The sequence below is a fragment of the Kribbella sp. CA-294648 genome (assembly GCF_050943845.1).
Classification (GTDB): domain Bacteria; phylum Actinomycetota; class Actinomycetes; order Propionibacteriales; family Kribbellaceae; genus Kribbella.
The window spans coordinates 5944978-6058700 of record NZ_CP191981.1 but is presented as its reverse complement, the minus strand read 5'-3'; the positions used below and the strand labels follow the sequence as shown (position 1 = coordinate 6058700).

The window sequence follows — 113723 nt, the reverse complement described above, 5'->3', positions numbered from 1 at the left end:
GGCGGTCATCCACTCGATGACCCCGGCCGAGCGGGCCGATCCGAACATCATCAACGGCTCCCGCCGGCTCCGGATCGCGAACGGTTCCGGCACCGAGGTGGCCACCGTCAGCGGCCTGGTCGAGCGGTTCTTCGAGGCCCGCAAGATGATGTCCGCGATGGCCACCGGCAAGGGCATGCCGGGGATGCCCGGGATGCCCGGGATGCCGGGCATGCCGGGCATGGGTGGCGGCAAGAAGGCCAAGCAGCAGGCCAAGAAGGGCAAGCCCAAGCGCGGCTCGGGCAACCCGGCCAAGCGGGCCAACCAGGGCACCAGCGAGCCGGCCGCACCGGCGGCGGGTCAGCTCCCGGCGGCCTTCGGCGGCGGCGCCGCGGGTGGCGACTTCGAACTGCCCGACGAGCTGAAGAAGATGCTCGGCGACAAGTGACCCCAGCCCGCGGCCGCCACCGCGGGCGGCCGGTTCGCGAGCACGAGGCGGTCCCGGAGCGCAAGTCATCCATCGGGCAGCAACCCCAGCCCGATCGTCCGCGGTTGCCCAGGCCCCGCCGAACGATAAGATCATCACTACGCCCGAAGCACGCCGGTACTGCGAAACGTTGTGGGGACGGTTCGGATGAGGCAGCAGTTCAGGAACCTGGACACCTGGCGGGGGAAACTGACCGCCGTCTGGGTCTGTGTTGCGCCCCCGACCGCTCTGGTCGTGGTGTTCGTGGCCGGGGGAGTCACCTCGAACACGTTCATCGTCGACGCCCAGGCGCTGAGTCAGCCGCGCCAGGACTCCGTCTTCGACGAGCTCGCCCAGAACCTCCCGTCCGGTCCTGGCGTCGACGGCAGTGTCGCCACCGAGCAGAAGTCCCAGATCCAGGTACCGGTCACCGGAGCCGTGGACAGCACTCAGCAGCCCGGGACAGGGGTCACCGGTGACGCCTCCGGCATCCCGGGGACCGTGCTTGCGGCGTACCAGAAGACTGCGAACGACCTGGCGCTGGCCCAGCCGAACTGTGGCATCACCTGGCCGCTGCTGGCCGGTATCGGCAAGGTCGAGTCCGCGCACGCCAGTGGCGGCCGGGTCGACGCCGCCGGGCTCACCCGCGGCAAGATCCTCGGTCCCGTCCTCGACGGCGGCCCGGGGATGGCGGCGATCTCCGACACCGACCAGGGCGCGTACGACGGCGACACCAAGTGGGATCGCGCGGTCGGCCCGATGCAGTTCATCCCGGGCACCTGGAAGGCGTTCGGCGCCGACGGCAACGGTGACGGCGTCAAGGACCCGCACAACATCTTCGACGCGGCCCGTTCGGCCGGCAACTACCTCTGCTCGGGCGGCGCGAACCTCAAGGACCCGCAGGGCCTGGTCCAGGCGGTACTGCGGTACAACCACTCGATGGACTACGTGTCCACCGTGCTGCGCTGGATGCAGACGTACAGCAAGTCGACCGTGACCATCCCGGACGACAGCAACCCGATCACCCCGCCGGTGGACGAGAACGGCAACGTCGACCGCGAGGACGACCCGACCGAGGTGCCGACCACGCCGACCACCCCGGTCGAGCCGACGACGCCCCAGCCGACGACTCAGCCCACGACCCCGCAGCCCACCACCCCGCGCCCGTCGACGCCCCGGCCGAGTACGCCGACGCCCACCCCGACGCCGCCGAAGACGCCGCAGAACACCCCGCCGACCACCATCCCGACCCGGCCCATCACGACGCCGACGCCGACCCCCACTCCGACGCCGACGCCAACGCCAACGCCGACCCCAACGCCGACTCCCACTCCGACTCCCACTCCGACTCCGACTCCCACTCCGACGCCGACTCCCACTCCGACGCCGACTCCCACGCCGAGCCCGACTCCGACGCCGACGCCCTGTGGCCCGAACGAGACGGTGCCGCCGACCGCACCCCCGGCGCCCGCCCCGAGCTGCACCGCGCCGCCCACGCCGACCTCGGCCCCGGACGAGACGACCCCGACCCCGGCCCCGGAGAACACGTCACCGACTCTGACGCCGTCCGGAACGCCCTCGTCCTGAGGTCGAAAGTCCCAGAGATCGGGCACTGAACGTTAAGATTTCCCATCGCGGGCCCCGCGGGGCGCCGGGTCGGGGTGCCCTTACTGAGCGTGGACGGGCACCGTTCGGCGCAGTTCCGGAGCCGCTGGGCTATCGGCTCAGGTAACTTTCCGTCGCTCCTCGGTAACTTTGCGGCGTGTGGGTCGTTGGGGGAACTATGCGCCTAACCCGTAGTGGAAACCGTCGGGTCAAAATCATCATCGCCTCACTGTGCACGGCCCCCCTCCTGGTGGGGGCCATCGTGACAGTCGCCTCGGGCGGAGCCGGTGCCTCCGGCCAGCTCGCGGCGGACAGCCCGGTCGCCCCTTCGCCTGGGGCCGGACTGAACAGCGGTGAATTCGACGAACTGACCATGATCGTCCCCCAGCGTCCAGGAGTGGACGGCCGGATCGGAACGGACAAACCTGCCCGGGCCGACGTGCCCGTACAGGGTGCCACCGACGGCCGGTCCGTGGTCCGGCCGGGACGACCCGGTGCCGTCAACGGCATCCCCCGCGGGGTCTTCCCCGCCTACCGCCGCGCCACCGCCAACCTCGCCGTGGTCCGCCCCAACTGTGGCCTCACCTGGCCGTTGCTGGCCGGGATCGGCAAGGTCGAGTCCGACCACGCCGCCGGCGGCAAGGTCGACGTGGCCGGGACCACCCGGGGCAAGCTCCTCGGTCCGGTGCTGAACGGCCGCCGCGGGACCGGCCGGATCAGGGACACCGACAAGGGCCGGTACGACGCGGACACCGCCTGGGACCGCGCCGTCGGGCCGATGCAGATCGTCCCGGGCGTCTGGAACGAGTTCGGTGCCGATGGCAACGGTGACGGCTTCCGCAACCCGAACAACGTGTACGACGCCGTCACCACGGTCGCGGTCTACCTGTGCTCCGAGGGCGACGACCTGAAGCGTCCGCGCGACCTGGTCGCCTCGCTGCTGCGGTACCAGCACTCCAAGGACTTCGTCGCCACCGTCCTGCGCTGGATGCGGGTCTACAGCAAGAGCGCCGTCCTGGTGCCGAACGCGACCGGCAAGCTGGCCCCGCCGAAGCCGACCGGCAACGTCGAGAGCAACGTCGATCCGCGCGAGGTTCCGGAGGTTCCGGACAGCACGGTGACCCCGACGCCGGCGCCGACCGTCCAGCCGCCCGTGCTGCCGCCTGCGCAGACGACCGGCAAGCCGTCGATCCCGGATCCGATCACGACGCCGACCGTGCGCCCGACCCGTCCGACGTACACCCCGCCGCGGCCGACCCCGACGCCGAGCGACACCCCGACGCCGACGCCGACTCCCACCCCGACGCCGACCCCCACACCCACCCCGACCGACACACCCACGCCGACCCCGACCACCACCCCGTCCGGCTCGCCCTGTGCGACCGAGACGAACCCCACCCCCTGCACCCAGGGCAGCGGCTCGCACGGCTAACCCAGGGGCACGTTGGGCAATTCCGTGCGTGCTGCGCGGCACTCGGCACGGCACCTCGGCGCACTGGAGCAAAAGCAACGATGGAAAAACATCGGGGCGTCCGCTCCAGCACGCCGAGCTACCGCACCGAGCACCTGCTCGCGACTGCACGGAATTACCCGACGCGCCCCAATCCGGCTACGGTCAGCGGTATGACCGCCACCGGTGTACTACGGCTTACCGGCACGGTTCTGCCGGCCGGTGAGCAGCAGGAGCTTCACCTCAGTGGCGGGCTGGTCGTCGACCGGCCCGCCACTGCTGACGTCACCACCGTCAGCGCGGGCGGCTGGATCGTGCCCGGTCTGGTGGACGCGCACTGCCACATCGGCCTGGACCAGCACGGTGCGGTCGAGCGGGACGTCCAGGAGCAACAGGCGATCACTGAACGGGACGCCGGCGCGCTGCTGGTCCGCGACGCCGGCTCGGCCGCCGACACCCGCTGGATCGACGAGCGGGAGGACCTGCCGAAGATCATCCGGGCCGGCCGCCACATCGCCCGCTCCAAGCGCTACATCCGCAACTACGGCTGGGAGATCGAGCCGGACGAGCTGGTCGCCTACGTCGAGCAGGAGGCCCGCCGCGGCGATGGTTGGGTCAAGCTGGTCGGCGACTGGATCGACCGAGACGCAGGCGACCTGACCCCGTGCTGGCCGCTCGATGCGCTCACTGCGGCCATTGCCCGCGCTCACGAGCTCGGTGCCCGGGTCACCGCGCACGTCTTCGGCGAGCACGCCCTGCCCGACCTGCTGACGGCGGGCATCGACTGCATCGAGCATGGCACCGGCCTACTACCGCCCATGCTCGACCAGATGGCCGCACACGGCGTCGCAGTGGTCCCGACGCTCATCCAGATCGAGAACTTCCCCCTGTACGCCGACCAGGCGGCTGGCAAGTTCCCCGTGTACGCCGACCACATGCGCGATCTCTACACGCGCCGGCTCGACACGTTGCGCTCCGCCTTCGAGGCCGGAGTACCGATCTATGCGGGGACTGACGCGGGGGGAGTGCTCGGGCACGGGCTGGTCGCGGCGGAGATCCAGGCGTTGACCAACATCGGGATGTCCGGCGAACAGGCGCTGGCTGCCGGCTCGTGGGCTGCCCGCGACTGGCTGGGTGCGCCCTCGACACTGGCGCCGGGCGATCCGGCCGATCTTGTCGTGTACGCCGAGGATCCGCGGGCCAACCCGGCGGTCCTGTCCCACCCCGAATGCATCGTGCTGCGCGGTCGCGTCTACCGCTCCTGACCCGAAGAAATGGCAGGATCGCGGCTGAACGGCTGCGTGACCGAACAATTTCAGCCCGTGACGGGAAATATTCACGTAACTACTGGCCGCGGCGGAAGATATTGCCCTACCGTGAGTCGCACCCGCCGAACGCCCCTCGGTGGGACGTCCGTCGCGGGAGGCGCGGTGGACGTCAGATGGGAAGGAACGAACCCCGATGGGTAAGACCGCCCTAGTGCCCAGACTGACCGCGCTGCTCGCCGCAGCCGCTGCCGGAGCGATCGCCTTGAGTGGCGCGCTTCCCAGTACTGCCGCGCCGACGCCCGACTCGACCAGCCCGACCAGCTCGGCTGTGCCGGGAGACCTCGCCACGGCCTTCGACACCGCCGCCGCCACCTACGACGTACCGCGGGAAGTGCTGGTCGGCATCGGCTATGCCGAGTCCCACCTCGACGGCCACGACGGCCAGCCGAGCCAGAGCAACGGCTACGGCCTGATGCACCTGGTCAGCAACCCGCTGAACCCGACGATGTCCGAGGCCGCCAAGCTGACCGGCCTGCCGGTCGAGAAACTGGCCAAGGACTCGACCGCCAACATCGCCGGGGCCGCCGCTGTCCTCGACGCGTACGCCGACAAGGCCGGCCTGACCGGCGAGGCTCGCAAGAACATCGCCAAGTGGTACCCGGTCATCGCGCAGTACTCGCACTCCGCCGATGCCCCGACCGGCCGGCTCTACACCGACGAGGTCTACCGGATCATCGGTGCGGGCGTCGGCGCCGCGGGCGTGCACAGCGCTCCGAAGAAGGTCACCCCCGAGCGTGGCGCCTACGCCAAGGTGGCTCCGCTCGGTGCCAAGTCCACGACGTCACTGGCGGCCGTGGACTACCCGGGCGCGATCTGGAACGCGGCCAGCACGAGCAACTACCGGGTCGGCCGCACTGCCGCGATCAGCACCATCGTCATCCACGTGACCCAGGGCTCGTACGCCGGCACGATCAGCTGGTTCAAGAACCCGGCGTCCCAGGTCAGCGCGCACTACGTGATCCGCTCCAGCGACGGCCAGGTGACCCAGATGGTGGCCGAGAAGGACACCGCCTGGCACGTCCGCAGCGCCAACCCGTACACGATCGGCCTCGAGCACGAGGGCTTCGTGGACAACCCGGCCTGGTTCACCGACGCGATGTACCGGTCGTCGGCGGCGGTCACCAGGAACATCGCCGACCGGCGGGGCATCCCGAAGGACCGGGCTCACATCCGCGGCCACAGCGAGATCCCGAACAACGACCACACCGACCCGGGTCCGAACTGGAACTGGACCTACTACATGCAGCTGGTCAACGGCGGCACCACCCCGACGTACAACTTCACCACGTACGGCGCCGGCGTCCGGGTCCGCACCGAGCCAAGGCTGAGCGCCCCGATCATCATGGAGCTGCCCGGCCCGACCCGCGTCTTCGTGACGTGCCAGAAGCAGGGCGACACGGTCACCGCCGAGGGCACCACCAACAACTGGTGGGCCAAGCTGCGCGACCAGGGCGGCTACATGTCCAACATCTACATCCAGGACCCGAACCCGAAGCTCCCCGGCGTCCCGGTCTGTCCGTAGCGTTGCGGCCCGGGGTCTGTCGTTGACAGGCCCCGGGTCTCCACCTGGAAGAGTAGAGCCTGCTGTACCGACGGGCGGTGCACTGTTGCGTCAGGATCGATGCTGACGACAACGGAAAGGCTTGACGATGCTCACGAAGATCCTGCGCCGAGGGTGGCCGGCCTGCAAGTACCTGCTCACCCGGTTCTTCATGGGCGTCTCGCTGCTGGCGGTGATGCCCATCATCGTGCTGTTCGGCTGGGCGAGCCCCGACATCACCTCCACCCTGGTGCGGCTGGCCAACCGGGAGCAGCTGGAGGCATCGAATTACCTCGGCCTGCCGGAGCAGCCGGCCCTGCCGTCTGCGGCGCCACGGCGGGCGGGCAATGTGGTCGCGCTGTTCCGTGACCAGGCCTTCCGGCGCAGCATCCGGGTCCTACTGATGCCGATCGTGATGATCCCCGAGCTGTTCGTTGCGGTGATCGCCCTGGTGGCGGTGCCCGCGGCGCTGGCCAGCATGGTGCTGTGGCCGCTCGATCCCGGCAACTTCAACCTGGTTGCCGTGCCGATCGACAGCTGGTGGAAGTCGCTGCTCTTCGGCCCGCTCCAGATCCTGCTGGGCCTCGGCCTGCTCGGCTGGGCGGCTCCTGCTGTGGCCGGCTTCCACGCCCGGGCGGTACGTCGCCGGCTTGCCCCGAGCGCGGCCGAACTGGAGGCTGCTCGCCTCAGCGAGCGAGTAGAAGAGCTGACCCGTACCAGGGCTGGTGCGGTTGACTCGCACGGGGCTGAGTTGCGCCGGATCGAGCGGGATCTCCATGACGGTACGCAGGCTCAGCTGGTCTCGCTCGCCATGCGGATCGGCATTGCCAAGCAGACGATGGCAGCGGACCCGGAGAAGGCCGCCAAGCTCCTCGACGACGCCAGGGACGGCGCGGAGCAGGCCATGACCGAGCTGCGCGGCGTACTGCGCACCATGTACCCGCCGATCCTGGCTGACCGTGGTCTGGCGGGTGCTGTCTCGGCCCTGTGCGCCCGGAGCCCGATCCCGGTCGAGCTGCGCATCGGGGAACTCGGCACCGTCCCGGCCTCGGTGGAAGCCGCCGCGTACTTCGTGGTCGCCGAGTCGCTCACCAACGTCACCAAGCACTCCGCGGCCGGCCATGTCGACGTACTGCTCGAGCGGCGCGGCTCACAGCTCTACCTGGCCATCACCGATGACGGCATCGGCGGAGCCCGGATCAGCGAGCAGGCGGACCTGCTGGGCCGGGGGAGCGGCCTGCATGGCATGGTGCACCGGGTGGAAGCGATCGACGGTCAGATGGAGTTGCAGAGCCCGATCGGTGGGCCGACGACGGTCGAGGTGATCCTTCCGTGCGAGTAGTGATCCTGGAGGACAACCCGATCCTCGCCGAAGGGCTCGGCCTGCTGCTGGGCAACTCCGGGTTCGAGGTGGCTGCTGTCGCCGGTGACGCGGACGAGTTCGCCAAGGCGGTGGCCGAGCACCGGCCCGACATCGCGGTGGTCGACGTACGGCTGCCACCCTCCTACACCGACGAGGGTCTGCGGGCCGCGATCGAGGCCCGCCGGCTGCGACCGGGCTTCCCGGTGCTGGTCTTCTCGCAGTACGTCGAAGAGGTGTACGCGGCCGAGCTGCTGGCGGCCGGGAGCGAGGGGGTCGGCTACCTGCTCAAGGACCGGGTGTCGCGGGTGGATGAGTTCATGGAGGCCGTACGCCGGGTGGCGGCCGGCGGGACGGTACTGGACCCCGAGGTCGTCAGCCAGCTGATGGTGCGGCGCAGCGATCCGCTGGAGCGCCTGACGTCGCGGGAGCGCGAGGTGCTCGCCCTGATGGCCGAGGGTCTCGGCAACACCGCGATCGCGCAGAAGCTCGTGATCAGCGAGGGTGCCGTCCACAAGCACGTCGGCAACGTGTTCCTCAAACTCGACCTGCCGCCCACTGACTCGGGCCACCGCCGGGTCCTGGCCGTGCTAGCTCACCTAGGTCTCTGACCACTTCCCGACAGAAGCTTGACCAGAGGTGACCACTAGGACACTCTCGGTCTAGAGAGCGCTCTCATCGCACCGAACCGCCCCTAGGTGAGGAGAGTCCATGAAGGTTCTAGCTGCTGCTGTGCTCGTTGCGAGCGTGGTGGCCGTCCCAAGCCAGGCCGTGGCCGCAGGGCCCGAGCAGGTTGATCAGCAACTCGCAGTACCGTCGCAGGCGGCTGCCCTGCGGGCAGATCTCGGCCTGACCGAGCAGCAGGCCAAGGAACGGCTCAAGGCCGAGTCTGTCGCCACCAAGCTCGTACCGACCGCGCAACGCGCTGCAGGAGCCGCCTTCGGTGGTGCCTGGTACGACGCCGCGCGGCAGCGGCTGGTCGTTGGCGTGACTAGCCCAGCCGTAGCGGACGCAGTACGGGCCACTGGCGCCGAGGTGTCCGTAGTACCGGCTACTGCCAAGCAATTGACGCAGCGCAAAGCTGCTGTCGACAAGCTGGCCGGTAAGGCGGTGCCGGATGCAGTCAGTGGCTGGTCCGCTGACCCGCAAACAGGCAGCGTAGTGGTGAATGTCCAAGCAGGTAAGCGTTCCCCGGCGGTCGAGGCCTTCGTAGCCAAGGTCTCCAAGGCAGGTCCTGTGACGGTCAAGGAGGTCGTGGACCAGGCGCCGCGTACCTTCGCCGCCGGGACCGTCGGGGGAGACCCGTACTACACCGGCAACGTCCGTTGCTCGATCGGCTTCTCCGTACACGGCGGGTACGTCACGGCCGGCCACTGCTCGGGTGCGGGCGCCAGGACACGCGGCTGGGACGGGTCGGCTCAGGGAGTCTTCCGCGGCTCGTCCTTTCCCGGCAACGACTACGCCTGGGTCCAGATCGACAGCGGGTGGTGGACGGTGCCCGTAGTACTGGGCTGGGGTCAGACCAGTGACCGGCTCGTCCGCGGTTCCTGGGAAGCCCCGGTCGGTACGTCGGTCTGCCGCAGTGGCTCGACCACGCACTGGCGCTGCGGCACGATCCTGGCCAAGAACGAGACGGTGAACTACGGCAACGGGCAGCTGTTCTACGGCGCCACCAAGACCAACGTGTGCGCCGAGGGTGGCGACTCGGGTGGCTCGTTCATCACGGGTGACCAGGCGCAGGGTGTGACGTCCGGTGGCTGGGGCAACTGCAGCAGTGGCGGCGAGACCTGGTTCCAGCCGGTCAACGAGATCCTCGGGGCCTACGGGTTGAGGTTGCACACCGCATGAGAAAGCCGGGCCCACCCCCAGGGTGGGCCCGGCCTAGTGCGGGTCAGCAGGTTGGCACGCCTGGGAGTACTGCGCTCGGATGGTCGATGTAGATGTTGCTGACGAAGCCGGCCGGGCTGGCCAGCTTGGCCCACCAGTTGTTGGTGTAGCCCTCGGCGTTCACCGTGTCTCCTTGCTTCTGGCAAAGGACCCGTACCGAGGTCGGCCCACCCAGCGTGGCCACGACCGGTGAGCTCAGGTACGCATCGGCCCGCACCCGTACGCCGGATCCCCAGGTCATGAAGGGAGTCCCGGGCTGGCTGCCGCAACCGTTGTCGCTGGTGAGGAAGTACTGGTTGTACGAGCCCGGGTAGGCCAGGCCGGAGCCGTTGATGACGATGTTCTGCCCGACCCCGTTGTACAACTGCTCGTAGTGGATGTGCGGCCCACTGGAGTTGCCGGTGCTCCCGGTCGTGCCGATCTGCTGGCCCTGGCCGACCTGGGCGCCGTTGGCAACGGAGAAGACGCCGAGGTGGAAGTAGTAAGTCTTCCAGCCGCCCCCGTGGTCGATGGCGATGTAGTTGCCGGCCCCACTGGGCTGCGAGTACCGGTACGCCGTACCGCCGGCCGAGGCCAGGACGGGAGTGCCGTTGGTGGTGCCGTCAGTGCGGACGAAGTCGAGAGCGCGACGGACCTCGGCCGAGTGGTGGCTGTAGGTCCAGCGCTGTCCACACGGGTACGGAGCCTTGAAGTTCGGCGCGGCCATCGCCTCGGTCGGTACCGCCACCAGGGTGGCGGTACCGACCAGGAGGGCGGCCAGGACGGCTAGCAATCGTCGGAGTGGCACGGTGATCAGTCCTTCGGGGCGACCGGTCACGGTTAGTGATACCCGTGACGCTTGGAGTGATGCCCCTCAAGCTAGCGCAGCCGTCGTGACTTAGGAACGGATCAGTCAAATCACGCGTTAATGATTAACTTGTGGTCGAAAGGTCAGGCGGAGGTGTTCTCGTCCGGCACCGCTTCGAGGGTGGCCGGCTTGCCGTTCGTGGACAGCGAGTCGATCAGCTGCTTGGCCAGCGCGAAGCCGGAACCACCCATCGTGATGGTCTTCACCAAGGTGTCCTCGATGCCCTGGGCACCGTTCAGCACGACCATGTTGCCGACCTTCTCGAACGAGCTGGCGGCCGCGCGGACGATCTCCGGGTAGGCCTCGGCCAGCTGCTGGGCGACGACGGCGTCGGTGTTCGTGGCCAGCGCCTCGGCGCGCGCCTTGATACCGGCCGCCTCGGCCATCGCCTTCGCCTGGACGGCGGCCGCCTCGGCCTTACCGTTCAGCTCGGTCGCCTTGGCCTGGGCCTCACCGCGCAGCGTCACCTCGCGAGCGTTCGCCTCCGCGGCCGCGATCTGCGCGTCCCGGGCGGCGCCGGCCAGCGTGCGCTGCTTGTACGCCTCGGCGTCGGCCGGCTTCAGCACCGACGACTCCAGCTGCTTCTCGGCCAGTGACGCGTTCAGCTTCGCGGTCTCCGTCTCGGCGACCACGACCTCCTGCCGGGCCAGCGCCTCGGCCAGCGGGCCGGACTGCGACGCCTTCGAGTTCGCCTGGTCGACCTCGGCCTGGTAACCGGCCCGCGCGATCGAGCTCTGCCGGACCGCGGCCGCCTTGGCCGCCTCGGCGACCTGTTCGCGCTCGGTGGCTTCCCGGTCCCGCTCGGCCTGCGCGATCCGGGCCGCGGCCTCGACGGCGGCGGCCTGCGGACGGCCCAGGTTCTTGATGTAGCCGGACTCGTCGTCGATCTCCTGGATCTGCAGCGAGTCGACCACCAGGCCGAGCTTCTCCATGTCGCCGGCCAGCGAGCCGCGGATGTTGGTGGTCAGCGTCTCCCGGTCGTGCAGCATCTCCTCGACCGTGGTCGAACCGACGATCGCCCGCAGGTGACCGGCGAACAGCTCGTGGATCGTGTTCATCACCTGCTCGTCGCTCTGCTCCAGGAAGCGCCGCGCGGCGTTCGCGATCGAGCCGTAGTCGTCACCGACCTTGTACGCCGTGACGCCCTTGATGTGCAGTGGGATGCCCTGGCTGGAGACACAGGTGACGGTCAGCGGCGTGGCCCGGATGTCGAGCGGCAGCCGGCGGACGGTCTGGAAGCCGGGCAGCACGGCGGTGCCGCGGCCGACGACGATCTTGAAGCCGAGCGTCTCGTTGATCTGCTCCTGGCTCGAGTGCGCGCCGAGCCCGGAGATGATCAGAGCCTCGTTCGGCTCCGCCACCCGCCAGACCATCCGGAACAGGAGCAGGAGGACCACCAGCGCGACGGCGCCGATGATCAGGTAGGTCCAGAGCATTTCCCCTCCAGGGAACAAAAAGAATCAGATGGCGCGGGCGACGTAGACCGTGCGCGGTGGGTCGAACTCGACCACCACGACCGGCGTACCGACCTCGATCTCCTCGTCGGCCGCGGGGTAAGCGTAGAAGGCTTCGGTGGCACCGCGGACCGGCAGCATCACCTCGCCGACGATTCCCGGTGCGATCCGGCCGATCACGCGTCCTCGCTTGCCAACCATGACGCCCCTCCGACGTTCGTTCACCCCCTGTGGGTTCCCGCAGCGTAGGGTATGCCTCCCGATTCCCTGCAGTCGCGAGCAGGTGCTCGGTGCGGTAGCTCGGCGTGCTGGAGCGGACGCCTCGATGCTTTTCCATCGTTGCTTTTGCTCCAGTGCGCCGAGATGCCGTGCCGAGTGCCGCGCAGCACGCAGGGAGTCGGGAGGCATGCCCTACTGCCCTCGGCGTTTCCTCTACCCGGGTAGAGGCTGGAGTGCCACACTCCGAGGATGAGTGAGCTGCCACAGTTGATCCGTACCGAACGTCTGGCGCTGGTCGACTTCCTCGAGACCCTCGGGCCGACGCAGTGGGCGACGCGGTCGTTGTGTGACGCGTGGACCGTCCAGGACGTCGCCGCCCACCTGGCCTGGACGCCGCGGTTGCGTCCCAGCGAGCTGCTTCCGGGGATCGTCAAGGCAGGCTTCCGGCTCAACAGGGCGAGCGCCGAGACGGCCAAACGGTGGGCCGAACGCGGCCCGGAAGCGATCGTCGCCCAGCTCCGCCAGAACGCCGAGACGAACGCCAAGCCGCCCGGCGTACCGGAGATCGCGGCCCTGGTCGACGCGGTGGTCCACGCGATCGACATCCGGCATCCGCTCAGCAGCCCGCGACCCGTTTCCCCCGAGGTCTTCGCCAAGGTGGCCAACTTCTCGGTCGAGGCGAAGTGGCCGATGACGGTGTCCGTCGGAGGCAGCGCGCGGAAGCGGCTGGCCGGAGTACGGCTGGTTGCCGACGGCTACGACTGGGCGTACGGGGAAGGCCACGAGGTGCACGCCTCCGGCGACACCGTACTGCGAATCCTCAACGGCCGAGGAGCCACCAGACAAGAGCTGACCGGCGACGGCGCCACCCACCTCGCCATGCGCCTCAACCCTTGACGGCCCCGGTGGTGCTGGACTTCGCCCGCGACCTCGCCGCGGTCCTGGCGGAGCTGCGCTCTGATCTCGTCGGTGTCTACCTGCACGGGTCCGCCGCCCTCGGTGGATTCGTTCCGGCTCGCAGCGACGTCGACATCCTGGTTGTGGTCGAGGAGTCCAGTGACGCCGAAGGGCGGCGCAAGTTGGGGGAGGCAATCGCCGCGGCCGCGCGAGACTGCCCGGGCGTGGGCTTGGAGTTGAGCGTGATCACGGCCGCGACCGCCCGGGAGTTGGGGAGTTGTCAGTACGAAGTACACGTCAACACCACGGGCACCGAGGCCGCAGTGGTGATCGGCGGCGACAGCGATACGGATCTGATCCTCCACTGTGCTGTCTGTCGCGCGCACGCGGTTGCTGTGGCTGGTCCGCCGGCCGAGCAGGTCTTCGGTGAGGTCAGCCGGGATCGGATCGTGCGGGCCACCCTCGACGAGCTGGACTGGGCGCTCGAGCACGCGCCGACGACGTACGCCGTACTCAACGCCTGCCGGGCGCTGCGCTTCGCAGTAGAAGGAATCCAGTGTTCGAAGGTCGAGGCTGCCGGGTGGTACCTGGAACGGCACCCGGACAATCCCGTCGTGCTCTCAGCGCTGGCGGCTCAGCGGGGCGATAGCGCTGAGCCGCCAGGCGCCGACGAGGCAAAGGACTTCGTCCGCGGCGTCACCAGCCAGCTCGTCAGCCTCTGATCGCGCCTTCGGTTGCGCCCTTGATGAACTGGCGGGCGAAGATCACGAAGACGATGATCAGGGGCACCATCGCCATCAGCGCACCCGTCATCACCATGCTGTAGTCGACGCCGTGGCTGCGGTTCAGCGATGACAGGGCGACCTGCAAGGTCAGGTGATCCGGGTTGGTCAGCACGATCAATGGCCAGAAGTAGTCGTTCCACGAGGCGACGAAGGTGAAGATGCCCAGGAACGCGAGCGCCGGCCGGGCCGACGGCAACGCCACGTGCCGGTAGACACCGAGGAAGCCGCAGCCGTCCAGCGTCGCCGCCTCGACCAGCTCGTCGTGGATGGAGTTCTGGAAGTACTGCCGCAACCAGAAGATGCCGAAGGCATTGGCCGCCGCCGGGATGATCAGTGCCTTCAGCGACCCGACCCAGCCGAACGCCGCCATCGTCTGGAACTGCGGTACCGCGCCCAGCTGCGCCGGCAGCAACATCGTCGCCAGAAGGATCACGAACAGCGCGTTCCGCCCAGGAAACCGGAACTTCGCGAACGTGAACGCGGCCAGCGAGTCGAACAACAGCACCAGCACAGTGGTCGAGACCGCCACGATCGCGGTGTTGCCCATCGACTGGAAGAACGCCACGTTCGCCAGTACTTCGCGGACGTTGTCGTCGAACTGCGAGCCGAAGGTGAACTTCGGCGGGAACCGGTAGATGTCGGACGTCGTGTTGGTGGCCATCACCAACGTCCAGTAGAACGGGAACAGGCAGAGCACCGCGGCGATCGCCAGCAGTGCGTGCAGCAGCACCCCGCGCCGGCTCACTCGCTTCATTGCTTGCCCCTTCCGCCGAGCAGTTTCCAGTTGATCGCGGTGAACAGCAGGACGAGCATGAAGATGCTCAGGGCAATCGCACCGGCGTACCCGTAGTCGTTGGCGAAGAACGCCTGGTTGTAGAAGTACATGACGATCGTCATGCCGCTCTGCCCGGTGCCGCCGTTGTTGCCGACCATCACCTGTGGTTCGGTGAAGGTCTGCAGGCCGCCGATCGTCGACATGATGACGGTGAACAGCACCACCGGCCGCAGTTGCGGCAGGGTGATCGAGAAGAACGTCCGGAACGGGCCGGCGCCGTCCATCTTGGCTGCCTCGTACTGCTCGGTCGGGATCGCCTGCAGGCCGGCCAGGTAGATGATCGTGTTGTAGCCGGCCCACTGCCACACGATCATCGTGGAGATCGCGATCTTGATGCCCCACGGCTGCCGGAGCCAGTCCTCGGTCGGCAGCCCGAGCGCGCGCAGCCCGGAGTTGATCAACCCGAAGTTCGTGCTGAAGACGGCGGCGAAGAAGATCGCCGCCGCCACCAGCGAGGTGATGTTCGGGATGAAGTACGCGATCCGGTAGATGCCCTTGAACCGGACCGCCGAGTGCAGCATCACCGCGAGTGCCATCGCGATCACCAGCGTCGGCGCGGTCGACATCACGAACAGCACGACCGTGTTCCACAGCGACAGCCAGAAGGTGCTGTCCTCGATCAGGTTGCGGAAGTTCTGCAGCCCGACCATCTGGCGCGGGCCGAACCCGTCCCAGCGCTGGAAGGCGAGCAGGATCGTGGAGGCGACCGGGTACAGCCCGAACACCAGGAAGATCAGGTAGAACGGCGACAGCGCCAGGTAGAAACGCCAGTACGACCAGACGCTGCGCCGGCGGTTCGCGTTCGGAGTACCGGTGCTCTTGACCGGTGCTGTCGCGGTCAGGGTCACTGCACGCCCTGACGCTTGCCGATCTGCTTCGCCTTCGCGACGGCCTCCGCCCAGGCGGCGTCCGAGGACTTCTTGCCCGCTTGGACCAGCTTGATCCCGTCGGTGAACGGTACGGCGATCGCGCTGTCGAGCGGAGCCTCGTAGGCGATCGGGATCGCCTTCGCGGCCGGCCCGAAGACCTCGATCGGCACCTGCCCGCCGAAGAACGGGTCGGCGGCCTTGAGCTGCGGCTTGTCGTAGGCGGCCGGCGCGGACGGGAAGATCTGCGCGTCCGCGAACGCCTTGGCCTGGTTGTCGGCGCTGAGCATGTACTTGATCACCTCGAGCGCGGCGGCCGGGTCGGCGGCGTTCTTGGTGATCGCCAGGAACGAGCCGCCGAAGTTCGCCGGGCCGCTCGGGGTCGGCGCGACCCGCCACTTGCCCACGCTGGTCTTGCAGGCGGCCTTGATGTCCAGCGCGACCCAGGCCGCACCGGTGACGGTGGGCACGGTGCCCTGGTCGAGGCCCGCGTTCCAGTCCGGCGACCCGCCGAGCGTCCGGCCGTCGACCTTCAGCGTGATCGCCTTCACCGCGGTGTCCCACGCCTTGCGGATGTGGTCCTGGTCGCCGATGAACTTGTTGTCCTTGTCGATGTAGCGCGCCGTGCCCTGGTTGACGATGGTGCCGTAGAGGTCGGCGGCGTCGGCCACGATCGGCGCCTTCGGGTTGGCCTTCTTCAGCTCGACCCCGGCGGCCAGGAAGTCGTCCCAGGTCTTCAGCTGCTCGGCCACCTTGGCCGGGTCGCCGGGCAGGCCGCCGGCGGTGAAGACGTCCTCGCGGTAGAACAGCGCGGTCGGGCCGATGTCGATCGGAAGGCCGAGCACCTTGCCGTCCAGCGTGGTGGCCTGCTTGACCTTCCACTCCAGGTAGTCGCCCAGGATCGAGTTGGCGCCGATCGTCTTGAGGTCCACGAACCGGTTGGCCTGCGGCAGCAGCGAGGCGATGTCCTCACCCTTGATGCCGGTGATGTCCGGGATCGACGTCCCACCGTTGAAGGTGGTGAGCAGCTTCTGCTTGAAGTCGCCGCCGACCTCGGAGTACTTGATGTGCTGGTCGGGGAAGTGCGCGATCGTGTCGTCCAGGACGGACTTGCCCAGGCCGCCCGGCCAGCACCACAACGCGATGTTCCCGGTCGCGTTCTTCTTCGCCGGTCCGGCGTCCATGCTGGACGAACAGCCGACGACCGATCCGCCGAGCATGGCGGCGAAGCCCCCGGCGAGCAGCGTCCGACGTGAGAGCTCCATGGTTCTACCTTCCTGACTGGTCGCGCAGGGGTGCGCTTCCGGAGTGCGCGCTGATCAGCGCCGCAAGGGATTGGTCTTCTGGGTGCTGCTGATGCCATCCGGCGAGGTCGGCCCAGGTCGGGGCCGCGTCGGCACCACCGAGCCGGGTCACGGACAACGCCGCCGTCAGGGCAGCGAACCGGACCCGCTCAGCGAGCGGCAGCTCCCACAACGTCGCCGCGATGAACCCGGCGGCGAACACATCACCCGCCCCGGTGGTGTCCGCCGCCGAGACCTGGACAGCCGGTACTACGACCCGCTCGCCGGAGCCCGCGTCGAGCGCGAGTGCTCCGTTCGCGCCGTCGGAGACGACAACCACGGGTACCTTCTCGGCCAACCGCACGAGCGCCTCGTCCGGCGTACTCGTGCGGGTGTAGCTCATCGCTTCGCCGGCGTTCGGCAGGAACACGTCGCAGTGCTCGAGCTGATCGAGTACCGCGGGGTCCCATCGCTCGGAGGGATCCCAGCCGACGTCGGCGAAGACCACGCTGCCGGCCGCCCGGGCCTTGGCGAGCCACTCGTTCGGCCAGGGACCGATGTGAGCGGCGACCGCACGGGCGGCCGGCGGCGTGGTGAGGAGCTCGTCGGCCGACAGCGGAGGAGGGGTACCCCTGGTGACCAGTGCCCGGTCGTTGTCATAGGCAAGGGCCACCGTGAGGGGCGTCTGCCAGCCGGCGAGCTTGCGGGAGAGAGTCAGATCGATGCCTTCGCCCTGTTCCAGCCGGTCCCACAGCCGGTCACCGAGGTCGTCGGCGCCGAAGGTCGCGGCCAGTCCCGTCCGCAGCCCGAGCCGGGCCAGCGCGACGGCGAAGTTGGCGATCCCGCCGGGGCTCTCGGCGGAGTCGTCCGCCCAGACCTCGGTGCCGGGGCGCGGCGCGGCGGGCAGGCCGAGCACCAGGTCGTGGAAGACCAGGCCGGACACCACCACGTCCAGGTCGCTCATCGGCACACTCCTGCAGGGTCGCTCAAAGTCGTGCATGCAGTGTGGAGCTTTCGAGCAGATTGCGCAATACCCTTGCACTTCGATGAGTGAATGTGACGGAGTTTGCGTGGTACGGTCTCTCCGTGTTGCCAAAGCAGCGGCAGGATCAGATCGTCCGTGCGCTTCGGGCCGACGGGGCCGGGGGCGTGAAAGTGCTGGCTGCCCAGCTCGGTGTCAGTGAGGCGACGATCCGGCGCGACCTCGAACAGCTGCACGAGCAGGGCCGGCTGACCCGCGTCTACGGCGGCGCGCTCGCCGTCGACGGCGGTGACGAACCCTTCGCCGAGGTCAGTGCTGTGCGCGCGTCGGAGAAGGACAAGATCGCGCGGCGCGCGGCCGCCCTGGTCAGCGACGGGCAGTCGGTGCTGCTGGACATCGGTACGACGGCCCACCGGGTCGCCCAGCACCTGCACGGCCGTTCGCTGACCGTGGTGACGAGCAACCTCGCTGTGCTGGAGGAGTTGCAGAACGACGAGGAGATCGAGCTGATCATCCTGGGCGGCTTCGTCCGGCGCAGCTACCGGTCACTCGTCGGCTATCTGACCGAGGAGTCGCTGCGCCAGATCCACGTCGACTGGCTGTTCCTCGGCACGTCCGGGGTCCGCCCCGACGGCCGGGTGATGGACAGCACGATGATCGAAGTACCGGTGAAGCGGGCAATGATCAAGGCCGCCGATCGCGTGGTGCTGCTGGCCGACGCGACGAAGTTCCCCGGCCACGGCGTCGCCCGCGTGTGCGAGCCGACCGAACTGTCCATGGTGGTGACCGAGCCGGGTGCCGACGAAGGAACCCGCGCACAGTTGGAGGAGGCTGGGGTACAGGTGGTGCTGACATGAGACTGACCATCCTCGGAGGCGGCGGGTTCCGGGTTCCGCTCGTTTATCAGGCTTTGCTGGGCGATCGGGGCGAGGGCCGGATCACGTCCGTCGTGCTCTACGACACCGACCGCTCCCGGCTGTCCTCCATCGGTGCCGTGCTCCGCCAGCAGGCCGCGCCGTACGCCGATGCGCCGGTGGTGACCGAGACGACCGACCTCGACGAGGCGTTGCGGGGTACCGACTTCGTCTTCTCGGCGATCCGGGTCGGTGGGCTCGAAGGGCGCACGATCGACGAGCGGGTCGCGCTCGACCTCGGCGTACTGGGTCAGGAGACCGTTGGCGCGGGCGGGATCGCGTACGCGCTCAGGACGTTGCCGGTGGCAACTGCAATTGCCCAGCGGATCGCGGCGCTGGCGCCCGAGGCGTGGGTCATCAACTTCACCAACCCGGCCGGGATGGTGACCGAGGCGATGATCCCGTACCTCGGGGATCGGGTGATCGGGATCTGCGACTCGCCTTCAGGGCTGGGGCGTCGGGCGGCTTTGGCTTTGGGGCTGGATGCTTCGTCGGTCTTCTACGACTATGCCGGGCTGAATCACCTGGGTTGGTTGCGTGGGTTGCAGTCGGGTGGGGCGGACCACCTGCCGGCGTTGCTTGCGGATCCTGCTGCGCTGGGGGATTTCGAGGAGGGGCGGCTGTTCGGGGTCGAGTGGCTGCGGTCGTTGGGGTCGATCCCCAATGAGTACCTGCACTACTACTACTTCGCCCGGGAGACGCTGGCCGCAGTACAGGCGGTTGAGCAGACTCGCGGGACGTTCTTGCTGGAGCAGCAGTCGCGCTTCTACGCGGAGACGGCTGAGCAGCCTGGGAATGCCCTGGAGCTGTGGCAGAAGACGCGGGCCGAGCGGGAATCGACGTACATGGTCGAGAGTCGCGCGGTGGCCGATGCGGGGGAGCGGGACGAGCGGGACATGTCGGCGGGCGGGTACGAGCAGGTCGCGCTGTCGCTGATGCGCGCGATCGCCCACAACGAGCGGGCCTCGCTGATCCTGAACGTCCGCAACCGCGGCACCCTGCGGCACCTGGACGACGACGCCGTGGTGGAGATCCCGTGCACGGTCGACGCCAACGGCGCCCGCCCGGTCGCGGTCTCCCAACTCACCGACCACCAGGCCGGCCTGGTCTGCGCCGTCAAAGCCGTCGAACGCTCCACCATCGAAGCCGCCACCACAGGCTCCCGCTCCGCCGCCATCCGAGCCTTCGCCTGGCACCCCCTCATAGACTCAGTAACCGCCGCCCACCAACTCCTGGACGGCTACGCCACCCACCTCCCAGACCTGGCAGCCTTCCGCAGTTGACCCGCCCGCGTGCCACCGTCGGTCGGCAGCGGCTTGCGAGGCTCTCGCAGTAACCGGGGGAGCCTGCGGCGGGATGCCCGTGCGGTCGGTTGCTGGTGGTTGGGGTGCAGGCGGGGCTGGGCGACGTGGGCCTGCAGGTCGGCTGGCGGCTGCCTGCGGGAACCTCCGCAGTAGCTGATGGAGCCGGTGGCGGGAAGAACCGCGGCGGGTTGCTGGTGGTCGGAGTACCGTGAATTGGTTTGACGTAGCTGGATCTGGCAGAATGTTGGGCTGAGTCCGTCCGGATCGCGTGCAGCCCTCTAACTCCACGTCCCGGCCGGCCCATTCGAGTGGTCACCCGTTGTCCCCACGACGCCGGTGCGCCGCTCAACCAAGACATGAAATCCCGAGGGAGACCCCACAAACGTGGCAGTCAAGATCCGTTTGAAGCGCATCGGCAAGAAGCGTGCGCCGCACTACCGCATCGTCGTGATGGACGCCCGCGCCAAGCGTGACGGCCGCGCCATCGAGGAGATCGGCAAGTACAACCCGAAGACCGAGCCGTCGTTCATCCACGTCGAGTCGGACCGGGCGCAGTACTGGCTGGGCGTCGGCGCGCAGCCGACCGAGGCCGTCGAGGCGATCTTCAAGGCCAGCGGTGACTGGCAGAAGTTCAAGGGTCTGGACGCGCCGCCGCCGCTGCGGGTCAAGGAGCCGAAGCGCGACAAGCAGGAGATCTTCAACGAGGCCCTCGCCGAGGCGCACGGCACGCTGAAGACCGAGGCCGTCACCAAGAAGGCCGCCGCCAAGAAGGCGGAGCCGAAGGCTGACAAGAAGGCCGAGGCGAAGGCTGACGAGGCCAAGACCGACGAGGTCAAGGCCGACGAGGTCAAGGCCGATGACGTCAAGGCTGACGAGGCGCCCGCCGCGGAGGCTGCCGCCGACGCGCCGGCCGACGACGCCAAGGCCTGACGATGATGGAGACCGAGGCGCTCGAGCACCTGGTCCGAGGCATCGTGGACAACCCTGACGACGTCAGCGTCCGGTCCCGCAACCTGCGGCGCGGACGCACCCTCGAGGTGCACGTGCACCCCGACGACATCGGCAAGGTGATCGGCCGCAACGGCCGGACGGCGACCGCGATCCGGACCGTAGTCGGAGCGCTCAGCTCCGAGCAGTCGGTCCGCATCGACTTCGTCGACGAGTTCAACCGGCGCCCGCGCCGCTGACCTCGAACAGTCCCCGAAGGGCCGTACCCACTGGGTGCGGCCCTTCTCTGCATCAACTGGTGGGAAAGTAGGAAACTGCGGTGCTGGTGATCGTTGGCCGGATCGGTCGGGCGCATGGGATCAAGGGCGACGTCGGGATGATCGTCCGGACGGATGATCCTGACCTGCGGTTCGCCGAGGGGGCTCGGTTGGTGACGGTGTCGGAGCCGCCGCGGACGCTGACCGTGGAGTCCAGCCGCTGGCACAGTGGCCGGTTGCTGGTGAAATTCGTCGAGTCGCCGGACCGGACCGCCGCCGAGCAGTTGCGGAACCTGGAGGTCCAGGCCGAGATCGGCGAGGACGAGCGTCCCGAGGACCCGGAGGAGTACTACGACCGCGAGCTGATCGGGCTCAAGGTACGGACCACCGACGGGGTCGAGGCCGGCGAGGTCATCGACGTGATCCACCTGCCGTCGCAGGACCTCCTGGAGATCCGTCGCCCGGCAGGGAACGCAGTACTGGTGCCGCTGGTCGAGGAGCTGGTGCCGGAGATCGACCTCGGGGCGAAGTACGTGACTGTGGCCGACCGCCCGGGGCTGCTCGATCCGGAGGGCGCCGAGGTCGTCCCGGCGGAACCTGGAGACAGCTGATGAGGCTGGACGTCTTCTCCATCTTCCCGGAGTACCTGGCGGCCCTGGACGTCTCCCTGGTGGGCAAGGCGGCCAAGAGCGGCCTCCTGGACGTCCGGGTGCACGACCTGCGCGACTGGACCCACGACCGGCACCGCACGGTCGACGACACCCCGTACGGCGGTGGCGCGGGCATGGTGATGAAGCCGCAGCCGTGGGGAGAGGCGTTTGACGCAGTACTGCCTGCTGACGGGCCCTCCCAGCCGCGACTGATCGTGCCGACGCCTGCTGGCCGGCCGTTCAGCCAGGAGCTGGCCTACGAGCTGGCGGCCGAGCCCTGGCTGGCCTTCGCCTGTGGCCGGTACGAGGGGATCGACGCCCGAGTGGCGGCCCACGCTGCCGAGAGAATGCAGGTCGACGAGATCTCCATCGGCGACTACGTGCTGAACGGCGGGGAGGTCGCTGTACTGGTCATGGTGGAGGCGATTGCCCGCCTGCTGCCCGGGGTGATCGGAAACCCGGAGTCCCTGGCCGAGGAGTCGCACTCCGGTCATGGGCTGCTGGAGTACCCGGTCTATACGAAGCCACCGTCGTGGCGCGGGCACGACGTACCGGAGGTCCTCCTGTCGGGCAACCACAAGCTGATTGCCGAGTGGCGCCACGACGAGTCTGTACGGCGGACTGCCGAGCGCAGGCCGGACCTCTTGGCGGCGTGGGGGAGCTCCATGCCTGCCGAGGACGACCCGGCTTCGCAGGTTCGGCTGCTGCCCGCGACCGAGGAGGATGCGGGGGAGCTGCTCACCCTGCAGCGAGCCACCTTCCTCACGGAGGCGCAGGCGTATGGCGACCTGTCCATACCGCCTTTGCTGGAGTCGCTGGAGGAGTGTTCGGCCCGCATTGCCGAAGGGCTGGTCTGGAAGGCTGTGGCGGGTAGCCGGATCATCGGGTCGATCCAGTTGGCCATCTCGGGCTCAGTCGGCCGGATCGGGCGGCTGATGGTCGCACCGGACTGGCAGCGCAAGGGGATCGCGGCCAAGCTGCTGCAGGTCGCCGAGAAGACGGCGCCCGCCGAGGTCACGTCGTACGAGCTGTTCACGGGGGCGGCCAGTGAGCGCAACCTGCAGATCTACCGCAACGCCGGCTACCGCGAGATCAAGCGGGAACGGCAGACGGAGAAGGTCGAGCTGGTGCTGCTGGCCAAGCGCCGCCGGCGGCGCTGACCGGACCACTGAGTCGGCGGTGCTGGACCGGCACCGCTGGACTGGCGCCGCTGGACCGGCGCCGCCGCGCACCGAGGCGGCTGATTTCGTCGCGGTCGGTGCGTGTGGCAAACTTGGTCGCTGTTGCCATACGGTGCTCCTGCCACAGGGGGTGACCACCGGATGACAGCATCTTCGACTCTCACACCGAGCACATTCGTGGGTGACCTGTGGCACGCGCGAGGAAGAGACACCTGATGAGCAACATCCTGAACGAGCTCGACAACGCGAGCAAGCGTGACGACATCCCCGCCTTCCGCGCCGGTGACACGGTCAACGTGCACGTCAAGGTCGTCGAAGGCAACCGCTCCCGCGTGCAGGTGTTCAAGGGCGTCGTGATCCGGCGCCAGGGTGGTGGCCTGCAGGAGACCTTCACGGTCCGCAAGGTCAGCTTCGGTGTCGGTGTCGAGCGGACCTTCCCGCTGCACACCCCGATCGTCGACAAGGTCGAGGTCGTCACCCGCGGCGCCGTCCGTCGCGCCAAGCTGTACTACCTGCGCGACCTGCGCGGCAAGGCCGCCAAGATCAAGGAGAAGCGGGACGTCCCGGCCTCCTGATCGTCTACTGACGACGGTCAGGTATGGCGCCGAGCACCGCGACGCGCGCTCGCCCGCCAGCCAGGAGGGCACGTCGCACCAAGGGACGTCACCGTAGGCTCAAACAGCGCAACCCGCTGATGAGCCTGCTGATCGAGATGACCACCGTGACGGTGCTCGCGCTGGTCATCACGGTCGTCCTGCGGCTCTTCGTCGCCGAGGCGTTCTACGTGCCCTCGGAGTCGATGTACGACACGCTCACGACCAACGACCGGATCCTGGCCGAGAAGGTCAGTTATCTGCACCGCGACGTCGACCGCGGTGACATCGTCGTCTTCAAGGACCCGGCCAATTGGCTGAACGAGGCGCCGAAGACTCCCGGTACGCTGCGCCAGCTCGGCGAGTTCGTCGGGATCCTGCCGCGCAGCGGTGAGGGTCACCTGGTCAAACGGGTGATCGGCGTGGCCGGCGACAAGGTGGTCTGCTGCAACAAGGCCGGGCAGATCGCGGTGAACAACATCGCGCTGGACGAGCGGGAGTACCTGCTCAAGGACGCCAAGGCGTCGAACTCGCCGTTCACCGTCGTGGTGCCACCTGGTTCACTGTGGGTGATGGGTGACAACAGGGCCGAATCCGCTGACTCCCGCGCGCACATGGGTGGTCCCGGTGGCGGGTTCGTTCCCGTCGAGCACGTGGTTGGCCGTGCCTGTTGCGTAATCTGGCCGTCTGACCGGATGACGATGCTGCGTCCTCCGGAAACCTTCAAGAAGCCGGGGCTGAAGAAGTGACTGAGACACCGACCGCGACGAAAGAGAAACCCGCCCACCGCTCCGGCCTCGCGGCTGCCGCTCGCGAGTTCGTGCTGATCGTGGTCGGTGCTCTGATCGTCTCGTCGATCCTGCGGGCCTTCGTCGGCCAGATGTTCATCATTCCGAGCGAGTCGATGCAGAACACGCTGCTGGTCAGTGACCGCGTCGTGGTGGAGAAACTGACCAGCGTCGAGCGTGGTGACGTGGTCGTGTTCGAGGACCCGGGCGGCTGGCTGGGCAGCGAGGAGAGCGGCCAGAAGCGCGGCTCGGTCGGCCGGTTCTTCGAGGTTGTCGGTCTGCTCCCGGATTCCAGCCACGGACACCTGATCAAGCGCCTGGTCGGGATGCCGGGCGACAAGGTCGCCTGCTGCGACTCCAAGGGCCGGCTGATGGTGAACGGCCAGCCGCTCGAGGAGAGCGCCTACCTGTACCCCGGTGACGCCGCCTCGGCGATGGAGTTCCAGGTCACCGTGCCGGCTGGCAAGGTCTTCCTGATGGGCGACCACCGGTCCGAGTCGGGCGACTCGCGGGTGCACCTGAGCGACACCGGGCCCGACGGTGGGAGCCCGGGCGACTCGGCCTTCGTACCGATGGACAAGATCACCGGGCGCGCGATCCTGGTGGTCTGGCCGGCCAACAGGTTCGGCAAACTGGACGTACCGGATACCTTCAAGTCGATACCGGCACCCGGGCCGGCTCCCGACAAACCCTCGATCTCCCTCACACCACCCCCCAAGTGAGTTGATGGATGAGCGCACTTCCGCGCGGCAGCACCATCCGGCGTGACGCCGGGCTGTACGGGTACGAGCGCGCCCTGCGGCGGGTCGGTCTCGACCCGATCGCCGGGGTCGACGAGGCGGGCCGCGGTCCGTGCGCCGGCCCGCTGGTCGCTGCCGCGGTGATCCTGCCGGACGGCAAACGCGGCCAGATCCCGGAACTCGCCGACTCCAAGCTGCTCACCGCCAAGGCGCGGGAGCGCTGCTACGACCAGATCCGCGACCGGGCTCTGGCCTGGTCGGTGGTCTCGATCGAGGCGGCCGAGTGCGACCGGCTGGGCATGCACGTCGCGAACGTGGAGGCGCTCCGCCGGGCGATCTTCCTGCTCGACCTGCGCCCGCAGTACGTGCTGACCGACGGGTTCGGGGTGGACGGCCTCGGCGTACCGGGGCTGGCGATCTGGAAAGGTGACCGGGTGGCAGCCTGCATCGCGGCCGCCTCGGTGATCGCCAAAGTGACCCGGGACCGGATCATGCAGCACTGGCACGAGGTGTACCCGCAGTACGATTTCGCGGTTCACAAGGGCTACTGCACCCCGGAACACCAGGCGGCACTGGACGAATACGGCCCGTGTCCACAACACAGACGGCGGTTCGAGAATGTCCGCCGCAGTATGCGGCCCGATATGGGACAGAATGTCACCAGTCCCACCGGAGTGGAGAGCCGATGAGTGCTGACGACCTTGAGAAGTACGAGACCGATATGGAGCTACAGCTCTATCGGGAGTACAAGGACGTCGTCGGGATCTTCAAGTACGTGGTGGAGACCGAACGACGCTTCTATCTGTGCAACGCGGTCGACCTGAAAGTCCGCACCGAGGGCGGCGACGTCTACTTCGAGGTGACGATGGCCGACGCCTGGGTCTGGGACGTCTACCGCTCCGCCCGTTTCGTCAAAAACGCCAAAGTCGTCACCTTCCGCGACGTCAACATCGAAGAACTGGCCAAATCAGACCTGGAAGTCCCCAAAGACTCAGACTTCGGCCGCTAACCAGGCACCGGCAGGCCGCTAGCCCGGCGCTGGCCAGCCCCTGACCGGGGTTGGTTCTCGGGCTTGGCCATATACGCAATCGCTACTGTGCGTTACGGTCATGTGCGGTGCGTCACCGATGTCCCGACGAGGGCGGGAGCGACCCGGTCAGCACGCGCGGATCGGAGACGGCGGCACGCATGGCCGGGTCACCGGCAGCCAACGAACCGTGCAGCCCCACCCACCACCGAACTCTTGGGGTGGTCAGAGGGATTGGCGGTGGGTGGGGGAGAGGCGCCAGCCGGAGTCGGTGTATTCGATGAGGTTGGCTTCGGCGAGGGTTTCCAGGCACTCCTGGGTGGTGTCGAGGTCCAGGCCGGCGGTGGTGGCGATTCGGAGGGCCTGGGCGGGGCGTAGTACGGGGACTGCGTCGAGGGTGCGGCTGAGTTCGTGGTCGAGGTCGTCGGTGGGGTTGGCGGGGGCGTGGGGGTAGGCCGTCACGTGGGTGCCGATCGGGGAGATCGCCTCGAGGATGTCGGCGACGTTCGTGGCCAGGACGGCGTTGCGTTCGCGGATCAGGAGGTGGGCGCCCTCCGACATCCGGGAGGTGATCGGGCCCGGTACGGCGAGCACTTGACGTCCGCATTGCTCGGCCCAGCCGGCGCTGTTCAACGCGCCGCTGCGGACCGCGGCTTCGACCACGACGGTGCCAAGGGTGCTCGCGGCAATCAATCTGTTGCGGGCCAGGAAGCGCAGCTTGGTCGGTGAGCATCTCGGCGGGAGTTCGCTGACCAGCAAGCCCGTTTCGGCGATGCGGTCGAAGAGTGCGGTGTTGCTCTTCGGATAACTGACATCGACTCCACAAGCCAGCACGGCAACGGTCGGACCGCCGCTCGCGAGGGCTCCACGGTGAGCCGCGGCATCGATGCCATAAGCGCCGCCGGAAACCACTGTCACACCTTCATCCGCAAGACCGGCGGCCAGCTCGGAGGCCGCGTGTTCGCCGTACGACGAGCAGGCGCGGGCACCGACCATGGCAACGGATTTCTCCAGCGTCTGCCGCAGATGCGCCGGCCCTCGAACCCAAAGCCCGAACGGTACGCCGCCGCGACGGCCCTGCTGCCCCGCATCCGCCAGCACCTCGACCTGCTCGGGCCATTCGTCATCACCCGGAATGACGAACCGGGCGCCCGCCTCGACGGCGCGCTCCAGATCAGCCTCTGGTCGAGCCTCCGCAACCCGAGCAGACCATCGCTCGAACATCGGCCGCTTCTCCTGCAACGCCAGCCACAGCTCCTGAACCTCCAGCCCGCTGAACGCAGCCACCGCCGCAGGATCCCCAGGCTCAACCACCCGAGCCAACCCGGCCCGAGCAACCCGCTCCGCATCCCACCCAACTGCACCCCCAACAGGAAACTGCCCAGCACTTCCCGGCGCCCGCCCCGAAGTCGACAGCAAGCTCTCCTCACCCTCAAACACCCGAACGGCCGCAGCCGCCGAGCCGCCCGCGAGCGGGCGCTTGGAGGTCGGACCGCTGTCCTCTGCCGACAGCGGCAGTGGGTCCGGCTCCGCCTCCGCCCCGAACCCGTAGCAGGAGGTCGGGATTGGGGCGGGCCCGAGATCGAGTGCTGGAACGAGATGGCTGGCGGGCATTGTCGTGGCGGAGGGAGGTTGCGCAGCGGCTGGGGAGCTAGTGAGGGGCGGTGGGGTGCGTCGAGGTGTGGTCATCGGGTGGCCTCTCGTAGGGGGCGGGTGTCTGTGTAGGGGGTTAAGGGGGCGCCGGTGCGGAGTTGGAAGGCTTGGTGGGTTAGGGGGACGGTGGGGATGGGGGCGCCTTGGAGGTCGGCGAGGGTCCAGGCGAGGCGGGAGACTCGGTCGAAGCCTCGGGCGGTCAGGCGGCCCTCGGAGTACAGGTCTTCGAGGAGGCGCTGACTCGGTTCGTCGATGGGGTACTCGCGGCGGAGGATCGGGCCCGGGACCTCGCTGTTGAGTGTCATTCCGGTTGATCTGTAGCGGTGGGCCTGTCTGTCGCGCGCGAGGCTGACCCGGGCGGCCACCTCGGCAGTGGACTCCGGGCGGTCGCCTTCGCCGACGCCGCGGGCGGCGGGCAGGATCTGGCGCTGGATGTCGATGCGGTCCTTGATGGGACCGCTGATGCGCTGGCGATAGCGGTTCAGGTTCTGTGGAGTGCAGGCGCAGACGGCGTTCGGCGTGCCAGCGAGGCCACACGGACAGGGATTGGCCGCGAGGACCAACAGGAAGCGGGCTGGAAATCTCGCGACCGCCGCTGCCCGGTGCACCTCGATGTAGCCGGATTCGAGGGGCTGACGCAGCGTGTCCAGCGTGAGTGGGTGCATTTCGGGAGCTTCGTCGATGAAGAGAATCCCCCGGTGGGCGCAGCTGATGGCTCCGGGGCGCGGCATCCCGGAGCCTCCACCGATCAGGCTCGGCAGGGAGGCGGTGTGGTGGGGCGCGATGAACGGTGGCCGCACGACCAGTTCGGCGTCGTTGGTCAGCAGGCCGGCCAGCGAGTGGACGGCCGAGACCTCCAGGGAGTCGTCGGTGCTGAGATCCGGCAGCAGGCCGGCCAGCCGTTCGGCGAGCATCGTCTTGCCCGAGCCCGGAGGCCCGTGCAGGTAGAGATGGTGACCACCAGCGGCGCTCGCCTCGATCGCCTTGCGTCCCTCGCGCTGGCCGAGCACGTCGTGGAGATCGACCTCCGGGACGCGCGTGAGCGACTCCGAGATCAGCCGGGGCTCTGCGCGGGGCGGGTCCTCCTCGGGCATCTCGCTTTGCCGCAGGAGGGCGAGCACCTGACGCAGCGAACGCATGCCGTAGACCTCGATGCCTGGCACCAGTTTTGCCTCGCCGGTGTTCAACTCCGGAACGATGACTCGCTCGAAGCCTGAGCGGGACGCGGCCAGGGTCATCGCGAGGGCTCCCCGCACCTCCCGCATCCGGCCGTCGAGGCCCAGCTCGCCGATGGTCGCCACGCTGCGGAGCCGCTGATTGTCGACGACGCCGGCGGCGGCGAGGAGGGCGCAGGCGATGGCTACGTCGTAGTGCGAGCCCGTCTTCGGCAGGGTCGCGGGGGAGAGGCCGATGGTCACCTTGCGGTCGGGGAACTTCTCGCCGCTGTTGACGACGGCCGCGCGGACTCGATCGCGAGCCTCGGACAGGGAGGCGTCCGGCAGGCCGATCAGCGTCGTCTTCGGCAGGCCTTGGGCGATGTCGGCCTCGATCTCGACGAGGTGGCCCTCCAAGCCGACCAGCGCCACCGACCAGGCTTGGGCGAGCGGCATCAGGCCACGCCCCTGACGTGGTCGACACTCGGCTCGCCGTGGTGGGGCAGGAGCACGGCGACGATGTCGATCCGGACCGCGCCAGGGCGCAGGTCGTGCTCCCGCAGCCAGTGGCCGACCAGCTGACGCAGCTTGCTGAGCTTGCGATACGTGATCGACTCGAGGGGCGAGCCGTAGTTCAGGCCGCGCCGGGTCTTGACCTCGCAGACGACGAGGGTCCGGTCCTCCCGGGCGACGATGTCGATCTCGCCCTGGGCGCAACGCCAGTTGCGCTCCAGGATCGTGAAGCCGTGCTCCACGAGGTACCTGGCGGCGAGATCTTCGCCGTACTGCCCGACCGCGTCCGTGGTTCGCATCGATGACCACCTCCGGCTAAAGAACATGCCGAGGTTTGCACCGATCTGGCGGACGACTTCGGGGCCTGTGGACAACAGGCCCCGTCGGCGTCAGTTGCGCATGTGTTTGCCGCGTGTCGACTTCGGCGGCGTCCGGACCGCCCGCAGTTCACTGGTGCTGCTGTCGGTCGGCTCGTGCCGGACCGCCTGCAGACCGCCCGTCCCCGGGTCCGTGTCGCCGATGTCGAAGTCCCAGCTGTCCTCGTTGGCCAGCCGGCTGTGCCAGCGGCCGTAGAGGCCGTAGATCGCCAGGCCGAGCGCCATCCAGAGGCCGAACTTCATCCAGGTGCTGGTCGTCAGGTTGAGCATCAGCCACAGCGTCGCGGCCAGCGACAGCAGCGGGATCAGCGGCACCATCGGGACCCGGAAACCACGCTCCAGGTTCGGTTCCGTCCGCCGCAGTGTCAGCACACCGACCGCACAGAACGCGAAGCAGAACAGGGCGCCGATGACGAGCAGTTCCTCGAGCTCGAGCACCTTCGGGTACAGCGTCAGCGCGACCGCGGCCAGACCGGCGGCGGAGGCTGCCCGGGCCGGCGAGGAGTAGACCCGGCTGACCCGGCCGAGGCTCTTCGGCAGCAGCCCGTCACGACCCATGTTGAACAGCACGCGGCTCTGCGCGATCAGGACGACCATGATGACCGTCATCAGGGCAAGCAGAGCCCCTAGATTGACCACCTTCGCCGCCCAGCCCACGCCGACGGCCGACATCGCCTCCGACACCGGTGCGGCGCCACCCAGCTGGCCGTAGGGGCGCATCCCGACCAGCACGACCGCCATCGCGACGTACAGGATGGTGACGGCGCCGACGCCGAGCAGCATGCCCTGGGGGACGGTCTTGCGGGGGTTGCGGGCGTCCTCGGACGCGGTCGCGATCAGGTCGAAGCCGATGTAGGCGAAGACGATCGAGCTGGCCGCGGTGAAGATGCCCATCATGCCGAACGAGCCGAACGACGAGTCCAGGATCCAGCTGAGCAACGTCGGACTGGCGGTGGCCGGGGCGGGCCGCGCGTCCGGGATGAACGGCCGGTAGTTGTCGAAGTTGATGTGCGTGGCGCCGACCACGACGACCAGCACGATCACGGCGACCTTCGCCAGCACGACGACGGTGAGCACGCGGGCCGACAGCTTGGTCCCGGTCACGATCAGCGCGGTCAGCAGCAGCAGCAGCAGGGGCGCGACCAGGTTGAGCTTCGCGTCAGGTCCGAAGTACTGGGCGACGTTCGCCGGGAGAGTGACTCCGAAGCCGTCGAGGGTCGCCAGGAAGTACGCCGACCAGACCCGCGCCACGATCGCGGCGGCCGTGACGAGCTCCAGCACGAGGGCCCAGCCCACCAGCCAGGCCCACATCTCGCCGAAGGTGACGTAGCTGAAGGTGTAGGCGCTGCCGGAGACGGGAATCGTCGAGGAGAGCTCGGCGTAACAGGCCGCGGCCAGCACGCAGACCACCGCGGCGATCAGGAACGACAAGATCACGGCAGGGCCGGCGACGGTGGCCGCCTGCTTACCGCTGAGACTGAAGATGCCGGACCCGATCATCACACCGAGTCCGAGAACGACAAGGTCGCGACGACCGAACAGGCGCGGCAGACGGTGCCGCGCATCCTCGACTCGAGTGAACGCCGACTCGACCGGCAGGCGCCGGCCTACGGTCTGTCCGTTCGCTGAGGGGGCCATGGTCAGGGGTGCCTCCGTTGCTACTAGGGCAATCGGGCCGAACAGTAGTCGACCGGTGGGCTTCGGGCCAGACCTCCTCGGGGTATGCACCGCGCGGTGGCTTGCGATGCCGGGGTCACTGCCGCATGGTCGGGGCATGGTGCCGGACGAGGTCAGCGGAACGCCTTCCGTACCGGAAGGTTTCACTGCGTTACTGGCTGACTACGAACGGCATCTGACGGCGGAAAGAGACCTCAGCAAACATTCGGTGCGAGCCTACATCGGTGATGTAGTGGATTTAATCGATCATTTGACTCGGCTTGGTCACGATGATCTGAGTGGGCTCGACATCCGCGGGCTGCGGTCCTGGCTGGCCAAGCAGCAGAGTCTCGGCAAGTCGCGCAGCACGATGGCGCGGCGCGCGACGGCCGCTCGGGTGTTCACCGCCTGGGCTCAGCGCACCGGGCGGATCGAGAGCGACCCTGGTGCCCTGCTCGCCAGTCCCAAGCCGCACAAGTCGCTGCCCGGCGTGCTCGGGCAGGCCGAAACGCGGGCGGTGCTCGATGCGGCCGCAGTCGCAGCCGACGACGGCAGCCCGGTCGGGCTCCGTGACCTCGCGATCATGGAGCTGCTCTACGCGACCGGGATCCGGGTCGGCGAACTGTGCGCCCTGGACATCGACGACGTCGACACCGAGCGCCGGGTGGTCCGCGTCTTCGGCAAGGGCCGCAAGGAACGCTCGGTCCCGTACGGCGTACCGGCGGGTGTGGCCATGGACGGGTGGCTGGACGGGGCGCGGGCGCAGTTGTTCCGGCCGGGGAGTGGACCGGCGCTGTTCCTCGGGGCTCGCGGTGGGCGGATCGATCAGCGGATCGTGCGGCGGCTCGTGCACGTCCGGATCGACGCGGTCGAGGCGTCGGACCTGTCGCCGCACGGGATGCGGCACACGGCCGCGACGCACCTGCTCGAAGGCGGAGCCGACCTGCGCAGCGTGCAGGAGTTGCTCGGTCACGCTTCCTTGGCCACGACGCAGATCTACACGCACGTGTCCGGCGACCGGTTGCGACGCGCGTACGAACAAGCGCATCCGCGCGCCTGACCCGGGGCCTCGATACGGCAGACTGCGGAGTATGCGGGTTTCGGCGAAGTCTGACTATGCGTTGCGGGCGCTGATCGAGATCACCCAGCGATGGGTGGCCAACGACCCCTCGGTCGTATCCGCCGAGGAACTGAGCCGTGCCCAGGGGATTCCGCATGGGTTCCTGCAGGGGATTCTGGCCGATCTGCGCCGGGCGGGTGTGTTGACCAGCCAGCGGGGGCAGTCGGGTGGCTGGAAGCTCGCCGTCGATCCGAACGAGGTTTCGGTGGCCGACGTGATGCGGGCGGTGGACGGGCCGATCGTGAGCATCTCCGGGGTCCGGCCAGAGAGTGTCGCGTACAACGAGCGGGCGGTCGTGTTGCAGCGGGTGTGGATCGCGGCGCGCGCGAGCCTGCGGGACGTGCTGGAGCACACGACGTTGATCGACCTGGCCAAGGGCAAGCTGCCGGCTGGGGTGGAGCGTCGGTCTCGCGATGAAGACGCGTGGCAGGCGCGGGTCCCCGGGAGCTGAGTCGCGCGTCGGGTGGTTGTTCGCCGTACGGGGTGGGTGCGGTGGGTTGGGCATCAGTGGCGCCTGATGAGGAGGCTGCCGATGAGGGTGGCCGCGGCTGCCAAGCTGACGAGCACGCCTGAAGTGAGCTCGCCGCGCGGTGGCGCTTCGGCCGCGAAGCTGGTGTGAGGTGCGGGCGCAGGCAAGGGCTGCTGGTCGGGTGGGTGGTGAGGCGCCCGGGGTGGGGCGGCGAGGTCTGGGTGGCGGGGGATCGCGGAGCTGCGGGGTGGCGAGGCGAGCGGGTCGCGGAACTGCGCGGCAGAGCCATGGGGGAGTTCTCGGTGGGGGCGCGCGGGAGTGGGCGGGGGTGGGGTGAGTTGCTGCCGGGCCGTGGGGGGACGGGCTGGCGGGGTGAGTTGGGCTTGGGGTGTGGGGGTTAGTGGGAGTAGGCGGATGGGGTGGTGGGGGAGGAGGGATAGGGGATTCAGGTAGGTGGTGGCTTTCAGTAGGCCCCAGTGGAGGCAGGTGGCGGGGGCGCAGTGGGAGCCGGCTGCTGAGAGGTGGCCTAGCGGGGTGCCTGGGGTGACGGGGGTGCCGACGCGGACTGTGGGGATGACGGGTTCGTAGGTGGTGCGGAGGGGGCCGTTGGTGATGACGATGACGCCGCGGCCGGCCAGCGGGGCGGCGTACGTGACGGTGCCTGGGGTGGCGGAGCGGACCTGTTGGCCGGGAGAGCCGCTGAGGTCGAGGCCGCGGTGGCCGGAGAGCCAGGGTTTGGGTGGCGGTTCGAAGCCGCGGACGATCGCCGGGCGTGGGGTCAGTGGCCAGACCGCGGTGGGGCTGGGGTCGAGGGTGGCGCGCGGTGTGTGGGTGGGGTCGTGGGTGGCGCGCTGTGTGGGAGTGGGGTCGAGGGTGCGTCGCGGGGCGTGGGGGATGGGGTGGTGGGCAGTGTGGGGTGGGGGCGGAGGTGGTTGGACGGGGGCGGGAGGGAAGGCGGTGAGGAGGGCGATCGTGAGGGGGGTCAGGAGGAAAGGGGTCATGTGGGGAATGTGCCGTTGAAGTCTGGTGGTGGGGGTGGGGATGTTGGTGGTTGTGGACGAGTGGGGCCGGTTAGGTGTGGGTGGCCTGTCTCCCGTAGACTTTTGGTGGCGTCCCACGTGAGTGGGGCGACTTCGCACGCCCGCATGCCTAAGGCTGACTCCGGATTCCCGGTGGCGGTTGGTGGGCGCACTGCTCGGTCCCGGTCTTCCGGGATGGGTGCGCGCGGGTGTCAGGCGTGACGGACCGACCCGGGCCGGCACGGACAACCGAGACAGGCGTCTCCGGCTGAGCCGGAGCGCGACAGGAGGAACACCTCATGGCCGTCGTGACCATGAAGCAGCTGCTCGAGAGCGGCGTCCACTTCGGGCACCAGACCCGTCGCTGGAACCCGAAGATGAAGCGATTCATCTTCACCGAGCGCAACGGCATCTACATCATCGACCTGCAGCAGTCGCTGTCGTACATCGACCGCGCCTACGAGTTCGTCCGGAGCACCGTTGCCTCCGGCGGCGCGATCCTGTTCGTCGGCACCAAGAAGCAGGCCCAGGAAGCGATCGCCGAGCAGGCGACCCGGGTCGGCATGCCCTACGTGAACCAGCGCTGGCTGGGCGGCATGCTCACCAACTTCCAGACCGTCAACAAGCGCCTCCAGCGGCTCAAGGAGCTCGAGCTGCTGGACTTCGACGACGTCGCCGCCTCCGGTGTGACGAAGAAGGAGCTGCTGCAGAAGCGTCGCGAGCACGACAAGCTGCTCAAGACCCTCGGCGGTATCCGGGACATGGCCCGCGTTCCGGCCGCCGTCTGGATCGTCGACACCAAGAAGGAGCACCTCGCGGTCGACGAGGCGCGCAAGCTGAAGCTGCCGATCATCGGCATCCTGGACACCAACTGTGACCCGGACGAGGTCGACTTCCCGATCCCGGGTAACGACGACGCGATCCGTTCGGTCGGCCTGCTGACCCGCGTGGTCGCCGACGCCGTCGCCGACGGCCTGATGTCGCGTGGCGGCCAGGGTGCGGCCGCGGCCGGCGAGGAGCTGGGTGCCGAGGAGCCGCTGGCGGCCTGGGAGCGCGAGCTGCTGGAGAGCCAGAACGGCGCCACCAAGGCCGACGAGGCCCCCGCCGCCAAGGCTGACGAGGCCAAGGCTGAGGAGACCAAGGCCGACGAGGCCCCGGCCGCTGAGGCTGCCGCTGTCGAGGCGCCCGCCGCCGAGGCCGCTCCGGTTGCCGAGTCCGGCGCCGTTGCCGAGACCGTCGCCGACGCCGACAACACCCCGGTCGAGGGCGCCGAGGCGCCGAAGACCGAGGCCTGACCGGTCTGTAGCCGTCGGGCGTCACCCAGATCCCGTACTACGGGGTCGTCGGTGGCGCCGGGCGGCGAGCAAGCCGCCGGACCACCCGCAGTACGGCGATCGCCCCCGGCTCACGCCGGAGGCGAGTAGCCGGAGAGCGGACCGGAGACGAGCAAGCCACCGGCCAGCCGGGTACGGCGAGCGAGTCACCGGATCGCCGGGACGGCGAGCAAGTTGCCGGGAGACCGGGTACGGCGAGCAGAGTCGCCGGGCTCGGGTCCGGGCAGCGAACCCCACCAGCTGACGCACCACCGAAGACGAGAGATCGAGGAATGGCGAACTACACCGCCGCTGACGTGAAGAAGCTCCGCGACGCCACCGGCGCGGGCATGATGGACGCGAAGAAGGCGCTCGAGACCACCGACGGCGACTTCGAGAAGGCGATCGAGGAGCTGCGCATCCACGGCGCGGCCAAGGCCGCCAAGCGGGGCGCCGAGCGCTCGGCCACCAACGGCCTGGTGGCCGCGGCCGAGAACGCGATGGTCCAGCTGAACTGCGAGACCGACTTCGTCGCCAAGAACGAGCAGTTCCAGCAGCTCGCGGCCGACATCGTCGCGCACGCGTCGGCCAGCAAGGTCGGCGACGTCGAGGGTCTGCTCAGCGAGAAGCTGGCCGACGGCAAGAGCGTCGCGGAGAACATCGAGGCGCTGGCCGCGGTGATCGGCGAGAAGCTCGAGCTCGGCAAGGTCGCCGTGTTCGAGGGCAAGGTCGCGGCGTACATGCACAAGCGTGCCGCCGACCTGCCGGCTCAGGTCGGTGTGCTGGTCGAGTTCGAGGGCGACAACATCGACGCCGCCCGCGGCGCGGCCATGCAGGCCGCCGCGATGCGCCCGCTGTACACCACCCGCGACGAGGTCCCGGCCGAGACGGTCGAGAGCGAGAAGCGGATCGCCGAGGCGACCGCGCGCGAGGAAGGCAAGCCCGAGCAGGCGCTGCCGAAGATCGTCGAGGGCCGGGTGAACGGCTTCTTCAAGGAGGTCGTGCTGCTCGAGCAGTCGTCGGTCCAGGAGAACAAGAAGACCGTCAAGGCGGTTCTCGACGAGGCCGGCGTGACCGTCAAGCGGTTCGCTCGCTTCGAGGTCGGAGCCTGACGGTTCACCGACCAGACCACAACAGCGCAGTCGACGAGGAGGCCGGAGTCGTGACGGAAACCCTGGGTACCGAGACGAGTCCGGCCTCCGAGCCGGTCGCTCCGGCCTATCACCGGGTGCTGCTGAAGTTGTCGGGTGAGGTGTTCGGCGGCGGCAAGCTCGGCGTCGACCCCGACGTGGTGAACTCGATCGCCAAGCAGATCGCCGAGGTGGTCCGGGCCGGCGTGCAGTGCGCCGTCGTGGTGGGCGGTGGCAACTTCTTCCGCGGCGCGGAGCTGCAGCAGCGCGGGATGGAGCGCAACCGCGCCGACTACATGGGCATGCTCGGCACAGTGATGAACTGCCTGGCGCTGCAGGACTTCCTGGAGAAGCTCGGCGTCGAGACCCGGGTCCAGACGGCGATCACGATGGGCCAGGTCGCCGAGCCCTACATTCCCCGCAAGGCCGACCGGCACCTGGCCAAGGGCCGCGTGGTGATCTTCGGCGCCGGCTCCGGCATGCCGTACTTCTCCACCGACACGGTCGCCGCCCAGCGCGCGCTGGAGATCGGCGCCGAGGCGCTGCTGATGGGCAAGCAGGGTGTCGACGGGGTCTACGACTCCGACCCCAAGAAGAACCCCGACGCGGTCAAGTTCGACCAGCTGTCGTACGACGACTTCCTGGCCCGCGGCCTGCGGGTCGCCGACGCGACCGCGATCAGCCTGGCCCGGGACAACGCGCTGCCGATCGTGATCTTCGGACTCGAGGAGGGCAACATCGCCCGCGTCGTCCGGGGTGAGAAGATCGGCACGGTCGTCTCACCGGGTCACTAGTTCACGCACTAAGATCGCGGCCAAGACACGGGCTGACGTCCGTTATCTGGTAAACCAGCGCTCGTAGGGTTGCCAGTGTTCATAGGGTTGATGGGGCCGCACCGACGCGGCCCCGAGGAAGCGAGGAATGTCGTGATCGACGAAGCACTCCGCGAAGCCGAGCAGAAGATGGCGAAGGCCGTGGAGGTCGCCAAGGACGACTTCGCCGCGATCCGTACCGGCCGGGCGCACCCTTCGATGTTCTCGAACATCGTGGCGGACTACTACGGCTCGCCGACGCCGCTGCAGCAGCTGGCCGGTTTCCAGGTGCCGGACCCGCGCACCGTCCTCATCTCGCCCTACGACAAGGGCGCGATGGCGGCGATCGAGAAGGCGATCCGCGACTCCGACCTGGGTGTGAACCCCGGCAACGACGGCTCGGTCATCCGGGTCACCATGCCGCAGCTCACCGAGGAGCGGCGCAAGGAGTACATCAAGGTCGCCAAGACCAAGGGTGAGGACGCGAAGATCTCGGTCCGCACGATCCGCCGGCACGCCAAGGACCAGATCGACAAGTCGGTCAAGGACGGCGAAGCGGGCGAGGACGAGGGCAAGAGTGCTGAGAAGCGGCTCGACGGGCTGACGAAGAAGTACGTCGACTCGATCGACCAGTTGCTCAAGCACAAGGAAGCCGAACTGCTCGAGGTGTGATGGGCGTCGACCAGAGCACGCCCGCGCCGAGCCGCGCCGGGCGCAACCTGCCCGCGGCGATCGCGGTCGGTGTCGCCCTCGGTGCGGTCATCCTCGGTTCGCTCTTCTGGCAGAAGTCGCTGTTCGTCCTGGTCGTGCTGGCCGCCGTCCTGGCGGCCGTCGACGAACTGGTCCGGGTGTTCCAGACCAGTGGCGCGAAGCTGTCCAGGATCCCGCTGTTCGTCGGTACGACGGCCATGCTGGTCTCCGCGTACTACGGGGGCCCGCTCGCGCTGCTGATCGCGTTGGCGCTGACCGTGCTGGCGACGATCTTCTGGCGCATGCCGGGCGGTTCGATCGGTTTCGTCCGCGACGTCACCACCAACGCGTTCCTGCTCGGCTATGTACCGCTGCTGGCCGGTTTCGCGATCCTGCTGGTCCAGCCGGAAGACGACGGCCCGCAGCGGGTCGTGACCTTCTTCCTGGTCGTGGTGGCCAGCGATGTCGGTGGCTACGTGGCCGGCGTCCTGTTCGGCAAGCACCCGATGGCTCCGACGATCAGCCCGAAGAAGTCCTGGGAGGGATTCGCCGGTTCCACGCTGGCCTGTATCGGCGCCGGTATCGGCTCGGTGGTCTGGCTGCTGGACGGTCACTGGTGGGTCGGCGCGATCGTCGGCGCCGTCGCCGTACTGACCGCGACCGTTGGTGATCTGGCCGAGTCGATGATCAAGCGTGACCTCGGCATCAAGGACATGTCGAACCTGCTGCCGGGTCACGGTGGCGTGATGGACCGGCTGGATTCCTTGCTGGCAACGGCTCCCGCGGTCTGGTTGTTGCTGCATCTACTCGTTTGACGTGACATGGCACCGCCGGGTTGGCTGGCGGTATGACGATCTCTCCTGACGGCCGTTCCCTGATCGGCGACGTCGTCCGCCTGGACCGGCTGGTTCCCTCCGACATCGACGACCTGTACGCCGCGATCGCGCGCGAAGAGGTCTACGCCGGCGGCTTCGGTGGCGGCCCCGCCGCGATGCCGACCAGCGTCGAGCACATGCGCGACATGTGGGTGCCGGCCGCGGCCAAGCGGGTCGCTTACGTTGTCAGGCTGGCCGCCGACAGCGAACTGGGTGCCGAGGGCACCGTTGTCGGCACCAGCAGCCTGGCCGACGTCGATCTGTCCAACGAGCGTGTCCACCTTGGGTCGACCGGCTACGCCCCGGCCGTCTGGGGTACGAAGGTCAATCCGGCGGCGAAGCTCCTGCTGCTCCAGCATGCCTTCGAGGACTGCGGTTTCGGCCGGGTGAAGATCCAGACGAACCTCATCAACATCAGGTCGCAGGCGGCGATCGCCAAGCTCGGCGCCACCCGGGAGGGCGTGCTCAGGCGCCACATGAAGAACGCTGACGGCACCTGGCGCGACACTGTCGTCTTCTCGATCCTGGCCGACGAGTGGCCGGAGGTCCGCAAGGGCCTGCTGGCGCGGATCAGCGGCTGACGGCGGTCCTGAGCTCGGCGAGCTCGGCCAGCAGCCGATAGGACTCGAGCAGCTCGGCGCGGTCGTAGGTGTTGGTGGTGACCAGTACTTCGTCCGCGCCGGTCCGCTGCACCAGACCTCCCAGTGCGGCGTCCACCTCGGCAGGGGTTCCGTAGATCTGCCCCCGCAACGACTGCTCGAAGAACCCGCGTTCCTTCTCGGTCATCTCCAGCCCCAGTACCTCGGGGACCGGCTGCAGCGGCGGAAACACTCCACGGGTGCGTGAGTACGCGCTGGACCATGCCTCGGGCAACAGAAGGCTCCGGGCCGCATCGGTCGTGTCAGCAACGGCCACTGTGGCCGCCAGTACGACGTACGGGCTGCTGGCCCATGTCGAGGGCTGGAAGCCGGTGCGGTAGCGGTCCAGGAGGGTGAGGAGCTCCTGCTCGCCTTTGACGCCGGCGATCACCAGGGGGAGTCCGAGCGATGCTGCCAGGAGGGCGCCTTCGCCAACGGCCAGTACGAACGGCGGGACGGTCAAGCCTTCACCGGGGCGTGCGTGGACCTGCGGGTGGTTCTGCTGGGTCCCGGTGAAGTAGCCGAGCAGTTCACGCACCTGTGCGCTGAAGTCCTCCGCTGCGTCCTTCTCGACGCCCAGTGCTCGCCTGATGCCATTGGTGAAGCCGACTGACCGGCCCAGCCCCATGTCGATCCGCCCTGGGAACAGCGACTCCAGTACGCCGAACTGCTCGGCCACGACGAGCGGCTGGTGGTTGGGCAGCATCACCCCGCCGGTGCCGACCCGGATGCGAGTGGTGGACGCCGCGACGGCAGCAGCCAGCACAGTGGGCGCTGACCCAACCACACCGGGCACGCTGTGATGCTCCGACACCCAGAAGCGGTGGTAGCCCAGGTCCTCGACCTGCTGCGCCAGTTGCACCGTGCCACGCAGCGTCTCCGCCTCGGTCTCGCCCGCGCGGGTCCGGGACCGGTCGAGGACAGACAACGGGACCCCGGCGAGCGCAGTACGGGGGAGTGAGTCCATGCAGAGTCCAACTGGGGCAGCGTGAGGCTCATTCCCGTCGGCCGGAGGATTGGATTCGATCTGGGTAGAAATGGTTCGGGAATTTTCACCAGTTTTCAGAGGTCATGGAAACCCCCTGACAACGCTGTGACCTGCGGAAACACAGCGCAGATAGTTGCCCAGGGTGTCCAAGCCTACCCGGAGAGTAGCTTTACAAGGCCTGGCGCGAGGAATCCACTGGCTGTGCGGCGACCACGGAGGTCGGCGCTGCGAGGCTGAGGAGCTCACATGTCCAGTGAACTGTTCCGGCCGCCCGTGAGGCTCGGGAGGCGTACGTCGACGACGTTGAAGGCCGCTGTCTGCGGTCTGGCCCTGATCGCCGGCATGTCGATTCCGGCCGCGACAGCCGCATCGGCGGCAACGGCACCAGTTGCGCCGACGGCAACCGCGCCGGCGCCCATGGCGAACTCTGCGGAGGCGGTGCTCGCGGCGAACGCGGCTGCGGCGAAGAACAAGGTGCCGACGCTCGGGTACTCGACCCAGACGCTGCGGTCGCTGAGCATCCAGTTCCAGTACCAGCAGACCGGCTACTGGTGTGGCCCGGCCGCGACCAGGATGGCACTGTCGGCGCGGATGTCGTCACCGCCGAGCCAGCAGCAGTTGGCCAACGAGTTGCCCACCACGACCAATGGCACCGACTGGATCGGGCAGGTCACCCGGGTGCTCAACAACCGGCTCAACACCGGCTACTACGAGACCAAGGAGATGCCGAACGATCCGCCGACCCAGACGCAGCGCAACCTGCTCTGGCACGACATCCAGTACGACATCGACCGCGGTTACGCGATCGTCGCGAACATCGTTGCCCCGGCCAACAATCACCCGCCGGGGTACCCGAACTACACGATCTGGCACTACTTCACGGTGATCGGCTACGACACCAGTGACTCGACCGTGCTGATCGCCGACCCGGCCGGCTTCGGCCCGGCGACGTACTGGCTGACCTTCAACCAACTGGCCACCCTGATCCCGCCCAAGGGCTACTCCGCCTGACCCAGGCACCAGCCGGGCTCCGCGTGACCAAGCTGGCCGACCCAACACCACTCGCACCCGCCGCCCCGGTTGCGAGTGGTGTCCAGGGTCACTGATGTGAATTTGTGAATGCTGGACCGGGCGGGCGACAATGGAAGGCGATGACTACCTCCCTCCCGCTTGTTTTCGATGAGCCGCGCCGTGCCAAGAAGCCGCCGCGGCACCTGGCCGACCTCAGCGGGGAGGAGCGCCGTACTGCGGTCGCCGCGCTCGGGGAGCCCGCCTTCCGGGCCCGGCAGCTGTCGAACCACTACTTCGCGCGGCTGACCGACGACCCGGCGGACATGACCGATCTGCCCGCCGCGACCCGGGACAAGCTGGTCGCCGAGCTGATGCCGCCGCTGCTCACCAAGGTCCGCGACCTGGAGTGCGACAACGGCACCACCCGCAAGTCGTTGTGGAAGCTGCTGGACGGCTCGCTGGTCGAGTCCGTGCTGATGCGCTACAAGGACCGCACCACCATGTGCGTCTCGAGCCAGGCCGGGTGCGGGATGGCCTGTCCGTTCTGCGCCACCGGCCAGGCGGGGCTGACCCGCAACATGAGCACCGCCGAGATCGTCGAGCAGGTCGTCGACGGCGCCCGGGCGCTGAGCCGCGGCGAGATCGCCGGCGGGCCCGGGCGGGTCAACAACATCGTTTTCATGGGCATGGGCGAGCCGATGGCCAACTACAAGGCCGTGATCGGCGCGGTCCGCCGGTTCACCGAGCCGTCGCCCGACGGGCTGGGCATCTCGGCCCGCGGCGTGACCGTGTCGACCGTCGGCCTGGTGCCGCGGATCAACCAGCTGTCGACCGAGGGCATCCCGGTCACGCTGGCGCTGTCGCTGCACGCGCCGGATGACGAGCTGCGTGACGAGCTGGTCCCGATCAACAACCGCTGGAAGGTCGACGAGGTCCTCGACGCTGCCTGGGGATACGCCCAGAAGACCAAGCGCCGGGTGTCGATCGAGTACGCGATGATCCGCGACATCAACGACCACGCCTGGCGGGCGGACCTGCTGGCCGAGAAGCTGGCGGCGCGCGGCGACTGGGGCTGGGTGCACGTCAACCTGATCCCGCTGAACCCGACGCCCGGCTCCAAGTGGACCGCCTCCGACCCGGCCGACGAGCGCGAGTTCGTCCGCCGGCTGCAGGCCGGCGGGATCCCGACGACCGTCCGCGACACGCGCGGTCAGGAGATCGACGGCGCCTGCGGGCAACTGGCCGCGGCCAACAAAGACTGATGGCGGAGCTGTTCAGCCGGGTCCGCTGGCGCGAAGGCTATGACATCGCCGAGGTCGAGGCCTTCATCGAGCGCATCGAGGCCACCGTCGAGGGCCGGTACGTCGAACGCCCGGTGACGGCGGACGAGATCCGGAACGTCAGCTTCACCCCGGTCCGCCTGCGTGAGGGTTACGCGGTCGAAGAGGTCGACGCCTTCCTCGACCACGCAGCCCAGAGCATGGCCGGCCGCCCGATCGATCAGCCCCGCGTGGTCGACCAAACCCGCCCGGTCGACCAGCCCCGCCCGGCCGACAAACCGCACGCGTGGCCCGGGGAGCGCCCGGTCGACCAGGCCGGCGGGGCGCCCAGCGCCTGGCCCGCGGACCGTCCGGTGGATCGATCCAGCGCTCACTCCGCGGGGGATCGGCGACTGCGGGACGCTCCGCGCTTCACCCCGGTGAAGTTCAGTGAGGGCTACGACATGTCCGAGGTGGACGACTTCGTCGACCGGGTGATGGCGACGGTGAACGGCCGGCCCGTCGACCGCCCGGTCACCGCGCACGAGATCCGAACCATCAAGTTCACGCCGGTGCGCTTCCGCGAGGGCTACGACGTGATGGAGGTCGACCTCTTCCTCGAAGCGGCCGAGGGCTGGCTCACCGGCTCCTGAACGCCTTCGACCGCCATACTGGTCGGGAGCTGACTGGGGAGGTCGAGTGACGGCGAGCTGGCCACGAGTGCGCGGGTCGAACCTCGTCCGGGCCGTGCTTCATCTCGCCGGAGCCAGCCGGATCGCCGACGCCGCCAAGGAACTCTCCGACGGCAGGCCGGGAGCGTCCGGTGACTTCTCCGAGGTTCCCGCCGAGCTGGCCGCGACAGTCCTGAACCAGGCCAGTCACGAATTCCGGCACGCGGCAGAAGGGGATCTGAGTTCTGCGGAGGCCGCGCTGGAGGAACTGCTCGCGTCCGCCCCCGAGCGGGAAACCCTCAGCCACGCGCTGCGCAGCGGCGAGGCCCTGCGCGCTTATCTGCTCGACGATCGAGGTGGACGAAAGCGCCGGGCCGGCCTGCTGTCCGACGACGCGCAGCGATACTTCGATCGCCTCCTCGACCTCACCTGCGGATTCGTCTCGCTGACGGTCCATCGGACAGGCCGGTCCGGACAGGCTGAGCGAGCCGGGATCGCGGAGATGCTGGTCAGTACAGATCTGCTGCGGAAAGCCGTCGCGGAGGTGCTCGACCCGCAGAGGTCGGCCCAGCAGCCGAACAGTCTGGCGAGCGACCTGCTGGAAGCGGTCCGGTCGGCAGGTGCCGATGCCTGGCAGAGCACGCAGCCGGAGATCCTGCCAGGCATGGACCGGCTCGCCCTTCTCGAGCGCGCGGTGGGACCAGTGGACGCGCTCGAGAAGCCCCTGGTGATCCTCGGCGAAGGAGGGCTCGGCAAGAGCGTGCTGGCCGGCCAACTCTTCGGGCGGTTCGAGTCGGAGGGTGACACGACGGCGATCTTCGTTCTGTGCACCCGGATCCCGGCCTCTGCCGAGCTGTCCAGCGCGGCCGCGGTGGACCTCGCCCTCGGACAGGCCGCCTCGGGAGTTCGGGAGGCGGCTCCGTTGACCGCGATCCTGGCCGCAGCGCCGGGCAGGGTGATCGTCATCGTGGACACCCTCGATCTCATCCTCACCGAGGACAACGCGGACGACATCTCCTACGTACTACGCCAGGTCGCCCGCCAAGCCCTCCTGCTAATGACCTGTCGAGACCAGGAGTGGCACAGCTACCTGGAGCCGGAGCGCGACCTGGTGGGTGCGCTCTATCGCCTGCCGAACCTGACGCCGGACGAGATCGGCGAATGGGCCGACGCCTATGTGCGGGCCAGTGCAATCCCGCAGGAGAGACGCGCAAGCTTTGCGGCCAGCCTGACCGAGCGGCTGTCCGGCGCTGGAGTCAGAGATGTCTTCTCCTCTCCGCTGCGGCTTGCCATGGCATGCGACATCTATGCCGCCGCGGGCGCTGTTCCAGCCGGCCTCACCGTCACGCGTCTCTACGAGGCCTACTGGGAACGCCGGGTTGCTCGCGACCGGCGTGGTCGGCGAGCAGACCGGGCCGCACACCAAGTCCGCACCGCCGAGGCACTGGCAGCCTCGGTCTGGGCGGCCAGCGGCAACCGCTTCGTCGAGTTCGTCCCCGCCAACGACTCGATGACCGGTCTCAGCCAGCTGCTGAGCGAAGGAAGCGTTCAGGAGGTCGGCGGGCGGTACGCCTTCTTCCACCAGACCTACGCCGAGTTCGCCGTCGCGCGGCACCTCGCCATCCATGGCACCGAGGCTGATCTCGCACGCCTGGAGGACGGGTTGCGGACCGGGATGCCCGGCTACTGGGCGATCGCCAAACACCTGCTCATGCTGGCGATCGATCGAGCCCGGCTTGAGGAGTTGGCCGCACACGTGCCCCGAGACTCGGTCGAGGGCATCCGGATCCATTTCCAGAGCGCGCTCGCCCGCGGCGACGGCGACCTGGTCGAGCATCTCGCCGCAGAGCTGAAGCAACACCGTCCCGCGCTGCTCATCGCGAGTGTCGACGTTCTGGAGCCGGCCACCGGCAGCTGCGTCGGCCCAGCGCTGGAGGTCGCCCTGTGGTGTCTGGAGCACGCGGATAGCGCGAGCTTCTCGAGGGTCGAAATGACCGTCGGGCCGCTGATCAATGCGGCCGAACCTGCTCAGCAGCAGGCGGGCTTCGCGACTGCCCTGAGACTTTGTCTCCAGCGTCTGGCCGACGACGGGAGGAGAGACGCTGGTCCCGTTATCCGGCGGCTGCTGGAGCAGACAGTGTTGCGTGGAACGACCGCTGTCGACGTACGGGTGCTGGTCGATCGGTACAGCCAGCTGCCAGAGACTGCCCGGGCCGCTGTGTTGGCCTTTGCGCAGCGGGCCGGCGACTCGCGGCTGAAGGCAGATTTGGTCGCACGCGCACTGCGCCACCGGTGTCCGGCCGGAGCTGTGGACGATGCCGCAGCGGCGCTGGCCGATGTCTGGCAGGACCCTGCCGTGCAAACGGCAGGTGGTTGGACGGATTGGCAGTCGATGCTGAGCGCTTCGCTGCGGGATCGGTGGGTCTCGAGCCAGCTGACAGTCATGCGCCGACTCTGTGCGGATCGGGTCACCGCCCTGGAACTGCTGGCGGTGGCCTTCGATCCAGACCTCCCGGCCGAGCGGACGCCGTACATGAACGCTGTCATCAGGCTTGCCGCCGATCACCCCGAGCTCGTCGCGCGGGCTGTCATCGAGGCATCGGACACCACCTCGACTCCGGTGCTCGGCACGGTGGCCACCGTCGCGAGGTACCTGGCGGACCGGCTGGATGCTCCGACCCGATCCCAACTCGCCGCTGCGCTGGAAAACCATCTGCCCGACCAGCCGCACAGGATCTGGCCGGTGGTGATCAAGCTCAACAGCGACAATCCGACCCGGCTGCGGGAGTACCTGGATCGCCTGACCCTCTTCGCCGGCAACGCGGCCGAGCTGATGCACGGCCGGGCAACGCTGCGGCGCGGATTCGACGCGATCGTGTTCTCGGCGAGCCCGGCCGTCGTCCGCGAACTCGAAGCGGAGCTCACAGCAGTCTGCTCCTCTCCGGATCCAGCCGATGCCGAGCGGATGGCTCGTCTGCAAGGCCGGTTGACTCCGGTCTCGGCCGCGGCCCGGGAGTGGATCTCCGAGGAGCTCCTCGAACGCGACCGGCTGAAGGTGGTGAGAGCCGCGACGAAGGCTGTGGCCGCCTCGCTGGACGACTGGCGGGCCGAGGCGTTCGAGCGGGTCGGTCTGCCGTGGGTTCTCGGGCTGCTCGAGTCAGGCCATCAGTACGCCGTCACCGTCTTGGCTCCCGCGGTCGAGAAGCGGAGCAGTACTCTGCCGGAGACCTGGGGCCCGGTCCTCGTCGACCGGCTGGTGCGCTCGATCGTTGCCGGCGAGGACACCCAGGTGCAAACCGTGGTGATCCGACTGATCGCGGTGATCGATCGGACCACCGGGATCAGTGCGGCGGACGTCGTGAGGATCCTCGAGACCTACCTCGAGGCGGTCCAGGGCGCCCTCGGAGCGTTGTCCGAAGCGACGGCCCGGGAGGCTTCGGCCGGCTATGCCCGGCTGCTGGACGCGATCACGACGCTGGGGATGCATCACCTCACCGCGGATGAGCTGGGCGACCTCGTCGTCAGAGTGCTGACCACGATAGATTCGGCGGCCGTGGTCTGGCGGAGAAGGTCCGACGCGGACATGGCCGGCAAGCCTCGGGTGAACCTGGGGAACATGCTGGTCGGTGTGGTGGCCAAACAACCGCTGGTGCTGCCCCGGCTGGAGGATGCGTGGGAGCGCTGCTCGGCCTCCAACAAAGCGGCGATAGCGCAGTGCGTGTCTTTGAGCGAGACCGGCACCCGAGGTGTGGTCAGCCTGCGGCTGGCTCGCCGGGACGACTGCCCGCCCGACATCGCGAACCTGCTCCACGCGCGCTTCGGCGGTTAGGGCCCGAAGAGCCCGCCAGGCGCCGGGTGGCATGATCGAGCGGTGAAGATCCTCTCGATCCAGTCCGCTGTCGCGTATGGGCACGTGGGCAACTCGGCTGCCGTTTTTCCGCTCCAGCGCATTGGTGTGGAGGTGTTGCCGGTGTACACGGTGAACTTCTCCAACCACACCGGCTATGGGGCGTGGCGTGGGCCGCTGATCAGCCCGGACGACGTACGAGAGGTCCTGCAAGGCATTGAGGACCGGGGTGTCTTCCCGCAGATCGACGTGATCCTCTCGGGCTACCAGGGCGGTGAGGGGATCGCCGACGTCATCCTCGAGGCGGTGAAGCGGGTGAAGGCGGCGAACCCACGAGCGGTGTACTCCTGCGACCCCGTGATGGGCAACGCGAAGTCTGGGTGCTTCGTCGCGCCGGCCATTCCCGTGCTCCTGCGTGACCGGGTGGTTCCGGCCGCCGACATCATCACGCCCAACCAGTTCGAGCTGGGCTTCCTGACCGGCACGGAGCCTGACACCCTCGAGTCCACGCTCGCATCGGTGGAGCTCGTGCGCGCGACCGGGCCGCGGACGGTGCTCGTCACCAGCGTCGAGCGCCCGGACCGCGAGGACGGCACGATCGAGATGCTGGCTGTCGACGACAGCGGTGCGTGGCTCGTGCAGACGCCGTACATCCCGATGAAGGCGAACGGTTCGGGCGACGTGACCGCCGCCCTCTTCACGGCGCACTACCGGCGTACGGGTGATCTCGCGGATGCCCTCGCCCGGACGACGTCGAGCGTCTTCGACCTGCTCACCCGCACCCACGAGTCGGGCGAGCGCGAGCTGCAGCTCGTTGAGTCCCAGGACGCGTACGCCAACCCCCGGATGCAGTTCACCTCGCAACGCGTCGCCTGACAACCCGAGCTAGGTCACCAGCCCGGCGGCCTCTTCGATGGTGTCGACCAGGCGGATGGACGAGGCCATCGGGCGGCCCTCGGAGAGGCTTTCGAGGAGCGGCCAGACGGGGAGCTTGGCCGTCCAGTACTCGACGCCCACCAGGATCATCGGGATCTGGGTGGCGGCGTCGCCGTAGTAGTTCGGGGTGACGGCCTGGAAGATCTCCTGGATGGTGCCGGCCGCCCCGGGGAGGTAGATGATGCCGCCGCGGGCCCGGCTGAGCAGGACGTCTTCGCGCAGGGCGTTGGAGAAGTACTTCGCGATCGAGGTCGCGAACACGTTCGGCGGCTCGTGGCCGTAGAACCAGGTCGGGATCGAGACTCCGCCGTCGCCGGGGAAGTCGCGGCGTACGTCGAGGCCGGTGGAGGCCCAGTCCGCGATCGACGGGCGGAAGGAAGGGGCAGCGGCGAGACCCGAAAGAGCCGCCTCAGCCGCGGCATCGTCGTACGAGGACAGGCTGGAGCCCAGGTTCGCGGCCTCCATCGCGCCGGGTCCGCCGCCGGTGGCGACCGTCAGGCCGGCGCGGGCGAGCGTGCGGCCGAGCAGGACGGCTGACCGGTACGCCGGGTCGGTGCGCGCGATCCCGTGGCCGCCCATCACGCCGATCCACGGTTTGTCGTCGGGGAGCTCGTGCAGGGCATCGGCGATCGAGTGGTCGTGCAGTGCGGCCGCCAGCGTCCGGCCGGTGTCGCCCTGCTCGTCGTGCTGCCGCGACCAGGCGTAGATCTGCGCATCAGGTGTCGCCTCGTACCCCGACGACAAATGAGCGTAGAGCTCCTCGGCGGCGTACAGGGTGCCGCGGTACGGGTCGAACGGCAGCTCCGGGATCGCGGGGAAGATCAGCCCGCCGCCGTCGCGGATCCAGGCCGCGGCGGTCTCCTCCAGCGCACAACCCAGGAAGAGCGAACCGGCCGGCGACAACCTGAGGAGCACCTGTGTGCGCTCCGTGAGGTTCACCGACTGCACCCGCCAGCCACCCATCGCGCTGGCTCCGGCAGCAATCACCTGGTCGAACTGCTCCAGAGACTCGATATCCAGGTGCGGGATGCTCGGCGTCGTCACCCACAGCACCCTAAGTCACCGGCAGGCCGCTAGCGGACAGCTGCGTGATGCGGTATTGCTAGGACATGACACATGCGGAGCTGTGGGAACGTCACCGGGCCGTCATGCCGGACTGGCTCGCGTTGTACTACGACCAGCCGATCGAGATCGTCAAGGGCACCGGCCGCCGGGTCACCGACGGCGAGGGCAAGGAGTACCTGGACTTCTTCGCCGGCATCCTGACCAACGCGATCGGCTACGACATCGCGGAGATCTCCGACGCGGTGCGCGAGCAACTGGCCACCGGGATCGCGCACACCTCGACGGTGTACCTGATCCGGCGGCAGATCGAGCTGGCCGAGCAGATCGCCGAGCTGTCCGGCATCCCGGACGCCAAGGTCTTCTTCACCAACTCCGGCACCGAGGCGAACGAGGCGGCCCTGCTGTTCGCCACCCAGAAGCGCCGCTCCAACCAAGTGCTGGCGATGCGCAACTCGTACCACGGCCGCGGCTTCGGCACGGTCGCCATCACCGGCAACCGGGGCTGGTCGGCGAGCAGCCTGTCACCGGTCAACGTGCAGTACGTGCAGGGCGCCTACCGGTACCGCAGCCCCTTCAAGGACCTGCCGGACGCGGAGTACATCAAGGTCTGCGTCGACGACCTTCGCAACGTCATCGAGACCGGTACTGCGGGTGACGTCGCCTGCCTGATCGTGGAGCCGATCCAGGGCGTCGGTGGCTTCTCCTCACCGCCCGACGGTCTGTACGCCGCGTTCAAGGAGGTGCTCGACGAGTTCGGCATCCTCTTCATCTCCGACGAGGTGCAGACCGGCTGGGGCCGGACCGGCGACCACTTCTGGGGCATCCAGGCACACGGCGTCGTACCGGACGCGATGACGTTCGCCAAGGGGCTCGGCAACGGCTTCGCGATCGGCGGGGTGGTGGCCCGGCCGGAGCTGATGGACAGCCTGAGCGCGAACTCGCTGTCGACCTTCGGCGGCAATCCGATCTCGACCACCGCGGCGAAGGCGACGCTGGACTACATCGCCGACAACGACCTGCAGGCCAACGCCGCCAAGCGCGGCGCGCAGCTGATGGACGGCCTGCGCGGGATCTCGGAGGAGTTCCCCGAGCTGGGCGATGTCCGCGGCAAGGGCCTGATGCTCGCCGCTGAACTGGTCGATCCAGCCAACGGCAAGCCCGACGCCCCCACTACGGTCAAACTCCAGCAGGAGGCGAAGGACCGCGGTCTCCTGATCGGCAAGGGCGGCCTCTACGGCAACGTCCTCCGGATGGCCCCACCCATGACACTGACCGAGGAAGAAGCCACCGAAGCCCTCGAAATCATGCGCGACTCCTTCAACACGTTGCGCTGAAGCAGCCGGTACTGCGGGCCCTCGCCGTGAGCGGGGGCCCGCAGCGCTTGTTACCGCACAGTGAGCGTGTACTTCGTGCGTACTGCGCGCGCGACGCGGGTGCGCGTCGATTGGTTCACCGGCGCGTGGGCAGGGCTCGACGAGCGGGTGGCGCTGCTCCTGGACGAGTACCGCGACCTGTTGCCGCTCACCAGCGAGCTGTCGCTGGTACTGGCCTCGTTGGCGGTTGCGCGGGGAGAGTGGGCCGAGGCGGAGGCGTACCTGGGTGCGACGGGTATCGACCAGCCGGCCGATGCGATCGCACAGATCGCGCTGGGCGGTTTCGGCGTACTCGGCTGGATGCAGCTTGCTCGTGGCGAGCTCGGTGCCGCGGTGGAGTCGGTGAATCGCGGTCTGGACCTCCTGCGGCGCAAGCAGGTGTGGTCGTGGGCAGGGGAGCTGACGCCGGCGGCAGTCGCCGTACTGCTCGCGGATGGGCGTGACGACGAAGTACGGAAGCTGCTGGGGGAGTTGGACGACTGCACGGTCGGGCTGGAGGCGCCGTTGGCGCGGGTGGCTCTGCAGTGCGGCCGTGCGCAGTTGGCGGAGAGCGATGGTGACTTCAGGAGCGCTGCGGCGCTTTATCGCGAGGTAGAGCTGCAGTACGAAGCACTGCCCGCGCCGTACTTCGCTGCTCTGGCGGCTGAGCGTGCTGTGCACTGCAGACTCGCCCTGCAAGAGCCGGGTGCCGCAGAGTGCCTCACTGCGCTTGCGGAGGTCTTCGATCAGCTCGGAGCCTCCAGAGACGCTGCCCGCTGCCGCCATGAACTGCGCAGCCACGGAGTCGCTGCGCCCTCGCGCAGAGGCCGACGGGGCTACGGCGCCGAGCTGTCTCCCCGCGAGCAGGAGGTCGCCCGCCTGCTCGGCCGCGGCCACACCAACCGGGAGATCGCCGACGTCCTCTTCCTGTCACCCCGCACGGTCGAGCAACATGTCGCGAAAGTCCTCCGCAAGCTGAACGCCAGTTCGCGTGCGGACCTGCTGAAGGTGAGCCGATGAACGAGCAACGGATCCTCGACAGTCACATCGCCGCGGTGAACGCCGTTGCCGCCGGGGGTGATGCCGAGCAGTTGGCGGCCGGGCTCACGCCCGACTGCACGATGACGTTCATGGGCATCCCGGTCGGTCCGTTCGAGGGCCGCGACGCGGTCGTCGCGGCGTACCGGGCGAACCCGCCGGACGATCAGGTCGTCGTACTCGACAGCAAGCTCGGCGAGGGCCGGGTCGAGGCGACCTACGCCTGGTTGGCCGATCCGGGCCGGCCCGCCGGTCGCGTCCTGCTGGAGCTGGAAGGTGACCTGGTGAAGACCTGGACGGTCGACTACTGGGCCTGATCGTGATCGGCGAGGACTTCCTCGATCACGCGCTGGTTGGTCGCCGCGCTGGAAGTGTCCTCGGCCAGGACGATCAGTGCCTTCCAGAGGGCCCAGCCACGGGCTCTCGCCCAGGTCGCGGCGTCCTGGTCGACAGTACGCCGGAAAGCTTCGCGGCTCTCACCGGAGAACATCGTCCAGGCGATCACCAGATCACACGCGGGATCACCGACCCCCGACGTACCGAAGTCGATGACCGCCGACAGCTTGCCGTCGACAACCAACAGGTTGCCGTGGGCAATATCCCCGTGGAACCACACCGGCGGCCGGTCCCAGGACGACCCGAGCGCCGCCTCCCACACAGCCGCAGCGCGCGCGGTGTCGACCTGTCCTTCCAGAGCAGCCAGCGCACGCCGGGTCTCTTCGTCGTAATGCACAGGAGGCGCACCCCGGTAGAAGCTGTGTGCCGCGGCTGCCGGCCCACCGGTCGCGTCGCAGCGCTGCAGTGCACGAATGAACTCCGCGACCGCCACGGCAAACCCTGGCAGATCGTCGATACGTTCCACAGCCGCTGTCTCGCCCTCTAGCCAGCGGCGTACAGACCAGTTGAAGGCATAGCCCTCACCAGGAACCCCCTTGCCCAGCACCTCAGGCACAGCGACAGGCAACTGTGGTGCCAGCCGCGGCAACCACTCGTTCTCCTTGTCCACAGCAGGCGCATACGACGCTGCCGTGGGCAACCGAACCGTCATGGCATCGCCCAGCTGATAGGTGCGGTTGTCCCATCCGTCCACCTTCACCGGCGCTACCGTCAGCTCGCTCCACTGCGGAAACTGCGCCTTCACCAGCCGCTTGACCAGCCCAGCATCGATCCCCGCGCGCCCGTCCGGCGTGCTGCTGCTCTCGATCATCCGGGCAGTCTCACGCCTGGACGGGCCGCCAGGCAAAGCAATTTCAGCTGTCGTCGGCTCCGGTGGCGCCGGCGCCACCGGCTTCGGTCACCGCGGGCAGGGTGGTGCCGGGGGCGATCTTACGGTTGCGGCGGGTGCGGCCTTCGAGGTAGCGGGCGAAGACCGAGAGCAGCGAGCACAGGCCGATGTAGATGATCGCCACGACCATGTACGTCGGGATGTAGGGGAAGCCGAACTCGAGCCGGCCGCCCATCTGCTTGGCGACGTACAGGAGTTCGTTGTAGGTGATGATGAAGCCGAGTGCGGTGTCCTTCAGCAGGACGACCAGCTGGCTGACGATGGCCGGCAGCATCGCGCGGACCGCCTGCGGCAGCAGGATCAGCCGGACCACCTGGTTCTTGCGCAGACCGGTCGCGTACGCCGCCTCGCGCTGGCCCTTCGGCACCGCGGCGATCCCGGCCCGGAAGACCTCCGCGAGGACCGAGCCGTTGTACAGCGTCAGGCCGAGCACCACGGCCCACATCGGCGAGATGCCGAGCTGGAACTGCAGCGAGCCGTAGTAGAAGAAGAACATCAGGATCAGCAGCGGGATCGCGCGGAAGAGCTCGACCACGAAGGTCGCCGGGACGCGCAGGATCTTGTGGTCGCTGATCCGGCCCGCCGCGAACACCGCCCCGAACAGGAACGCCAGCACGGCGGCGATGCCGGCCGCCTTCAGGGTGTTCAGCAGACCGGTGAGCAGCTGCTCCTGGATCGACTTGTACTGGAACTGCGCCCAGCGCCGGCCCTCGAACTGGCCGGTCTCGTTCAGCCGGTAGACGACCCAGCCGATCACGGCCAGCAGGATCACCACGACGACGACGTTGAGAATCCGGTTCCGCGCCCGGGCCCGCGGGCCCGGCACGTCGTACAACACCGCACTCATGCGGCCACCGCCGTCCGTCGCTCGGCCCACCGCTGCAGCATGACCAGGGGCATGATCAGAATCAGGAAGCCGACGGTGATCCAGACCAGGGTGAGCATCTGGTTCTGGCCGCGTTCGGCCATCACCGCCGGGATCGCGCCGGCCTCGAGCACCGAGAAGCCGGCCGCGATGGTGGTGTTCTTCAGCAGCGCGATCATCACACTCGTCAGCGGCGGCACGATGGCCCGGAAGGCCTGCGGCAGGACGACGATGCCGAGCACCTGCACGAACGTCATGCCGACCGCGCGGGCGGCCTCCGACTGGCCCGGTGAGACGGTGTTGATGCCCGACCGGACCACCTCACAGACGAAGGCCGACGTGTAGACGGTCAGCGCCACGACGGCCGACCAGAAGAAGTTGGGAAGGTTGAGGCCCGCCTTCGGCGCGCCGAAGACCAGGAACGCGAACACCAGCGTGAGCGGCGTGTTCCGCAGGGTGTTGACGTAGCCGGTGCCGATGGCACGCAGGGCCGGCACCGGGGAGACCCGGAACCCGGCCAGCACGGTCCCGATGGCCAGACTCAGCAGACCGGATATCACGAACAGCTTGATCGTGGTCCAGAAGCCGTCTCTGAACAGTTCCCAGTTTTCGGTGAGGACCGAGAGCATCGCGACCTTCCAGAGGAGGAGAGAAAAACAGTCAGGGCGACCCGCGGCGAGCCGGGGCCGCCCTGACCGGGTGGATCAGTACTTCTCGAGCGGCGGAGCGGTCGCGGCGGCGCCGGACTTGCCCAGCGTCTCGTCGTACAGCGCCTTCCAGGTGCCGTCGGCGAAGGAGGCCTCCAGGCCGGCGTTCACCTTGTCCCGCAGGGCCTTGTCGGCCAGCGGTACGCCGATGCCGTACTTCTCGGTGCTGAACGGCTTGCCGACCACCCGGAGCTCCTCCGGCGCGTTCGCCGCGTAGCCCTTGAGGATCGCGTCGTCGGTGGTGACCGCGTCGACCTTCTTGTCCAGCAGCTGGGAGACGCACTCGGAGTAGGTCTTGAACTCCGAGATGTTGCCCGGCTCGGTCAGGTTCTCGTCCTTGACCTTCTGGATCGGGGTCGAGCCGGTCGCCGAGCAGACCTTCTTGCCCTTCAGACCGGTCTTGCCGGCGTCCATCGAGGTGTCGTCCTTGCGGACCAGCAGGTCCTGACCGGCGATGAAGTACGGGCCGGCGAAGCCGACCAGACCCTTGCGCTTCTCGGTGATCGAATAGGTGCCGACGTAGTAGTCGATCTCACCACCGGCGATCGCGGTCTCGCGGTTCGCGGACGGGATCTCCTTGTACTCGATCTTGTCCGGGTCCATGCCGAGCTGGGCCGACACCATCCGGGCGATCTCGATGTCGAAGCCGCAGCGCTTGCCGTTGGCATCTTTGTAGCCCAGGTTCGGCTGGTCGGCCTTGACCCCGACGACGGCGTGGCCGCGCGACTTGATCTTGGTGAAGGTCGGGCTGCCGGCCACGTCCACGCCACTGGCCACGGTGAACTTGTGGAGCTCGCCGCAGGCGCCGGTGCTGCCGCCGGTGTCGCCACCCGCGGCGGGTGTGTCTTCCTTGCCACAGGCACCGACGGTCAGCGCGAGCGCTGCGACGCCAACGGTGGCGACGAGGTTGCGCATTCTCATTGGGGATCCCCTTCGTGTGTTTTTACTGCTGTTGCGGCCGGCCCACGGGCCGGCCGGGCGTCTCGTCAGTGCTTGAGGATCTTCCCGAGGAAGTCCTGCGCACGCCGGGAGGTCGGGTTGGTGAAGAAGGTCTCGGGGCTGGCCTCCTCGACGATCTCGCCGTCGGCCATGAACACCACCCGGTTGGCCGCGCTGCGCGCGAACCCCATCTCGTGGGTGACCACGACCATCGTCATGTTCTGCCGGGCCAGGTCGATCATCACCTCGAGGACCTCCTGGATCATCTCCGGGTCGAGTGCCGAGGTCGGCTCGTCGAACAGGATGACCTTCGGTTCCATCGCCAGTGCCCGCGCGATCGCGACCCGCTGCTGCTGACCGCCGGACAGCTGGGCCGGGTACTTCGACGCCTGGTTGGCGACCCCGACCCGCTCGAGCAGTTCCATCGCCCGCTGCTCGGCGGCCTTGGGATCGGTCTTGCGGACCTTCAGCGGGCCGAGCGTCACGTTCTGCAGGATCGTCTTGTGCGCGAACAGGTTGAACGACTGGAACACCATGCCGACGTCGGCGCGCAGCCGGGCCAGCGCCTTGCCCTCGCTGGGCAGCGGCTGGCCGTCCAGCGTGATGGTGCCGGAGTCGATCGGCTCGAGCCGGTTGATCGCCCGGCACAGGGTGGACTTGCCCGACCCCGACGGGCCGATCACGACCACGACCTCGCCACGGTTGATGGACAGGTTGATGTCCTTCAGCACGTGCAGGTCGCCGAAGTGCTTGTTCACACCTGTCAGGGCGACAAGACCTGTGGTCGTCACGGTGTCGACGGCAGAGGTTTCGCTCATGGCGAGAACCTAGCGGAGGCTGAGGGTGACTGCACGGATCCCCGGTTCCACGGTGGTAACGATCTGCTATCTCGCCGCGCAGGCCGTGACCGTGCGGTCACAGCCTGCTCGATTCTGGCCGTTAGTGTCCGGGACGGCCCGCTCCGCAGCAACCACCTGCAGCCAGACCGGTTGCTGCCGAGGGGCTCTTGACGGCTGCCTCCCCGTCGGCGAGCATGCGTTCACGCACGGCCGGGAGATGATCCGTCCCCGGGTGACCACGGTGTGGATACGCCGCGTGTTGATGATGTCCTTGAGCGGATCGCCGTCCAGTACGACGAGGTCCGCGATCTTGCGAGACTCCACCGAGCCCAGGTGGGCGCTCATCCCGAGGAACCCGGCCGGCTCGACAGTGGCGGAGTACAGGGCCTGCTGGGTGGTGGCGCCGGCCTTGACGAGGAGCTCGAGCTCGTCGTGCAGGGCGAATCCGGGCACCATGTACGGCGTACCGGTGTCCGTGCCGGCCAGGACGGGCACGCCATGGGCGAAGAGTTCGCGGACGAAACGCTGCCGGTACTCCCACATCTGCCGCTGGCGGGAGATCTCGGCGGCGGTTCGGTTGGCCTTGTAGAGCTGCTCGACCACGTACCCGTAGATAGCGATCGAGCCGGCGCTCAGGTACTTCAGCGTTGCCGGGTCCAGCCCGGTGTGGTCGGGCATGTCGAGCACGTTGTGCATGGTCAGCGTCGGGGCACCCGGGTCCGGTTGCGTCGCAGCGTGCCGAAGACGTCGGCCGCCCGGGACCGGCTGTACGTGTTCGCCGCGAGCCACTCGATCTGGTGCCACTGCCGGAACCAGGCGTTGTAGTCGCCGGCCCGGACCGAGATCGCCTGCACCATCCGGCGTACCTCGGACTCCCGGCTCGACACCGCCACGGCCAGCGCGTGGATGTGCTCGATGCTGCGCTGACCGGCGTTGCTGACCTCCTTGACCGCGACCTGGTCGGGCCCGTGGCCGTGCACGGTCAGCTGCTGCCGCCGCGCCTCGTCCAGCAGGGCCCGGTACGCCGCTGGGCTCACTCGCGAGTAGACCTTGACGAAATCGGCACCCTCCTTCTTCACCTGCCGTACCGCGGCGCGCGCACTGGCCTCGTCCGTGACGACCAGCACGTCGAGAAGGTCCGGATCCCACAGGGTTGGGTCGCCGTCGATGATCTGGCCGGCGACGATCATCCGCGGGCCGAGCAGCGTGCCGGCGTCGATCCCGGTCGCGCCAGTCGTAGAGCATCGGGTTCGTCCCGGCCATGTCACGGACCGTGGTCAACCCGTTGGCCAGGCAGAGCGGTGGTGTCACGCGCTCGTCGGTCGGGGAGTGCAGGTGCATGTCGGCCAGGCCGGGGATGACGAACTTGCCGGGCAGGTTGACCTCGACTGCACCGCGCGGAACGGGCAGGCGCCGGCCGACCCCGATGATCCGGTCCCCGCTGATCAGCACGGTCTGGTGCCGATGGCGCCGGCCGTTCGCGACGTCGATGACCGTGACGTCGGTCAGCGCGGTGATCCGGGTCGTGCCGATGGCCGCGAGCGGCTTGACGAACGCCGAGGCGGGCGAGGCGGCGATGGTGCCACCGGCAACCACAGCGGCTCCGGCGGCGGTACGGCCGAGGAACTGACGGCGGGAGCTGATTCATCCACCCTTGTGTCAGTGCTCGGGCGACGCCGATCCCAATCAGGGTAGGTAATCACTACCGCGTACCGCTGGCCCAGGCGGGGGTCAATCGATTGACCCAACTCGGCTAGCGTTTCAGTCTTGGCGTCTTGTCCTTCAGAACGTATTGTCCCAATGTGACTCCAGGGGGATCAAGCGATGGATGGCGCCGAGTGCTCGCGCTTGTTGATTTCAACAATGTTAATCCGTCAGTTAAGTCTGAATCGGAGATTCGTGACACGCTCGAGTTAGTTGGCTATCTAATTCGTAAAACGCTTCCAGTGAACCCAAAGGCTCTTTCGTCAGATGCCTGCGAGGTTGAATGCCGGCTCTATGACGGATGGGTTGATAAAACCGGCCGCTATATGGAAAAGTATAGACTAGTGCAACGATCGGTCTCATATCTCGCCGGCCTGGAGTCTGGGGTTCGGATCATTCCGACCGTGGTCACGAGCTTGGCATGCATGCCGTCTGCGCAACTCGTGGGCACGTATAAGAACTCCGCCCAAAAGATGGTGGATCAGATGTTGGCGCAAGATGCGCATCATTACGCGCACGGTGCCTACCATGACGGCATTTGCCTAATTGCGAACGATGATGACTATGTACCCGTCGCGTTGGCAACCGCCGTGCGGGGGAGCATGCCTATTAGATGGCTGAGAAAGAGGACGCTCGCCGAGAATGACTCTCATCTGCTCGGAGTAAATGTCCAATTGCTAAATGTCATCGAATGGGCGTAGATAATGACCGAGAATGAAGCGCTGCCCTTGCCCAATGAACTCGAATATCTATTGCGCGTAGATCTTGCGAGCTTCGCGGATCCCGGCTCGATAGTGCAAATTCAGGACCGCGATGGCGCCTGGGTGAGGGCCGCATGGGAGATGCAGGGTCAGAAGCGATCTGCTGATTTTGAGTTGCGAGGAGCGATTGACTTCAGTGAGGTAATGGTTCGCCGAGATGGAGTGATCTTTCGTATCGGTCGTTTCTCGCAGGTGCCGAAATGGCTGATTTGAGGAACCTTGCAAGTAATTTATTGGGTCGCCTTGGTGAAGTAAATGACTATGTATCGCCACAGGTTCTGATCGACGACCGCAATGGTGAACGCCTCTCAGGAAATGCAGAGGATATATTCCCCGCAGCGGTGCGGCCACTTGTCGACAAGACGAACTTGATCTTCGTCACGGCGTCCGCTGGAGTCGGGAAAACCAGCCTCCTCAGTCAGATGGTGAGAGGAAAGGCATCTGCGTACCGTGCGGCACTGACTGATCAACTCTGGATATATGTGGATGCTCAGGGACGGAGGCTTGCGAGACTTGACGATGCCGTCTCAGGGGATCTAGGCAAAGCGCGCGCACGATTTTCTTTCGATGCGGTGCCTACCTTGGTCAGGGTCGGCGCTCTAGTCTTAGTAGTCGATGGGTTCGATGAACTTCTGGGTGTGGCCGGAAGTTATGACGAATCTTTCAGTTCCCTGGCTAGCTTTCTCGATGGGTTGCGCGGCGGCGGTTGTGTAATAGCCGCGGCTCGAAGTGCTTACTATGAGCAAGAGTTTGTATCTCGGGTAAACTCTTCTATCGGTTTCCGGACCGAGGGGTGGGACCTTACTCGCGTGCAGCTCCAAGATTGGGACGTCGCAGAGCGCGCGCAGTACGTTGCATTGAGAACCGATGAAGCCGATTTCACAAGAGCATTGCATGACGAGTTCAATCTGCGGCTTGAGGCTGTTCTATCCGATGAACATTTGGGGAATCTCGCGGGGAATCCGTTCTTTGTAACAAGAACTGTTGAGTCCCTTCTCGCCTCGGAAGACTCGTTGGGTGACGGTCGCAATCTTCTAGAACAACTTGTGAACAGCTACTTGCGCCGTGAGTCCGAAGAGAAATTGCGTCAGCAGACCGGCCGGCCGGTTCTTTCGACGCCCCAGTTGGCCGCACTATTTGCTGAGATTGCGGAAGAAATCTGGCGGCAAGACGCCGTGGAGTTATCCAGGAGTAGCCTCCGAGAGTTGCTAAGTGTTTGGGGTGAGATCGAAGGGCTAGATCCTGAAGCGCAGCTTCTGGTTGCTGACCGCGGTCCCTATGCTGCTCTCCTCAAAAGCGGCGAATCCCGCGGAAGTGTGCGATTTGAGCATGATGTATATTACGCATATTTTTTGAGCGAACCTGTCGTTCAAATAGTTCGATCAGCGGATCGGTTCCGCGTCAGACAAGCATTGCGCCGAGGGCAGATGCCTGAGCTCGCGGCGAACCTCGCCGGTGTGAGGCTGGCCTCCGAGGCCTCGAGCGTGTTAAGTGTTTTGTCCGACGCAGGAGCGAGGGACGATGCGAACACTCCCCAGATTCGCAGGAATGCTGGCACTGTTGCGGCAGGTGTGATTAAGAGTCTGCAATCCTCTGAAGACGCGATGGATATTCGGAATCTGGACTTCATAGACGTATCATTTGTTGGAGTTGAACTGAGATCGGTTACACTGGTTGGGTGCGCCTTCATTAATGTCGACTTGCGGAATTGTATTCTCCAAGGCGAGGTTCGCGATCTGACATTGGATCGTATCTTGGTGGACCCAGCAACTACGATTCTGAGCCTTACGGGAATCCATTCTGAGGATGTCCGGGCGGTGAGCCTATCGGGTGTCGGGATAAATCGGATGGTGTATGAGCCGCTCGAGGTGGGGAAGATCATGGCTGCCTGCGGCTTGCTATCGGCGCAAAGCAATGCGGAACTTCGGGCGATCCCAGATGAGATTCTGACCATTCTGGAAGAATTAGTAGGTGTCTACTCGAGAACTAACTTCTTCACCGAGGCAGATGAAACCGGACCGATCCTTCGTCTGACCTCTAATTGGGATTGGCCTAAAGTCCGAGAGTTGATGGTTAAAAACGGCGTTATGGTGAAGGAGAAGCGGCAGGCTTCAGGGCGCAAAGAGTTCCTGCGAATTCGACTGAATCCGGCGCTCCTGCTGATAGGGCGTGATCGCCGCGCAGAGGTTCCAGACTCTGTCCGAAGCCTATGGGTGGATCTGGAGAACGAATTTGGAACGTCGTGATCTTTTTGGATGGGATACTACTAAAGATAGCCTCGCTATAGGCGGCTGCCAGTCGTCAGGTATCGTCGGTGCTGTTATGCGTACCTATGAAGTCCGCACCTACGGGTGCCAGATGAACGTCCACGACTCCGAGCGGCTGCGCGGGCTGCTGGAGGATGCGGGCTATGTCCGTGCGCCCGAGGGGGACCAGGCCGACGTCGTCGTCTTCAACACCTGCGCCGTGCGCGAGAACGCCGACAACAAGCTGTACGGCAACCTCGGGCACCTGGCGCCGGTGAAGGCGAAGAAGCCGGGGATGCAGATCGCCGTCGGCGGCTGCCTGGCGCAGAAGGACAAGGCCACCATCACCAAGAAGGCGCCCTGGGTGGACGTCGTCTTCGGCACCCACAACATCGGCTCGCTGCCGGTGCTGCTGGAGCGGGCCCGGATCGCCGAGGAGTCGCAGGTCGAGATCCTCGAGTCGCTCGACGTCTTCCCGTCGACGCTGCCGACCCGGCGCGAGTCGCCGTACTCCGCCTGGGTGTCGGTCAGTGTCGGCTGCAACAACACCTGCACGTTCTGCATCGTGCCCGCGCTGCGCGGCCGGGAGAAGGACCGCCGGCCCGGTGACGTGCTCGCCGAGGTCGAGGCGCTGGTCGCCGAGGGCGTGCTCGAGGTGACGCTGCTCGGCCAGAACGTGAACTCCTACGGGGTCGAGTTCGGCGACCGGTACGCGTTCTCCAAGCTGCTCCGGGCCTGCGGTCAGATCGACGGCCTGGAGCGGGTCCGGTTCACCTCGCCGCACCCGCGTGACTTCACCGCGGACGTGATCGAGGCGATGGCCGAGACCCCGAACGTGATGCCCTCGCTGCACATGCCGCTGCAGTCGGGCTCCGACCAGATCCTCAAGACGATGCGCCGGTCCTACCGCCGCGACCGCTACCTGAAGATCATCGAGGACGTCCGCGCCGCGATGCCGGACGCCGCGATCACCACCGACATCATCGTCGGCTTCCCCGGGGAGACCGAAGAGGATTTCCAGGGCACGCTCGACGTGGTCCGCGCGGCCCGGTTCGCCGGCGCCTTCACCTTCCAGTACTCGAAGCGGCCCGGTACGCCGGCCGAGTCGATGGAGGACCAGGTACCGCGCGAGGTGGTCCAGGAGCGCTACGAGCGGTTGGTCGCGCTGCAGGACGACATGGCGTGGGCGGAGAACAAGCTGGTCGTCGGCCGTTCCGTCGAGGTACTGGTCGCCGAGGGGGAGGGGCGCAAGGACGCCGCGACCCACCGCTTGTCCGGCCGGGCCCGCGACAACCGCCTCGTCCACTTCGCGCTGCCCGAGGGAGTCGAGAGGCCACGGCCGGGCGACATGGCAACCGTCGAGGTCACCTACGCAGCGCCCCACCACCTGGTCGCCGACGTCTTCGGTTCAGTACGCCGTACGCGCGCCGGCGACGCCTGGGAACGAGCCCAAGACGCCCCCACCCCGGTCGGCGCACCTGGCGTCATGCTCGGCATGCCCACGCTGAGCAAGCCCGCCCCGCTCGCGCCCGCAACCGGCGGCTGCCAGGTCAACTGACCTTGCCCCCGACCCCGGACCCCGCCGGGCTGCGGCTCCCCGAGGGAGCCGAGCCGTTCGCATCCGGACGCGATGCGGATGTCTACGCGGTCGACGATCAGTGGGTACTGCGCCGCTACCGCAACGGGCATCCGGTGTGGGACGAAGCGGAGTACATGCGGTGGGTGGCGAAGTACGACTATCCGGTGCCGGCCGTCCGTCAGGTCGACGGTCCGGACATGGTGATCGAGCGCCTGACCGGTTCGACCGTCGCCGAAGCCGGGATCGCCGGTGACCTCTCACCCGCGGAACTCGGCCTGATGCACGCCGACCTGCATCGCCGCCTGCACGCCATCCCCGCGCCGAGCGGCACGCCGGGTCAGGTCGTGGTGCACGGCGACCTGCACCCCGAGAACGTCATCCTGACCGCGTCCGGCCCGGTGGTCATCGACTGGCGCAACGCGACGGAGGGCACGGCGGAGTTCGACATCGCGATGACCGCCGTCATCTTCGCCCAGGTGGCTCTCGACCCCGCCTTCGCTTCTTTGTCCGGCCTGCTCCGAGAGTCGCTGTCGACCTACCTCGCCAACTCGATCGACCCGACTCCCGGCCTGGCTGCCGCCCTCGCCGCCCGGGCCGGCAACCCCACCCTCACCCCGGCCGAAAACGCGCTACTCCCAGCCCAAGCGGACCTCATCCGAACCCACGTACCGCACTAACCCGCCCCCGCCTCGCCCCCGCCCTCCGCCCCGCTGAAGCCGCACCTTGTGCACGGCCTGAGCGATTCTCGGCGGCGGATCCGCTCACGTCGTGCACAAAGTGCGGCTTTCAGGCGGTGAGCTTCGGCGTGCGCTTCGGGCGGTGCCGGTTTAGGCGTTGAGGAAGTGCTTGGGGGAGAGGGCGCGGTCGACGATGCGGAGTTCGCCGATGTGGCCGGCGAAGGTCTGCTCGATCGTGTTGGCGTAGTGGTTGGCGCCCAGCAGCCACGGGGCGCCGGTGGTGGCGAGGCCGTTCGACCGCGTCGCCGGGTTGCGGAGCAGCTCTGACGAGTCGATGTACAGCGTCGTACGGCGCCCGTCGTTGACCACCGCGAGATGGAACCAGCGACCCGCGATCTCCTCGTGTCCCCAGTTGGTGAAGGTGTCGTTCTGGTCGAGCGGGTAGACGGCCCACTGCAGTTGCCGCCCACCGGAGAAGGCCAGGTTGACGACTGGCTCGGACGTGTCGCCGCCGGTCTTGCCCGCATCGGCTCCCGTACCGAGCCGGCTGAGCAGCCCTTCCCACGAGTGGTCGAGCCCGTCGTCGGCCAGCTTCACGAAAGCCTCGATGGTGTAGCCGCCCTGGAACGTGAGCCGGTTCAGCGGTGCGTTGTCGGCCGTCCGCAGGTAGCCGCCGCGAGCCGGCTTCTTGCGACCACCGAACACCCAGCTCGCGTGGCCCGGCTGATCCGGGTGGTGCTCGGCGCTGGCCCGGAGGCTGTCGGCGGGGGAGCCGGGCAGCAGCACAGACGTCAGGTCGTTGCCGTGTCCCGAATGGTCGACGACCCGCGAGCCGACGGGCCCGTCCAACCGCCAGTACGCGACGGTCCCGGGGATCACCAACTCCCGTGCCGGGCGAGCGGGCCGCAGAGGCTCCGGGGCGAACCCGGCGAAGCGGGTGCTGAAGTCGATCGGCACGCTGAACCGGTCGACGTCGCCGGTGAGCTCGATCTCGCCCTCGGCCAGCGGGCTGCGCCGGGCCGGGTTCTGCGCCAGGATCCACGGGTTGATCGTCTCGACGTCGATCGTGTCGCGGGCCAGGTCGAAGTGGTAGAGGCGGACCATGCCGCCACCGCCGTAGTACCGGTCCTGGTAGTTCGTGAGGTGCAGGTGGACGTCGTGGCCGGCCGCGTTCCTGCGGACCGTCCGGCCGGACGGCCAGAAGTGGCCGTTCAGGGTGAGGAAGATCTGGTCGTTGCCTTCGACAAGCTGTTTCCAGACCCGGTCGCCGTGCTCGGAGAACTGCGCGACGCCGTCCCCGTCGTCGGCGTGCACGAGGTCGTGGGTGGTCAGGATCACCGGCAGTCGTGGGTGTTGCGCGATCACCTTGCGGGCCCAGGCGAAGCCCGCGTCGGAGGGCCGCCAGTCCATTGCCAGCAGCAACCATTGCCGGCCGCCCGCGCGGAACACGTGGTAGGAGTTGTACCCGTCCGGCGTCGATCCGGCGTACGTGCTCATCCGCCGGAACCGTTGCGGCCCGAACACCCGCAGGTACGGCGAATCGCCGCGCTGGTCGTCCAAGCTCCCGTCGATGTCGTGGTTGCCGGCCAGCACGCTGTACGGCATCCGGGCCCGGTCCAGTACTGCGAACACCGGGTCGGCCTGGGCGAACTCGCTCGCCTGCGCGTTCTCGACCACGTCACCCAGGTGCGCGGTGAAGACGATGTTGTCCACCCCGCGCCGCTCGACCAGGTACTCGAAGGTCGCGGCCAGCGGCGCCGCGTCCCCACGATCGAGATCGAACAGGTACTGCGTGTCCGGTACGACGGCCAGCGTGAACCGCGGATTCTCCGGATCCGGCCGGCCACCGGAGCGAGCAACCGCAGCGGCAGAATCAACCGCGGCCGAAGCAGCCGGTACTCCGGTCACCGCGGACCCGACGGCCGCGCCCGCTCCGAGAACTCCCGCCTGAAGGATCCGCCGCCTGCTGGTGCCCTGCTCGCCCATCGGTGTGCCTCCGCGCTCCAACCGCCAGGTGCCTCACGCCCCGGCGCATCGACGGCACTCTAGGGCGGCAACCGCCTCGCCCTGTGAACACGAGAAGAACTACTGGAAACCGTGCGCGATCACCGGCGGGATACTGCCGTCCCGCAGCCCGTTCAGCACCCGCAACTCGTGCGGTACGACAGGATCGGGCAATGCGTCCAGCGAGAACCAGCCGAGCCCCGACGCCTTGCCGGGCTCCATCAACCGGGGCTCGCCGGCGAAGCGGGTGGCGGTGAAGAAGAAGTCGACCCGCTCGTCGATCGGCAGCCCGTTGCCGCCGGTGCGGTGCATCGCGGTGACCGGCGTCAGGTCGGCCGGGTCGATCTCCACCCCGACCTCCTCGCGGACCTCCCGGATCGCCGCCGCCAGCACGGACTCGTCCTTCTCGACGTGCCCGGCCGGCACCGCCCAGAAGCCGTCCATGTAGCCGGTGCCGGCCCGGAGCAGCAACAGCACCTGGTCGCCGCGCCGCAAGGCCACATAGGCAGCGGGTATCACCTGAAACCGATCCATGTCGGCCAACCCTAGGTGTCGCGACCGACAGCAAAGACCGAGGGCCGCAAGGGGAGTCCCCTTGCGGCCCTCGGCGGTGAGGCTGTGAAGCTCAGGCGGGCTTGTTCGGGTTGTTCGCGATGTCGTCGTCCTGCCCGTCCAGACCGTCGAGACGGTCCTTGGCGACGTCGACACCCTGGTCGATCTTGTCGCCGTACTTGCCGCCGGTCTTCTCGTCAACGAAGTCGCCGGCCTTGTCGAGTCCTCCGCCGACCTTGTCGCCGTGCTGGTCGACGACGTCGCCGGCCTTGTCCTTGAGGTCCTCGGCCTTGCCCTTGAACTTGTCGAAGATGCCCATCTCGGGGGCTCCCATTCCTAGCGTAGTGAACTACTTACAGACAGCTAGCGGTGATCTTCCCACCAACAGGGCCCCAGGTGTGGGAGGTGATCAGCTTCCGTCGCCGGTGGTCCCGCCCTCGACGTCGCCACCGCTTTCCACGTCGCCACCGGACTCGACATCGCCACCGGACTCGACGTCGCCGCCCGACTCGACATCGCCGCCCGACTCCACGTCGCCGCCGGAGTCGGTGCCGCCGCCGCCCTTGAGTCCTTCGGCCGTGCTGTCGCCCTGGTCAAAAGCTTCCTTGGCGGCGTCGGCGCCTTCTTCGAACTGGTTCGTCACGAAATGTTCCTCCCGAGTCGGTGCTGCGCTGTGTTCGGCCCCCCGAATCGCCAATGCGGTCCGGACCGTAACTCTTGCCCCTGTTCCTACCGAACTCAGGGGGTCACCACAACCCCGGCCGGTCTTCTTTGTCCCAGAGTTCACGCCGCCCTGCGGTGGGCCCCGGCCGCACTGTCACACTAAGGAGATGGTCGAGTCACTCGTCGTCGCCGTCGTCGGTCCCACGGCGGCCGGAAAGTCCGACCTGTCGGTTGCTTTGTGCAAGCAGTTGCCGGGCGAGGTGGTGAACGCCGACGCGATGCAGGTCTACCGCGGGATGGACGTCGGCACCGCCAAGATCACCCCGGCCGAGCGGGCCGGCGTGCCGCATCATCTGCTCGACATCCTGGACGTGACCCAGACCGCCACGGTGGCCGAGTTCCAGCATCTGGCCAGGACCGCTATTGACGACTGCCTGCGGCGTCAGGTGACTCCGGTGCTGGCCGGCGGTTCGGCGCTCTACATCCGCGCGATCCTCGACGACTTCGCCTTCCCGGGCACCGACCCCGCAGTACGGGAGCGCCTGGAGGCTGAGTTGGAGGAGCGCGGGTCCGGTGAAATGCATCGCCGCCTGGCCGAAGCCGACCCGGCTGCCGCCGAGCAGATCCTGCCGAGCAACGGCCGGCGGATCGTGCGTGCGCTCGAGGTCATCGAGATCACCGGCGGCCCGTACGTCGCGACGCTGCCCGAGCACCGCTATGTCTACCCCGGAGCCGTCCAGCTCGGACTCGACGTACCGCGGCCGGTGCTGGACGAGCGGATCGATCACCGGGTGGACCGGATGTTCGAGCAGGGCTTCGTCGCCGAGGTTGAAGACCTGCTGGGCAAGGGCTTGCTGGAGGGCCGTACTGCGAACCGCGCGCTCGGCTACTCGCAGGTGATCGCGTTGCTGCGGGGCGAACTGTCCGAGACCGAGGCACGGGAGCGAACCGCCCAGGCGACCCGCAGGTTCGCCCGGCGGCAGGACTCCTGGTTCCGCAAGGACCCCCGGATCACCTGGCTGCCTTGGGATGCCCCTGATCTTGTGGACCGAGCGTTGTCCGTAGTACGAGGCAACCAAGCCGCCACCGGCAACGTAGTCGAGGTGGAAGGCCTAGGGGCTGTCGATGCGAGGGGGTGACCGGGAGGCCGAGTTCCGCGAGTACCTGGTCGCGGATCGCACCAGGCTGATGAGAACGGCGATGTTGCTCACCGCGGGGGATGTGCACACCGCCGAGGATCTGGTCCAGACCGCCTGCACGCGCGTGTACGTGCACTGGCACCGGATCCGGCACGAGGGCGCCGGACCGTATGCGCACCGCATCCTGGTCAACGCCTTCCTGGACGAGCGCCGCCGGGCCGGCCGCCACCCCGAGGTGGTGACCGCCGAGACGTTCGAGCCGAGGCTGTCCGAGCAGACGGATCCGGTGGACACACTGGCCGTCCGCAAGGCGCTGCTGGAGCTCGCGCCGCGGCAGCGGGCCGTCCTGGTGCTGCGGTACTTCGAGGACCTCGACGTGGCGAGCTGCGCCCGGGTCCTGGAGTGCACCGAGGGCACCGTGAAGAGCCAGACCGCGAAAGCGCTGAAACGACTGAAGGACCTGATGGCCGAGGATCCGGCCACCGATCCCGCGACGGGGAGTAGCTGAGAAGTGGACGACGTGAAGGCTCTGCTGACGGAGTTCGCCGACCGTGCGGTCGACGGCCTGCCGCCGGCGGACATGGAGGCGGACGTGGCGCGGGGCCGTCGCGCGCTGCGCCGGATCAGGGCGCGCCGCCGGGTCACCGGCGTCCTGTGCATCGCCGCGGCCACGACCGCCGTGCTCGCCGTGGGCAACCAGGTCAACTGGGGGGACCCGGGGAAGTCGCAGGTGGCCGGTGGCCCTGCGGAGACTCCGTCGGCGGCCGCCAGCTCAGAGCCGGAGTCCGTTGCCACCCCGATGTTGGCCGGCCCGAGCCCGCAGACCGAAGGCACCGTCTCCCTGTATTCCGCCGGTGCCGTCTCGCTGGTCGCCAACAAGGCGGCCTGGAGCAACATCGACTGCTCACTCGCCCCACTGGGCTGGGCCCCGCAAGGGACGACCGGCGGGGACCACGTCCTGCTGGCACCGCCGAACGTACGCACCGCCGATCTCAAGCCGGGCAGCGGACTGGAGTTGCGGGCCCTGCCCCAGGCGCGAAGCCTGCAGGCCACCAGGGCGACCCAGGAGTCCGGCAAGGTGTTCCACTTCGGCACCGCCGACGGCCGTGCGGCCGGCCAGGTGATGCTCGGCCAGCGCTGGCTGCTGGTCCAGCTGCCGGCCGGAACCAAGGAGTGGAACGACGACCTGCTGCGCCGCTTCCTGGCGTCCTGCCAGGTCAAGTGAGGCTGCTGACGCGCCAGAACTGGCGTAGTCGCCGCTGAGGAGGTAGGCAGGGCCTGTCCCTGTACGCCGATCCAGCGGAGGACCCGTGACTTCGAAACGCCTGGCCGCCAGCCTGACAGCGGGTGCGCTCGTCCTGGCCGGCCTGACCGCGAGCACCGCCACGGCTGCGACCGCCACCCAGAGCGAGACGCAGACCAGTAACCGCGCCCCGCGGCCTCCCGCCAAGCACGCCACCGCGATCGGCTTCGGTGGCGCTGTCGCGTCCGTCGACCCCGACGCCACCAATATCGGCCTGTCCGTACTGCGCCGTGGCGGCAACGCCGTCGACGCGGCCGTCGCGACCGCGGCCGCGCTCGGCGTGACCGAGCCGTACTCCGCCGGGATCGGCGGTGGCGGCTACTTCGTCTACTACAGCGCCAAGCACCGCAAGGTCTACACGATCGACGGCCGCGAGACCGCGCCCGCGACGATGCCGACCGATGCCTTCATCAACCCCGCCACGGGCCAGCCGTACACCTTCACGCCCGACCTGGTCACCTCCGGCGTCTCGGTCGGTGTCCCCGGCACGCTGGCGACCTGGAACTCGGCGCTGTCCTCCTGGGGCACGCTGTCGCTGGGCAAGGCGCTGAAGCCGGCCGCGCGACTGGCCGATCGTGGCTTCGTCGTCGACCAGACCTTCCGCAACCAGACGCTCGACAACAAGACCCGCTTCGCGGCGATCACGCCGACCGCCAAGCTGTTCCTGCCGAACGGCGACGCGCCCGTCGTCGGGACGGTGTTCCGGAACAAGGAGCTCGCCAAGACCTACGAGCTGATCGGCAAGAAGGGCCCGTCGGCCTTCTACACCGGCCCGCTGGCGAAGGAGATCGAGGCGACCGTCAAGGCTCCGCCGAAGGCCCCGGGTACCACCTTGCCGGTGATGCCCGGCTACCTGACGACGGCCGACCTGGCGAAGTACAAGGTGCTCCGGCAGGACCCGACGAAGGTCCAGTACAACGGTCTCGACGTCTACGGGATGGCACCGTCCTCCTCCGGCGGTACGACGGTCGGTGAGGCCCTCAACATCCTGACGCCGCAGCGGATCTCGAAGCAGAGCACCCCGCAGGCGTTGCATACCTACCTCGAGGCGTCGGCACTGTCGTTCGCCGATCGGGGCGCGTACGTCGGTGACCCGGCGTTCGTGAACGTGCCGACCAAGGAGCTGCTGTCGAAGGGATTCGGCGCCGAGCGGTCCTGCCTGATCGACCCCGCCAAGGCTGCGGTCAAGCCGGTGAAGGCCGGCTCGCCGGATGGTTCGTACACCCCGTGCGCTCCGAGCGTCGCGACCGAGGAAAGGCCTGACACGGAAGGCGTGTCGACCACGCACCTGGTCGCCGCGGACAAGTGGGGCAACGTCGTCTCGTACACGCTGACGATCGAGCAGACCGGCGGCAGCGGGATCACCGTCCCGGGCCGTGGCTTCCTGCTGAACAACGAGTTGACCGACTTCTCGACGGTCTACGACCCGGCCGACCCGAACCGGATCCAGCCCGGCAAGCGGCCGCGGTCGTCGATGTCGCCCACGATCGTGCTCAAGCACGGCAAGCCGTTCCTCGCGCTCGGCTCGCCGGGTGGTTCGACGATCATCACGACCGTCCTGCAGACGCTGACCAACCGGCTCGACCGGGGGATGACGCTGCCGCAGGCCGTGGCCGCGCCGCGCGCGTCACAGCGCAACACGGCCAACGTCACCGCCGAACCGCCGTTCATCACTGCCTACGAGAAGGCTCTGCTGCCCTACGGCCACAAGCTGGTGCCTTCGGGTGACGCCTTCACCTCAGCCGCCGAGATCGGCGCGGTCGCGGCGCTGGAGGTACTGCCGGGCGGTGGCTATCTCGCCGCGGCCGAGCCAAAGCGCCGAGGTGGCGGTGCGGCCGGCACGGTTTACCAACTCTGGCCGCGCTAGCCGCGTTTCAGGCGCTTAGGAGCATCCGGTAGCGGCGGCGGCTCGACCGGCGGTGTCTCGGCACCGCCGGCATCGAGCCAGCCGTCGTACTCCGCAACCAGCGCCTCCAGTACTGCGCTATCGGCTCCGGCCGTGATGAGGACCATCCACGGGTGGTCCTCATCGTCGTCCTCGCCCTGGAACCGGCCTCGCCGGACGACGCCGCCGAGCCGCTCCGCGACCTCCTCCGCGTCCTCCTGCTCCCAGAAGTACGCCACCAGTTCGTCTGCCATGGGCAAACCGTACGATTCCCCCATGAGCACCGGCACCTTTCCCTGGCTGAAGGGGCACGGCACGGAGAACGACTTCGTGCTGCTGCCCGACCCCGACGGGAGCGTGCACGGCGACCTCGACGCCGCCCTGGTCCGCTTCCTCTGCGACCGGTACGCCGGAATCGGTGCCGACGGCGTCCTGCGCGTCATCGAGGGAGCCCAGCAGTCGTACGTCGAGGACGGCGGCGACTGGTTCATGGACTACCGCAACGCCGACGGGTCGGTCGCCGAGATGTGCGGCAACGGCATCCGCGTCTTCGCCCGGTACCTGCAGGAGGCCGGGCTGACCGGTGACAAGCCGGTCCGGGTCGGCACCCGCGCCGGCGTGAAGGAGATCGTCTTCAACGACGACGGCACGATCACCGCCGACATGGGCGAGCCGAGCTTTCCTGGTCCGGCCGGCATCGTGGTCGAGGCGAACGGCCACCAGTGGCCCGCCCTGCACGTCGACATGGGCAACCCGCACGCCGTCGCCTTCGTGGACAGCCTGACCGAGCCCGGCTGGCTGGTCGAGCAGCCCGGCTGGTCCCCGCTGGAGGCCTTCCCTCACGGGGTGAACGTGGAGTTCGTCGTCCGCAACGGCCCGAACGAGGTGGCGATGCGGGTGCATGAGCGGGGCGCGGGGGAGACCCGCTCCTGCGGCACCGGCACGTGCGCCGTGGCCGTGGCGTCCACCCGGGCCGCTCGCCAGAGCCTGCCGGTCACGTACCGGGTCGTAGTACCGGGGGGTGTTGTGTCGGTCACTTGGCGTGAGGACAATCATCTCGAACTCACCGGACCGGCCGTTGTGCACGCTCGCGGCGAGTTCGACCGGGCCTGGTTGCCGGCCTGACGGCGCCGTTTGCCCGCCGGAAGGGGAATTCGGCGGGGCTCGTGGTCGTTGGACAGGAAATCGGGTCGCCTGTGGGGGTGAGCCGTGCCACGATGGAAGGTATATGACGACCCATTCGAATGCATACGAAGAGACCGACGTCGACCTCGACCTGATCCAGGACGACGTGCTCGACGACGAGGAGTCTTCGTCGGGTTACGACCGAGAGCTGACCACCGAGGGCCTGGAGCTCGAGGAACGCCAGGCGCTGCGGCGCGTGGTCGGGATGTCGACCGAGCTGACGGACATCAGCGAGGTCGAGTACCGCAAGCTGCTGCTGGAGCGCGTGCTGCTGGTCGGCGTGTGGACCGACGGCAGCGCCGAGGACGCCGAGAACTCGCTGGCCGAGCTGAAGTTGCTCGCCGAGACCGCCGGTTCGGAGGTGCTCGACGGGGTGATCCAGCGGCGCAAGAAGCCGGACCCGGCCACCTACATCGGTAGCGGCAAGGTGTCCGACCTGCGCAACCTGGTCGCCGCGCTCGGCGCCGACACGGTGATCGCCGACGGTGAGCTCGCGCCGGCCCAGCTGCGCAACCTGGAAGACAGGCTGAAGGTCAAGGTGGTCGACCGGACCGCGCTGATCCTGGACATCTTCGCCCAGCACGCGAAGAGCAAGGAAGGCAAGGCCCAGGTCGAGCTGGCCCAGCTGCAGTACATGAAGCAGCGCCTGCGTGGTTGGGGTGGCAACCTGTCCCGCCAGGCCGGTGGCCGGGTCGGTGCGGCTGGTGGCGGTATCGGTGGTCGTGGTCCTGGTGAAACCAAGATCGAGACCGACCGGCGCCGGATCAACACCAAGATCTCCAAGCTGCGCCGGGAACTGAAGGAGCTGAAGGGCACCCGCTCGACGATGCGCCAGGAGCGTCGCCGGCACTCGATCCCGTCGGTCGCGATCGCCGGGTACACGAACGCGGGCAAGTCCTCGCTGCTGAACCGGATGACGAACGCCGGGGTGCTGGTCGAGAACGCGTTGTTCGCGACCCTGGACCCGACCACCCGGCGGACCACCACGTCGGACGGCCGGGTCTACACCTTCACCGACACCGTCGGGTTCGTCCGGCACCTGCCGCACGACATCGTCGAGGCGTTCCGCTCGACGCTGGAGGAGGTCGCGGACGCCGACCTGCTGCTGCACGTGGTGGACGGCTCGCATCCGGACCCGATCGCCCAGATCAACGCGGTCCGCGAGGTGCTCAGCGAGATCGGTGCCTCCGACGTCCCGGAGATCATCGTGATCAACAAGGGCGACGTGGCCGACCCGATGGCGCTGGCGCCGATCCTGCACCGGGAGACCGGCGCGATCGTGGTGTCCGCGCACACCGGCGAAGGCATCGACAAACTGCGCGCGCTGGTCGAGGCAGCCCTGCCGAGCCCGGACGTCGCCGTCGACCTGCTGCTGCCCTACGACCGGGGCGACCTGATGTCCCGGATCCACTCCGAGGGCGCGGTGGACCAGCTCGAACACACCGCCGACGGCACCAGGCTCACCGCCCGGGTCCACGCGGACCTGGCCGGCGACCTGACCCCGTACGCCGTCACCGCCTGACCCAAGCACGACCGACAGCCCGGGAACTTGTTGTTCCCGGGCTGTTCCACGTCCCCCCAAGAATGGCGAGGTTCTGCATGCAAGCGGAAGAGACCCGGCAGGCGGTGGCGGCGGCAACCTCTATCGCCTCGTCGTCAGGGCTGCAGGTTGATGATGCGGTCATTCTCAACAACTCCAACAAGCTCACCCTGCGGCTGCTGCCGGGTGATGTGCTGGCTCGGGTGGCGCCGGAGAACGAGCAGAACGCCGAGTTCGAGCTCGAGGTGGCTCAGCGGCTCGCCGAAGTCGGCAGTCCGGTGGCCGCGCTCGAGCCTCGGGTGGAGCCGCGGGCCTACGAGCTCGACGGGTTCGTGGTCACGCTGTGGACGTACTACGAAGCAGCTGGAGCGATCTTGCCGGCGGACTATGCCCGGGCCCTCGAGCTGCTCCATACCGGGATGCGCAAGGTCGAGGTCGCGACGCCGCACTTCACCGATCGGGTCGAGGAGGCGCTGCTGAGTCTGGCAGACCGTGACCACACTCCGGAGCTCGTCGAGGCGGATCGGGAAGTTCTGGCCGGCACTCTGCGACGCATGAGGCGAGCAATCGAAGAGCGGCAGCCGGCCGAGCAGTTGCTGCACGGCGAGCCGCATCCCGGCAATCTGCTCAATGCCCAGGGCGGTCCGGTGTTCATCGACCTGGAAACGTGCTGCCGCGGTCCGGTCGAGTTCGATCTCGCCCATGCGCCCGAGGAGATCGCCGAGCACTATCCAGGGCTCGATCGCGACCTGCTCCGCGAGTGCCGGATGCTGATGCTGGCCATCATCATCACCTGGCGCTGGGACCGGAACGACCAACTCCCGAACGGCCCCGGGCTGGCCGCCCAGTGGATGGGCGAACTGCGCGCCGCCCTCGACTCCACGCACTGACTCCGCGGCGGTCCAGGGCCGACGGGCAAAGGCCGGCGGCCCCGGGGAAACCCGGGGCCGCCGGTGTGTTCGGCAGGTCAGTTGCGGCTGGAGACCTTCACCTTCATGGAGGTGCCGTTGCGCGACTGGACCTTGATGTTGACGCCGTGGTTCGGCACCTTGACACCCGCGGAGGGCTGCTCGGGGTACCAATAGGTCTTGGAGTCGTTGAACGTCGGGACGCCCGCCTGGCCGCGGATGTAGCTCGGCTCGCCGTTCACGTGCAGTGAGAACGAGTCGGCCTTCTCCAGTCCGAACGGAGCGTCGTAGCCGCCGACCCGCGGGCGCCAGATGTCACCGTCGAGACGGTTGATCGGGACCGGGTGCGAGTCGATCGGAAGGACCAGGCCCTGTCCGGGGTGCTGGCTGGTGTTGTTGTTGCGCTGCGAGGTGTCCCAGTACCAGAGCAGCAGGCCGTCCTGGTACGGGAAGTGCTCCACCTTGTCGGGCAGCGTGCTGGCCCAGCCGAAGTTGTACGGGCCGGTCTTCAGGTGCTTGTCGTACGAGACGTAGTTGATGTGCGACGCGAGGTAGTAGTTGTCGTACTGCGTGGTGAGGGTGGAGCCGACCGAGCTGAAGCCGTTCAGCGTCCAGCCCTCCGGCGATGCCTCCGCACCGGACTCGAGCAGGGTGGTCGCGCCGTTGGTCACCTTGATGTCGTCCGCGTGGAAGCCGAAGCCGCCGGTGTTCGCGTCCGTGGTGTAGCGCAGCTGCAGACCGATCGTCTTGCCGGCGAAGGCCGACAGGTCGAAGGTGGCCGGCTTCCAGCCGTTGCTCTTGCCGTCGATGCCGTTGCCCTCGGCCGGGTTGGTGATCGAGCCGGGAATCGGCTTGTAGCCGGTCCCGTCGTTCACCTCGACGTAGGCATAGTCACAGGCGGTGGTGTCGCAGTCCTCGATGTCCCAGTTGGCCTGCATCGTCAGGGTCGACGTACCGGCCGGGAGGGCCAGCTGGCGGTTCATGGTGTGGGTGAACTCGTCGCCCTCACCGCTCCACCAGGACTTGGTGCCGGTGGCCGGCGGCTGCAGCGGGCTCTCCACCGACTTCTTCGGCAGGGTCACCACGATGCCCTGGGCCTTGGCCGTGTTGTACTCGTGCGGGCCGAGGTCGATCGTCCGGTCCTGGCCGGCCTTGACGATCTCGTAGTCCAGCCAACCGAGCTGGAGCTTGTCCCAGGCGCTGAGGTCGGCCGCCTGCTCGCCGATGCCGCCGTCGCTGGGCTTGCCGACCCGGCTCTGCGCCATCAGGCTCCACCAGTTGACGCCGTTCTCGATCGCGGGACCGGAGGTGTCGTAGTGGTCCGGCAGGCCGAGGTCGTGGCCGTACTCGTGCGCGAAGACACTGAGGCCGCCGTTTTCCGGCTGGATCGTGTAGTCGCCGACCCACACGCCGGTGTCGCCGATCTGGGCGCCACCGATCGGGTTGGTGGCCGGGCCGCCCGGGAAGCCGGCGTACCAGCGGTGCGACCAGATGGCGTCCTCACCCTGGTGCGGGTCGCCGTCGGCCTGGTCGCCGCCGGAGTGGACGATCTGGAAGTGGTCGATGTAGCCGTCCGGCTCGTTGAAGTTGCCGTTGCCGTTGTGGTCGTAGCGGTCCCACTGGTCGAACGTCTTCAGCTCGGCGGTGATCTGCGCCGTGGTGCGGCCGGCCGCCTTCTGGTCGGCGACCCACTGGTTCACCGAGTCCTGGACCAGGGCCCAGGTGTTGTTGCAGACGTTGCCGGCGCACGGGTAGCCGTTGGACCGGCCGTAGCGGGCCTCGTTGTACTTGACCTTGACCCAGTCGGTCACCGTCCCGTCGACGCTGTAGCGGCCGGAGGACTGCTTCTCGTAGTACTTCTTCACCGAGTTGCCGGGGCCGAAGTACATGTCCTTGTAGTGCTGGTGGTTGTAGTCGGCCTGCCACACGGTGGAGTTGTCCACCGACCGGTCCGGCGCGGGGATCGCGTTGTGCAGCGGTCCCTCGAAGGTGGCCGGGCCGGGCCAGTTCGGATCGGTGTCCTTGTCGGGATAGTTCGGGTGCCGCTCGTTGCCGAACTCGGCGAGGACGACGAAGATCCGGTCGGTCTTCGCGCGACTCAGCTCGACGTACTGATCGACCTTGACCGCCTTCTTGGCGGTCCGCTGTCCCTTGGCACCGGCGGTCTTGGTCTTGGTGCCGAGCTTGACCACCGTGCTGGCGCCGCGCTTCTCCGCCTTCGCGGTGCCGTTCAGGACCTTCGTCAGGGCTTCCTGACGAAGCTCACGGCGCTTGTCCTCCAGCGGGTTGGGCAACTCGTCCGAGGCCGGTGCCTCGTTCGGTGCCGGTGCGGCCGCCTCGGCCGCCGTGGCTGCTGCCTCGCTGGACGAAGCGGCGTTCCCGGCCGACATGTACGTCAGACCGAACGTCACCGCCAGTGCCAGGCTGAACAGCCCGGCAGATATTTTGCGCTTGCGCACGATTCCCTCCCTGCTACTGAAAACACACGCCGCGAGGGTGACGCAACGTGGTCATGGCTCCCCCGAGCGTTGACAATTGCCGCGACAGTACGGGGAAATCGGGCGGGGCTGAAGTGGTTCGGGAAAATTTTCCGGGCAACAGCGGGGAATCATTCGCGCACGCAATCAGTAAGACCACTCAACACACTGGAGTACGACAACGCAGCGTGCTGGTCACCCGCGTTGGCACACTGTGCGTCATGGAACCTCTCCGCGTTGACGCTGCGCGGTCACGCGGTGACGCGATCGACCTGATGCTGCCGCTGTGGCGCGCACTGGTGGTGTTCCGGGCGATCACCTGGGGCTTCGCCTGCTTCGGCGTCTGGAGTCGCTGGGACGGCATCCACCGGCCCTCCGGCGCGGTCGTCCAGCTGGCGGTGATGGGCGGGTGGACCGTCATTGTCTCGATCGGCTACAGCCGGCACTGGGGACGCCGCAACACCCGGCTCGCGTTCGCCGACCTGGTCGTCACTGTCGGTTGCATGTTCCTCACGCTGCTCGCACAGCCGCTGCTCGACATCCGAGCCGGCGCTTCGGTGCTGACCTCGGTCTGGGCGGCCGGACCGGTGCTTGCGCTCGGCATCTCCCGCGGCCGCGACGGCGGTCTGCTCGGCGCCGCGACGATCAGCCTGGCGCTGCTTTCACTGCGAGGCGTGGACAACGCGTCGAAGGTCCTGAGCAACGTCCAGTTGCTGCTCGTCGCCGGTCTGGTCGTCGGGTACGCCGCCACCGCGATGCGCCGGGCGACCAGCCGGCTGCGCGAGGCGATCGCCGCGGAGAGCGCGACCGCCGAGCGGTTGCGGCTCAGCCGCTCGATCCATGACGGCGTCCTGCAGGTACTCGCCCAGGTGCAGCGCCGTGGTCACGCGATCGGCGGCGAGGCGGTGGAGCTGGCGAAGCTGGCCGCCGAGCAAGAGGTTGCCTTGCGCACCTTGATGGCCACCCGGCCGGTCACCGGCGACCGCGGCCGGATCGATCTGTGCATGCTTTTGTTGCCCTTGGCAACGCCTCGGGTCGACGTCGTGGTACCGGCAGAAACGGTCCTGCTGCCGACGGCGAAGGCCACCGAACTGGTGGCCGTGGTGAAGGAGGCGTTGAGCAACGTGAGCAAGCACGCGGGACCTGAGGCGCGCGCCTGGGTGGTGGTCGAGGACCTCGGTACCGACGTACTGCTGTCGATCCGCGACGATGGAGTCGGAACGACGGCGGACCGGCTCGAGGTGGACCGGGCGGACGGGCACCTCGGGGTCAGCCAGTCGATCCGCGGCCGGATCGCTGATCTCGGCGGCACCGTTTCGGTCCGGACCGCCCCGGGCGAAGGCACAGAGTGGGAAATGAAGGTGAGCAAGGCATGACGACGCGAGTCATGATCGTCGACGACCATCCGATGTGGCGCGAGGGTGTTGCGCGGGATCTCGGCAGTCGGGGGTACGACGTCTGTGCGACCGCCTCGGATGTGGCGAGCGCGGTCCGGATCGCGTTGGCGACCAAGCCGGACGTGGTGGTGATGGACCTTCAGCTCGGCGACGGCTCCGGCGTGGACGCCACTCGGGAGATCACTGCGGCGCTCCCCGACACGAGGGTCCTGGTGTTGTCGGCCAGCGCCGAGCAGGCCGACGTACTGGCTGCCGTGAAGAACGGTGCCTCGGGGTATCTGGTCAAGTCGGCGTCACTGGACGAGTTCGACGACGCAGTGCGGCGTACTGCCGAAGGCGATGCAGTGTTCAGTGCAGGGCTCGCCGGGTTGCTGCTGGGGGAGTACCGGCGGCTGGGGGCTGGGCCGGAGGTGCCTCAGCTGACAGAGCGCGAGACGGAGGTACTGCGGCTGGTGGCCCGAGGGCTGACCGCTCGGCAGATCGCCACCAGGCTGGTGCTGTCGCACCGGACCGTCGAGAACCACGTGCAGAACACTTTGCGCAAGCTGCAGCTCCACAACCGGGCAGAGCTGGTCCGCTACGCGATAGAGAACGGCATAGACGAGGAGTAACGCACGTACGCCGTACCGGTTGGGGCGGAACCGGTACGGCGTACTCAGGCGGGTCTAGCGCTACCTACAGGCCGTTGGAGAACAGCAGCCGGTTCACCGTGCCACCGGTACCGCCGCCGCTGACCTTGTTCGGCGTGGCGTTGGTCTCGATGTACGACTTGACCGTCGCAGGCGAGGCCGAGGGGCTCGTCTGCAGGTAGAGGGCAGCGACGCCGGCAACGTGCGGCGTGGCCATCGAGGTGCCGTTGTAGGAACCGGTGGTGTTCCCGGGAAGCGTGGAGACGATCGCCGAGCCCGGTGCGTAGATGTCGACGCAGGACCCCGTGCTCGAGTACGACGCGCGTGCGTCGGTGCTGGTGCTCGCGGCCACCACCAGTGCGGTGGAGATCCGTCGCGGCAGCCGGTCGCACGAGTTGGCGCCGGTGTTGCCCGCGGACGCGGCCAGGAAGACGCCGGAGTTGATCATCGCGCGCAGCGAGTTCTCCAGCGTGGTGTTCCGGCTGAAGTTCCACGATGCGTTCGCGACCGCGGGCTTCACCGCGTTCCGGGTGACCCAATCGACGGCCGCGATCGCCGACGAGGCGGTGCCGCCACCGCTGCAGTTGAGCCACTTCACCCCGTGCAGCCGGACGTTCTTGGCCACGCCGTACGAGGTGGAGCCGATGGTGCCGGCGACGTGCGTGCCGTGGCCGTTGCAGTCGGTGTTGTTGGAGTCGATGCCGTTGAAGTCGAAGCTGGCCCGGCCGCCGAAGTTCGGGTGGGTCGGGTCGATCCCGGAGTCGATGATGTAGGCGTGCACGCCGGTACCGGTGCGGGTGTAGGTGAACGACCGCGACAGCGGCAGGTTGCGCTGGTCGATCCGGTCGATGCCCCACGACGGCGGGTTCGTCTGGGTGGCGTCGAGCGCCTGGTACAGCACGTCCTGCGAGATGGCCACCACGTCAGGGTGCTTCTGCAGGGTGGCGAGCTGGGCGGCGTTGAGCCTGGCGCTGAAGCCGGTCACGGCGGTGCTGAACTCGCGCTGCGGGGTGACCCCGAGCGAGCTCTTCAGCTTGCCGAGCCGGCTGCCCTTCTTCAGCTCGACGATGTAGGTGTCCTTGACCGCGGTCACGCCGGGCTCGGCGGAGGCGGGCTGGACCAGGATGATCCGGCCGCTGGGGTCCGGGGCGGGGGCGGCACTGGCGGTGCTCAGAGCGGTAGTCAGGGCGATCGCCGGCACGATGGCGGCGGCCAGACTCAGGCGGATGCTTCGACGCACTGTTCCTCCTCAGGGAACTCATCACCCACCGGGCGGAGGGGTGATCACACTCGGTCCACAGGCGACTACGGAGTGAGTGGATGAGAAGTTAGGGCCTGCCGCCTGACGCGTCAATGAGTTCGTTAGCGCGCTGATGCCATGGCACTGAGCTGACAGGCCGGCCGTGGCGGTGACGAGGGCGATGCCGGGGACGGGGGCACGATCGGTGGGTTGCGCTCGTTCGTAGACTGTGCGTTTCCACGCCCAGTGGAATGCTCTGTGTCACGACACCCGCACCACGGGTGCCCACTCCCCGGAGGCTCAAGTGTCCCGCTCGTCCCTGGTCCGCGCGCTGTTCGCGTTCCTCGTCCTCGCGGCGTCGTCGTACGTCGTCCTGACGGCCAAGCCCGAACTGGGGCTGGATCTGCGCGGTGGTACCCAGATCGTCCTGGAGGCGAGCGACGCCCCGAACGTGAAGGCGGACAAGGAGACCACCGACAAGGCGCTGGAGGTACTGCGCCGCCGGGTCGACGCGCTCGGCGTCAGTGAACCGACCCTGACCCGCCAGGGCGAGAAGCGGATCATCGTCGAGCTGCCGGGCGTGCAGGACCCGCGCGAGGCGGCGAAGGTGATCGGCAAGACCGCCCAGCTGACCTTCCACCAGGTGCTCGACCTGGTCGAGGCCAAGCCGGCCAAGCCGGCCGCAGGCGAGCTCTACCTCCCCAACGACAACGGCCCCGGCTTCCTGCGGCTGGCCAAGCCGGCGATGACCGGTGAGAAGATCAGCGGCGCCGACGGGCTGATCGACCCGGCCCAGGCGGCGCAGGGCTGGTTCGTGCAGATGGACTTCAAGGACGACGGCGGCAAGATCTGGGCGGACATCACCGGCAAGGCCGCCTGTCAGCCGATCAACACCCCACCGCGGCAGGTCGCGATCGTGCTCGACGGCGAGGTGATCAGCGCGCCGCAGGTCGACCCGAACGGCGGCAACCAGCTCTGCAACATCGGCATCGTCGGCGGCCAGAGCACGATCACCGGCTCCTTCACCGAGGAGGAGGCCAAGGACCTGGCCGCGCTGATCGAGGGCGGCTCGCTGCCGGTCCCGGTCCAGGTCATCGACCAGCGCGTCGTCGGCCCGTCGCTGGGCAAGGACGCGATCCGGGCCAGCGCGATGGCCGGCCTGATCGGCGTCGCGCTGACCGCGCTGTTCATCATCATCGTCTACCGGCTGGTCGGCCTGATGGCCGTCTTCGGCCTGATCTCGTACGCCGGTCTGTCGTACGCCGCGCTGACCGTGATGGGTGCCACCCTGACCCTGCCCGGTCTGGCCGGCTTCGTGCTGGCGATCGGTATGGCGGTCGATGCGAACGTCCTGGTCTTCGAGCGAGCCAGAGAGGACTACATCGGCGGCCGGACCGACGGCCTGCGGCGATCGCTGCGCAGCGGCTTCAGCAACGCGTTGTCCGCCATCGCCGACTCCAACATCACCACGCTGCTCGCGGCCGGCCTGCTGTTCTTCCTGGCTGCCGGCCCGGTCCGCGGCTTCGGCGTCACGCTGAGCATCGGTGTGATCGCCTCGATGCTGTCCGCCCTCGTCATCACCCGGGTGCTGGCCGAGTTCGTCGTCTCCCGCAAGTTCGTGCTGAACCGGCCGGGGATCAGCGGTATCGCCGGCCACGGCCGGGTCCGGACCTGGCTGGAGGCGAAGAAGCCGCCGTTGATGAAGCACAGCCGTCGCTGGCTGCTCGTCACCGTCGCCGCGGTCGTGGTCAGCATGGCGGGCGTCGTCGTCAACGGGCTGAACCTCGGGATCGAGTTCACCGGCGGCCGGTTGCTCGAGGTGAGCACGGCCCAGCAGATCACCCCGGACCAGGCCCGCGCCGCGGTGGCCGACGCCGGTTACCCGAACGCGGTGGTCCAGTCGTCCGGCAAGGACGACATCACCGTCCGGACCGGCACGATCACCGACGACGAGACCGAGAAGATCCGCGCGGCGATCTCCAAGGTCGGCGGTGGCACCGAGCTGATCCGCAACGAGAGCATCGGCCCGTCGCTGGGCAGCGAGCTGCGGGACAAGGCGCTGATCGCGCTCGGGATCGCGCTGCTGGCCCAGCTGCTCTATCTGGCCGCCCGGTTCCGATGGACGTTCGGCGCGGGCGCGGTGCTGGCCCTGCTGCAGAACGTCGCGGTCGTGGTCGGTGTCTTCGCCTGGACCGGCAAGCCGATCGACGGCATCTTCCTGGCCGCGATGCTGACCATCATCGGTTACACCGTCAACGACTCGGTGGTCGTCTTCGACCGGATCCGGGAGACCCGCAACGCGCGCTCGACCGAGGTGTTCGGCCCGGTCGTCGACACGGCGATCATCAACGTGCTGCCGCGAACCATCAACACCGGTATCAGCACGTTGTTCATCCTGACCGCGCTGCTGTTCCTCGGTGGCGAGTCGCTCGGTGACTTCGCGCTGGCGCTGCTGCTCGGCATCCTGGTCGGCACCTACTCGTCGAACCTGACGGCAGCACCCCTGCTGGTCGAGCTGGAGCGCCGCTTCCCGGCACCGCCGCCGCGGCCCAAGGTGAAGCAGCGCGACCGCGACGCCGAGCCGGACCGCGGCGCCGTCGTCTGACCCTTCCGCGTGCCTGTGGGCGGTTGTCCACAGGCACGCGGGCTGTGCTTCGGAGATTGTCCGGCCCTGCGGCTAGGGTGATGCGGTGGGTGTCGAAGTGCGGGAACTCCTGGAGGCCGCGGTCTCCGGAATCGGTGGTCAGACGCGTCCGGGCCAGGTCGAGATGGCCGAAGCGGTGAACGGATCCATGCACGACGGATCGCACCTCCTGGTGCAGGCGGGCACCGGTACCGGCAAGTCGCTCGGCTACCTGGTGCCGGCCCTGATCCATGCGGTGGAGGAGCGCCGGGTGGTCGTCTCGACGGCGACCCTGACGTTGCAGTCGCAGCTGGTCGACCGGGATGTGCCGGCGTTGCTCGACGCCACCGAGAAGCTGCTGCCGCGCCGCCCGTCGTACGCGATCCAGAAGGGCCGCAACAACTACGCCTGCCTGCACCGCATCCGTGAAGGCGCGCCCGACGACGACGGCATGCTGATCGACATGCCACCGGCCGGCCCGGTCGGCCAGCAGGTGCTCGAGCTGCGCGACTGGGCCGAGCAGCAGCTGCTCGACGGCGAGGCCGGCGACCGCGACCACGCGCCCTCCCATCAGTACCAGGCCTGGCAGCAGGTCGCGATCTCCGCGCGGGAGTGCCTCGGCGCGCAGAAGTGCCCGTACGGCGAGGAGTGTTTCGCCGAGAAGGCCAAGGAGCAGGCGCGCAAGGCCGACATCGTGATCACCAACCACGCGCTGCTGTCGATCGACGCGTTCGAGAACCGCACCGTCCTGCCCGAGCACGACGTGGTGATCGTGGACGAGGCGCACGAGCTGCCGGCCCGGGTGACCGGCGCGGCCGGGGACGAGCTGTCACCGCAGATGGTCGAGCGGGCCGCCAAGCGGGCCCGCCGGTTCATCGACGACGACAAGGCCGACGACCTGATCGACGCCTCGGACGCGTTGCGGGCCGCCCTCGACGAGACGCGCGAAGGCCGGATCGAAGCGTCGAACGGGGTGGTCCTGGAGGCCGCCGCGCTGGTCCGCGACGCGGCGCGCAGCGCGTACTCGGAGCTGAACAAGAAGTCCGACGACAAGGACGACGACCCCGACGGCGCGAAACGGCAGTCCAAGGGCGCGGTCAAGGAGATCTTCGACGTCGCTGAGCGGGTCGCCGCGCTGAGCGACCTGGACGTGGTCTGGCTGGTCGACCGGGACCGGTTCGGCCGCGAGCTGCGGATCGCGCCGCTGACCGTCGCCGGGCTGCTGCGTGAGCTGGTGCTGAAGGACCGCACCGTCATCCTGACCTCGGCGACGCTCACCCTGGGTGGCGACTTCGACGCGATCGCCCGGCAGGTCGGGCTCCGGCCCGCCGACAAGCTGGAGCCCGGCGACGAGATGCCGTCGGTGGACACCGACTCGGAGACTGCCCCGCTGCCGTGGCGCGGGCTCGATGTCGGCTCACCGTTCGAGTACGAGAAACAGGGCATCCTGTACGTCGCGAAACACCTGCCGCCACCGCATCGCGACGGGCTCGGCAAGAAGCAGTTCGACGAGATCATCGACCTGATCACGGCCGCGGGCGGCCGGACGCTCGGGTTGTTCTCCTCCCGGCGCGCGGCCGAGGCGGCGACGGCGGCCGTCCGGGAGGCGACTGATCTCAAGGTCCTCTGCCAGGGCGATGCGCAGCTGGGTGAGTTGTCCCGGGAGTTCGTCGACGATCCGGAGACCTCGCTGTTCGGCACGCTGTCGCTGTGGCAGGGCATCGACGTACCGGGGTCGACCTGCAACCTGGTGATCATCGACCGGGTGCCGTTCCCGCGTCCTGACGAGCCGTTGATGGCTGCCCGGCAGCGGGCCGTGGACGAGGCCGGGGGCAACGGGTTCATGGCGGTCGCCGCGACACATGCCGCCTTGCTGCTGGCTCAGGGGACCGGCCGGCTGATCCGCCGGACCAGCGATCGCGGCGTGGTCGCGATCCTCGATCCACGCATCGTCACCGCCCGGTACGGCGGTTACCTGCGCGCCTCCTTGCCTCCGATGTGGCCGACCGCCGATCGTGAGAAGGTGCTCGGCGCCTTGAAGAGACTCCAGGACTGATGAGTCCGTCGACCAGTCCACCGGTGCTGCCGATGATGGCGGCGCTCGGCAAGATGCCGTCCGGACCGGGCTGGTCGTACGAGATGAAGTGGGACGGCATCCGGGTGATCGCGGAGGTCGACGCGAGCGGCTGCCGGTTGTGGTCGCGCAACAGCCGTGACGTCTCCGGCGGGTACCCGGAGTTGCTCGGGCTCGCGACGGCGCCGGGGCTGGAGCTGCCCGCGGTACTGGACGGTGAGATCGTCACGCTGGACGAGTCGGGCGCGCCGTCGTTCGGGTTGCTGCAACGCCGGATGCACGTTCGCGATCCGCGGCAGCTGGCCCAGCTGATCAAGCAGGTTCCCGTCTCGGTCCGGGTCTTCGACGTACTCCGGTTCGCCGGCCGGTCGTTGCTGGAGGCAACCTACGACGACCGCCGGGCACTGCTGGACTCACTCGAGCTCGAGGACCCGTTCTGGGAGGTGCCACCGGCGTACGCCGACGGTGAAGAGGCACTGGAGTTGTCCGCTTCGACCGGCCTGGAAGGCGTCGTCGCCAAGCGGCGCAAATCGCGGTACCTGCCGGGCAAACGCAGCTCCGACTGGGTCAAGGTCAAGCCGGTCCTGACCCGCGACGTGATCCTCTGCGGCTGGCACCCCGGCGAAGGCAACCGCGAGGGCAAGATCGGCTCCCTGTACTGCGGTGCCTACGACTCGCCCGGCGGCGAACTGGTTCTGATCGGCAAAGTCGGCTCGGGGCTCGACTTCGCCATGCTGGAGATGCTGAGTGCCGAGCTCGCGGCTCTCGAGGTGGACACCCCGCCGTTCAACCCGGCCACGATCCCGAACGCCGACCGCCGCGCGGCGCATTGGCTCGACCCACTCCTGGTCGCGGAAGTCACCTACTCGGGCTGGGCCGCGGACGGTCGCCTTCGCCATCCCGTCTGGCGGGGTCTCAGGCTGGACATCGACCCGGACTCCGTCATCCGCTGACCCATGTCGAGCTGCCGGCAGCGCCTCCGACGTACCGGTAGTCACGTCATGAGGAGAGGAACACCATGCAGGTTTTCGACACCGAACCACAGGCCGCCGCGGGCAAGGTGCTGTGGCACTTCACCATGTCGCTGGACGGCTTCGTCGCCGGCCCGAACCACTCGATGGACTGGATGAACGGGGCGAACCGTTCCAGCCTGGTCGACGAGTACGCCTCGACGACCGGCGCGGTACTGGGCGGCCGGGACGGGTGGGACGCCTATCCTGATCCGAGTGGCATCTACGGCGGTGCGTGGCAGGGGCCGGTCTTCGTGCTCACCCACCATCCTGAGGACGCGGTGGAGGTCGAGGGGGTGACCTTCCTGACCTGCGACGTGGCTGAGGCGGTCCGGATCGGTCTGGAGGCAGCTGCCGGTAAGAATCTGGAGGTCTTCTCGGCTTCGATCGGGCGGCAACTGATCGAGCGGGGACTGCTCGACGAGATCGAGCTGCATGTCGCGCCGGTGCTGCTCGGGGACGGGATCCGGTTGTTCGACAACCCCGGGGGTGCGCCGGTCAACCTGGAAGTGGTCAACGGCGCACCCACGGCGCAGGTGAATCTCCGGTACCGCCCGATCCGCTAGCGCCCGGGGTCAGCGGATCGGCTGGCTCCCGGGGTTAGCGGATTGGCTGTGCCCACGGGGTCGCTGGTGCCCTAGCGGCCGACGTTGGAGCGGTTGGCGGAGAGCAGGATGGTGTAGCCCTCCGAGTGGGTGATCAGGCCGGCCTGCACCAGCTGGGTGACCTTGGCGCCGACGGCGGTGACGTAGGCCTTGTGGCTGGGCCAGGTCGCCTCGGCGTCGGGCAGGTCGTCGATGAGCGTGCAGCCGTAGCGGAGATGGCGGTTGGCCACCTTGCTGTCGATGTTGCCGGTCCAGACGGTCGCCCGCAGATCCGACGTGGGACAGGGATCGACTGGTGGCGTGTAGGAGGCGAGGTGGGTGTGGCTGGTGTCGCCGTCCGGCCGGAGCAGCATGTAGTAGATGCCGGTCGGCGCCTGGGTGAGCCGGAGGAGCCCGCGGTCGCGCAGGATGGTCTTCGTCCCCGCCAGGCTGTCCACGACGAACAGCCGGCCGTCGTTGACGGCGTACAGGTAGCCGTCGCGCCAGGACATCGCACCGTCGGCGGATCCGGTCGCGCTGTCGAAGACGGCGATCCGGCGGCTGACCTCACCGGTCGTCGGGTCGGCGACGAACACCGTGCCGTCGGCCAGTCCCCACAGCTTGCCGTCGGGTCCGATACTCAGCTCGGTGATGCTCTCCGCGCCGGGCACCGGGACCAGGTCCTTGAGCACCGTGCCGGTCGCCGGGTCGACCTTGACCAGGTGTGCCTCGGGCGCGCGCGGCTCGGTGCCCTGCCCGCCCTCGATGCTGGAGCCGGCCCACACGGCCGAGCCGACGGGCTGGATCGACGCGATCGTCTGGTCGGCGACGAGGTTGCGGTGCACCACGAACTTGTCGGTGGAGATGGTGTAGACGGTGAAGGCGCCGCCGTACTCGCCGTACCCGGGCGTGGTGCCCACGTAGACGCGATCTCCCGAGGGAACGACCGAGACGGGCCGGTTCTGCAGGTGGCTGTCCACGAGGTCGAAGAGAATCCGTGGATTCGTCGGGGTCGCCGGGGCATGGGGGTCCCAGAGCTGTAGCCGGCCGTACGGGTAGACGCCGACGTACAGCTGATTCGCGGCCTTCCAGGCCCAACCCTCGACCTGTCCTTGCCGGGCCGTGACGATGGTCCGGGTGGTGACCGGGTCGTAGGTGGCGGTGGTGCCGTTGAGGAAGGCGTTGAGCAGGATGTTCCCGGTGGCCGGGTCAGCGATCGTGTGCATCAACGGGCTGGGCACGTACAGGAACGGCGACGACCACTGCTGCAATACGCCGGTGGTTGGGTGGTAGCGCCAGGTTCCGCCGGAGTAGTTGCCGCCCAGGCCGTAGAGCATCGGCTGGCCGGCCTCGACGATCCACCCGTACCCCATCGCGCCGCCTCGGGTGACCCGGACGCCTGATGCGACGGGGCCGACCGTGTCGTTCTCCAGGTCGTAGCGGGTGAGATTCAGGTTGGAGGTGAAGTACACGCCCCCCGGCCCGGCCGGCGAGACGCCCCGCGCGCCGATCGGGTACTCGGTGATCGGGGTACCGGTGGTCCGGTCGGTGAAGGTCACCTGCTTGCCGGTCGCCGCGTCGAACACCACCAGACGCCCGGCGGCATTGGCGAACACCCGGCCGTTCGCGTAGTCCAGCTCCTGGATGTCCTTGGCATGCAGGTCTGGGGGAGTGAGGTCCTCCCGGGCGCCGGTCTCCAGGTCGATTCTGATCAGCTTGCCCACCGGCGTCGCGAGCCCGAGGAACAGCGCGTTGCGATCGGGGTCGTAGGCGGCGGCCCGGACGTACTGCTGCACCGGGTCCATCGAGCCGTAGTCGGTGAACTCGTTGGTGACCGGGTCGTACTTGAACGCATGCGCGTTCGGGTACGTCCCGGCGTACACGGAACCGTCCTTGCCGGCCGTGAGCCCGAACATGAACGACTCACCACCGACCGGCGCTCCGAGATCGGTGACAGTCTGCGTCTCGGGGCGATAGCGGTAGAGGTGCGCGTTCGGATAGGTGCCGATGTACACGCTGCCGTCGGTGGCGATGGTGATGGCCCATGCCCCGGCTGCTCCGGCGAGCGGGATGGTGCGAAGGCGTTCCCGCGTGTTCAGGTCGACGATGTTGAGCTGCGCGTTCTCACCGGCCGGTACGGCGTACACGACCGCGCGCCCGTCGGCTTCACGCCCGAACGCGCCCTCCATCACGGTCAGCGACGTGAGCGGTGTCCCGAGGTCCTGGATGACCTCGGCCGTGAGCGCGGCCTGCGCGGCCTGGGCGGTCGGCGCGGCCTGCGCGGAGATCGGCACGACACTCGCACCGAACATGACCAGCACCGCCAGCAACCCCGGCCAGAGCCGTCGGCGGCGAGCGGAAGGTGAAAACGTCAAGGCATGCTGAAGAAGACGACGGCGCGGAATCATGGCGGATCTCCCTGCGACGGATACCAGACCGTATAACGGCCATGACCGTAACGTCCAGATCTCGGGAACCATCAACGGACCTGACCGTAATCCCTCCCAGGCCGGTCAGCCGTGTTCAGGCAGGGCGTACCCCTGAAGCATCTTGTTCACGGGGACCAGACCTGCGGTCGAGATGAGTAGGTCGGCCCGCTTGCCGTAGAACCCGACGGCCATGGCGCCGACGTCCGCGCACCCGGCAACGTGCTCGCCCACCCGGTAGATCCAGAACGGTCTCGGGTGACCATCGAGATCCAGGACGGCAGACACCCAAGGCGCCTCACCAAGCGCATTAGCCAGCGTGTTGACCTCGGCCGGCGACGGTAGCGGGCCGGACGGAGTTGCTGATGCGTCGGCAGTGGAGATCAGACCAAGCAGCACCGAGATCGCGACATCACCGAGCGCGGTCGCCTGCCGCGACGGCGCATCGTCCGGGGCGTGGTCGCTGAGCTTCCCGTCGGTGACCACCACCGCGAACTGCCCGGAACTGCTGATATGCCCGAGCGCAACGAACCACAAAGGGCCAGTCACGCCGTCCCCGAGACGGTTCCACCCGTCGACGACTCGCTCACCGCCAAAGCCCGCGCCGAGTCGATACACCGGAAACGGCGGCGCGGGGACCGGCGGGAGAGTTGCCATCGCACCACCCTCCAGTCTTGCTGGTGCGCCGTTCTTCCTCGTGCCGAGGCCCGTGGGACACGTCGAACGCCCCAGCGGCGCAGCCGGCCTGCGAACCGAGTATGCCGTCAAAGTCCCTGCGTCCTTCACGGAGCCCGGCGACACAGGAGCCGCGCCGAGCGTCGTCAGCGCGAGGACAGGCGGGTTCGGGCGGCCACGAATCGGTTCGGGGAGTTTCTCACCCGGGTCCGGGGAGGATCGTGCTACCGATCCGGGCGATTATGGTCCCCGGTCCCCGGTCCCCGGTCCCCGTCCCCGGTCCCCGGTCGGCGGTCGGCGGGCGAATTGTGCGGGTCCGGCATTGCGGCCGAGCGCCGCCTCTGCGTGTGGGAGCTTTCGGAATCGGGCGCTCAGAGCCGCAGGCCAGCCCGGCTTTCGCGTCGGCGTTTCGGGGGTTGACCCCTGAGTGTGTGGGTTGCCCCCTGAGATTCTGGGGTGGCAACCCAGTACTTCGGGGGTTGACCCCTGAGATGGTCGGAAGTCAGGAAGCCGCGGCTCGGCCGGCCTTCGGCCCGGCGCCGAGCACGCGCCTGCCGAGCACGCGCCTGCCGAGCACGCGCCTGCCGAGCACGCGCCTGTGGAGCACGCGCTGTGGAGCACGCGCCTGTGGAGCACGGGACGAAGTAGCGGGAGGTGACTGTTTCTTGGTTGCACTGCGACGTGGGCTGCCTCAGTGTTGCAGGCACAAGAACGGCATCGATTCCAGGCGTGGCCCGGAATCGATGCCAGTTACCGCGGGGTGGATCAGTCGGCTGATTCGCGCCGGCTGGGGGCCGGTACCGCGAGCGCCGCCTCGATCTTGTCCGCCAGTTTCTCCGGTGTCGCTGTCGGCGCGTAGCGCGCGATCACGCTCCCGTCGCGGCCCACCAGGAACTTGGTGAAGTTCCACTTGATCCGGCCCCCGAGCAGGCCGCCCTGCTCGCGCTTCAGCCAGTTGTACAGCGGAAGCGTCTTGGAACCGTTCACGTCGATCTTTGCGAACATCGGGAACGTGACGTGGTAGATCGTCGAACAGAAGTTCGCGATCTCGTTCTCGTCGCCGGGCTCCTGGTGGCCGAACTGGTCGCAGGGAAAACCGAGCACCGAGAAGCCTTGTTTACGGTAGGTCTTGTAGAGCTTCTGGAGTCCGGTGTACTGCGGCGTCTGGCTGCACTGGGAAGCCGTGTTCACCACCAGGAGCACCTGGTCGCGGAAGTCGGCAAGAGACTGTTCATTGCCTTCGATCCGGGTGGCGCTGAAGTCATAGACAGTCGTCATATCTCAATCCTGACATGTCCCGCGCGACTCCGCGCGCCGTCTGAGATGTCAGACACGCCGCAGAACTGTTACGACCTTTCCGAGAATGACCGCGTCCTTGCCGTCGATCGGCTCGAAGGCGGGGTTGTGCGGCAGCAGCAGGATCTCGGTCGAGGTCTTCTTGAACCTCTTCACGGTCGCCTCGCCGTCGATCATGGCAGCGACGATGTCACCGTTCTCCGCGGTCTGCTCCTGGCGCACGACCACCCAGTCGCCGTCGCAGATGGCCGCCTCGATCATCGACTCACCCTTGACCTTCAGCATGAACAAGGTGCCCTCGCCAACCATTGCCTTGGGCAACGGGAAGACGTCCTCGATGTCCTGCTCGGCCAGGATCGGGTTACCGGCGGCGATCTGGCCGACCACCGGCACGTACACCGCGGCCGGGTGCGCGTCGCCGGCCCCGGTCTCGTCGTACGACGTCTGCCGGACCGAGCCGACCGAGCCGGGGCGGGCCGCGTCGGCGACCTCGGCCGGATAGCGGACCTCGATCGCGCGCGGCCGGTTCGGGTCGCGGCGGAGCAGGCCCTTCTGCTCGAGCACCTTCAGCTGGTGGGACACCGACGAGGAGCTGGTCAGGCCGACCTTCTCGCCGATCTCGCGCATCGACGGCGGGTAGCCGCGGCTGTCGACGGAGTCGCGGATGACGTCCAGCACCCGGCGCTGACGCGGCGTCAGGCCGGTGGCGTCGGCAGGGCCGTCGGGCAGCTCGGACACGGTCTTGGCGGAGCCTTTGGTGGCCGGCCCCGCGGTACGGCGATCGTCCTTGCTGGAACCGCTCGGCGGCTTGGCCATCGGTGGCAACTCCTCGGGTCAGGCCGGGCGGTCGGGCACCGGCCAGGCTTTGTCGACTGAGAAGACCGTAGACCGAATCCTGAGATTCTTCAAACATCTGTTCGAAGGCGTGTCGGTTCGCACGTTTGTTCGCGTGTCGGGTTATAGGGCCGAGCGGGGTGGGAATTTCTCCGGCGTGTCCTGGTTGGAAATGGTTGCGTACCGGGGGTCGCTCGGTTAATCATTCGTACAGGCGTTCGATCGAACAGGTGTTCGGACCGGTCGCCCGGAACGGTCCCGGAGCGGTTCCCGCAGCGGTCTACGGCCGGCTCGCCGAAAACTGTCGGCGGCGGGCGATAGACAGGGGATCGACACCGAACGAGGCACCCGAACGACTGGAACGAACGAGGTCTGGAGGATCCGATGAGCACAGCGGCACTGACGTCAGGAGCCCTGACATCAGGCGTGGTGACGCCCGCGACCGAGGTGGCGCCGTCACCCGGCGAGACGCGTCGGCGCCGCCGGATCCCCGGCGCGACCACCGAACCTCTCCCGGTCCGTGCCTGCTCCGGCGAGGTGCTGGGCCGCGAGGCGCTGGACCGGCACATCCAGGCGCGTCTTGCGGAGCGGCCCGGCTCGGCGGCCAGTCGTGCCCGGGCCGCCTGGTCGACCGACATCGAGCCCCCGGCCCTCCGGTTGACCCGTCGCGGCAAGATGCTGCTGACCACTGTGTCGGTCCTGGTCTTCGGCGCTGCCATCGCGGTCCTCGGCCTGCGGGTCGCCGGCGTCCTGGACCCGCAGCCCACGTTCGACCACACCATCCAGGTGCAGGTCGGCGCCGGTCAGACGCTGTGGTCCATCGCCCAGGAGACGAACCCGACCGAGGACCCGACCGTCGTGGTCGAGAAGATCGCCGACCTCAACAACCTCCGCAACGCCGCCGACGTCATTCCCGGCCAAACCCTCCAGATCCCCGTCCGCTGACCGGCCGACGCACCGGAGTACGGACGCCAGTCGACCTTTTCCGCAGTGTCCGGGCGGTGACGTCCGGCCCGCCCGAGGCGGTCAGCTGAGCAGGGAGTTGACCTGTACTACCTGGCCGGTTTCGAAGGACTGATTGGCTGCCAGGCCGATCAGTAGCGAGCGGGCGCCGTCCTGGTGGTCCGCGCCGCGGCCGAGCGGGTCTTCGGCCGGATCGCCGAACAGTGACTCGAGCAGGCGTGCGTCTCCACCGCCGTGGCCTTGACCGAGTTCGCCGTGCAGCAGTGTCTGCGGCGGCTCCCACAGCGGGTGCAAGGTCAGCAGCGCCTCGGTCTCACCCGGCTTCGCATCACCGTGCTGCACCGCCGTCGCGTGCTGTTGGTCCTCCGGCGGAGTCGCGTAGGTGTTCTCCCGGACCAGAAGTTCCAGCCGCCCCGCGCTCCCGTTGAAACCGATCCGGTAGCCCTCCCACGGCGAGTACGCGGTCAGGTGATAGCTCAGCGAGGCCCCACTCGAATACCTGACCAGCACCGCCATGTCGTCCTCGATCGTGATTCCCGGCGCGAAGACGTTCTGGTCGCGGTGATAGCCGTCCTCGTGCTCGGCCTCCAGATACAGCTCCCGCAATTGCGGAGTCGCGGCCAGTTTGATCGCAAAAGGGTCGTCCGCCGCCGCGGCCGAGGAATCGGCCCGCTCGTAGTCCCGCGCCAGCCCTCGCTTCTTCCCGTTCACCTCGCCGTAGAAGAACAGCTTCCCGTCCGCGAACACCGTCACCGGCTCGGCATCGATCCACCAGTTGACCAGGTCGAAATGGTGGGTCGCCTTGTGCACCATCAAGCCGCCGGCGTTCGCCTTGTCGCGATGCCAGCGGCGGAAATAGTCCGCGCCGTGCCGGACGTCGAGCAGCCACTCGAAATGCACCGACCCGATGTCCCCGATCGCGCCCGACGCGAGCACCTCACGGACCTTCGCGTGCACGGGGTTGTAGCGATAGTTGAACGCCACCCGCACCGACCCGGCCGATTTCTCCGCCGCCGCGAGAATCCGCCGGCACCGCTCCGAGTCGATCGTCATCGGCTTCTCGGTGATCACGTCCAGCCCGGCCTCGAGCGCCGTCACGAGGTAGTCGTCGTGGGTCCGGTCCATCGAGGTCACCACGACGGCGTCCACCCGCTGCTCGGTCAGCATCCGGGCGAAGTCGGCGGCGTCGTACTGCGGGACCGCGGCCGCGCCGAACCTCTCGGCCAGCCAGCGGTTGTGCACCGCCATCCGGGTCTGGTTCACGTCGCAGAAGCCGACCAGTTCGGCGCGATCGGCGTACGGACCGGCCAGGGCGTTCACGAAGGTCTGGGCGCGGGCTCCGAGTCCGACCACGGCGTAGCGGCGACGTTCCTGGGCAACTGTGGACAAGACGGACTCCTCGTAGGTCGCGGCAAACGTTTGCCATGCAACCACGCCCGCTTTGTCCGAACAACCCGGTGACCGATTCCGGACGCACCCGCGGCCAGCCACGGGTGACCGCGGCCGGCCAGTGGGCTACCGCACCGTCGCCAGCCACAAGTCGGCGTACCGCCGGCCGTCCACCGCTGTCGCCACCTGTACTACGGACGGCGCCGCGCCGTACGGGTCGCTGCTCAGATCGCCCGACCAGTCACGCGTGTCGACGAGCGTGCGCCCCCGCGACCAACTGCCCGACAACTCCACCCGCACCGGGAACGGCTGGGTGGTGAGCCCCTCCGGATCGATCACCGCGCAGACCGCGCCACCGTCGCCGATGCTCGCGCCGTCCGATCCGTAGAGCACGCTGCGCTTCTCGATCAGCCGCCGGGCCAGCTCGGCCGACTCGGATCCACTGAGCGCCTTCGCCTCGGCCAGCGGAATCATCACGTCGTAGAACACATCCAGCCCGTACATGGTCACCCGTACGCCGAGCTCACTGGCCGCGTTGAGCGTGATCGCGGCGGCTTCCGGGTCGGTCCAGATGTTGAACTCCGCCGACGCTGTCGCATTGCCGATCCCGACCGCGCCACCCATGAAGACGATCTCGCGCAGACCCGCGGCCGCTTCCGGGTAGGTCCGGAGCAGCAACGCGATGTTGGTCATCGGCGCCAACGGGATCAACGTGATGAGCTCGCCGGTCCGGGCCGCCTCGAGCAGCGCGTCACGCAGCAGTTCGACCGCGTGCCGGGCGTCCGCAGTACGGGTGGATTTCGGCCAGTCGATGTCGCCGAGGCCGTCGATGCCGTGGACATGAGGCGCCGCGCGGACGGGCTGCAGCAAGGGGAGTGCGGCGCCCCGGCCGACCGGGATGTCCGGGCGGCCGGCCGCGTCGAGCACCGTCAGCGTGTTGACGACGACCTCGTCCAGCCCGACGTTGCCGCCGACGCAGGTGACTGCCTTGAGGTCGAGGTCGGGGTGCCGGGCGGCGAGGAGAAGGGCGCAGGCGTCGTCCAGGCCGGTGTCGACGTCGAGGATGACCGGTTTCATGTCTGCCATCCTCGCCCATCGCTGCGGTCGTCCAGTGTTGGCGGTCAATTCATCACCGGCTCTGGCGAAGTTCGCGTTACTTTCCTACGTTCGGTGTCCATGAAGCTCACTCGACACCGCCCTGGCGCAGTGCTCACAGCGCTGGTCGCGATCACTGCCTTGCTCACCACACCCGCAGCCCAGGCCGAGCCGTCGGCAGCCGTCGCCGACGCCCCGACCGTGAACGAAACCTTCGACGGCCCCGGCCTGCCGACCGGCTGGAACGCGGTCGACGGCACCTGGAAGGTGCAGAGCGGCCGCCTCGTCGGTACGTCGGCGAGCACGAGCCAGCTGAGCCGGATCACGTTCGGCAGCCCGTTGACCGACTACCGGATCGAGAGCCGCCTCCGGTTCGACTCGGCCCTCAACGCGGCCCGCTGGGTCGCCTTCGGCCTCGACCTCGCGCCGGCCGGCACGGTTCCCTGGTCGATCGCGACCCTCCGCAGCGGCTCGACGGCGACGAACGGGCTCGAGTTCGCGCAGCGGACCATCGCGAACACCTGGAAGGTCACCGACACGGCCGCCGCTCCACTGCTCGTCGGTGTCGGCAAGGACGTTTCCCTCGCCGTCGAGGTCCGCGGTACCAGGGCCACCTGGTATGTCGATGGCCGCGAGTCCCTGCGAACCAGCATGGTGAGCCGCACGCCGGGCGGAGTACAGGCGCTGGTCGTCAATGGCGCGACCGTGTCCTTCGACGATCTCAAGGTGACCCCGTTGGCGCGGGAGTCGTTCATCCGCAAGCCCGGTGAGCCGCTGCGGGTCTGGGCGCATCGCGGCGCCTCGTCGGCCGCGCCGGAGAACACGGCCGCCTCGGACGAGGTCGCGCGGCGCGCCCGGGCCGAGTGGATCGAGAACGACGTCCAGCCGACGAAGGACGGCGTACCGGTGATCCTGCACGACACCACGGTGGATCGGACCACCGATGGGACCGGCGCTGTTCGCTCGTTGACTGCCGCACAGGTGGCCGCGCTGGATGCGGGGTCGTGGTTCGCTCCCGCTTTCGAAGGGCAGCGGGTTCCGACGCTGGCCTCTCAGTTGGACGGGTTGAAGACGCGCGGCGGCAACCTGCTGCTCGAGACCAAGGGAGTGCACACCGAGGACTCGGTCGCACGGATCGTCAGCGAGATCCGGAGCCGGGGGATGAGTAGCAGGGTCTTTGTGCAGAGTTTCGAGCCACAGCATCTGCGCTGGATGCACGAGCAGGCGCCGGAACTGCCGCTCGGCCTGCTGCGCAGCACGCTCGACCCCGATCCGGTCGCGATCGCCAAGGACCTCGGCCTGTCGGCGTACAACCCGTCGGATGCCGCCCTGGCAGCTCGTCCGGCCGCGGTCCGCGAGCTGCACGCGGCCGGAGTCGCCGTGAACGTGTGGACAGTCGACGACGCGACCCGCTGGGACGCGCTCGAGAAGGCTGGAGTGGACGGAATCATCACGAACCGTCCCGCCGAACTGGCCGGCTGGAACGCGGCTTTCCTGCAGCGCGCCAAGCCGCGCATTCTGTCCCCGGCGGCCGGGGCGAAACTCGATCGGGCTCAGCAGCTCACGATCGCGGCCACCGCGGGGGAGTCGATCACTCTCGACGGCCGGCCGGTGGCCAATGGCGCGGTCGTGGATGCGAGCACGTTGGCCGCCGGTCCGCACGAGATCAAGGTGCTGGCCGGCGACACGCCGGTGGCGGTGTCCGGTTTCGAGATCGTCGCGACACCGACCGGACTTGCCCATCTCATCCTGACCTCCGGCGCGTCCCAGCATGCGGTCGCCACCATGACCGGACTGCTCGGCCGACGCCAGTACGGCGTACTGGCCACGTACGCCGCGACGCCCGCCGCGGGGCTGAGCGCAGTACGGCGACAGCTGATCGTGACCGAGTCACAACTCCTCGCGACGCGCTGATCGCACTCCTCGGGAGGCGGTGACTACACCCCGCCGGCCGGGCTCCAGGGTAGGTCACCCGGGGGTCCGGCCGGTCGCATTTTGCTCCTCGGAACGGGGTTCGCGACGGCGCCACGCGGGACTACACGGGCCCGTGCGGGTGTTGGAACAAGGAGACGCGCGCGAGATCCGGACGTTCTTGCAAACTGTCGGAGCAGGGACGTAGCATCCCTAGATGTAGTGGTTACACGGGTGTAATTTTCCACAGGTAGTGGTCAGTTACTCACAGGTCATACACAAGTTGTCCCCAGGCTGATCCACAAGCGCCGCGTTCGGCGCCTCACGGGAGGAGTGATTCGTCGTGCACTGTCCGTATTGCCGGCACGTGGACTCCCGGGTGGTCGACAGCCGGGTCGCCGAGGACGGCGGAGCGATCCGCCGCCGCCGGCAGTGCCCGGTCTGCGAGAAGCGGTTCACCACCGTCGAGCAGATGCAGCTCACGGTCGTGAAGCGCTCCGGCGCCACCGAGCCGTTCAGCCGGGAGAAGGTCATCAACGGAGTCGGCAAGGCCTGCAAGGGCCGGCCGGTCGGCGTGGACGCCCTGGCCCGGCTGGGTCAGCAGGTCGAGGACGCGCTGAAGGGCAGCGGCTCGCCGGAGGTGCCGGCCCACGAGGTCGGCCTGGCGATCCTCGGACCGCTGCGGGAGCTCGACGAGGTCGCGTACCTGCGCTTCGCGAGTGTCTACCGGCAGTTCGAGTCGGCCGACGACTTCGAGACGGAGATCGCGTTGCTCAGGGCCGAGAAGGAGCCCGAGGGCACCGAGCCGTCCGTCAAGACATAAATCGGGGAACCGCAGGACAGGCAGGACCAGGCGTTACCGCAGGAGCAGCAGTCAACGGGGCGGTCCCGACAGACCGTGGCAGTGACACAGGGCGCATCTCACAGGGCGCGATTTCATCAGGGCGAGGAGCAATCATGACAGAGACGGTGACCGGCCACTCGGGGTCGACCAAGAGGTCGGCGGCCGGGTTCCGGGGGCGCAAGAACGCGCCCGCGGGACTCACCATCGAGCGCATCTTCACGACCGAGGGTGTTCACCCCTACGACGAGGTGACGTGGGAGCGCCGCGACGTCGTGCAGCAGAACTGGAAGACGGGTGAGACCGTCTTCGAGCAGCGCGGAGTCGAGTTCCCCGACTACTGGAGCGTGAACGCCTCGACGATCGTCACCACCAAGTACTTCCGCGGTGCCGTCGGCCACGACAACCGGGAGTGGAGCCTCAAGCAGCTGCTCGACCGGGTCGTGAAGACCTACCGCAAGGCCGGCGAGGAGCACGGGTACTTCGCCACCCCGGCCGACGCCGAGGTGTTCGAGCACGAGCTCACCTGGATGCTGCTGCACCAGTACTTCAGCTTCAACTCGCCGGTCTGGTTCAACGTCGGGACCACGTCCCCGCAGCAGGTGTCGGCCTGCTTCATCCTCGCCGTCGACGACTCGATGGACTCGATCCTGAACTGGTACAAGGAAGAGGGCCTGATCTTCAAGGGCGGCTCCGGCGCCGGCCTGAACCTGTCCCGGATCCGTTCCTCCAAGGAGCTGCTGCAGTCCTCCGGCGGCACCGCGTCCGGCCCGGTCAGCTTCATGCGCGGCGCGGACGCGTCCGCGGGCACCATCAAGTCCGGTGGCGCCACCCGCCGCGCGGCCAAGATGGTCGTGCTGGACGTCGACCACCCCGACATCGAGGAGTTCGTCGAGACCAAGATGCGCGAGGAGGACAAGATCCGCGTCCTCCGCGACGCCGGCTACGACATGGACCTCGGCGGCCGCGACATCACCTCGGTGCAGTACCAGAACGCCAACAACTCGGTCCGGGTCACCGACGAGTTCATGCGCGCGGTCGAGGAGCGCGGCGAGTTCGGCCTGCGGGCCCGGATCGACAACTCGATCATCGAGACCGTCGACGCCCGCGAGCTGTTCGACAAGATCAGCCACGCCGCCTGGGCCTGCGCCGACCCGGGCATCCAGTACGACGACACGATCAACGACTGGCACACCACCCCGGAGACGGGCCGGATCACCGCGTCCAACCCGTGCTCGGAGTACATGCACCTGGACAACTCGTCCTGCAACCTGGCCTCGCTGAACCTGATGAAGTTCCTCACCGACGACGACACCTTCGACTCGGTCAACTTCGTCAAGGCGGTCGAGCTGATCATCACCGCGATGGACATCTCGATCTGCTTCGCCGACTTCCCGACCGAGGCGATCGGCGAGACCACCCGCGCGTACCGGCAGTTGGGTATCGGGTACGCGAACCTCGGCGCGCTGCTGATGGCGACCGGGCACGCCTACGACTCCGACGGTGGTCGCGCACTGGCGGGCGCTATCACCTCGCTGATGACCGGTACGTCGTACAAGCGCTCGGCCGAGCTGGCCGGCATCGTCGGCCCGTACGACGGGTTCGAGCGGAACAAGGACGCGCACACCCGGGTGATGCGCAAGCACGCCGCGGCCAACGACGCGATCCGGACCGTGCACGAGATCGACGCCGACGTGCAGAAGCACGCGACGGCCGCCTGGGAGGGCGTGCTGAAGATCGGCGCCAAGAACGGCTGGCGCAACGCGCAGGCCTCGGTGCTGGCCCCGACCGGCACGATCGGCTTCATGATGGACTGCGACACGACCGGGATCGAGCCGGACTTCTCGCTGGTCAAGTTCAAGAAGCTGGTCGGCGGCGGCTCGATGCAGATCGTCAACCAGACGGTGCCGCGGGCGCTGCGTCAGTACGGCTACACCGAGGAGACGATCGAGGCGATCGTCGAGTACATCGCCGAGCACGGTCACGTCGTCGACGCACCGGGCCTGAAGACCGAGCACTACTCGATCTTCGACACCGCGATGGGCGAGCGCGCGATCAAGCCGATGGGCCACGTCCGGATGATGGCGGCGGCCCAGCCGTTCCTGTCCGGCGCGATCTCCAAGACGGTCAACCTGCCCGAGACCGCGACGGTCGAGGAGATCGCCGACGTCTACTTCCAGGGCTGGAAGCTCGGCCTGAAGGCGCTGGCCGTCTACCGCGACAACTGCAAGGTCGGCCAGCCGCTGTCGGACTCGAAGGCCAAGAAGGCCTCGGAGTCGACCGAGGCCGCGGCCGAGAAGGTGGTCGAGAAGATCATCGAGTACCGGCCGACCCGCAAGCGGCTGCCGAAGTCCCGCCCGTCCCGCACCACCTCGTTCAGCGTCGGTGGCGCGGAGGGTTACATGACGGCAGGCTCCTACCCCGACGACGGTCTGGGTGAGGTCTTCCTCAAGATGGGCAAGCAGGGCTCGACCCTGGCCGGCGTGATGGACGCCTTCTCGATCGCGATCTCGATCGCGCTGCAGCACGGTGTGCCGCTGGAGACCTACGTCCAGAAGTTCACCAACCTGAAGTTCGAGCCGGCCGGTCTGACCGACGACCCGGACGTCCGGATGGCGCAGTCGATCATGGACTACATCTTCCGCCGCTTGGCGCTGGACCACCTGTCCTTCGACGAGCGCGCCGCCCTGGGCATCTACTCCGCCGAGGAGCGCTCCCGTCAGCTCGACACCGGTTCCTACGAGCCGGCCCCGGTCGAGGTGTCGGAGGCGGAGTCGCTGAAGTCCGTCGAGCCGATCACCGACAAGGCCGAGCCCGAGGAAGCGGCTCCGGCCGAAGCCGCGGCAGCCAAGCCGGTCAGCTCCGAGGTCCGCACCACCGCCGAGATGTTCGAACTCATCACCGGCACCTCGGTCGACGCCCCCCTCTGCTTCACCTGCGGCACCAAGATGCGCCCCTCCGGCTCCTGCTACGTCTGCGAAGGCTGCGGCAGCACCTCAGGTTGCAGCTGACCTCTAGTTGGCGGCAGCTCCTCCGCTGCGGCTGACCCTGGTTGATAGCACCACGGCCCCCGGGAACTTCCCATTGCCCCGGGGGCCGCAGTGCGTCTGCTTGCTGTTGGCAAGTACCGGACAGGTTCCGGTTCTGGCCACGGGAATCGTGGTCGTTCGGCGGTTGGGGCTGCTTAAGCTCTGCTCAGCGGCGCGATCTACTGCACGGACGGCGAATGGCTCGGCTTTCACGATGACCAGGCCGACGGCCGCAGCGCCGGAGCGGCCATTCAGCTCTACCAGAGCCAGGTCGGCTTCTGGTACGACGCCCACGAGTGCTTCGACGACACCACGGTCGCCGACTACCAGGGCTGGTCGTTCTGCAACTTCTCTGTCGCGGACGGCACGCTGGTCCGCATCCGGCTCTGGTCACAGAAGAACGGCGTCGAGTCGTACTCGGTTGTCACCCGCTCCTTCACCACCTGACCTGGGAGTACCGTCGGAGTGTGGTGGAGGTTGCTTCTCTGCTGGCGGCGGGCGAAGCCGCGTTGGCCGGCGGGGAGTGGGTCAAGGCACGGGAGGCTTTCGGCGAGCTGGTCGAGAGGGATGCGACCGCCGAGAGCCTTTCCGGCCTGGGTACGGCGTACTGGTGGCTTGGGGATGTCCGGAAGGCCTTCTCTTGTTGGGAGCGCGCCTACGGGCTCTTCACCCGCACGGACCCGGCCGAGGCCGTCGGGCTTGCCGTCGCGCTCAGCCTGCTCAACGTAGCCAATGCCGGGAACCGCGTGGTTGCGCGGGGGTGGGCTAGGCGAGCGGTTCGGCTGGCGGAGCCGCTGGGCGTGCCTGTGCTCACCGCCTGGGCACTCCTCGCCGGAGCTGACACCGAGGAGGACCTGGAGCAGGCCGCGCTCGCTGCGGAGAAGGCCCACCAGATCGCCCTGGAGGAAGGCGATCACGACCTCGAGCTCTGCGCTCTCAGCATGCGGGGCTCGGTGCTGATCGATCTCGGCCAGGTCGAAGCCGGTACTGCGCTGCTCGACGAGGCGCTGACCGGTGCGCTGGGTGGCGAGGGATCGAGTCTGGACACGGTCGTCTTCACCAGTTGCGTGCTGATGCAGTGCTGTGTCCGCGGTGCCGACTTCAGTCGCGTCGTCCACTGGACCCGCTCGCTGGACGACTTCATCGCGCGCTACGGCTGTCCCTACCTCAACGCGGTCTGCCGGGCGTCGTACGGCGCAGTACTGGTGTCGACCGGTGACTGGACGCGGGCCGAGGTGGAGTTGGCTGCCGCTGCGGAGTTGGCGCGGGAGTCGCTGCCCGCAGTACGGGCTCAGGCTGCTGCCTACCTTGCTGATCTCCGGCTGGCTCAGGGGCGGGTGGGTGAAGCGCAGCGCTTGCTGGAGGGGTTTGAGGATCACCTCGTCGTGAGGCCTGTGCTTGCGGTCGCTTATCTGGCTGCTGAGGAGTACGGGATGGCTTTGTCCTATGTCCGGCGTCAGCTCAGCAGTGCGACCGGGCTGGAGGAGGCTCGTCTTCGTGAGGTCGCGGGGGAAGCCTGCTTGGCGCTGGGGGATGTTGCCGGGGCAGCGGCTGAGGGTCGGCGCCTGGGTGAGCTTGGGGCGAGGACGGACAGCGTGCTTGTTACTGCGCGGGCGGAGCGCTTGCTGGGACGCGCGACTGGCGCTGTCGACTTGCTGACCTCTGCGCAGGTCAGGTTCAGCCAGCTGGAGATGCCGCTTGAGCTGGCCCGCACCCGGATGGCTCTGGCGACCGCACTGGCCGCCGCCGAGCACGCCGTGCCCGCCGAGCACACCGAGCACACCGAGCACCCCGTGCCCGCTGGGCGGCCTGAGTTGGCTGTTGCTGAGGCACGTCGGGCATTGGCGGTGTTCGAGGATCTGGGCGCGGCGGGTGATGCCGACGCGGCCGCCGGGTGGTTGCGCTCGGCCGGTGCGGCTGCGGCTCGGGTTGGGCCGCGAGGAGTCGGCGTACTGACCAAGCGCGAGGAGGACGTGCTCCGGCTGCTGGCAGAGGGCCTGCCGAACCCTGAGATCGCCGAGCGCCTCTACATCAGTCGCCGGACCGTAGAGCACCACGTGGCCAGCCTGCTGTCGAAGCTGGGCCTCCGGAACCGCACCGAGGCCGCTGCCTTCGCGCTGCACGAGCAGAAATAGGTGAGTTCACCGATGCTCCGGGCCGGCCGCCGATCGATGCTCAGAGCAACCGGCTGAAGGAGTCACGATGACCGACACACTCACCCCCGCGTCCGACCAGGCGTTCGACCAGGCCCGTGCCGAGGCTTTCGGCGAGCAGATGGTCGGAGTACTCAACAGCGCCACGCTGGCGCTGCTGATCAGCATCGGCCACCAGGTAGGCCTGTACGAGACGCTGTCGCAGTTGCCACCCGCAACGAGTCACGAGATAGCCGGCGCTGCGAACCTCCAGGAGCGCTACGTCCGCGAATGGCTCGGCGCGATGACCACTGCAGGTGTTGTCGAGTACGACGCCGCCGACCGTACGTACCGGCTACCACCGGAGCACGCCGCCTCGCTGACCCGCGCCGCTGGGCCCGACAACCTCGCCGCGGCCACCCAGATCGTCCCGCTGCTCGCGGGAGTCGAGTCCCACCTTGTCGACTGCTTCCGCAACGGCGGTGGCGTTCCGTACTCGGAGTACAAGGAGTTCCACCGGCTGATGGCGGAGGACAGCGGTGCCGTCTTCGATGCTGCCCTGATCGAGCACATCCTGCCGTTGGCGCCGGGGTTGCCTGAGCGGCTGGCGAGCGGGATCGACGTCGCCGATGTCGGCTGCGGCAGCGGGCACGCCATCAACCTGATCGCCCAGGCGTATCCCCGGAGCCGCTGCGTCGGCTACGACTTCTCCGAGGAGGGCGTCGCCGCTGGGCGCGAGGAGGCGGCAAGACTCGGCCTGGGCAATGCGGAGTTCGTAGTACGGGATGTTGCCGAGCTGGGGGAGCAGGAGCGGTTCGACCTGGTCACTGCGTTCGACAGCATCCACGACCAGGCTCACCCGGCACAGGTGCTTGCGGGCATCGCTGCTTCCCTGCGGCCCGGCGGGGTCTTCCTGATGGTCGACATCCAGGCATCGAGCAACCTGGAGGACAACCTCGACCACCCGATGGCCACGTTCCTCTACGGCGTCTCCACCATGCACTGCATGACGGTGTCCCTCTCACTGGGCGGCGACGGCCTCGGCACGGTCTGGGGGCAGCAGAAGGCAGAGCAGATGCTTGCCGAAGCCGGCTTCACCTCAGTAGAGGTCGCTCACGTCGAGGCAGACGCTTTCAACGCCTACTACATCGCCACCAAAGGCTCCTAGTGACCGAACCTGTCTGAGTCGGCAGGAGCCTTGCCGGTGCCGTCCAGTGCGTCCAGGGCAGCCAGCTCATCGGCCGTGAGCTCGAAGTCGAACACCGCGAGGTTCTGCTCCAGCCGCTCACGCTTGGACGACTTGGGGATCGGTACTACGTCCTGCTGGACCTCCCACCGCAGTACGACTTGACCCGGCGTCTTGTCGTGAGTGTTGGCCACTGCTGCGACAGTCGGGTGGTCCAGCAGGTCAGTGCCCTTGCCGAGGGGGCTCCAGGCCTCGGTGACGATGTTGTGGGCTTTGTGGAACTCGCGCTCGGCCCGCTTGGTCCACACCGGGCTCAGCTGGACCTGGTTCACCTCGGGGGCGACACCGGTCTCGTCGATCAGCCGCTGGAGATGGGCCGGCTTGAAGTTGGAGGTGCCGATCGCACGGACCAGGCTTGCCTCGCGGAGCTCGATCAGCCCGCGCCAGGCGTCGACGTACCGGTCCTGGTCGGGGTTGGGCCAGTGGATCAGCAGCAGGTCGAGGTACTCGAGTCCCAGCTTCTCCGCGCTCGCCTCGAACGCGGTTCGCGCGCCCTCGACGCTGTGCCACCGCTTGTTGAACTTCGAGGTGACGAAGAGTTCGTCCCGTGGGAGCCCGGACGCCCGCAACGCCCGTCCGACGCCGACCTCGTTGCGGTAGTTCTCCGCCGTGTCGACCAGACGGTACCCGACCTCGAGAGCCTGTACTACGGCGCGCTCGGCGTCGTCATCGCCCATCGGAGAGGTCCCGAGCCCGACTCGCGGCATGGCGGCCCCGTTGCTCAAAGTGACGGTGGGAACGGTGATCATCGATCCTCCAAACAGCACGCCGGCAGCTTCCCCGCCACCGTATCCCGCGGGCGGCAACCCCTTTCCCCAGGCTTGCCCCGACGGCCTTGGATGGATGGTCCGGAGGGCTTCGACTGACAGCCGAGACCTGGGCAGCGGATTGTCGGTGGGCTGGGTCATCATGGGGTTCCGCGGGGACCGGAGCATGGTGAGGGGTGGGCGATGAAGAACCGATTGATCACGCTGGTGGACCTCGGCCTGGACAGTTCCTTCGACGCCTCGATGACGTTCGTCCAGGGCATCACGAGCAACATCAACGCGGGCTGGAACAGCCCGGTGATCGACGTGAACTTCGTCCGCACCCGCGACCACGAGACCGCCTTCTCCGCCCTGACCACCCCGTCGAGCGTGCTGCACGTGATGGCACACGGTGACCACAGCGAGGAGCCGTCCTTCCTGTCCACCGACGGCCAGACCCAGGTGTCACTGACCGCACTCGCCGACTGGTTCCTCGACCGCTCCTGGGGCATCGCCAGCGGCGTGGTGATCGCCGACGGCTGCAAGACCGGCATCGGCAAATGGCAACGCGCCATCCGCGACTGCCTCCAGGACGACATCACCTACATCGGCACCAGCACAGTGGTCGGCTGGTACGAAGCCACCGTCTTCTGCTCCGCCTTCTACGGCGCCCTGATCCGCAACCGAGGCCTAGGCAAGAGCCCCGCCGAGCAAGGCTGGGATGCCGCCGACCGAGCCATCCGAGCCTACGAAACCCTCACCGACGCCCGCTGCCCCTACAAACCAGTCCTCCTAACCCCCAGCCGCCGAGCCCTCCGCTCCCTAGCCGGCTAACTCACCCACCCCCGCCAAACACCCAACCAACCAACGCACCCCAGCCCTGCCGGCCACCCGGTTACTCCGAGGACCTGGTTACTACCGGGCACCTGGCTACTCCGGCCACCCGGCCACCCGGCCACCCGGTTGCTCCGGCCACCTGACACTCCGGCCCTGGCCAGTCCGGCTCCCTGGCCAGTCCGGCGACCTGGTTACTCCAGAGGACTTGACTTGCCTGCCGCCCCGTCACCCGGGCCACCCCGGCTTTGCTGCCACCCCGCCCACCCGGTCACTCCGGCTACTCGGCCACTCCAATGACCCGGTTGCTCCAGCCATCTGGGCCACCCGGCTAACCGGCCGCTCCGGCCACCCAGCCACCCGGTTGCTCCGGCCACCTGGGCCCCGGCCACCGGGGCCACCCGGCTACTCCAGCGACCCGGTTACCTGGCCACCCAGTCACTTGGCTACTTCGGCCACCCGTTCACTCTGGCTCCCCCGGCTCCCCGGGCGACCCGGCTGCCCCGGCCACTCCGGCTACCCCGGCCACTCCGGCTACCCCGGCCACTCCGGCTACCCCGGGGACCTGCCCACTCCGGCCCACCCGGCTCCGCCACCTTGGCGGGGTCCGGTCGACGAGTGGGTTGTTAGGGGTGTGGGCTGACCAGGCCGGTTTGGTAGGCGATGACGACCAGTTGTGCTCGGTCGCGGGCGGCGAGTTTGACCATGGCGTGGCTGACATGGGTGCGGGCGGTGGCTGGGCTGAGGAACAGTTCTGCGCCGATCTCGTCGTTGCTCATGCCTTGACCGACCAACGCCACAACCTGCCGCTCCCGCTCGGTGAGCACCGCGAGCCGTTTCTCGGACGTCTGACTGGCCGCTCGCTTGGCGGTGAACTGCGAGATGAGCCGACGGGTGATCCGCGGAGCGAGCAGCGAGTCTCCGGCGGCCACAACGCGGATGCCGTGCAGAAGCTCGGCCGGTCCGGCGTCCTTCAGCAGGAACCCGCTGGCGCCAGCCTGAAGCCCCTCGAAGACGTACGCATCTGTGTCGTACGTAGTCAGGATGAGAATGCGGACGTCCTGGAGCCCCGGCGTCCCGACGATCTCTCTGGTCGCCTCGATGCCGTCCATCGTGGGCATCCGGATATCCATGAGGACGACGTCTGGCCGGTCGGCACGGGCTTGCTCGACAGCTTGAGCGCCGTTCGTGGCTTCACCGACCACCTCGATGCCGTCCTCGGCATCCAGCAGCGCCCGGAACCCCGATCGCACCAGACCCTCGTCGTCGACGAGCAGCACCTTGATCGGGTCGGCGTCGAAGGACATGTTCAACTGGCTGTCTCTCCCACCGGCGCATAGGGCAGTCGTGCGGTGACCGCAAACCCGCCGTCAGCCACCGGGCCGGCGTCGAGCTGGCCGCCGAGCAGCTGACACCGCTCGCGCATCCCGATGATCCCACGCCCCGGTACTGCGGACGCCCCGGCGGGAGCAGGGCCGCATTCGTTCATCACGCTCACCTCAAGGGAGTCAACGCCGTACCCGACCCCGACAGTCACGCGGGTCGGACCGACATGGCGGATCACGTTGGTAATCGACTCCTGCACGATCCGGTACGCCGCAAAGTCCACCGCGCTGGGCAGCTCGGCGATGGGCGGTGCGTTCTCGAGGGTGACGTCGAGCCCGGCCTGACGTGCCTTCGTGATCAGCTCGTCGATCTGTCCGAGGCCCGGATGAGGAACTCGCCCGTCGTGAGCGTCCCGGAGTACGCCGAGGATGGACCGCATTTCGCGCAGCGCCTGGGCACTGGTCTGCTGAATGGCCAGCAGCGTCTCGCGAATCCGTTCCGGTTGTTTGTCGAGCAGGTGAGCGGTGACGCCCGACTGGACGTTGATGACCGCGATGGCGTGAGCGACCGTGTCGTGGACCTCGCGGGCGATCCTCAGCCGTTCCTCGTCGACCCGGGCGCGGGCCTCCTCTTCGCGGGTTCGCTCAGCCAGTTCGGCTCGCTCCAGCGCGTCGGCGGCGATGACGCGGCGGGAGCGTACCGACTCACCGAGCGCCGCGCTCATCACGGACGCCCCGATCCGGAAGAACACCCACCCGATCGCGGCAGCCGGCTCGATATCCGTTGCAGCGAGCAACCAACCGGTGCTCAGTACGGCGATGCCGGCTCCGGCGATCACGAGCGACCGCCGCCCGTCGCCGTACGAGGTAAGGGTGTAGAGCGCGACGAACAGCGCAAGCCACCCGGGCGCGTCGGGAAAGTCCAGCGCGTAGTAGATCAGGCTGGCGATCGCGGTCACCGCGAACACAGCCACCGGGAACTTACGCCGCAGCGCGATGACAACACCACTGGCGATCAGCAGCATGTAGCCGAGGTTGCCGAAATCCCCGAGAGGCCGCAGTACGGATTCAGGATCCGCCGCGACCTTGGCAAGCGTGCCCTGAACCTGCATCACGGTGACGAACAGCGCAAGCAACAGATCCACCGCCAGCGCAGGCAGCCGAAACGAACCAACGCGAGCTTGCATGCCGTGATCCTAGGTCGTCCGTCCCCGGCACGGCGTCCCCGCAGAGGAGGATCCCCCTACGTCGAGAAGCGCGGTTCAGCCAGGCAGCAGCTACGTCGAGAAGCGCGGTCCGGCCGAAGGACGGCTCCGTCAAGAAGCAAGGCCCGTAGGCGCTCCAGAGCGCTGTCGGCTCAGGAAATGCTGCGAGTCCGTCGGCTCCCTCAGGCATCCTCCGGGGCGACGTCTTGGCGACACGCTTGGCGTGGCTACCGTGTGTAATGCGTGGCAGACTTTTTGTGGTTCTGATGTGAGGTGATCAGCGCGGGGGTGAAAGGCGAGTAGCCGTGGCGATCCTCGAACACCTCCGGTATCCCGCAGCAACTACCCACCCGCGGAACTCCGCACCGATCCCGCCAACCGCCCTTCCCGCTAAGAGAGTTCTCGCCGAGAGAGCTGAAGGCGGTCCGCGATGACGCCCACGCGACGAACTCTCCTCACGGCGGCCGCGATCGTCGCCGTCTCCTATCTCCTCGCAATGATCCTGAGCACGCCGGCCTGGGCTGCCGCGCTCGCCTCGACATTGGTGCTGATCCTCCTGGCTCTGGTCTGGACGCCGGACAAGCCGGCTCCCGCCGCACCTGTCGCGCCACCCGTTCCGAAGCCCGTGGATCGCGAACCTGTCTTCACGGCACCGCCGACGCGCACCGTCGCCGGAGTACGCCTGCCGTCGGCATCGCCCGACTACCACTTCAGCTTCTCCGCGATCGTTCAGTGGTCGCCCGTGATGACCGGACTGCGGCACGCGGACCTCGGCAGTGTCGCCGTCGATGCGTTGCTCAGCAGGGCCAAGGCGCTGACGGCCTCGCAGCAACCGTCGGAGGAGGCGCTGAACCAGCATCGTCTCGCGTCCGTGCTCGGCGAGCCGGATCTCGATGAGAAGGGCCAAGTCCGCACCTGGGCCACCGAAGTACGCCTCAAGCTGCCCGATGCGGACCTCAAACACCTTCAGAACATCACCGCCCTTCAGCGCAAAGCACAAACCTTGTTGCTCGAACGCCAACTGGAGCAGGACAAACGCGCCTATCTGCGGGACGACGTGCTCGCCACACCTGGCTCGGCGGTTGTCTGGTGGCTGGCCAACAACCCTGGCGAGGTCTCCCAGTGTGTGGACCTGCTGGGCACACTCACCCAGCTGTCCGCGGCCGCCAACGACATCCCGCTCGACACGCTCGAGCACCGTTGGGGCAACGAGCACGGCCAATTGGCCCTCGTAGTACCGGAACTGTCTGGGCAACCGGACCAGTCGGCCGACGAGGCCGACGATCAAGGTGAAAAGCCTCAAGGCTGAGCGGGTTGGTCGGTAGGGCCGGCCTGGGTGCAGGGGATGGGCCGGCCCTACCGGGCTTGTCAGTTGTCTATCCATCGGATTGTGGTGGCGCCGTTGTGGCCGTGGATGGTGAGGAGGGCGTCGATGCCGTCCTGCCAGACGGTGGTGGTGGGGAAGCGGCCGCCCCAGTGCAAGGTGACGGTGCCGTCGGACCATTCGACGCCCTCGGCGACGACGCCGGTGCCGCTCACACCTGACACGTCGACGTGCCGAAGGAGATGGAAGCGGCGTGGTCCGGCGGCCGCGGCGACTTTCAGGTGTCTGCGCGGCGGTCGGAGCATCGTCGCTGGTCTGCCACTGATCTCGTCCATAGCCCACAGTCAACGCTCGCCCACGCCGCTTCACCATGAACCGGACCGCTATCCACAGGGCACCGATTGTGCACCCACGAGGTGACTCGACCGACGTAATCTGATTGCACAGAGTGATCGAACACAGCTGGGAGGAGCGGGGCGATGACAGTCATCGACCAATGGACGGGCCGGCACGCGCGCGCCTTGCAGGCGGCGATGCGGTTGACCGGCGAAGCCTTCGCCGAACACCTCGGCATCTCGCCACGTACCGTGGCCAAGTGGCGGAAGCGACCTGACATGGTTCCCAGCCCACAGCTCCAGGAGGCGCTCGACACGTCTCTCCACCTGGCCTCACCAGAGGCGCAGTCGCGCTTCGCCGCGAGTCTCGGCGTACCGCAGCCGGAGCTTTCGGCGCTGGACGATTCGATGGTCGACCAGTTGAACGCCGCGGTCGGAGAGCTGTCGCGCATCCTCGCCGCCTTGCAGACCAGCGATGTGCAGATGGCGGGCAAGGCCGTCGGGTCCAGCGAGTCTGCCGGCCCACCTTGACGCCCGGCCGGTACTACGTAACTGTCGTTCGCTGAAATTGGCGAAGGGACAGACAGATGAGGCGACGACCGGTGACCTCGACGAGCGTGCGGTCGGTTGGGTACGACATGTCCACGGGGACACTCGAGCTCGAGTACGTGAACGGCAGCGTCTACCGGTACTACGAAGTGCCGCAGCCGACGTACGCGGGTCTCCTGGCCGCGCCCAGCATCGGCAACTACGTCAACACCGAGATCAAGCCGTACTTCGACTTCGCCGAGGTCTGAGTCGCGCCACGTTTCGGCGTGTCACCGGCGGGCACCAGAGTGTGGATCCACGGGGGTGGTCTCGTCAGGAGGTGCAATGGTCACTCGTAGAGCCTCTACGACTGGTTCCCGTGTTCTCACGATCCTTGTGATCTTGTGGTTGCTCATCGGCGTTGCGGCAGCCGCCCAGCGCAACTACTTCAGAGGATCGGATGCCAGCTGCGCAAAGGTCAGCACGGTTGTGGTCACCATTATCGCCGGCCCGCTGAACTACCTCGGCGCCAACCCGAAGATCGACTGCGAAGCCCCGCAACCATCCCGCTGATCCAGCAGCACGGCCGCGGCCCCAACACCCCGCGGCCGTGCTGTTCGCGTCTGCTCACCCTTAGGCTCGGAGTGACCTGACAGGGGAGGACGCGTTGGCTGATTTGCTGACCGGCGAGGATCTTGACCAGTTCAAGGTTCCCGGCGCGAGCTGGGCGTTGATCGATAACGGCGTACTTGCCGAGCGGGGCAGCATCGGCGTTGCCGAAGCCGGCGGGACGACCCCGATCACCGCCCGAACACTCTTCCAGGCATGCTCCATCAGCAAGCCGATCGCGGTGTTCGCCATGCTTCGGCTGGTCGACTGGGGACGGCTAGACCTCGACGACGATGTCAACCAATGGCTCACGTCCTGGCAGCTTCCACCGACGGGTGAATGGCGCCCGGTCGTCACGTTGCGGCAGCTGGCCAGCCACACGGCCGGCCTGACGGTTCCCGGCTTTCCGGGGTACCCGCTCGGCGCTGAGCTGCCAACGCCAGTCGAGATCCTCGACGGTGTCCGGCCGGGCAACACGTTCGGAGTCCGCGTCGACCTGGTGCCCGGCACCCGGTTCCGGTACTCCGGCGGCGGGACCGTAGTACTGCAACAACTCCTCGAAGACGTCACCCGGATGCCGTTCCGCCGCCTCGCGCGGCAGCTCGTCTTTGAGCCGCTGGGCATGTCGGACAGCGATTTTGCGCAACCATTGCCGCCAGAGCTCCACGATCGGGCAGCCACTGCCCACGACGAACTCGGTCGTCCGGTGGAAGGCCGATGGCACTCGTATCCCGAACTTGCCGCGGCCGGTCTTTGGACGACTCCCACTGATCTGGTGGCCTTCGCACTGGGAGTTCAGAGCGCGTATGCGGGCGCTTCGGATGCCCTCATCTCGCAGGAGCTGGCGCGGGAGATGCTGACTCCTCACGCCCCGATGGCTGATCCCTACGACAGGATGGACGCGCTCGGGCTCGGGGTCTTCCTGGCCGATGGCGGTGCGCGCTTCGGGCACGGCGGATCGAACAAGGGCTTCAAGTGCCATCTGGTCGCCTACCGGGACACAGGCCAAGGCGCGGCGGTGATGACCAATGGGGATGGCGGCACCCATATAGCCGACAGGGCGCTCACGCGCATGGCCGCGTCGTACGGGTGGCAGGGCTTTCCGATGGAGCTCAGTGAGCCGGCGGAAGCTGATGAGAAGGCGCTCCAGAGAGTCACTGGCAGGTACCAGTTGCGAGAGAACGTGTACTTCGACGTGGTTGCTACTGATGGAGGACTCGACGTGGTGTTCGCCCGGCAACCGGCGCTGAGGTTCGGGCCGCGAGGGAAGGGTTGTTTCGGCGCGCGGTGGGGGATCGATGCGGAGCTGCGGCTGACCGGCGACGGCTTGGTGTTCGTCCAGGACGGCGTGGAAGTGGAGTGCTCCCGGCTGACCTGAGTGCTGGGAATAGGTTCGTGGGGGGAGGGGGTTACATCTGATGCCGTCCGGTACATGACCCCCGGGCCTCACACTCAGCCGCTACGAGCGGCCACTCGCCGAGAGGCGTCTGCTGGACGGTGCGGTATTCGATGGGTGGGAGCCGGTACTCCGGTTCCCACCCATCTGCCGTGGTCACCTCGTTGATGCCGACTCAGTCGTGTCCGACTCGCACTTCCGTCTTGACACGGGCAGGACTTGAACGGGTGCGGCATCATGGAGGTGTGGCCCGGGGAGACGCGGGTGACTGGTGTGACAAGCGGGACGACGGCCGGCGCGCCGAAGAGGCAGTGCAAGGGTTGGGTCAAGGTCCAATCCCCGATTTGCATCTTCACCGCGAATGTCAGTAATGTTCTTCTTGTCGGAGCGGGTGCGGGACGCGAAAGCGGCCGGTCGCTTCGAACTCCCTGAAGGTTCCAGGAGCTGAAGCACGCCTTGTGCGGGTTTCGGTCACTGTGGTTTGCCGGGAGACTGGGATGAAAGAGGCCGATTTGACTGGCTTCGGCCGGAACAGTAATGTTTGGCGGGTTGCCCCGGAGTCCTGACCGAAAGGTTGCGGACGCGGTGTGCGTTCGATTCTTGAGAACTCAACAGCGTGCCGAAAGTCAATGCCGAAATTTAGCATTAACCCGATTCACGGCATTGGATGATCTTGTCCACCTCTGGTCCTCATCGGATTTTGGGTGCTGGGTTGTCTGTTGTTCGTGTATCGATTCCTTTGAGAACTAATGATTCAAGTCAGTTTGATTGTTTCTGAGATATCAAAGGATCACTCGAAGTAGTCTGTTATCTGCCCTTCGGGGTGGTTGACATATTGAATTCAACGGAGAGTTTGATCCTGGCTCAGGACGAACGCTGGCGGCGTGCTTAACACATGCAAGTCGAGCGGTAAGGCCCCTTCGGGGGTACACGAGCGGCGAACGGGTGAGTAACACGTGAGCAACCTACCCTCAACTTCGGGATAAGCCTCGGAAACG

At 67.9% G+C, this 113723-nt stretch carries 107 protein-coding genes and 1 rRNA gene (2 of these 108 only partly in view); 70 read left to right on the top strand and 38 right to left on the bottom strand.

What is annotated here, in order from left to right; translation table 11 throughout:
- The 8 genes from ffh to ACQPYM_RS28565 all read left to right on the top strand — a co-directional run.
- On the top strand, positions 1–427 hold the final stretch of the coding sequence (gene ffh, locus ACQPYM_RS28600) for a signal recognition particle protein (protein WP_433006421.1). The gene continues 1142 nt to the left of window position 1, outside the view; 427 of the gene's 1569 nt are visible here — the last part of the coding sequence; its start codon lies beyond the left edge, outside the window; it ends in the stop codon at positions 425–427.
- A 186-nt stretch (positions 428–613) separates the two neighbouring features.
- Entirely contained in the window at positions 614–2032 is a 1419-nt protein-coding gene (locus ACQPYM_RS28595) for a lytic transglycosylase domain-containing protein (protein ID WP_433006418.1), read from the top strand.
- A 280-nt stretch (positions 2033–2312) separates the two neighbouring features.
- Entirely contained in the window at positions 2313–3482 is a 1170-nt protein-coding gene (locus tag ACQPYM_RS28590; RefSeq protein ID WP_433006415.1) for a lytic transglycosylase domain-containing protein, read from the top strand.
- A gap of 191 nt (positions 3483–3673) precedes the next feature.
- A complete protein-coding gene (locus ACQPYM_RS28585; RefSeq protein WP_433006412.1) occupies positions 3674–4765 on the top strand; it encodes an amidohydrolase family protein in 1092 nt (363 codons plus the stop codon).
- A gap of 196 nt (positions 4766–4961) precedes the next feature.
- The gene (locus ACQPYM_RS28580; RefSeq protein WP_433006409.1) at positions 4962–6350 is read left to right on the top strand and encodes an N-acetylmuramoyl-L-alanine amidase; all 1389 of its coding nucleotides are present in this window, start codon (positions 4962–4964) and stop codon (positions 6348–6350) included.
- 127 nt (positions 6351–6477) lie between these two features.
- Positions 6478–7710: a histidine kinase gene (locus tag ACQPYM_RS28575; RefSeq protein ID WP_433006406.1), complete on the top strand. Its 1233-nt coding sequence runs from the start codon at positions 6478–6480 to the stop codon at positions 7708–7710.
- Positions 7701–8339 (top strand): response regulator, encoded by a 639-nt coding sequence (locus ACQPYM_RS28570; RefSeq protein ID WP_433006403.1) that lies wholly within the window; start codon positions 7701–7703, stop codon positions 8337–8339. The genes ACQPYM_RS28575 and ACQPYM_RS28570 overlap by 10 nt, the downstream gene beginning before the upstream one ends.
- A gap of 100 nt (positions 8340–8439) precedes the next feature.
- Entirely contained in the window at positions 8440–9576 is a 1137-nt protein-coding gene (locus ACQPYM_RS28565; RefSeq protein ID WP_433006400.1) for a S1 family peptidase, read from the top strand.
- Between the two features lie 43 nt (positions 9577–9619).
- Here ACQPYM_RS28565 and ACQPYM_RS28560 read toward each other — a convergent pair whose 3' ends face one another.
- The 3 genes from ACQPYM_RS28560 to ACQPYM_RS28550 all read right to left on the bottom strand — a co-directional run bounded on the left by ACQPYM_RS28560 (position 9620) and on the right by ACQPYM_RS28550 (position 12117).
- On the bottom strand, positions 9620–10402 hold the full coding sequence (locus ACQPYM_RS28560; RefSeq protein ID WP_433006397.1) for a M23 family metallopeptidase: 783 nt from the start codon (positions 10400–10402) through the stop codon (positions 9620–9622).
- A 143-nt stretch (positions 10403–10545) separates the two neighbouring features.
- Positions 10546–11898, bottom strand: coding sequence for a flotillin family protein (locus ACQPYM_RS28555; protein WP_433006394.1), 1353 nt, complete (start codon positions 11896–11898; stop codon positions 10546–10548).
- 24 nt (positions 11899–11922) lie between these two features.
- Positions 11923–12117, bottom strand: coding sequence for a hypothetical protein (locus ACQPYM_RS28550; RefSeq protein ID WP_433006391.1), 195 nt, complete (start codon positions 12115–12117; stop codon positions 11923–11925).
- A 267-nt stretch (positions 12118–12384) separates the two neighbouring features.
- On the opposite strand from ACQPYM_RS28550, the gene ACQPYM_RS28545 reads away from it, so the two are divergent.
- Both ACQPYM_RS28545 and ACQPYM_RS28540 read left to right on the top strand, forming a co-directional pair.
- Complete coding sequence (locus ACQPYM_RS28545; protein ID WP_433006389.1) at positions 12385–13032, top strand: maleylpyruvate isomerase family mycothiol-dependent enzyme; 648 nt, start codon at positions 12385–12387, stop codon at positions 13030–13032.
- Positions 13029–13754 carry an aminoglycoside adenylyltransferase domain-containing protein gene (locus ACQPYM_RS28540; protein WP_433006386.1) on the top strand — a complete coding sequence of 242 codons (726 nt, stop codon included), beginning with the start codon at positions 13029–13031 and terminating at the stop codon, positions 13752–13754. The genes ACQPYM_RS28545 and ACQPYM_RS28540 overlap by 4 nt, the downstream gene beginning before the upstream one ends.
- Here the strand turns inward: ACQPYM_RS28540 and ACQPYM_RS28535 are convergent.
- Genes ACQPYM_RS28535 through ACQPYM_RS28520 form a run of 4 tightly spaced genes read right to left on the bottom strand, consistent with a single transcriptional unit; the run spans position 13744 to position 17765 of the window.
- Positions 13744–14571 (bottom strand): carbohydrate ABC transporter permease, encoded by an 828-nt coding sequence (locus ACQPYM_RS28535; protein ID WP_360288064.1) that lies wholly within the window; start codon positions 14569–14571, stop codon positions 13744–13746. The two genes, ACQPYM_RS28540 and ACQPYM_RS28535, sit on opposite strands and share 11 nt — an antisense overlap.
- On the bottom strand, positions 14568–15500 hold the full coding sequence (locus ACQPYM_RS28530) for a carbohydrate ABC transporter permease (protein WP_433006382.1): 933 nt from the start codon (positions 15498–15500) through the stop codon (positions 14568–14570). The genes ACQPYM_RS28535 and ACQPYM_RS28530 overlap by 4 nt, the downstream gene beginning before the upstream one ends.
- The gene (locus tag ACQPYM_RS28525; RefSeq protein WP_433006379.1) at positions 15497–16783 is read right to left on the bottom strand and encodes an ABC transporter substrate-binding protein; all 1287 of its coding nucleotides are present in this window, start codon (positions 16781–16783) and stop codon (positions 15497–15499) included. The genes ACQPYM_RS28530 and ACQPYM_RS28525 overlap by 4 nt, the downstream gene beginning before the upstream one ends.
- A gap of 4 nt (positions 16784–16787) precedes the next feature.
- A complete protein-coding gene (locus ACQPYM_RS28520) occupies positions 16788–17765 on the bottom strand; it encodes a carbohydrate kinase family protein (protein WP_433006376.1) in 978 nt (325 codons plus the stop codon).
- Between the two features lie 122 nt (positions 17766–17887).
- Here ACQPYM_RS28520 and ACQPYM_RS28515 point away from each other — a divergent pair, with 122 nt between their 5' ends.
- From ACQPYM_RS28515 to ACQPYM_RS28460, 12 genes are all read left to right on the top strand, one after another.
- Positions 17888–18640: a DeoR/GlpR family DNA-binding transcription regulator gene (locus tag ACQPYM_RS28515; RefSeq protein WP_433006373.1), complete on the top strand. Its 753-nt coding sequence runs from the start codon at positions 17888–17890 to the stop codon at positions 18638–18640.
- Complete coding sequence (locus tag ACQPYM_RS28510) at positions 18637–19980, top strand: 6-phospho-beta-glucosidase (protein ID WP_433006370.1); 1344 nt, start codon at positions 18637–18639, stop codon at positions 19978–19980. Before ACQPYM_RS28515 ends, ACQPYM_RS28510 begins: the two co-directional genes overlap by 4 nt.
- A gap of 104 nt (positions 19981–20084) precedes the next feature.
- Positions 20085–20213 (top strand): hypothetical protein, encoded by a 129-nt coding sequence (locus tag ACQPYM_RS28505; protein WP_433006367.1) that lies wholly within the window; start codon positions 20085–20087, stop codon positions 20211–20213.
- A gap of 172 nt (positions 20214–20385) precedes the next feature.
- Complete coding sequence (gene rpsP / locus ACQPYM_RS28500) at positions 20386–20931, top strand: 30S ribosomal protein S16 (protein WP_433006364.1); 546 nt, start codon at positions 20386–20388, stop codon at positions 20929–20931.
- 5 nt (positions 20932–20936) lie between these two features.
- Positions 20937–21188 (top strand): RNA-binding protein, encoded by a 252-nt coding sequence (locus tag ACQPYM_RS28495; RefSeq protein ID WP_020389433.1) that lies wholly within the window; start codon positions 20937–20939, stop codon positions 21186–21188.
- An 80-nt stretch (positions 21189–21268) separates the two neighbouring features.
- Positions 21269–21817, top strand: coding sequence for a ribosome maturation factor RimM (gene rimM / locus ACQPYM_RS28490; protein WP_433006361.1), 549 nt, complete (start codon positions 21269–21271; stop codon positions 21815–21817).
- Positions 21817–23016 (top strand): tRNA (guanosine(37)-N1)-methyltransferase TrmD, encoded by a 1200-nt coding sequence (gene trmD / locus ACQPYM_RS28485; RefSeq protein WP_433006358.1) that lies wholly within the window; start codon positions 21817–21819, stop codon positions 23014–23016. Before rimM ends, trmD begins: the two co-directional genes overlap by 1 nt.
- Positions 23017–23252: 236 nt before the next feature.
- Entirely contained in the window at positions 23253–23612 is a 360-nt protein-coding gene (rplS, locus tag ACQPYM_RS28480; RefSeq protein ID WP_360288044.1) for a 50S ribosomal protein L19, read from the top strand.
- A 119-nt stretch (positions 23613–23731) separates the two neighbouring features.
- Positions 23732–24379 (top strand): signal peptidase I, encoded by a 648-nt coding sequence (gene lepB, locus ACQPYM_RS28475; RefSeq protein ID WP_433006354.1) that lies wholly within the window; start codon positions 23732–23734, stop codon positions 24377–24379.
- Entirely contained in the window at positions 24376–25140 is a 765-nt protein-coding gene (gene lepB, locus ACQPYM_RS28470) for a signal peptidase I (protein ID WP_433006351.1), read from the top strand. The genes lepB (ACQPYM_RS28475) and lepB (ACQPYM_RS28470) overlap by 4 nt, the downstream gene beginning before the upstream one ends.
- Before the next feature lie 8 nt (positions 25141–25148).
- On the top strand, positions 25149–25847 hold the full coding sequence (locus ACQPYM_RS28465) for a ribonuclease HII (RefSeq protein ID WP_433006348.1): 699 nt from the start codon (positions 25149–25151) through the stop codon (positions 25845–25847).
- A complete protein-coding gene (locus ACQPYM_RS28460) occupies positions 25844–26167 on the top strand; it encodes a DUF2469 domain-containing protein (protein WP_012922325.1) in 324 nt (107 codons plus the stop codon). Before ACQPYM_RS28465 ends, ACQPYM_RS28460 begins: the two co-directional genes overlap by 4 nt.
- Before the next feature lie 243 nt (positions 26168–26410).
- On the opposite strand, the gene dprA is transcribed toward ACQPYM_RS28460, so the two are convergent.
- The 4 genes from dprA to ACQPYM_RS28440 all read right to left on the bottom strand — a co-directional run bounded on the left by dprA (position 26411) and on the right by ACQPYM_RS28440 (position 31520).
- Complete coding sequence (gene dprA / locus ACQPYM_RS28455) at positions 26411–27472, bottom strand: DNA-processing protein DprA (protein ID WP_433006345.1); 1062 nt, start codon at positions 27470–27472, stop codon at positions 26411–26413.
- Between the two features lie 398 nt (positions 27473–27870).
- Positions 27871–29448 (bottom strand): YifB family Mg chelatase-like AAA ATPase, encoded by a 1578-nt coding sequence (locus ACQPYM_RS28450; protein ID WP_433006342.1) that lies wholly within the window; start codon positions 29446–29448, stop codon positions 27871–27873.
- Complete coding sequence (locus tag ACQPYM_RS28445) at positions 29448–29804, bottom strand: YraN family protein (protein WP_433006339.1); 357 nt, start codon at positions 29802–29804, stop codon at positions 29448–29450. Before ACQPYM_RS28445 ends, ACQPYM_RS28450 begins: the two co-directional genes overlap by 1 nt.
- Before the next feature lie 90 nt (positions 29805–29894).
- A complete protein-coding gene (locus tag ACQPYM_RS28440; protein WP_433006336.1) occupies positions 29895–31520 on the bottom strand; it encodes an APC family permease in 1626 nt (541 codons plus the stop codon).
- Between the two features lie 136 nt (positions 31521–31656).
- On the opposite strand from ACQPYM_RS28440, the gene ACQPYM_RS28435 reads away from it, so the two are divergent.
- Both ACQPYM_RS28435 and ACQPYM_RS28430 read left to right on the top strand, forming a co-directional pair.
- Positions 31657–32598, top strand: coding sequence for a tyrosine recombinase XerC (locus ACQPYM_RS28435; protein WP_433006333.1), 942 nt, complete (start codon positions 31657–31659; stop codon positions 32596–32598).
- Between the two features lie 31 nt (positions 32599–32629).
- Positions 32630–33109, top strand: coding sequence for an RrF2 family transcriptional regulator (locus tag ACQPYM_RS28430; protein WP_433006330.1), 480 nt, complete (start codon positions 32630–32632; stop codon positions 33107–33109).
- Between the two features lie 53 nt (positions 33110–33162).
- Here ACQPYM_RS28430 and ACQPYM_RS28425 read toward each other — a convergent pair whose 3' ends face one another.
- Positions 33163–34128: a peptidoglycan DD-metalloendopeptidase family protein gene (locus ACQPYM_RS28425; RefSeq protein ID WP_433006327.1), complete on the bottom strand. Its 966-nt coding sequence runs from the start codon at positions 34126–34128 to the stop codon at positions 33163–33165.
- 317 nt (positions 34129–34445) lie between these two features.
- On the opposite strand from ACQPYM_RS28425, the gene rpsB reads away from it, so the two are divergent.
- The 6 genes from rpsB to ACQPYM_RS28395 all read left to right on the top strand — a co-directional run bounded on the left by rpsB (position 34446) and on the right by ACQPYM_RS28395 (position 39547).
- Positions 34446–35441, top strand: coding sequence for a 30S ribosomal protein S2 (gene rpsB / locus ACQPYM_RS28420; RefSeq protein ID WP_433006324.1), 996 nt, complete (start codon positions 34446–34448; stop codon positions 35439–35441).
- 311 nt (positions 35442–35752) lie between these two features.
- Positions 35753–36571 (top strand): translation elongation factor Ts, encoded by an 819-nt coding sequence (gene tsf / locus ACQPYM_RS28415; protein WP_433006321.1) that lies wholly within the window; start codon positions 35753–35755, stop codon positions 36569–36571.
- A gap of 50 nt (positions 36572–36621) precedes the next feature.
- Complete coding sequence (gene pyrH, locus ACQPYM_RS28410; RefSeq protein ID WP_360288008.1) at positions 36622–37383, top strand: UMP kinase; 762 nt, start codon at positions 36622–36624, stop codon at positions 37381–37383.
- A 135-nt stretch (positions 37384–37518) separates the two neighbouring features.
- Positions 37519–38073, top strand: coding sequence for a ribosome recycling factor (frr, locus tag ACQPYM_RS28405; protein WP_433023407.1), 555 nt, complete (start codon positions 37519–37521; stop codon positions 38071–38073).
- Positions 38073–38906, top strand: coding sequence for a phosphatidate cytidylyltransferase (locus ACQPYM_RS28400; RefSeq protein ID WP_433006317.1), 834 nt, complete (start codon positions 38073–38075; stop codon positions 38904–38906). The genes frr and ACQPYM_RS28400 overlap by 1 nt, the downstream gene beginning before the upstream one ends.
- 32 nt (positions 38907–38938) lie before the next feature.
- Complete coding sequence (locus ACQPYM_RS28395) at positions 38939–39547, top strand: GNAT family N-acetyltransferase (protein WP_433006314.1); 609 nt, start codon at positions 38939–38941, stop codon at positions 39545–39547.
- Here the strand turns inward: ACQPYM_RS28395 and ACQPYM_RS28390 are convergent.
- Positions 39537–40571: an LLM class flavin-dependent oxidoreductase gene (locus ACQPYM_RS28390; RefSeq protein ID WP_433006312.1), complete on the bottom strand. Its 1035-nt coding sequence runs from the start codon at positions 40569–40571 to the stop codon at positions 39537–39539. The two genes, ACQPYM_RS28395 and ACQPYM_RS28390, sit on opposite strands and share 11 nt — an antisense overlap.
- A 267-nt stretch (positions 40572–40838) precedes the next feature.
- Here ACQPYM_RS28390 and ACQPYM_RS28385 point away from each other — a divergent pair, with 267 nt between their 5' ends.
- The 5 genes from ACQPYM_RS28385 to pdxY all read left to right on the top strand — a co-directional run bounded on the left by ACQPYM_RS28385 (position 40839) and on the right by pdxY (position 48256).
- Positions 40839–41603, top strand: coding sequence for a C39 family peptidase (locus ACQPYM_RS28385; protein ID WP_433006309.1), 765 nt, complete (start codon positions 40839–40841; stop codon positions 41601–41603).
- 140 nt (positions 41604–41743) lie between these two features.
- Positions 41744–42865 (top strand): 23S rRNA (adenine(2503)-C(2))-methyltransferase RlmN, encoded by a 1122-nt coding sequence (rlmN, locus tag ACQPYM_RS28380; protein ID WP_360287997.1) that lies wholly within the window; start codon positions 41744–41746, stop codon positions 42863–42865.
- Positions 42865–43515 carry a DivIVA domain-containing protein gene (locus ACQPYM_RS28375; RefSeq protein WP_433006305.1) on the top strand — a complete coding sequence of 217 codons (651 nt, stop codon included), beginning with the start codon at positions 42865–42867 and terminating at the stop codon, positions 43513–43515. Before rlmN ends, ACQPYM_RS28375 begins: the two co-directional genes overlap by 1 nt.
- A gap of 46 nt (positions 43516–43561) precedes the next feature.
- The gene (locus ACQPYM_RS28370; protein WP_433006303.1) at positions 43562–47362 is read left to right on the top strand and encodes an NACHT domain-containing protein; all 3801 of its coding nucleotides are present in this window, start codon (positions 43562–43564) and stop codon (positions 47360–47362) included.
- A gap of 42 nt (positions 47363–47404) precedes the next feature.
- Positions 47405–48256 carry a pyridoxal kinase PdxY gene (pdxY, locus tag ACQPYM_RS28365; protein WP_433006300.1) on the top strand — a complete coding sequence of 284 codons (852 nt, stop codon included), beginning with the start codon at positions 47405–47407 and terminating at the stop codon, positions 48254–48256.
- Between the two features lie 9 nt (positions 48257–48265).
- Here the strand turns inward: pdxY and ACQPYM_RS28360 are convergent, their stop codons facing one another.
- On the bottom strand, positions 48266–49360 hold the full coding sequence (locus tag ACQPYM_RS28360) for an LOG family protein (RefSeq protein ID WP_433006297.1): 1095 nt from the start codon (positions 49358–49360) through the stop codon (positions 48266–48268).
- Positions 49361–49425: 65 nt separating this feature from the next.
- Between ACQPYM_RS28360 and ACQPYM_RS28355 the strand changes: the two genes are divergently transcribed.
- From ACQPYM_RS28355 to ACQPYM_RS28345, 3 genes are all read left to right on the top strand, one after another.
- Positions 49426–50715 carry an aspartate aminotransferase family protein gene (locus tag ACQPYM_RS28355; protein ID WP_433006295.1) on the top strand — a complete coding sequence of 430 codons (1290 nt, stop codon included), beginning with the start codon at positions 49426–49428 and terminating at the stop codon, positions 50713–50715.
- Between the two features lie 75 nt (positions 50716–50790).
- The gene (locus tag ACQPYM_RS28350; RefSeq protein ID WP_433006292.1) at positions 50791–51753 is read left to right on the top strand and encodes a helix-turn-helix transcriptional regulator; all 963 of its coding nucleotides are present in this window, start codon (positions 50791–50793) and stop codon (positions 51751–51753) included.
- Positions 51750–52088 (top strand): hypothetical protein, encoded by a 339-nt coding sequence (locus ACQPYM_RS28345; protein ID WP_433006289.1) that lies wholly within the window; start codon positions 51750–51752, stop codon positions 52086–52088. Before ACQPYM_RS28350 ends, ACQPYM_RS28345 begins: the two co-directional genes overlap by 4 nt.
- On the opposite strand, the gene ACQPYM_RS28340 is transcribed toward ACQPYM_RS28345, so the two are convergent.
- The 7 genes from ACQPYM_RS28340 to ACQPYM_RS28310 all read right to left on the bottom strand — a co-directional run bounded on the left by ACQPYM_RS28340 (position 52076) and on the right by ACQPYM_RS28310 (position 57674).
- On the bottom strand, positions 52076–52978 hold the full coding sequence (locus ACQPYM_RS28340) for an aminoglycoside phosphotransferase family protein (protein ID WP_433006286.1): 903 nt from the start codon (positions 52976–52978) through the stop codon (positions 52076–52078). The genes ACQPYM_RS28345 and ACQPYM_RS28340 overlap by 13 nt on opposite strands.
- A gap of 43 nt (positions 52979–53021) precedes the next feature.
- Positions 53022–53903 (bottom strand): amino acid ABC transporter permease, encoded by an 882-nt coding sequence (locus ACQPYM_RS28335; RefSeq protein ID WP_433006283.1) that lies wholly within the window; start codon positions 53901–53903, stop codon positions 53022–53024.
- Entirely contained in the window at positions 53900–54550 is a 651-nt protein-coding gene (locus ACQPYM_RS28330; protein WP_433006280.1) for an amino acid ABC transporter permease, read from the bottom strand. Before ACQPYM_RS28330 ends, ACQPYM_RS28335 begins: the two co-directional genes overlap by 4 nt.
- 75 nt (positions 54551–54625) lie before the next feature.
- Positions 54626–55549 (bottom strand): glutamate ABC transporter substrate-binding protein, encoded by a 924-nt coding sequence (locus tag ACQPYM_RS28325; RefSeq protein WP_433006277.1) that lies wholly within the window; start codon positions 55547–55549, stop codon positions 54626–54628.
- Positions 55550–55614: 65 nt separating this feature from the next.
- The gene (locus ACQPYM_RS28320; protein WP_433006274.1) at positions 55615–56385 is read right to left on the bottom strand and encodes an amino acid ABC transporter ATP-binding protein; all 771 of its coding nucleotides are present in this window, start codon (positions 56383–56385) and stop codon (positions 55615–55617) included.
- 66 nt (positions 56386–56451) lie between these two features.
- The gene (locus ACQPYM_RS28315) at positions 56452–57084 is read right to left on the bottom strand and encodes an amidohydrolase family protein (RefSeq protein ID WP_433006271.1); all 633 of its coding nucleotides are present in this window, start codon (positions 57082–57084) and stop codon (positions 56452–56454) included.
- A gap of 20 nt (positions 57085–57104) precedes the next feature.
- Positions 57105–57674 carry a hypothetical protein gene (locus tag ACQPYM_RS28310; protein WP_433006268.1) on the bottom strand — a complete coding sequence of 190 codons (570 nt, stop codon included), beginning with the start codon at positions 57672–57674 and terminating at the stop codon, positions 57105–57107.
- 158 nt (positions 57675–57832) lie between these two features.
- Here ACQPYM_RS28310 and ACQPYM_RS28305 point away from each other — a divergent pair, with 158 nt between their 5' ends.
- From ACQPYM_RS28305 to ACQPYM_RS28280, 6 genes are all read left to right on the top strand, one after another.
- A complete protein-coding gene (locus ACQPYM_RS28305; RefSeq protein ID WP_433006265.1) occupies positions 57833–58036 on the top strand; it encodes a hypothetical protein in 204 nt (67 codons plus the stop codon).
- Between the two features lie 208 nt (positions 58037–58244).
- Positions 58245–58811: a hypothetical protein gene (locus ACQPYM_RS28300; RefSeq protein ID WP_433006262.1), complete on the top strand. Its 567-nt coding sequence runs from the start codon at positions 58245–58247 to the stop codon at positions 58809–58811.
- A 3-nt stretch (positions 58812–58814) separates the two neighbouring features.
- Entirely contained in the window at positions 58815–59084 is a 270-nt protein-coding gene (locus ACQPYM_RS28295; protein WP_433006260.1) for a hypothetical protein, read from the top strand.
- Complete coding sequence (locus tag ACQPYM_RS28290) at positions 59072–61117, top strand: hypothetical protein (RefSeq protein ID WP_433006257.1); 2046 nt, start codon at positions 59072–59074, stop codon at positions 61115–61117. The genes ACQPYM_RS28295 and ACQPYM_RS28290 overlap by 13 nt, the downstream gene beginning before the upstream one ends.
- A gap of 76 nt (positions 61118–61193) precedes the next feature.
- Complete coding sequence (gene miaB, locus ACQPYM_RS28285) at positions 61194–62675, top strand: tRNA (N6-isopentenyl adenosine(37)-C2)-methylthiotransferase MiaB (protein ID WP_433006254.1); 1482 nt, start codon at positions 61194–61196, stop codon at positions 62673–62675.
- Positions 62676–62677: 2 nt separating this feature from the next.
- Positions 62678–63373, top strand: coding sequence for a phosphotransferase (locus ACQPYM_RS28280; RefSeq protein WP_433006251.1), 696 nt, complete (start codon positions 62678–62680; stop codon positions 63371–63373).
- A gap of 150 nt (positions 63374–63523) precedes the next feature.
- Here the strand turns inward: ACQPYM_RS28280 and ACQPYM_RS28275 are convergent, their stop codons facing one another.
- From ACQPYM_RS28275 to ACQPYM_RS28260, 4 genes are all read right to left on the bottom strand, one after another.
- A complete protein-coding gene (locus ACQPYM_RS28275) occupies positions 63524–65359 on the bottom strand; it encodes a LamG-like jellyroll fold domain-containing protein (protein ID WP_433006248.1) in 1836 nt (611 codons plus the stop codon).
- Between the two features lie 99 nt (positions 65360–65458).
- Positions 65459–65911 carry an NUDIX hydrolase gene (locus ACQPYM_RS28270; protein ID WP_433006245.1) on the bottom strand — a complete coding sequence of 151 codons (453 nt, stop codon included), beginning with the start codon at positions 65909–65911 and terminating at the stop codon, positions 65459–65461.
- 91 nt (positions 65912–66002) lie between these two features.
- The gene (locus ACQPYM_RS28265; protein WP_433006242.1) at positions 66003–66263 is read right to left on the bottom strand and encodes an antitoxin; all 261 of its coding nucleotides are present in this window, start codon (positions 66261–66263) and stop codon (positions 66003–66005) included.
- A gap of 75 nt (positions 66264–66338) precedes the next feature.
- Positions 66339–66572, bottom strand: a complete 234-nt coding sequence (locus tag ACQPYM_RS28260; protein WP_433006239.1) for a hypothetical protein — start codon at positions 66570–66572, stop codon at positions 66339–66341.
- A 187-nt stretch (positions 66573–66759) separates the two neighbouring features.
- Here ACQPYM_RS28260 and miaA point away from each other — a divergent pair, with 187 nt between their 5' ends.
- The 4 genes from miaA to ggt all read left to right on the top strand — a co-directional run bounded on the left by miaA (position 66760) and on the right by ggt (position 70901).
- Positions 66760–67731, top strand: a complete 972-nt coding sequence (gene miaA, locus ACQPYM_RS28255; protein ID WP_433006236.1) for a tRNA (adenosine(37)-N6)-dimethylallyltransferase MiaA — start codon at positions 66760–66762, stop codon at positions 67729–67731.
- Positions 67718–68239 (top strand): SigE family RNA polymerase sigma factor, encoded by a 522-nt coding sequence (locus tag ACQPYM_RS28250; RefSeq protein ID WP_433006233.1) that lies wholly within the window; start codon positions 67718–67720, stop codon positions 68237–68239. Before miaA ends, ACQPYM_RS28250 begins: the two co-directional genes overlap by 14 nt.
- 3 nt (positions 68240–68242) lie before the next feature.
- The gene (locus ACQPYM_RS28245) at positions 68243–68956 is read left to right on the top strand and encodes a hypothetical protein (protein ID WP_433006230.1); all 714 of its coding nucleotides are present in this window, start codon (positions 68243–68245) and stop codon (positions 68954–68956) included.
- An 85-nt stretch (positions 68957–69041) separates the two neighbouring features.
- On the top strand, positions 69042–70901 hold the full coding sequence (gene ggt / locus ACQPYM_RS28240) for a gamma-glutamyltransferase (RefSeq protein WP_433006227.1): 1860 nt from the start codon (positions 69042–69044) through the stop codon (positions 70899–70901).
- Here the strand turns inward: ggt and ACQPYM_RS28235 are convergent.
- Positions 70898–71173, bottom strand: a complete 276-nt coding sequence (locus ACQPYM_RS28235; protein ID WP_433006224.1) for a hypothetical protein — start codon at positions 71171–71173, stop codon at positions 70898–70900. The genes ggt and ACQPYM_RS28235 overlap by 4 nt on opposite strands.
- 22 nt (positions 71174–71195) lie before the next feature.
- Here ACQPYM_RS28235 and dapF point away from each other — a divergent pair, with 22 nt between their 5' ends.
- The 3 genes from dapF (at position 71196) to ACQPYM_RS28220 (ending at position 74534) form a co-directional block, all read left to right on the top strand.
- Positions 71196–72044, top strand: coding sequence for a diaminopimelate epimerase (gene dapF, locus ACQPYM_RS28230; RefSeq protein WP_433006221.1), 849 nt, complete (start codon positions 71196–71198; stop codon positions 72042–72044).
- A gap of 103 nt (positions 72045–72147) precedes the next feature.
- A complete protein-coding gene (gene hflX, locus ACQPYM_RS28225) occupies positions 72148–73626 on the top strand; it encodes a GTPase HflX (RefSeq protein WP_433006218.1) in 1479 nt (492 codons plus the stop codon).
- A gap of 77 nt (positions 73627–73703) precedes the next feature.
- Positions 73704–74534 carry a phosphotransferase gene (locus ACQPYM_RS28220; protein ID WP_433006215.1) on the top strand — a complete coding sequence of 277 codons (831 nt, stop codon included), beginning with the start codon at positions 73704–73706 and terminating at the stop codon, positions 74532–74534.
- A gap of 77 nt (positions 74535–74611) precedes the next feature.
- Here ACQPYM_RS28220 and ACQPYM_RS28215 read toward each other — a convergent pair whose 3' ends face one another.
- Positions 74612–77011 (bottom strand): immune inhibitor A domain-containing protein, encoded by a 2400-nt coding sequence (locus ACQPYM_RS28215; protein ID WP_433006212.1) that lies wholly within the window; start codon positions 77009–77011, stop codon positions 74612–74614.
- Positions 77012–77250: 239 nt separating this feature from the next.
- Here ACQPYM_RS28215 and macS point away from each other — a divergent pair, with 239 nt between their 5' ends.
- Both macS and ACQPYM_RS28205 read left to right on the top strand, forming a co-directional pair.
- Entirely contained in the window at positions 77251–78405 is a 1155-nt protein-coding gene (gene macS, locus ACQPYM_RS28210) for a MacS family sensor histidine kinase (RefSeq protein ID WP_433006209.1), read from the top strand.
- A complete protein-coding gene (locus ACQPYM_RS28205; protein ID WP_433006206.1) occupies positions 78402–79037 on the top strand; it encodes a response regulator in 636 nt (211 codons plus the stop codon). The genes macS and ACQPYM_RS28205 overlap by 4 nt, the downstream gene beginning before the upstream one ends.
- Positions 79038–79101: 64 nt before the next feature.
- Here ACQPYM_RS28205 and ACQPYM_RS28200 read toward each other — a convergent pair whose 3' ends face one another.
- Positions 79102–80295 (bottom strand): S8 family peptidase, encoded by a 1194-nt coding sequence (locus ACQPYM_RS28200; RefSeq protein WP_433006203.1) that lies wholly within the window; start codon positions 80293–80295, stop codon positions 79102–79104.
- A 304-nt stretch (positions 80296–80599) separates the two neighbouring features.
- On the opposite strand from ACQPYM_RS28200, the gene secD reads away from it, so the two are divergent.
- The 4 genes from secD to ACQPYM_RS28180 all read left to right on the top strand — a co-directional run bounded on the left by secD (position 80600) and on the right by ACQPYM_RS28180 (position 86568).
- Positions 80600–82900 carry a protein translocase subunit SecD gene (gene secD / locus ACQPYM_RS28195; RefSeq protein WP_433006200.1) on the top strand — a complete coding sequence of 767 codons (2301 nt, stop codon included), beginning with the start codon at positions 80600–80602 and terminating at the stop codon, positions 82898–82900.
- Between the two features lie 97 nt (positions 82901–82997).
- Entirely contained in the window at positions 82998–84974 is a 1977-nt protein-coding gene (locus tag ACQPYM_RS28190) for an ATP-dependent DNA helicase (protein WP_433023405.1), read from the top strand.
- The gene (gene ligD / locus ACQPYM_RS28185) at positions 84974–85945 is read left to right on the top strand and encodes a non-homologous end-joining DNA ligase (RefSeq protein ID WP_433006197.1); all 972 of its coding nucleotides are present in this window, start codon (positions 84974–84976) and stop codon (positions 85943–85945) included. Before ACQPYM_RS28190 ends, ligD begins: the two co-directional genes overlap by 1 nt.
- 65 nt (positions 85946–86010) lie before the next feature.
- Positions 86011–86568 (top strand): dihydrofolate reductase family protein, encoded by a 558-nt coding sequence (locus ACQPYM_RS28180; RefSeq protein ID WP_433006194.1) that lies wholly within the window; start codon positions 86011–86013, stop codon positions 86566–86568.
- A gap of 71 nt (positions 86569–86639) precedes the next feature.
- Here ACQPYM_RS28180 and ACQPYM_RS28175 read toward each other — a convergent pair whose 3' ends face one another.
- From ACQPYM_RS28175 to lexA, 4 genes are all read right to left on the bottom strand, one after another.
- A complete protein-coding gene (locus ACQPYM_RS28175) occupies positions 86640–88898 on the bottom strand; it encodes a Vgb family protein (protein ID WP_433006191.1) in 2259 nt (752 codons plus the stop codon).
- A gap of 201 nt (positions 88899–89099) precedes the next feature.
- Positions 89100–89669 carry a hypothetical protein gene (locus ACQPYM_RS28170; protein ID WP_433006188.1) on the bottom strand — a complete coding sequence of 190 codons (570 nt, stop codon included), beginning with the start codon at positions 89667–89669 and terminating at the stop codon, positions 89100–89102.
- A 783-nt stretch (positions 89670–90452) separates the two neighbouring features.
- Positions 90453–90965: a glutathione peroxidase gene (locus ACQPYM_RS28165; protein ID WP_433006185.1), complete on the bottom strand. Its 513-nt coding sequence runs from the start codon at positions 90963–90965 to the stop codon at positions 90453–90455.
- A 48-nt stretch (positions 90966–91013) separates the two neighbouring features.
- On the bottom strand, positions 91014–91799 hold the full coding sequence (lexA, locus tag ACQPYM_RS28160) for a transcriptional repressor LexA (protein WP_433006182.1): 786 nt from the start codon (positions 91797–91799) through the stop codon (positions 91014–91016).
- Positions 91800–92201: 402 nt separating this feature from the next.
- On the opposite strand from lexA, the gene ACQPYM_RS28155 reads away from it, so the two are divergent.
- Positions 92202–92762 (top strand): LysM peptidoglycan-binding domain-containing protein, encoded by a 561-nt coding sequence (locus ACQPYM_RS28155; protein WP_433006179.1) that lies wholly within the window; start codon positions 92202–92204, stop codon positions 92760–92762.
- Positions 92763–92843: 81 nt separating this feature from the next.
- Here the strand turns inward: ACQPYM_RS28155 and ACQPYM_RS28150 are convergent, their stop codons facing one another.
- Both ACQPYM_RS28150 and ACQPYM_RS28145 read right to left on the bottom strand, forming a co-directional pair.
- Positions 92844–94214, bottom strand: a complete 1371-nt coding sequence (locus ACQPYM_RS28150; protein ID WP_433006176.1) for a Gfo/Idh/MocA family protein — start codon at positions 94212–94214, stop codon at positions 92844–92846.
- An 81-nt stretch (positions 94215–94295) separates the two neighbouring features.
- Positions 94296–95246, bottom strand: a complete 951-nt coding sequence (locus ACQPYM_RS28145) for a nucleoside hydrolase (protein ID WP_433006173.1) — start codon at positions 95244–95246, stop codon at positions 94296–94298.
- 99 nt (positions 95247–95345) lie between these two features.
- Here ACQPYM_RS28145 and ACQPYM_RS28140 point away from each other — a divergent pair, with 99 nt between their 5' ends.
- The 5 genes from ACQPYM_RS28140 (at position 95346) to ACQPYM_RS28120 (ending at position 104345) form a co-directional block, all read left to right on the top strand.
- Entirely contained in the window at positions 95346–97178 is a 1833-nt protein-coding gene (locus ACQPYM_RS28140; protein WP_433006170.1) for a glycerophosphodiester phosphodiesterase, read from the top strand.
- Positions 97179–97518: 340 nt separating this feature from the next.
- Entirely contained in the window at positions 97519–97998 is a 480-nt protein-coding gene (nrdR, locus tag ACQPYM_RS28135; protein WP_164600238.1) for a transcriptional regulator NrdR, read from the top strand.
- A gap of 134 nt (positions 97999–98132) precedes the next feature.
- A complete protein-coding gene (locus tag ACQPYM_RS28130) occupies positions 98133–101027 on the top strand; it encodes a vitamin B12-dependent ribonucleotide reductase (protein WP_433006166.1) in 2895 nt (964 codons plus the stop codon).
- 485 nt (positions 101028–101512) lie between these two features.
- Positions 101513–103180, top strand: a complete 1668-nt coding sequence (locus ACQPYM_RS28125; RefSeq protein WP_433006163.1) for a LuxR C-terminal-related transcriptional regulator — start codon at positions 101513–101515, stop codon at positions 103178–103180.
- A gap of 67 nt (positions 103181–103247) precedes the next feature.
- Positions 103248–104345: a methyltransferase domain-containing protein gene (locus tag ACQPYM_RS28120; RefSeq protein WP_433006160.1), complete on the top strand. Its 1098-nt coding sequence runs from the start codon at positions 103248–103250 to the stop codon at positions 104343–104345.
- On the opposite strand, the gene ACQPYM_RS28115 is transcribed toward ACQPYM_RS28120, so the two are convergent.
- On the bottom strand, positions 104342–105172 hold the full coding sequence (locus tag ACQPYM_RS28115; protein ID WP_433006157.1) for an aldo/keto reductase: 831 nt from the start codon (positions 105170–105172) through the stop codon (positions 104342–104344). The genes ACQPYM_RS28120 and ACQPYM_RS28115 overlap by 4 nt on opposite strands.
- A gap of 201 nt (positions 105173–105373) precedes the next feature.
- On the opposite strand from ACQPYM_RS28115, the gene ACQPYM_RS28110 reads away from it, so the two are divergent.
- Complete coding sequence (locus tag ACQPYM_RS28110; RefSeq protein ID WP_360287908.1) at positions 105374–106003, top strand: hypothetical protein; 630 nt, start codon at positions 105374–105376, stop codon at positions 106001–106003.
- Between the two features lie 626 nt (positions 106004–106629).
- Here ACQPYM_RS28110 and ACQPYM_RS28105 read toward each other — a convergent pair.
- Together ACQPYM_RS28105 and ACQPYM_RS28100 are read right to left on the bottom strand one after the other, a co-directional pair.
- Positions 106630–107310: a response regulator gene (locus ACQPYM_RS28105; protein WP_433006154.1), complete on the bottom strand. Its 681-nt coding sequence runs from the start codon at positions 107308–107310 to the stop codon at positions 106630–106632.
- 2 nt (positions 107311–107312) lie between these two features.
- On the bottom strand, positions 107313–108515 hold the full coding sequence (locus ACQPYM_RS28100) for a sensor histidine kinase (RefSeq protein ID WP_433006151.1): 1203 nt from the start codon (positions 108513–108515) through the stop codon (positions 107313–107315).
- A 448-nt stretch (positions 108516–108963) separates the two neighbouring features.
- Between ACQPYM_RS28100 and ACQPYM_RS28095 the strand changes: the two genes are divergently transcribed.
- Positions 108964–109842, top strand: a complete 879-nt coding sequence (locus ACQPYM_RS28095; protein WP_433006148.1) for a hypothetical protein — start codon at positions 108964–108966, stop codon at positions 109840–109842.
- 59 nt (positions 109843–109901) lie between these two features.
- Here the strand turns inward: ACQPYM_RS28095 and ACQPYM_RS28090 are convergent, their stop codons facing one another.
- A complete protein-coding gene (locus ACQPYM_RS28090; protein WP_360287900.1) occupies positions 109902–110192 on the bottom strand; it encodes a hypothetical protein in 291 nt (96 codons plus the stop codon).
- Between the two features lie 144 nt (positions 110193–110336).
- On the opposite strand from ACQPYM_RS28090, the gene ACQPYM_RS28085 reads away from it, so the two are divergent.
- From ACQPYM_RS28085 to ACQPYM_RS28065, 5 genes are all read left to right on the top strand, one after another.
- A complete protein-coding gene (locus ACQPYM_RS28085) occupies positions 110337–110723 on the top strand; it encodes a helix-turn-helix domain-containing protein (protein WP_433006146.1) in 387 nt (128 codons plus the stop codon).
- A 56-nt stretch (positions 110724–110779) separates the two neighbouring features.
- Entirely contained in the window at positions 110780–110989 is a 210-nt protein-coding gene (locus ACQPYM_RS28080; protein WP_433006145.1) for a KTSC domain-containing protein, read from the top strand.
- Positions 110990–111122: 133 nt separating this feature from the next.
- Complete coding sequence (locus ACQPYM_RS28075) at positions 111123–111293, top strand: hypothetical protein (protein ID WP_433023519.1); 171 nt, start codon at positions 111123–111125, stop codon at positions 111291–111293.
- A 94-nt stretch (positions 111294–111387) separates the two neighbouring features.
- On the top strand, positions 111388–112707 hold the full coding sequence (locus tag ACQPYM_RS28070) for a serine hydrolase domain-containing protein (RefSeq protein ID WP_433006142.1): 1320 nt from the start codon (positions 111388–111390) through the stop codon (positions 112705–112707).
- An 859-nt stretch (positions 112708–113566) separates the two neighbouring features.
- Positions 113567–113723: ribosomal RNA gene (locus tag ACQPYM_RS28065) — 16S ribosomal RNA — on the top strand (it continues 1361 nt past the right edge of the window).

Coding starts and splice junctions, on each gene's coding strand:
- ACQPYM_RS28595 (WP_433006418.1), top strand. CDS start 614: ATGAGGCAGCAGTTCAGGAACCTGGACACCTGGCGGGGGAAACTGACC.
- ACQPYM_RS28585 (WP_433006412.1), top strand. CDS start 3,674: ATGACCGCCACCGGTGTACTACGGCTTACCGGCACGGTTCTGCCGGCC.
- ACQPYM_RS28580 (WP_433006409.1), top strand. CDS start 4,962: ATGGGTAAGACCGCCCTAGTGCCCAGACTGACCGCGCTGCTCGCCGCA.
- ACQPYM_RS28575 (WP_433006406.1), top strand. CDS start 6,478: ATGCTCACGAAGATCCTGCGCCGAGGGTGGCCGGCCTGCAAGTACCTG.
- ACQPYM_RS28565 (WP_433006400.1), top strand. CDS start 8,440: ATGAAGGTTCTAGCTGCTGCTGTGCTCGTTGCGAGCGTGGTGGCCGTC.
- ACQPYM_RS28555 (WP_433006394.1), bottom strand. CDS start 11,898: ATGCTCTGGACCTACCTGATCATCGGCGCCGTCGCGCTGGTGGTCCTC.
- ACQPYM_RS28550 (WP_433006391.1), bottom strand. CDS start 12,117: ATGGTTGGCAAGCGAGGACGCGTGATCGGCCGGATCGCACCGGGAATC.
- ACQPYM_RS28545 (WP_433006389.1), top strand. CDS start 12,385: ATGAGTGAGCTGCCACAGTTGATCCGTACCGAACGTCTGGCGCTGGTC.
- ACQPYM_RS28535 (WP_360288064.1), bottom strand. CDS start 14,571: ATGAAGCGAGTGAGCCGGCGCGGGGTGCTGCTGCACGCACTGCTGGCG.
- ACQPYM_RS28525 (WP_433006379.1), bottom strand. CDS start 16,783: ATGGAGCTCTCACGTCGGACGCTGCTCGCCGGGGGCTTCGCCGCCATG.
- ACQPYM_RS28520 (WP_433006376.1), bottom strand. CDS start 17,765: ATGAGCGACCTGGACGTGGTGGTGTCCGGCCTGGTCTTCCACGACCTG.
- ACQPYM_RS28510 (WP_433006370.1), top strand. CDS start 18,637: ATGAGACTGACCATCCTCGGAGGCGGCGGGTTCCGGGTTCCGCTCGTT.
- ACQPYM_RS28495 (WP_020389433.1), top strand. CDS start 20,937: ATGGAGACCGAGGCGCTCGAGCACCTGGTCCGAGGCATCGTGGACAAC.
- trmD (WP_433006358.1), top strand. CDS start 21,817: ATGAGGCTGGACGTCTTCTCCATCTTCCCGGAGTACCTGGCGGCCCTG.
- rplS (WP_360288044.1), top strand. CDS start 23,253: ATGAGCAACATCCTGAACGAGCTCGACAACGCGAGCAAGCGTGACGAC.
- lepB (WP_433006354.1), top strand. CDS start 23,732: ATGAGCCTGCTGATCGAGATGACCACCGTGACGGTGCTCGCGCTGGTC.
- ACQPYM_RS28465 (WP_433006348.1), top strand. CDS start 25,149: ATGAGCGCACTTCCGCGCGGCAGCACCATCCGGCGTGACGCCGGGCTG.
- ACQPYM_RS28460 (WP_012922325.1), top strand. CDS start 25,844: ATGAGTGCTGACGACCTTGAGAAGTACGAGACCGATATGGAGCTACAG.
- ACQPYM_RS28450 (WP_433006342.1), bottom strand. CDS start 29,448: ATGCCGCTCGCCCAAGCCTGGTCGGTGGCGCTGGTCGGCTTGGAGGGC.
- ACQPYM_RS28445 (WP_433006339.1), bottom strand. CDS start 29,804: ATGCGAACCACGGACGCGGTCGGGCAGTACGGCGAAGATCTCGCCGCC.
- ACQPYM_RS28440 (WP_433006336.1), bottom strand. CDS start 31,520: ATGGCCCCCTCAGCGAACGGACAGACCGTAGGCCGGCGCCTGCCGGTC.
- ACQPYM_RS28435 (WP_433006333.1), top strand. CDS start 31,657: ATGGTGCCGGACGAGGTCAGCGGAACGCCTTCCGTACCGGAAGGTTTC.
- ACQPYM_RS28430 (WP_433006330.1), top strand. CDS start 32,630: ATGCGGGTTTCGGCGAAGTCTGACTATGCGTTGCGGGCGCTGATCGAG.
- ACQPYM_RS28425 (WP_433006327.1), bottom strand. CDS start 34,128: ATGACCCCTTTCCTCCTGACCCCCCTCACGATCGCCCTCCTCACCGCC.
- rpsB (WP_433006324.1), top strand. CDS start 34,446: ATGGCCGTCGTGACCATGAAGCAGCTGCTCGAGAGCGGCGTCCACTTC.
- tsf (WP_433006321.1), top strand. CDS start 35,753: ATGGCGAACTACACCGCCGCTGACGTGAAGAAGCTCCGCGACGCCACC.
- ACQPYM_RS28400 (WP_433006317.1), top strand. CDS start 38,073: ATGGGCGTCGACCAGAGCACGCCCGCGCCGAGCCGCGCCGGGCGCAAC.
- ACQPYM_RS28395 (WP_433006314.1), top strand. CDS start 38,939: ATGACGATCTCTCCTGACGGCCGTTCCCTGATCGGCGACGTCGTCCGC.
- ACQPYM_RS28390 (WP_433006312.1), bottom strand. CDS start 40,571: ATGGACTCACTCCCCCGTACTGCGCTCGCCGGGGTCCCGTTGTCTGTC.
- ACQPYM_RS28385 (WP_433006309.1), top strand. CDS start 40,839: ATGTCCAGTGAACTGTTCCGGCCGCCCGTGAGGCTCGGGAGGCGTACG.
- rlmN (WP_360287997.1), top strand. CDS start 41,744: ATGACTACCTCCCTCCCGCTTGTTTTCGATGAGCCGCGCCGTGCCAAG.
- ACQPYM_RS28375 (WP_433006305.1), top strand. CDS start 42,865: ATGGCGGAGCTGTTCAGCCGGGTCCGCTGGCGCGAAGGCTATGACATC.
- ACQPYM_RS28355 (WP_433006295.1), top strand. CDS start 49,426: ATGACACATGCGGAGCTGTGGGAACGTCACCGGGCCGTCATGCCGGAC.
- ACQPYM_RS28345 (WP_433006289.1), top strand. CDS start 51,750: ATGAACGAGCAACGGATCCTCGACAGTCACATCGCCGCGGTGAACGCC.
- ACQPYM_RS28340 (WP_433006286.1), bottom strand. CDS start 52,978: ATGATCGAGAGCAGCAGCACGCCGGACGGGCGCGCGGGGATCGATGCT.
- ACQPYM_RS28335 (WP_433006283.1), bottom strand. CDS start 53,903: ATGAGTGCGGTGTTGTACGACGTGCCGGGCCCGCGGGCCCGGGCGCGG.
- ACQPYM_RS28330 (WP_433006280.1), bottom strand. CDS start 54,550: ATGCTCTCGGTCCTCACCGAAAACTGGGAACTGTTCAGAGACGGCTTC.
- ACQPYM_RS28325 (WP_433006277.1), bottom strand. CDS start 55,549: ATGAGAATGCGCAACCTCGTCGCCACCGTTGGCGTCGCAGCGCTCGCG.
- ACQPYM_RS28320 (WP_433006274.1), bottom strand. CDS start 56,385: ATGAGCGAAACCTCTGCCGTCGACACCGTGACGACCACAGGTCTTGTC.
- ACQPYM_RS28315 (WP_433006271.1), bottom strand. CDS start 57,084: ATGCCCGACCACACCGGGCTGGACCCGGCAACGCTGAAGTACCTGAGC.
- ACQPYM_RS28305 (WP_433006265.1), top strand. CDS start 57,833: ATGATCCGGTCCCCGCTGATCAGCACGGTCTGGTGCCGATGGCGCCGG.
- ACQPYM_RS28295 (WP_433006260.1), top strand. CDS start 58,815: ATGACCGAGAATGAAGCGCTGCCCTTGCCCAATGAACTCGAATATCTA.
- ACQPYM_RS28290 (WP_433006257.1), top strand. CDS start 59,072: ATGGCTGATTTGAGGAACCTTGCAAGTAATTTATTGGGTCGCCTTGGT.
- miaB (WP_433006254.1), top strand. CDS start 61,194: ATGCGTACCTATGAAGTCCGCACCTACGGGTGCCAGATGAACGTCCAC.
- ACQPYM_RS28275 (WP_433006248.1), bottom strand. CDS start 65,359: ATGGGCGAGCAGGGCACCAGCAGGCGGCGGATCCTTCAGGCGGGAGTT.
- ACQPYM_RS28270 (WP_433006245.1), bottom strand. CDS start 65,911: ATGGATCGGTTTCAGGTGATACCCGCTGCCTATGTGGCCTTGCGGCGC.
- ACQPYM_RS28265 (WP_433006242.1), bottom strand. CDS start 66,263: ATGGGAGCCCCCGAGATGGGCATCTTCGACAAGTTCAAGGGCAAGGCC.
- miaA (WP_433006236.1), top strand. CDS start 66,760: ATGGTCGAGTCACTCGTCGTCGCCGTCGTCGGTCCCACGGCGGCCGGA.
- ACQPYM_RS28250 (WP_433006233.1), top strand. CDS start 67,718: ATGCGAGGGGGTGACCGGGAGGCCGAGTTCCGCGAGTACCTGGTCGCG.
- ACQPYM_RS28235 (WP_433006224.1), bottom strand. CDS start 71,173: ATGGCAGACGAACTGGTGGCGTACTTCTGGGAGCAGGAGGACGCGGAG.
- dapF (WP_433006221.1), top strand. CDS start 71,196: ATGAGCACCGGCACCTTTCCCTGGCTGAAGGGGCACGGCACGGAGAAC.
- hflX (WP_433006218.1), top strand. CDS start 72,148: ATGACGACCCATTCGAATGCATACGAAGAGACCGACGTCGACCTCGAC.
- ACQPYM_RS28220 (WP_433006215.1), top strand. CDS start 73,704: ATGCAAGCGGAAGAGACCCGGCAGGCGGTGGCGGCGGCAACCTCTATC.
- macS (WP_433006209.1), top strand. CDS start 77,251: ATGGAACCTCTCCGCGTTGACGCTGCGCGGTCACGCGGTGACGCGATC.
- ACQPYM_RS28205 (WP_433006206.1), top strand. CDS start 78,402: ATGACGACGCGAGTCATGATCGTCGACGACCATCCGATGTGGCGCGAG.
- ligD (WP_433006197.1), top strand. CDS start 84,974: ATGAGTCCGTCGACCAGTCCACCGGTGCTGCCGATGATGGCGGCGCTC.
- ACQPYM_RS28180 (WP_433006194.1), top strand. CDS start 86,011: ATGCAGGTTTTCGACACCGAACCACAGGCCGCCGCGGGCAAGGTGCTG.
- ACQPYM_RS28175 (WP_433006191.1), bottom strand. CDS start 88,898: ATGTTCGGTGCGAGTGTCGTGCCGATCTCCGCGCAGGCCGCGCCGACC.
- ACQPYM_RS28170 (WP_433006188.1), bottom strand. CDS start 89,669: ATGGCAACTCTCCCGCCGGTCCCCGCGCCGCCGTTTCCGGTGTATCGA.
- ACQPYM_RS28165 (WP_433006185.1), bottom strand. CDS start 90,965: ATGACGACTGTCTATGACTTCAGCGCCACCCGGATCGAAGGCAATGAA.
- lexA (WP_433006182.1), bottom strand. CDS start 91,799: ATGGCCAAGCCGCCGAGCGGTTCCAGCAAGGACGATCGCCGTACCGCG.
- ACQPYM_RS28155 (WP_433006179.1), top strand. CDS start 92,202: ATGAGCACAGCGGCACTGACGTCAGGAGCCCTGACATCAGGCGTGGTG.
- ACQPYM_RS28145 (WP_433006173.1), bottom strand. CDS start 95,246: ATGAAACCGGTCATCCTCGACGTCGACACCGGCCTGGACGACGCCTGC.
- ACQPYM_RS28140 (WP_433006170.1), top strand. CDS start 95,346: ATGAAGCTCACTCGACACCGCCCTGGCGCAGTGCTCACAGCGCTGGTC.
- ACQPYM_RS28130 (WP_433006166.1), top strand. CDS start 98,133: ATGACAGAGACGGTGACCGGCCACTCGGGGTCGACCAAGAGGTCGGCG.
- ACQPYM_RS28120 (WP_433006160.1), top strand. CDS start 103,248: ATGACCGACACACTCACCCCCGCGTCCGACCAGGCGTTCGACCAGGCC.
- ACQPYM_RS28115 (WP_433006157.1), bottom strand. CDS start 105,172: ATGATCACCGTTCCCACCGTCACTTTGAGCAACGGGGCCGCCATGCCG.
- ACQPYM_RS28110 (WP_360287908.1), top strand. CDS start 105,374: ATGAAGAACCGATTGATCACGCTGGTGGACCTCGGCCTGGACAGTTCC.
- ACQPYM_RS28105 (WP_433006154.1), bottom strand. CDS start 107,310: ATGTCCTTCGACGCCGACCCGATCAAGGTGCTGCTCGTCGACGACGAG.
- ACQPYM_RS28100 (WP_433006151.1), bottom strand. CDS start 108,515: ATGCAAGCTCGCGTTGGTTCGTTTCGGCTGCCTGCGCTGGCGGTGGAT.
- ACQPYM_RS28095 (WP_433006148.1), top strand. CDS start 108,964: ATGACGCCCACGCGACGAACTCTCCTCACGGCGGCCGCGATCGTCGCC.
- ACQPYM_RS28090 (WP_360287900.1), bottom strand. CDS start 110,192: ATGGACGAGATCAGTGGCAGACCAGCGACGATGCTCCGACCGCCGCGC.
- ACQPYM_RS28085 (WP_433006146.1), top strand. CDS start 110,337: ATGACAGTCATCGACCAATGGACGGGCCGGCACGCGCGCGCCTTGCAG.
- ACQPYM_RS28080 (WP_433006145.1), top strand. CDS start 110,780: ATGAGGCGACGACCGGTGACCTCGACGAGCGTGCGGTCGGTTGGGTAC.